Consider the following 90,859-nt stretch of genomic DNA (forward strand, 5'->3'; position numbering starts at 1 on the left):
GCCCCGTGAACGTCTCCACCCACACCCGCTCAGCGCGTAAGACCCCGGCCATACAGAAGAGATGCCCAGCTCAGAGCCTTGTGCAACACCCTTTAAGGGCTGTCCCGCAATCGGCCTTCGGCTTAGATCGACTGCAGGGCCGCGGGCTATCGGGCGCGCCTCCATCGCGAGGGCGGCAGTTCCAAGGAGCTCCGGCACTGTGTGGGCGACTGTGTATCCGACGGGGTCGAGGGCCTGCCTGTGCGGGGAGGCCGTAGCGATCTGGATTGGCTGATTCTTCGCCCGTCTTTGCTTGTGACGATCCCGGAATCGGTCCCATTTCACTCGGGCTGGCCGAGTTTCACGGTCGCGCAGTCGCGCAGTCGCGCTGATGTCGCTGAAACTCTCGCCCGGTCGCTGCGTCACAGTCGGCAGCCGCCGACGTAAGTACGCTCAGATCCCGGTGCTGCCAGGCTGTTCGGTGCCCCGCCGCGCTTCGGCGAGCAGAACGCCCAACCGGCGCAGGACGTCCACCTGGGCGTCGTTGTAGATGTCCTGGACGGCCTGGCCGACGGTCTTCTTCGCGAACTTCTCGCCGCGCGGGGCGTCGGCGGACAGGGTGCTCAGACCCGGGTGCTGCCGGTACAGCGAGTGCACGAAGGCGACCAGCCCTTCGGCGACGTCGGCGCGGGTCTGCTCGTCGGCGTCGGCGGGCAGCCGCTCGAACCTCTCACCGGCGGCATCCATTACGGGGTTCCTCATCAGGTCCGCATAGGCCGCCGTGCCCTTCGGGCCGAGCACCCTGCTCATCACGGTGACGAACGAGCGATCCGCGTCGGACATCGGGGTGTCGACCGCGGCCGCGGCGAACTCCGGAGGCAGGTCGGTCGGAACCGACTTCTTCAGGATGAACCCGAGTTCCATCCTGGCCCGCTGCAACCGTTCGATGGTGGCCGCCAGTTCGGCGTCGAGCGTGCGCAACGCCTCTTCCGGATGATCATCGGACTCACCCATCTCGGCGATCTGGGACAGGGGGAACCCCAGGTCGACAAGGCGCTTGATGCGCAGCAGCCGCACGAGGTGGGCCACGCCGTACTGCTTGTAGCCATTGGCCCGGCGTTCCGGCTCGTCGAGCAGACCGATCTCGTGGTAGTGCCGTACCGCCCGCAGGCTGGTGCCCGCGAGCTCGGCGATCTCACGCGTGCTCCATGCCATGGCTTCGCACTCCGTTCGGCTCCTCGCGCGTCAGCGCGCGGCCTCGACTCACTCCATTCGAAACCATGCCGTCGCGGCACGGTCAAGCGCCACCCCACCCCTCCGGAAGGGCTTGACTGTGCCGTGACGGCACGGTTTTTCGTGGTTCCCATCGCATCGACGGCACGGGTTCGCGAAGACCGAGGAGACGCCATGACCGAGCACCACCGCACCGACACGGCCGGGCACCACCCCGCCGACAGGACACCGGCCGAGCCTGCCGCGCAGAGTGCAGCGCATCAGAAGCTGCTCGACCAACTCGGCGGTACGAAGGGGATGGTGTACTCGGCGATCCCGATCGCGGCGTTCGTCGGGGCGAATGCCGCTCTCGGGCTGTCGCTCGCGATCGGCAGCGCACTCGCGGTGGCCCTGCTGATCACCGTGTGGCGGATGGCGCAGGGGGAGCCGTTCACCGCGGCGGCCGGCGGTGTCTTCGGAGTCGCGACCGCCGGCGGCGTCGCGGCGTGGACCGGCTCGGCGGGTGGCTTCTTCCTGATCGGCATCTGGGCGAGCTGCGCGGGCGCGGTGCTCCTGCTCGTCACGTTGCTGGCCCGCAGGCCGGTGACCGGCCTGCTGTGGAACGCGCTGCACGGCAACAGGCACGCGTGGCGGGGCGACCGCCCCAGCCTGCTGGCGCACGACGTTGCCACCGCCACCCTGACCGTCCTGTTCGCAGCACGGTTCGGCGTGCAGCAGTGGCTCTACGAAAGCGATGCCACGGGCTGGCTGGCTCTCGCCAAGGTCGGTATGGGCATGCCCCTGCTCGCACTGGCTCTGCTGGTCGTCTTCTGGGCGTTCCGCCGGACGACCAAGCGGCTCGTAGAGCCGGCGACCCAGTGAGCCGGCGAGTCGGTGGGCCGGGCGACGGCCCGGCATGACCGTGCCGCGACGGCACGGTGCCACCTCGCACCAGCAGAGCCCGCACCAGCAGAACCTCTCGTTCCCGCCGAACTCAAGGTCGGCCACACGTCGTTTCCGGAGGAGACCATGAAGAAGATTCCCGTGCCCGCCGCGGCCACTGCGGCAGTCGCCGCGCTGGCGTTGGCCGGTGGGTCCGTCGGCGCTGCCGGCGCGGCGCAGTCCGCTGCCCCCACGGTGGCCACCGCCGAGGACCCCGTGACACACAGGGACAACGACCGTGTCCCCAAGGGCGCGGCGTGGACACAGCACTACTTCCCGTCCTCGGACGGCTCCGGCACCGAGCTGCACGCCGACGTCCTGTTGCCGGAAGAGCTGCCCCAGGGCGAGAAAGTGCCGGTCATCCTCTCCGTCGGCGCCTACTTCGGGCACTCCGGAGAGCTCACGGACGAGAAGTGGAAGAAGACCGGCCCGTCCGCACGCTTCAAGGACCTCGCCGAGGGCGGCGACCTGTTCGAGCGGGGCTACGCCCTGGTGCAGGTGGACCTGCGCGGCTTCGGCGGGTCCAGCGGCTGCCTCGACTTCATGGGCAAGGGTGAACAGGCCGACGTCAAGGCGGCGATCGACTGGGCGGCGAAACAGCCGTGGTCCACCGGCAAGGTCGGCATGTACGGCAAGTCGTACGACGCGACGACCGCCCTGGTCGGCAACAACCTGGACCAGGACGCGCTCAAGGCCGTCGTCGCCCAGGAACCCGTCTGGGACATGTACCGCCTGACCCGCTCCAACAGGGTGCCGAAACTGGGCGGGGTCCTCGCCCCCAACACCTACAACCAGATAGCGCAGTTGCCGCCGCTGCCCGACGACCAGGAGCGCTACAAGAGGAACAACCAGTACGAGCTGAAGCACCCCGAGTGCACCGCGTACAACACGGACAACAACCTCAAGGCCGACTCCGAGGATCCGTACTGGCAACAGCGCGATCTGGCGAAGCAGGCCAAGGGCAGCGACACCCCGCTGTTCTTCACCCAGGGCTTCATCGAGTCGAACACCAAGCCAGAGGCGATGCAGGAGTACCTCGCGGGCCACCAGGGCACCGAGCGCGGTTGGCTCGGCCAGTGGGACCACGTACGAGGCAACGACCGCACCGAGGACGGGCGTCTGCAGATGGGGCGGGCGGGCTGGTTCAAGGAGGTGATGTCCTTCTACGACCAGCACCTCAAGGGGATCGCTCCCACGACCGACTACCCGGCCTTCGCCGTCCAGGACAGCACCGGAGCCTGGCGTTCCCAGGACACCTGGCCCGTCTCGGACCGGTCCGCCGACGTGGTGCTGCGCGACGGGTCCTACGTGGACCAGGGCGAGCCCGGCGACTCGGCGAGCTTCCTCACGTGGTCCGAACCGGTCGAGCGCGACATCCGCATCACCAGGACGCCCAGGATCGAGATGGACACCGAGGGCAGTGGCAACGTCATGGTCAAGCTGTACGACGTCGCACCGGACGGCTCCGCCGTCATGTTCGACGAGCAGGTGGCGATCGTGGATGCCTCCGGCCACGTGGCCATGGACCTCAAGTCGACCGACTGGCGTCTGAAGGCCGGCCACTCCCTGGCCGTCGAGATCGGCACCGTCCAGGACGGCGCGTGGATCGACACCCCGACCGGCGACCGCATCAAGGTGACGGACGCGCGCCTCGGCCTCTCCGTCGACGACCCCTCCGACGACCGGGCCACCGAAGGCAAGCGCTCGCCGTACCTCGACACCTACGTGAAGGCGTACACGAAAAAGAAGTTGGCGACGCAGCCCCCGTCGTTCACGGTCCCTTCGGCTCGTGACTGATACCCGGCCGGCTCGTGCCGAACTCGCCCCTTGATCTGCATGTGTGCATGCCAAGGGGCGATTCGCTGCAGTGGCGTGTTCCGGCCGGTGCAGAGCGCGGCGTCCGCTGCGGCCTGTAGGCGGTGGAGCCGCTCGGGCCCGCTGCCGACTCCGGCGTTGCTGACCAGTACGTCGAGTCGGCCGGATCGCGGGCGGCACCATGAACATCTGCGGCAAGCTCTCCGCCGTACCGCTGCTCGACCCGCCGAACGACGAGATCCTGGAGATCGGCACCCTGTACGGAATGCTCGGCGCGGCCCTGATCCGGATGATGGAGCGCGCGGGACGCGACCCGACCACCGGGCTGGCTGTCGACGGCAAGACAGCCCGCGGATCGCGCACCGACGGCCACGCCGTCCACCTGCTGGCCGCGGCCCTCCACGACAGCCAGACCGTCATCGCCCAGCGCGAGCACGCCCACCATATTGTGGCGGTCGGCGGCCACAATCTGCTGGTCGTCAAGGATAACCAGAAAAAGCTCTGCAAACAGATCAAACGCCTGCCCTGGAGCGAGATCCCGTTTGCGGGCCGCACCACCACAACCGGCCATGCACGGCGCGAGATCCGTCAGCTCAAGGAGCCTCACCCCCGAGCAAGCAGACCCCGCCCGCCTGGCCGAACTCGTCCAGGACCACTGGTCGGTGGAAGCCCTGCATCACGTGCGAGACGTCACCTACGGCGAAGACGCCTCCCGGATCCGCGCCGGTACCGCACTCCGCCTCATGGCCACCCTTCGCAACCTCGCCATCGGCCTGAAGCGTCAGGCAGGCCGGCACAACATCGCCGCCGGACCGATCACTACCGGTCACGCCCCGAGCACGCCATCACACTCCTCAAGACCACTTCCTGAGAACGCATCGGCCCTGGGTGGGGCGCATGGTGTCTCAGGCACCGGGGGTCCCCGGCGCGCCGTATCGGGCGAGCATGGTCAGCACCGCTTGGTCGACCGCGTTGGTAATGGACGAGTCGTCGGGCTCCCAGCGTGCGAGCAGCATCCGCGGCCAGAACACGAAGTTGGAGATCATTCCGAGGAACTGGGTCGCCGCCACCTCCGCATCGTCAAGCCGTGCCGCACCAGCGGCGTTTTCCGCTTCGAGGTAGCGACGGACCGATTCGAAGTAGGGCATCTTGCCGAGCTTGAACTGCGTCTCGCCGAGCTCGGGGAAGCGCGGTACCTCGGCGATGACGATGCGGAAGAGGGCGGCCATGCCGGGCTGGGTGAGAAGGTCCACGTATCGGCGTCCGATGGTCTCAAGCCCTGCGCGGAGGTTCCCTGGCTCGGGGAGGGGCGCCTCCTCGTCGTCGACCTTCCAGTATTCGGTGACGATCGCCTCGAACAGGGCCGCCTTGGTGGTGAACTGCTTGAACAGAGTCGCCCTCGACACTCCGGCCGCCTCGGCGATGCGGGCCAGCGAGGTGCCGTCGTAGCCGGAGTCGAGGAACAGCTTCGTCGCTGCCTCGATGATGGACGTCCGCTTCTGCGCTGCCACGCGCCGGTGGTATTCCGAAGGCTGTGCCGTCATGCCCTCCAGTATGCCTCTCGCCGCGAGGTGAGTCACTTGACTCACCTCTAGCCTTGCTCTTACCTTGAGAGAAGGTGAGTCACTCGACTCACCACAAATGTGAGCCCGGAAGGATGCATCATGGGACGCTTTGAGGGCCAGACCGTCATCGTCACGGGCGGCAGCGGGGGCATGGGTAGCAGTCATGTGCAGGGCTACCACGCCGAGGGGGCGAACGTCGTCATTGCCGGCCGCGACGCCGCCGGCCGCGATCTCGCTGCTCAGCTCGGTCATCGGGCTCTGTCCGTTCATCTGGACGTCGCCAGCGAGGACGACTGGGCGGCGGTGGTGCGAGAAGTCGAAGGCCACTTCGGGCCGATCAGCATCCTGGTGAACAACGCGGGAGTCCAGAACCCGGCGGCCCCTATCGAACACACCGAACTCCGCACCTGGGAGCACACCTTCAGCGTCAACGTCACCGGCCAGTTCCTCGGCATCAGGGCCGTGGCTCCGTCGATGCGCAGGGGCGGTGGCGGAACCATCGTCAACATCGCTTCGACCATGGCCCACGTCGGCACGGCCTTCTACGCCCCCTACACCGCCAGCAAGTGGGCCGTGCGAGGGCTGACCAAGACGGCCGCGCTGGAGCTGGGGCGGGACAACATCCGCGTCAACTCCATCCACCCCGGCGTCGTCTCCACCCCGCTGATCAACGAACCCGCCGTCGCAGGTCAGCCGGCCATCGCCGACTTCTACTCGCCCGACCCCTTCGCCATCCCCCGGCTCGCCGAACCCTCTGACATCACCCGCCTGTTGCTCTTCATCACCTCCCAGGACGCATCTTTCGCTACGGGCTCGGAATTCGTCCTGGACGGGGGCCTGCTGCTCGGCCCTGCACTGCAACCCGAAGCCGACATCGCAGCTTGAGCCGGCATTGCGGTACGGAGCGTGCAGTCGCGGGCGCCATCTTGTCTTGTTCAAGGCGAAGCGATCTTGCCCTGCGATGATGACGGGCTGTGGCAGTTGTGATCACGGCGTCCGAGCCGTCCTGGATAACTCCATTCACTGGGCTGAGCCCGCGCTGCTTCGGCAGGTCGGTGGCCGCGTTGCGACGGGAGGGCGCGGATGCGGTGCGGCGGGGCCGTCCGAGGAGTCTGCCGCTGGAAGACCGCGTGCTCCAGCCTCGTCGGCGGTTCCGCAAGGACACCGTGCTCATCGTGGACGGCACCCTGGTGCCCACTCGCGAACCATTCGATCGCCGAACAGTCCAAAAACTACCGCTACTCGACTGCCCATCAGGTCGTGATCGACGCCGTCACCCGCTTGGTCGTCGTGGTCGGCCGACCGCTGCCCGGCAATCGCCATGACTCCCGCGGCTGGGAGGAATCCGGCGCCAAGGCCGCCGTGGGCACACCACGACGATCGCCGATGGCGGCCACCAGGGCACCGGACTGGTGATACCGCACCGGCGAGCGGCCGGGCAAGCCGAACTTCCGGCCTGGAAAGAGGAACACAACCGGTCCCACAGGTTCGCGCCCGCATCGAGCACATCTTCGCCGGATAGGTGCACTCGACCGCCTCCGGCCGAAACCTGCCCGTCGCCGAGCCAGAGATCAATTGCGGGACAGCCTTTAGCGATTGCTTGCACACATGCTGAGTGCAGATGCTGGTCATTCGGCAAGGGAGAAATTTCACCCCCTCACAGAACGGAAATCCGGTGCGAGGCTGTGCGGTATTCCGTACCGCTCGCGGGTCATCGCACTCCGCTCTGAAAGAGAACCCCACCACATGCCGCCCCTGACCCGTGACCGGTCCAGCAAGCTTCCTTTTGTCGTCCTGGTGCTCGCCGCCGGGACTTTTCTGATGGGCACCACCGAATTCGTCATCGCGGGGCTGCTGCCCGAGATCGCGGACGATCTGGACGTCAGCGTCTCCCAGGCGGGCCTGCTGATCACGGCGTTCGCGGCGGGCATGATCGTCGGGGCACCGTTGATGGCGATCGCGACGCTGCGCCTGCCGCGGCGGTCCACCCTGATTCTCGCGCTCGTCGTCTTCGCCCTCGGCCATACGGTCGCCGCGCTCAGTTCGTCCTTCGCGGTCGTGCTCGCGGCCCGCGTGGTGACCGCGCTGGCCACAGGTGCCTTCTGGTGCATCGGGGCGGTGGTGGCGACGACCGCGGCGGGACCAGCGGCGACTTCACGGGCCCTGGGCATGCTGCTCGGCGGAATGACCTTGGCCAGTGTCGCCGGCGTACCGCTGGGCTCGTGGCTGGGCCAGGTGTCGGACTGGCGAGGGCCGTTCTGGGTGCTGGCCGCCCTGTCAGCCGGCGCGGCAGCGGTCATCGGCCGGTTCATCCCTGACGAGGAGCGGCGCGAAACGCGCTCTGTCCGGGCCGAGTTCACCGCGCTTCGCCAGGGCCGGGTCTGGCTGGTGTTGAGCGCCATCGTCCTGCTCCTGGGAGGTGTCCTGGCGACCTACACCTACATCTCGCCGCTGCTCACCGAGCGCGCCGGGATCCCCACGTGGGCGGTGCCCCTGGTCCTGACCGGCTACGGTCTGGGCGCCCTGCTGGGAACCACCGTCGGCGGGCGCATGGGGGACCATCGGCCACTCGCCACGCTCATCACGGCCGCTGCCGCGACCACGCTGGTCCTGCTCCTGCTGGTGTTTCTCTCCACCAGCCCGGTGGCGACCGTTGTGCTGGTCACGGTCATGGGGGTGACCGGTTTCGCCGCGACCCCTGTGCTCGGCGCGCTGGTCATGCGCTTCGCCGGTTCCGCGCCCACGCTGGCCTCCGCGCTGAGCAGTTCGGCGTCCAACGTGGGGATCGCCATCGGCTCGGCCGTGGCAGGCATCGCCCTCTCCTCATCACTGCAGCAGGCCGGGCCACCGCTGATCGGCACGGTGGCTGCCGCGCTAACCCTCGTACCGCTGACCGCGCTCGCACTGATGCGCGCGACCCGCACGACGGCCACGCCGCCGCCCCCGGCTGCCCCTCACCTGGTGGTCGAACCCGTGACGACCGCGACCACAGCCGAGGCCGAGCGCATCATCCATTCTCCGTTCAGCAGGTCTGAGTGAGTGGGGTGTACCCGAGCTTCACGGTCAACAGCTGGATGCCGAGCGGCAGTTGTCGCGGCTGGAGTGTCAGCGGCCAGTTGGATTGGTTCTGATCCACTTCGTATTGGGTGGTGACAGGGCGTCACAACTGGCTGGAAGGATGGCCATTCGTGTGACTGCAGCGTGTTCTCGACCGTCTCGACGGCGTTCTCCCATCTGTCCTGCGTGGTCATGGACGAGGTCAAGACGGACGGCGGCGGGATAGCCCTCACGGCGCGAACGGTGACGCGGGAGGCGGCTTGTCCCGACTGTGGCGCCGTGTCCGGTCGTGTCCATGGCGGTTACGGCGACGCCTTGCCGACCTCGCCGCGGCCGGGAAGCAGGTCGTGATCGATCTGCTGGTACGACGGTTCCTCTGCCCAGCACCGGAGTGCGGTCGCCGCACGTTTGTCGAGCAAGTGGACGGACTGACCGAGCGATTCGTGCGGCGCACACCGCTCCTGCGCCGCTCCCTGGAGAAGACCGCGCTGGCTCTCGCAGGCCGGGCGGGCGCCCGGCTGGCCGCGCGCCTGTCCATCCCGACGAGTGCGAACTCCCTGCTCAGACTCCTGCGCAGGCTTCCGGACAGGAGCGTGACGTTGCCCTCCACCCACTTCTCCAACGACCTGCTCGCCATGGTCCGAGGACCTGGCAGGCCGCCCACGGAGTACGACGGTCTGCCAGGTGCTGCCTGCCGAACTCGGCCGAAGCCGGCAGTGGTTGCGGTCAGATGCCGATGTCGGCCAGCCACTGGCCCGTGGTGCGCGGGGTGATGTCCAGCAGCTTCTGGGCGGAGTTCTCCGGTGCGATCGAGCGGTCTGCAAGCGTGCTCATGACCGCGTAGGCTCCGGCGACGTCGGCGGCGGGGCCCTCGCCGATCAGGGGTGCGACGGAGGTACGGAACTGCTCGGGGGTGATCTGCTCGAAGACCACGTTCTTGCCGAAGTGGGCGCCGAACGCCTCGGCCAGGTCCGGTCCGGTGACAGCCGGGTACTGGCCGACGGAGACCACGCCGGTGATGTCCGGGCGATCGAAGAGAGCGACGACGGCGTCGGCGATGTCCAGGTGCGACGCCCAGGAGGCGGGGAAGTCGGCGCGGATCGGGTAGGGCAGCACACCTCGCTCGCGGACCGCGTCGAGGACGTACGGCATGAGCAGGTTCTCCAGGTAGAACGTGGGCGTGATCACCGCGTGGGACACCCCGGTGTCCGCCAGGCCGCCGGCCAGTGCTGCGCCCGCGCCGCCGCTTTCGGGGTCGATCGGGGCACCGCTGGTGGAGAACACCACGCGGGCCGGACGAGCCGCGCGGACGGCGGCGAGGATGTTGTGTGCGTAGCTCTGGCGGTCCTCTTCGGAGACCACCGGCAGGTGGACGAACACCCCGTCGGCGCCGCGGTATGCCTCGGTCAGTTCCGCGGTGGAGCCGTAGCCGGCGGCTACGACGCGCTGTGCGCCGTCCACGACCGCGTCGGCGTTTCGGGTCAGAGCGGTCACGGACTTGCCCGCGGCGGTGAGAGCGGCGACGACGGGGGCACCCTGGGCGCCGGTGGCGCCATGAATCACGTAGGTCATGGCGCCATTAGTGCATGCGATGCACCAGTTACTTCAACTGCACTAATGGGGTACGGTCAAAAATGTGACCGATCCCTGTCTCCCCGAGTGCGGCGTCGCCCGCTTCCTCACGCTGCTCAACGGCCCGTGGGCCACCCTGATCGTGCGCGAACTGCTGCACGGCCCCCACCGCTTCACCGAGCTGCGCCAGGCCCTGCCCGGCATCAGCCCGCACACCTTGACCAGCCGGCTGCGCCAGTTCGATCGGCACGGCATCGTCACCCGCACTACCTACGCGGAGATCCCGCCGCGCGTCGAGTACGCGCTGACCCCTCTCGGCGAGGGGCTGCGCGACGTCCTGGAGGCCATGGGGACCTGGGCCATGGCGGTGCCGGACCCCGGGACTGCCGCAAACGCCTCGACTGGATGAGAGCGGTCAAGATCCCTCGGCGGTATGGGGGACAACCGGCTCTTCCCTCCCTGCCCCGCCCGGAGACCCCACCCAGGTACCCCACTTGTGCACCGGCCGCGGAGAACTCGACGGCCTCCCTCGCCAAAACCTCATGGAGGTGGGAAGCAGGGCTCGCATGTCGTGATCACACCAGCCACGGCCAAGATCGTCGCATGTGCGTGAGCGGCTCCACTGCCCGCTCCGAACGCGAGGTCACTTCCTGGACCGGGAGGCAGAACACCTTGGCTTCGCATGGTTCTTTCCCTGAAACGAGACCTGGCTGCCGCGCCGTGTAAGGCCCTGGTGACGAGGGTCAGCGCGGTCGGGCGCGGTAGAGGTCACGCAACATGGCGATCTCGGCCCCGTGGTGCAGCAATTCCTGGTTGACCCACCACACGATGTCGATGAACGGCTCCTCCGAGTCGCTGCCATGCGGGTAGGTGCAATACCCCACGGTGTCGAGCGCGGCGTCGTCGACACTCAGCAGCGCCTTCCGCCAGGCCCCGGCACCGGCGTCGAAGGCCGCGAGCGCCCCTGCGGCGTCCCCGCTGACGGGGTAGTCGTCCCGCGTCAGCGCGTGTCCGCCGACGGTGTGGTCGGCGCGTAGTGCCAGCATTTCGCTGAGGTGGCTCAGGCGCCACGCGATGGTGGTGAAGGGCGGCGGCCAGGGATGCGGGTAGGAGGCGGAGTCGCGCAGGCACCGGTTCCCAGAGGTATTCCTCGTCGGTCATCGGGCCAACCTCGGTATCCGCCCCATCGCCGCTGTCCATGACCGGCCCTGTCATGCGGTCGGCGAGGCGTTCGCGTGTGAAGTCGAACTGCTCCAACAGTGGAGATAGGCGGGACGGTGTCGTCATCAGACACTCCTGTATCGAACTGGTTTAAGGACGATCCGCCAGCCTGGCACAGCCAGCACTGCAGCCACATCCCTGTTTCTGAGGGCCCCTCACCCGAGCTGACCCGAGAGACCCACCTGCCGGACTGCGCGTCAGCGAACGACATGGCGGGGTCTCGCCCAGCAGTGCGGGACGGCACTTATTGCCACGTCAGGCAACGTTTGCCCTGTCCGCTACCGGCACCTCGGGGCAACACGACCCCGAGCTGTCGTTCCGTCGCGAGGGAGCGGCCAACGTGCCAGGACAAATCACGTCAAGCCGTAGCTCGCGTGGGCCGGTATCGCTGGGCTACCGCCCCCGACCGGAACTCATGGCGGTCCACGAGCTCGAGCTGGATGCGCTCGCGCAGACCGGCGAGCAATGTCGGCCCGTGTCCGGCAAGGACCGGCTGAACAAGGAACTCGTACTCGTCGATCAGTCCCAGATCTGCCAACGCCAGGGGGAGCGTCACGCCACCCACCCACAGGCCCTCGCCTGACTCCTGCTTGAGCCGCTGAACCGCTTGCCCCACGTCGCCTCGCACCAGGTCGGCATTCCAATCGACCCCGCTCAGCGTGCTCGACACGACGTACTTCTTCGCCCGGTCGATGGTCTCGGCGAACGGGATCTGCCACTCATCCATCCAGTCAGGCCACGTGCCCGTGGCCGGCTTCCGCCACGCCGACTCCATCATCTCGTAGGTGACCCGGCCGAATAGCAGGGCATCGGCTCGCTCCATCTCAGCGGTCCAATAGCGCATCGACTCCTCGTCCGGGGGGAGCCCTGCCTCGTGATGGCAGCAGCCGTCGAGCGTGACGTTGATCGAGTATCGAAGCGTTCTCATCTCGTTGCTCTCCCTTGATGCGCGCCCCGCGTTCACCGGACCGTACTCAGACCACTGCCGGCGCCATTTCTCATCGGCGCCCCGATCGCCCCTACTTTGACGCCGTCGCGATGCGAACGCTAACGGTGCCCATAACGCTCGACTTCGATGCGCGGTGTCGCGTCACCTACCGTCGGCTCAGGGGCAACGACGAACGTCGCAAACGTTGCCTGACGCGGCACCAGTCAGTTCGGTGGTTGATCCACTTGTACCATCCGTCGGCTTGCCGCGTTGCGGACGCGGCGGGTTCGTCCCTGTTCGGCGAGCAGGCTGACGGCGTCGGACGAGGTAATGATCTGCGCGGTCGCGGCTGTGCGTTGGAACCAGTCGGATGCGGTGATAAGCGCCTCGGCGGCCCATGGCTCGTCCAGGGCGATGGTCCTCAGCAGGGTCCACTCGCGCAGACGGCGGGCGAGGTAGTCCCGGTCCCCGATGACCGCGGCCATGATGTGAGCCCAGACGGTGAACTCGGCGTCGGTCAGCAGCTGGGCTGCCCGGCGGTCCAGGTGGTGAACCACCGCGCCTTGCGCCATCGCCTCATCCTGATCGCGCAGCACTGCGGCCACCAGTTCGGCCTCCTCCGCCTCCGAAACGGCATCGAGGGCCTGCAGGTAGTGCGCGTAACGCTGGTGTTCGGCGGGTTCACGGTCGTGCTGGGGGTCGGTCATGCGGCCCTTCCTTCGGGCCGTTCGACCAGCTGGCCGCGTTCGAAGCGTGCGCCGGCACGGACGAGGGCGACGACGTGGGGTGCGTTCACGGCTCGCCAGCGGGCCTGGGCGGACTCGATGAGCTTGAAGACCATGGTCAGGGCGGCGGCCGGCTCCCGGCACCCTTGGTGACCCTCGTTCGAAGTCGCACGGTGGCGAAGGTCGATTCGACAGGACTCGTCGTATGTAGGTGGATCCAATGCTCGGCCGGGTAGTCGAAGAACGCCAGCAACTCGTCCTCGCCGTCGGTGATCCGCCTGACGACCTTGGGGTACTTCGCGCCGTACTGCTTGGCGAAGGCGGCCACCGCCCGCGCCGCGTGCTCCTTGTCCTCGGCGTTGTAGATCTCCTGGATCGCGCCCTTGGCCGTCGGCTGCGCGGACTTCGGCACCGCGTCCAGACAGTTGGCGGTTTTGTGAACCCAACACCGCTGGTGGCGGGTCATGGGGAAGACCTCGCTCAAAGCGTTCCAGAAGCCGAGTGCACCGTCACCGACGGCCAGCACCGGGGCGCGCATGCCGCGGCGGGCGCAGTCGCGGAGCAGACCAGCTCACGCCTCTGACGACTCGCGGTAGCCGTCACTCATCGCGATCAGCTCCTCGGTGGACCAGAACGCCCAACACCGTTCGGGGGGTTCGGCTGAGCATGGGGCCTGTCAACAGGACTCACTCCCGCTCAGTTATTAGGAACGGTGTCTAACGAGCGGTGAGCATGTTGCCCATCGCGGCCACCACGCTCGGCTCGACCCGGTAGTACACCCACGTCCCGCGCCGCTCGGAGGTCAGGAGCCCGGCCTCCTTGAGCTTTTTCAGGTGGTGGGAGACGGTCGGCTGGGACACGCCGACGTCGGAGATGTCGCACACACACGCCTCGCCGCCCTCGTGTGAGGCGACCAGCGAGAACAGCCGCAGCCGCACCGGATCGCCGAGCGCCTTGAACATCCTCGCCGTCCGCTCGGCCTCTTCGGCGGTGAAGGGGCGCTCGGTCAGCGGCGGGCAGCACGGTGCCACGGCCTCTGGGGCCTCCGGCTCCAGCAACGGCAGCACCTTCGTGTTCGACATGCATCTATGTTGACACATGTCGAACTACGGTGGCGAGGGGCAGCGGAACGGGACCTCACGCCTTGGCCGGGTGCGAAGCCGCCAGGCCCGCCACTCGCGCGGCGTCCCGTCTGTCCGATGGGTTGCCGGCCAGATGGCCGACAGCTGACCCATGGGGTGTCCGGCGCGGGGCGAACTGTCAGATGGGGCCAGAGCCGCGCCTACCGAAGATCGGTGGCCGTTCGTGACACCCGCAGTTCCGTCAGATACCGCTTGGTGATCCGGCCTCCGTAGCGCCTGTCGATCAGCCCGGCGATGCCGTCCAGCAGTCCCTCCCTGGCGTCCGGCGGCAGGGCCCGGTGGCCGGAGTAGGTCCGCAGTACCTCCAGGTACTTTGCCGTGGTGTACGTCAGGTCCCACTCGTAACGTCGGAAGACGACGGGGCCGAATCGGCCGGTGCGTGCGACCTCGTCCGCGTGAGCCGAGGTGTCGACGTCCTGTGCTGCAGGCAGCCGCAGCCCTGGAGGGGTGGCCGGATCGAAACGCTCGTAGCAGTCCTGGACCTCGACGAAGAACTCCTCGCTGCCACCCGCCACATGCTGTGTGGCCACCACGGCGAGGGCGCCACCGGGCCGCAGCGCGTCGGCGGCCTTTGCCATCCGCACCCCCGGATCGATCCAGTGGAACGCCGTCGCCGAGACGACCGCGTCGAACGGCTCCTCCGGCAGTGGCCAGGTCTCGAAATCCGCGGTCACGATCTCCACCGTTTCGAACCCGGCCAGGTTGCGCCGGGCGACGGCGGCCATATCCGCGCCCGGCTCGACGGCGGTGATCCGGCAACCGAGCTTGGCGAGCGGCAAGGTCGCCTTGCCGGTGCCCGCTCCTACCTCCAGGACACGACAGCCGCGACCGGTGCCGGCCGCCTCGGTGAGGTCGTCGAACAACTCTGGTGGATACCCGGGCCTGGCCCGGTCGTACAGCTCCGCGTCCTCATCGAAGGTCCGGCTCAAGGGAACACGGCGCATTTCGTCAGGCATGTCGTCGCGCATGGCGGTAAACCTAGAGCAGGCTGAGTGCCCGCATCGCATCGCGCTCGATGCGCGAGAGCTCGTGGAGGATGGAGCCGGCCTGCACGAGGTGCTTCGCGTCGCCGGATTCGCCTGCTGTCGCGACGAGTGCGGCCACCTGTGTCCAGAGGGTGGCGGCCTCGGTATAGAGGGCGTGGCCGGTGCGCAGGTGGCTGCTGTCGATCAGTTGGGCGCACTCGGCGAGGAAGTCCCGGTAGAGATTGCGGAACAGGGCGCCGCCGGTGCCGGCCCTCTCCATGAGAACGGCGGTCCGAGGCAGGTCTTCGCGCGGATTGTCGCTGCGCTGCAGCCACTTCGGCAGTTGCTTGGCGGTCTTCTCGATGCCCCGGTGGCCCAGGTTCGCGATGGGCGGGTTCAGGAAGGCGTCGGCGCAGGTCTTGATCGCGGGGATGATCCGGTCCTGCGGTGGCGTCGGGCTGCTGGGCGCTGTGATGGTGAAGGAGCGGTGCTTGGCGGTCATCGGGCCGCGCTCGGACCTGGCTCTGGCCAGGCCGGCGCGGCTGGTGGAGACGGCTCCGCCCTGCGGGTCGGTGTCCACCAGGTAGGCGTCCTGTTCGTCGTAGCCGTACATGGCCACGATGTGCCCACCGAAGTGCACCTTGGTGGTGAAGTAGTCCAGGTGGTAGCTGTCGAGTTGCAGGCCGACCGGCCGGCCGGCGTCGATGGGTGCCGCCACGTTCTGCCATGCCTTGCGCGGGGAGGTGGTCTCCTCGATCAGCAGATCAAGCCCGAGGGTGACAGCCAGGTTCCTGGTGAGCTCGAACGGCTTGACCCGACCTCCCAGGAAGGGAAAGCCCATGGCTTTGCTGTCCCAGTAGATGAAGGCCAGCCCGGAGCCGAGACCGAACAGCATGGGCTCGGACAAGTCGAGCCCCTCATGCCGCAGCAGCACGCCCAGCGCCGTCGTCTCGCAGTGCTGCATGCCCCGGACGTCGATGTCTTTCACCATCGCCATGCCGCTCATTGTCCATCCTCACCGGACGACAACCTTGCGGATGGGCGTGCCAGACCACCACGTCAGCCGGGCCGGCTCGGCAAGCTTGGCGGTGATCTGCACCGCGGAGTTGCCCGCGCCCACGACCACGACCACGACGATCCGCGAGCCTTCGGCCGGGGCCCCAGTCCGGCGAACGGCTCGGGCGTGCCGTAGTCGGCGTCGGCGTCGTGCAGCACGGTGCCGGTGAAGGTCTCCGGTCCGGGTAGGGCCGGGCGATGCGCGCAGCCGAACGCGCCGGACGTCGCGACAACCGCGCGCGCCGCGAGTCGCCTGCGGCCCTCCAGGGGCAGTACGAACTCGTAGACGGCGGTGTGGACTTCGCGAACCCGGGCGCGTGTACGGCCAGAGTCCGGCCGCTTGGTCGGACCCCCTCCAGCGCTACCGGCCGAAGCCCCTGCCCGAGAAGGGCGTGCGCTGTGGCCAGCCCGGACTGGCCGCCCCTGATGACGGCCACCTGAGCATGCTCCACGATCTCCGCACCGATTCGATGAATGTCTATGTTGACGCTTATCGAATCAGGTGCCATGCTTGCCGTGCAAGAGATCGACGAATGTCGAAGCAAAGGGGAATCGAGTGAGCACGCCCACCACCGATCAGCTGCCCGTCGTGATCGTCGGAGCCGGACCGGTCGGCTTGGCCGCCGCCGCCCATCTCGTCGGGCGCGGTATCGAACCGCTGGTCCTGGAGGCCGGCCCGTCCGCAGGCACCGCTGTGCGTGACTGGTCGCACATGCGGCTGTTCTCTCCCTGGTCCGAGGTCGTCGACCCGGCCGCCGAGAAGCTGCTCGCCCCGACCGGCTGGGTCCGCCCCGACGGAGCGTCGTATCCCACCGGCGGCGACTGGGCCGAGTCGTACCTCCAGCCGCTCGCCGACGTCCTGGGCGACCGGGTCCGCTACGGCGTGCGCGTGACCGGAGTGGCACGGGCGGGCCGGGACCGTATCGTCGACTCCGGCCGCGAGGGGCAGCCCTTCACCGTGCACATTGAGCTGGCCGACGGCCGCGAGGAGCGCCTCGCCGCGCGTGCGGTCGTCGACGCCTCCGGGACCTGGGCCGTACCCGGCCCGATGGGTGCCGACGGCCTGCCCGCACTGGGGGAGAAGGCGGCCTCCGAGCGCGTCTCGTATCGCGTGCCGGACCTCAAGGACCCTGCCGTACGCGCCCGTTACGCGGGAAAGCGCACCGCGGTCGTAGGTTCCGGAGCGTCCGCCTTCACGGCCCTCGCCTCCCTGGCCGACCTGGCGAAGGAGGAAGACGGGACACACGCGGTGTGGATCCTGCGCCGGGGGATCACGGGGTCCACGTTCGGCGGCGGCGAGGCCGACCAGCTGCCCGCCCGTGGCGCACTCGGCCTGCGTGCCAAGACGGCTGTGGAGGCGGGCCACGCGAGCGCGGCCACCGGATTCCGTACGGAGGCGGTGGAGCGCGACGGCGACCGGCTGGTGCTCGTCGCGGAAGACGGCCGGCGCCTCGACCCGGTCGACGAGGTCATCGTCCTCACCGGCTTCCGCCCCGACCTCTCCTTCCTCTCCGAGGTCCGCCTCGGCCTCGACGAACGCCTCCAGGCACCGACCGCACTGGCCCCGCTCATCGACCCCAACGTCCACTCCTGCGGCACGGTCTACCCGCACGGCGTCAACGAGCTGTCCCACCCCGAGCAGGGCGTCTACCTGGTCGGCATGAAGTCCTACGGCCGTGCCCCCACGTTCCTCGCGATGACCGGCTACGAGCAGGTGCGTTCAGTCGCCGCGTCGATCGCCGGGGACCAGGAGGCGGCCGAGCGCGTCGAGTTGACCCTTCCCGAGACGGGAGTGTGCGGCGGCGCGGGCCTGTTCGACGACCCCGACGCCGCACAGACCGACGGCGGCGGTGGCTGCTGCGCGGCCCCGGCCACCCTGCAGATCGGCATCGGCGCACCGACCACATCCGGCGGCTGCTGACACCACTGCGGCCGACCTCGCCGCGACCGGAACCGGGGACCGGTCGCGGCCCCCGCACTGCTCTGCTCGCGCTATGCGTCACGCAGATCACCAGCTGGGGGATCCAACGCCGCCCTCGCCCGCCACCCACGCGTCACCACACGTACCGTCGTCCTGATCCCGATGGGCGGGACCAAGACCGCAGCGTTCGCCATGGTCTCCGGCCCTCTCCCCGCGCTGATGGGGATCGCAATCGTGGCGGGCATGGTGCGGGGCAACCTCACCCTGTTCCAGGCCACTGCCGTCACCGACCCCTGGGGCACCACCCACTTCGGGTGCCTGTCCGGGTTGCTCCGAGGCTATCCCGGCCTGTACACCGCGCCAGCAAGCGCCCAGCACCCCGGGCCAGCCGCCGACGCGATCTGGGTGTTGCCCTCCGCGTGGACGCCAGGCACGCCAACATCTCCTCAACTGCCCAGCATTTTCAGTGTCTGACGGTGCCAGACGATCGGATTGTGGTCGTCGTCGGTCATCATGGCGAGCACGCGCAGCACGATGATGTCGTGGTCGCCGGCCGGATAGTTGTGCTCGACCGTGCACTCGAGCCAGACGGGCGCGCCGTCCAGGAAGATCGCGCCGGACGTTGTTTCCGTTGTGCCGAGGCCGGCGAAGCGGCTCTCCTTGGTGCGGGAGGCGAGTTGGCGGGCCTTGTCGCTGTGTTCCTCGCCCAGGACGGAGATGCCGATGGTCTGTGCGCGGGACAGCACGGGCCAGGTCGTCGAGCTGTGCTGTGCGGCGAAGGAGACCATGGGCGGGTGATGGGAGATCCCGACGGCGAACGACGACACGATCATGACGGTCGGCTCGCCGTGGACGCGCGCCGCGAGGGCGGCGACTCCTGACGGGAACCCGGAGAACGCCCTCTTCATGTCGCCGGGGTCCGAGGTGAACCCTGTCATTGTCGTCATCGCGCGGTCCTCGCCTTCGCGGCGTCGAGCACGATCCGACTCCATCGCCCGGTCCAGCGGGGGAGTGAGTCATCGGTGGTGTAGGTGGAGTCGAGTTGGTACAGGGCCTGTGCGGGGCAGGTCGCTCCGAGTTCGACCAGTACTGGTTTGAGGGTGAGTTCGGGAGCGAGCGCGTGCGCGGGCCCCGCGCCGAGCATGAGGGGCAGCGCCACTTGGCCGGCGAGGCCGGTCGCGGTGGGGAACTGGTCCAGGAAGAGTTTGAGCAGGCCGGTGTAGGTGCCCTTGTAGGTGGGAGATGCCGCGATCACGAGGTCGGCGGACCGGACCTGCTCGACAGCCGCGGTGACGCCCGGGTCGCCCCAGGCGAGCAAGCCGGGCCCGAGCGCGGTGACTTCGATGACCTCGCAGTCCAATTCGAGGGCTGCGGCGAGGCGTTCGGCGGCGTCGCGGGTGCGTGAGCCGGGCTTGGGGTTTCCGACGACGGCGACAGCCTTCATCAGGCGACTCCTGTGGGTAGATGGGGTTCGACGGCCGACGCCGTGGGCGTGCCGGCCTCCCGCTGGTCATGGCGCAGGAGCGCGGAGGCGAGGAGGCAGAGCAGTCCTACGGCGGCGAGCGCGCCGAGGGTGGCGGCGTAGCCGAATCCGGCCAGGAGAACGGCACAGGCCGCGCTGCCCAGCACCGCGCCGAGTTGTTTCATGGCGTTGAAGGTTCCCGACGCCGCCCCGACCTCGTCCGGGGCGACTGAGGTCACTGCCGCGATCGACAGGGGTGACCAGACGAACGAGTTGGCCACTCCGTACACGGCGAAGGCAGCGGTCAGGGCGAGGATCGGTGCGTTGGCCGCGACGAGTACCGCCGATGCTCCGATGGACAGGACGAGCGCGGACGAGCCGATGACGGCGACCGCGCGCGAGCCGATCCCGTTGTTGAGCCGGGCCGACACCGGAGCGCCGAGCAGGCACAGCACTCCCATGGGTACGAGGGTTAGGGCCGCCGCGCCGGGGGTGAGCCCGCGCTCCTGCTGGAGGTAGAGCATCAGGGGGATCATGGCCGAGCCCGCGCAGAAGGCCGCGGCGGCGCCACCCCAGGCCGCGGTGACGAACCCGCGGCTGTGCAGCAACGCGATCGGCACGAGCGCGCGCTGCCCGTCGCGACGCTGCAGCCAGACGACGGCCGCGACGACCAGCGCGCCGCCGACAGCGAGCAGCCAGCGCGGTACGCCCCACGCGTCGGCGCTTGCGTCGTCCGTGCCCTGGATGCCGAGCGCGAGCGCGCCGACGCCGGTCGCGTTCGCGCAGATCGCCCACACCGGGATGGCCTCCTTCTGGCGGGGCAGGTCGGGTACGAACGCGGCCACCGCGGCCATCGCCGCGACGCCGATCGGGACGTTGACCCAGAACACCGCGGGCCAGCCGCCGACGGCGACCAGCAGCCCGCCGAGCAGCGGTCCGGCGGCCACCGCGGCTCCGCCGACCGCGCCCCAGGTGCCGAGCGCGACGGCGAGGCGAGGCGGCTGGAACAGCGCCTTGATGAGGGTGAGGCACTGCGGCGTCATCAGCGCGGCACCGATGCCCTGGGCGACCCGCCATCCGATGAGGGCCGTGATGGTGGGGGCCAGCGCGCACAGGAGTGATCCGAGCGTGAAGGCCGCGAGTCCGAGCAGGTGGATGCGGCGGTGGCCGTAGCGGTCGCCCAGCCGGCCCGCGATGATCAGGGGTACCGCGTAGGCGATGAGATAGCTGCTGTTGACCCAGATGGCGAGGGTCTCGGTGGTGTGGAGGCCGGTGATCAGTGCGGGCAGCGCGACCGAGGTGATCGTGCTGTCCAGCAGGAGCATGAAGAACCCCGCGCACAGGCTGCCGAGGGCCAGCCAGTGGCGGCGCTCGCTCGCTCCGGTCATCTCACACCGCCAGGTTCTCGCGCAGCGTGCCGCCGGGGTAGGCCGGCGCGAGCGCGCCGCGGCGGCGCAGTTCGGGCAGGAGCAGCTCGCTGATCCCGGTGAAGCCCGAGGGCATGGCCAGTGGGCTGGAGAACATGTAGCCGCCGCGTGATCCGGTCGCGGCGAAGTTCTCCTCCAGCGCGTCGGCGACGGTGGCGGGGTCGCCGACGATGCTGTGGTCGAGGCCCGTCGCGCGCTCGCGGCCGTGCGCGAAGAACTCGTCGCGGCTCATCGTGTGGTCCGCGCCGAACTCCACGATGAGCGAGCCGATGAGACCTGCCGGACTCGCGTTGGCCGCGACGATCGCGTCGCGCACCTCGGCCAGGCGGAAGGACCGCGGCAGTTTCGAGAGGTCGTAGCCGATGTTGTGCGACAGGTAGGTGGCGACGGCCTCCTCGTTCCAGAACTCGTGCACCGAGTCGCGCCGTGCCCGCGCCTCGGCCGTCGTACGGCCGACGATGACCTGCGTGGCCCAGAGGATGCCGACATGCGCCGGGTCCCGCCCTTCGGCGAGGAGTGCCTCGTCGAGCAGTTTGCGGTGACGCTGCTGGCCCCCGAGGCTGCCGCCGAAGCCGAAGACGAGATCGGCGAACCGGGCCGACGCGGCGATGCCCCGGGGCGAGTTGCCCGCCTGCACGATGAGCGGGTGATGCTGCGGACTGGGTACCGACGCCAGCGGGCCCTTGACGGTGAAGAAGCGCCCCTCGTGGTCGATCGGGTGCACTTTCGCGGGGTCGGCGAACCGGCCCGTGTCCCGGTCGCGCACGATGGCGTCGGGTGCCACCGAGTCCCACAGCGCCCGGCAGACCGCGATGAACTCCTCCATCCGCTCGTAGCGCAGGTCGTGGTCCATCAGCTCGCCGAAGCCGTAATTCGCCGCGTCCGCGCCGCGGGTCGAGGCGACCACGTTGAAGGCGATGCGCCCGCCGGTCACGTGGTCGAGAGAGTTCAGCAGCCGGGCGACGTAGAAGGGGTGCAGGAACGTCGAGGAGTACGTCAGACCGAAGCCGACCTTCTCGGTCACGGTGGACATCGCCGCGATGACCGGCGACATGTCGTGACGCGGCCACTGGATGCCCCACTCCACGGCCGGTTCGATGCTGCCCCGCCATGTGCTGGGGATGCCGCTGCCGTCGCCGAAGAACAGCAAGCCGACGCCGGCTCGCTCGGCGGTCCGCGCCAGTTCCATGTACATGCGTACGTCGGGGAAGTCCTGGCCGACCCAGGAGCCCTGGCGGGCCCACGCGCCCTCGGTGTGGGTGAAGGAGAGGTCGTAGCCGATGTGCATGCCCTTCACCGCGCGCTCCTCTTCCACAGCTCGACGACTTCGTCGGCATCGCTGAGCAGGGCCACGTTGAGTCCCAACTGATGGAGGGCCGCGGCGTTGACATTCAGGTCGTAGGCGGCGGTCGCGTCCCGGGGGACGACCACGGGCCAGTCGAGTTGCACGGCGTCCTGGGCGGTCGCGTCGACACAGCACTCGCTCGTCAGGCCCACGATCGTGAGCCAGTCGCAGCCCGCCGCGCGCAGCCGTGCGTCGAGATCGGTGCCGAGGAAGCCGCTGTATCCGCGCTTGACCACGCGTAGTTCGCCCTCGGCCGGCCGCATGCGGTACCACTCGGCCCCCGGCGTCCCGAGAACGCACGGCTCGGCCGGGCTCATGGGCGCATCGTAGTCACCTCCGCGCAGCCAGTTGCTCGACCGCCACGGCCGGGCGGGATCACTGCCCAACTCGACCCAGAGGACCGGCACTTGAGCCATACGTGCGGCGTCGACGAGGCCGCCGATACGGGTGATGGCCTGGTCGAGCGCCGTCAACTCGGCTTCCTTGAGGCCGTATTCCGTTAGGCGGTCGGGGTCGGCGAAGTCGCGTTGTACGTCGACGACGACGAGCGCGGGACTGCTGCCGGGGCGGGTGAGGTGGGCTAGTTGTCTGTCACGAAGGTCGGACATCAGGCCGCCACCTCGTCCCGGGCGCGCAGCGCCGGCAGGACGGTCTCGCCGAACAGCAGCATGTCCTCGTCGTACTCCGGGAAGATCAGCATGAGTCCGTCGAGGTCGGCCTCGCGCACGATGTACTCGATGTGCTCGGTGACCGTCCGCGCCGATCCCGCGACATACGGGGTCTGGAACGCGGCCTCGCCGTCCGCACCGTCGGCCCACGCCCGGGCCTGGTCCTCGGGGATGCCCCAGGTGTGGCGCATATGGGCGAGCGCCTCGCGGTCGAGGCCCGCGCCCCACTCCCTCACCTTCTTGGCGGCCAGTTCGTCGGTCTCGTCCTGGACGACGGTGAGCATCGAATACGTCTTGCAGACACGGCCGACCGCCTTCGCCCGGCCATGGACGTCCGCCGACAGCATCCGCATCTCGTCGAGGCTCTCGGCGGCGAGGAAGGCGCCGTCCGCGTACTTGGCCTGGAAGCGCCGGGCCTCCTCCGATCTGCCCGCGTTGATCAGGGTCGGGCGGACAGCAGGATGCGGGCGGGACTCGCAGTCGACGAGGTCGAAGTACGGCGTGCGCATGGTGACGGAGTCCTCGGTCCACAGCCGGGTGACCGCCTCCGTCCACAGTTCCGTCATCCGGTAGCGGTCCGCGTGGCTCAGCTCCGGGTCCCACTGCCCGAACTGCTCGAACTCGCCCGCGTAGGAGCCGTTGACGATGTTCATGCCGGCTCGGCCGCCGGAGATGTCCTGGAGCGTGGTGAACATCTTCGCGGCGATGGCCGGGTTGTGGACATTCGCGTGCAGGGTCGCCCAGATCTTGACCCGGCTGGTCGCCTCGGCGAGCGCCGCCATCATCGTCATCGACTCGAGCGAACGGCCCCAGTGGTCGGTGCTGCCGCCGAAGCCGCGCCACTTCGCCATCGACATGACGAAGTCGAGGCCGATGTTCTCCGCGTGCAGAGCGGCTCGCTTGTTCCACTCGTAACTCGCCTCGGTATGCGGGGCGGTCGTGGAGAGCATCCATCCGCCGTTCCCGATGGGGAGGAAGATTCCGTATTCCTTCGCGGGCATGTGCGTGCGCCTTTCCGTGAGATTCCTGCGGGCTACGGTGCTGGCCAGACGAGCTTGTCGGCGGTGTGGACGTTCTTGACGAAGGAGGTGTCGAACCACCCCTTGGCCTGGTCGGCGGTGACGCTGTCGGGCACGACCCGGAACTGGTGCAGCATGTCGACGAGCCCGGTAACGTTGTCGAGATCGATGCCGCCGAGCGGTTGCCCGGGTGTCGGATTGTCCTTGGCGACCTGCGTCTCGGTCTTCCAGATGGTCGCGTTCAGTTTTTTGTCGTACGTCGGTCCGGCCAGCTCGGCGGCGTATCCGACGCACTCGGTGATGTGCTGCTCGCCGGCCGAGCAGTAGTCGTAGGCATGCAGTGCGGCGCGCAGGATGTCCTCCACGGCGTGCGGGTGCGCCTTGGCGAAGGCGGGGTTCACGGCCATCGCGCCGAGCGAGCTCGGGACGTCGTAGTCGACGGGCTTCCACACGGTGACGTCGTCGCCGGCTGCCTTGAGCTGGTTGGGCTCGTTGGAGACGAACCCGGTGAGCGCTTCGAGGCCGCCCTGCTTGCGGGGCAGTACGGAGGGGTCGTAACCCTGCTTGACCAGCTTGAGCGAGTCCCACTCGACTCCGGCCTTGACCATCATCGCCCTGACGGTGGCGGGTACGTAGCCCTTGTGGCCGACGACCTTGCCGTCGAGCTGGGTCAGCTTGGTGATGTCCTTGTTGGTCATCAGGATCTCCACTCCGGCGTCCGAGTACGAGGAGACGCCCGTGATGTCGATGCCGTTGGCCCGGGCCTGGATGACGTCCTGCTCGGAGACCGGACTCACGGTCGCCTGGCCGCTGGCCAGCAGTTTGGTGTTCTGCGCCGTGTCGCCGGTGCCGGGCTTGAGGGTGACGTCGAGGCAGAGGTCCTTGAAGTAGCCGAGCTTGCTCGCGGCGATGTACTCCAGGATCGACACCGACGACTGGTACTGGTAGCCCGACAGGTAGGTGATCTTGCCGGTGGCCTTGTTCTCGGCGCAGCGGCCGGCGGAGATCGCGGAACCTTCCGAGCCCGCCGAGGCGCTGTCGGCGGAATCCGAACCGCAGCCCGTGACGCCGACCGTCAGGACGAGGGCGGCGAGGGCGGATGTGAAGAGACGTTGCTGCATGGGTGACTCCAAACTGGCGATGGCCGCCGGGGAACGGTGCGGAAGAGGGCGTGGGTCGCCGAGCGCCCGGCCATGGCGGCCTCGGGCGCGGTGAGGGGAAGCCGAGTCAGTTGTGCGCGCTGTCGTGCCAGTGGAGTACGCGGCGTTCGACCAGCGTCACGGCGAGGAGCAGCAGCACGCCCATGACCGCGAGGACGAGGATCGAGGCGTATACGACCGGCAGCTGGTTCATGGACGAGGCCACGCTGATCGCGGTGCCGAGGCCGCCGGTCGACCCCGACGCCGACATCTCGGCCACCACGGCGCCGACGATCGACAGCGGGAAGACGATGCGCAGCGCCGCGAACAGGAACGGCAGCGCGTTGGGGATGCGCACGTGCCACAGCAGCTCGATACGGCCGGCATCCATCGTCCGGTACACCTGCAGCACCTGCTGCGGCACGGACCGCAGGCCGGCCGCGGTGTTGATGAGGATCGGGAAGAAGCAGATCAGGCCGGCGATGAGGAGTTTGGGCAGCGGGCCGAAGCCGAAGGCCACGACCAGCGCCGGTGCGATCGCCACGAGCGGGGTGACGTTGAGGACGACGGCGATCGGCATGACGGCCCGGCGCACCAGGGGGAGTTCGCTGGTCAGCACCGCCAGGACGAACGCTCCGACGAACCCGATCGCGAGGCCGGCCGTCGCCTCACCCATGGTGATCAGGGCGTTGTCGACGTAGTAGCCGAACTGGGTGGCGAGTGAGCTGCCGATCTTCGGCAGCGGCGGCAGCAGGTACGGCAGCTCGTCGGCTCCCCACTGCCACAGCACGGCGAGGAACGCCAGCATCACGGTCAGGGGCAGCCACGCGGAGGGGCGGATCCATGCGATCCGGGACCTCGGGTGCTTGAGGCTGAAGCGCGACGGTTCGGTGGGCGTCTTCGTCTCGTTCGCGAGGGTGGTGCTGGTGCGTTCGTCGGTCACGGTCATCTCTCGCACCCCACTCACGCGGCCTCGCCGTGCCAGGCACGGCGCAGTCGGTCCCGGATCAGGTCCTCGTACTCGTGGAAGTGACGTTCCCCGAACAGGCGATCGCCGCGCGGCCGGGGCAGGTCGACGTCGATGGTCTCCACGATGCGGCCGGGGCGAGGTGCCATGACGACCACGGTGTCCGAGAGTCGTACGGCCTCGGAGACGGAGTGGGTGACGAACAGGACCGTCGTCTTCAACTCGTCCCACAGGTCGAGCAGTTGGTCCTGCAGGCTCTCGCGGGTGAATTCGTCGAGGGCCGAGAAGGGCTCGTCCATGACGAGCACGTCGGGCCGCAGGCCGAAGGCACGCACGATCGCGGCACGCTGCCGCATGCCGCCGGACAGCTGTGCCGGAAGCTTGTGCATGGCCTCGCCGAGACCCGCCTTGACGAGGAGGTCCCGCATGTCCGGGGCGGCTTGCCGCTCTTCGAAGTCGGCGATGCGCTCGCGGCGCCTGGCGGCACCCCTGTTGATCTTCTGTGGCAGCGTGACGTTCCGCAGCACGGACAGCCACAGCAGCAGCGCCGGGCTCTGCGGCACGAGGCCGATCATCTTGGCGGCGCACGCCTTCGCCGGGGGGACGCCGTGCACTTGGACCCCGCCGCGGTCGGGCTGTTCGAGGCCGGCCGCGAGGCGCAGCAGTGTCGACTTGCCGCAGCCGCTGGGTCCGATGAGGCTGACGAAGCGGCCGGGCGGCACCGTCAGAGAGACGTCGTCCAGGGCATTCGTCGCGGACGGCCCGAATCCGTAGACCCGGTGCACCGACCGTAGTTCAAGCGCTGGCGTACCAGTCACCTTCACGCTCCCATCCATGTAGCGAGCACGAAGGCCCGATCCTGGAAGTCGGAGAGCGTGCGTAGCGAGTGCGGGTGACTGCGACGCGGAAATCCGCTTAGGTGTCGTTGACCGTAGGAGCCTTGTGTTACGGCCCTGCGTCGCGGTTTGTTTCGCGCGCTTTACGTTCAGCGCTCGAGAGTGACGACCGTGCTGCCGTCGAAGACGTAGATCTCGATCCCGAGGTCCGCCGCCGCGCGTGCCACCCAGCCGCCGAGCGCCTGCACGATCAGCTCGGTGACCAGGAGTACGGCACGGTCGGCGGTCGGCACGGAGTCGCGCAGCCAGAGCAACTTGAACATGTCCGCCATGACCTTGTTGCGGTAGGCGGGCTTGTAAGCGCCCTGATTGCTGACGAGTTGGACGAGCACCCTGCCCTCGGCGTCGATCCCCTCGACCTCGACACGGCTGCCGTCGGGCAGCATGAGCGGCTTCGGACGCAGCCCGGTGCCGAGCCGGTCGCCCAGGGCGAGCAGCATCCGGCGTTCGATGGAGCCCTCGGCGAATCGGCTCCATTCGGTGGGGGCGTCAAGGACGGTCAGGTGGCGCATTCGCCGGAGTCTAGGAAGCGGCCGTTTCCTGCGTGTTTCGCGTGGGTTGGCGTGAGCTGGAGGCGTGTCGCCGGCAGGGGTTCATGGTGGGTGTAGCGGAAATCGATTGGCGGCGGAGGCCGACGGTCGGTCAGCCGGGCCAGGTGCCGGTCAGGCGCCGGGTGGCGGTGGCGCCGCCGCGGTCGACGACGGCTTTCACACCGGCGAAGATCGCTCGGGCGCCCATGGCCATGCCGACCGGCTTGTAAGCGACTTTCGACGCTTTCATCGGCGCCTCCGCGAGCGGCGGATGAGCAGTACCGCGATGAGCGCACCGGCCGCCGCGAGCAGCGGAGTGCGGTTGGCGCGGGCCACCCGCATGCCCTGGCCGGCCTTCTCACGTACCGGTTCCGGGGCTTTGTCCCGGGCCAGCTCCGCGACGTGCGCGGCCTTGTCGTGGACCTGCTCCGTGGCCGCGGCGGCCTTGGCGCGCACCGGTTCGGCGGTCCTGTCCTGCACCGCGTGGGCCGCGTGCGTGGCCTTGTCCTTCAGCTGGGTCCTGACCTGTGTGGTCTTCTCGGCGACCTGGTGCCTGACGGCCGCTGTCTTCTCCTGGGCGCGGGCCTTGACGTCGGTCTTCGCCGCGAGCGCCTCGACGGTCTCGCCGAGTTCCTCGCGGGTCGCCTCGACCTGCTCCCGCAGCTCCTCCGGGGAAGGTGCTGCCTTGTCGCCCTTGTTCGGCTTGTCGGGGGTCATCGGTGTGCCTTCTCCTTGATCTCGGCCATGTCGGCCTTGACGCTCTCCATGGTCTGCTCGGGCCTCGGCGGGGATGCCTTGCCGATCTGTCGCTTCCCGAGCGCCGCCATCAGCGCGGTGACGGCGGCCAGGACGCCGGTGACGATCAGAGCCGCCACCCACACATCCATGGCGAGCGACAGAGCGGCGATCACGGTGGCCACCAGTGCTTGCAGGGTCAGCACGCCCATCAGCCCGGCGCCGCCGAACAGGCCGCCGCCCCTGCCGAACCGCTTGCCCTTCTCGGTCATCTCCGCCTGCGCCAGGCGCATCTCGTCGCGGACCAGCTGCGACAACTGCCGCGAGGCACGCTGGACCAGGTCACTCACCGGTTCCTGCGCTCCGCTGCCCGGGCGGGGGGAACCATCTGCTGTCATGAGTGCTCACCTTCCTCGGGCCTGCCCGGATGACCGAGCGGCCGGCTCTGTTTCCACCGTCTGATCGGCTGTCCGGGTACCCGGGTCAGCGCGCATCACCTCCTGTCAGAGCAGCCGTCGCCACGGCAGATGGGGCGCGGCCGTACCAGGGCCGCCGCGGCCGGCCCGGTCACTCCTCCGGCGGCCACGTCGGAGGGATAGTGAGCACCGCTGTGCACCCGCTCGGCGGACACCACCACCGCCGACAGCCCACAGGCGGCACCGGCGGCCGGACAGACCGGCGCGACGGCGCCCGCGAAGGCGACGACCGCGGCGGTGTGCCCCGAGGGGAACGACGAGCTGTCCGGGCGCTCCCGGAGTTCCCCGGCGGGATCCATTCCCGGGGTGGGCGGCGCCGTCGGTACAACTTCTTGGCGACCGCGTTCGACAGCACCTCGGACATCGTCATGGCCGTCACACCCGCGCCCGCAGCGGCAGCCTCCCGCACCGCCGGCGCGAGCCGCCGTACCCAGGGTGGCCCCGACCCGATCGTCCGTCTGGCCAGCCGGCGGTCCCCATCGTGAAGATCCGCCATCGTCCCCATGACCAGCCGACTTCCCGTTCAGGGCCAGGTCACACCGGTGCCCACCACCTCAGGATCCAAGACGGCGGCGATCCTCCTCGTCCCACTTGCGGGTGTCGCGCGGCTGTACGTACGGCTCCTCCTCGGCCGGCTGGCCGCCCGCCACCGCGCGCTGGCGGGCCAGCTCCGCGTCGCATTCGAGGCCCAGCAGGATCGCCAGATTCGTGATCCACAGCCACACCAGGAAGATGATCACGCCCGCGAAGGTGCCGTAGGTCTTGTTGTACGAGGCGAAGTTCGCCACATACAACGCGAACCCGGCCGAGGCGATCATCCAGATCACCAGTGCCAGGAAACTGCCCGGGGTGATCCAGCGGAACCCGCGCACCCTCGCGTTCGGCGTCGCCCAGTACAGAATCGCGATCATGGTGGTGACCAGGACCGCCAGCACCGGCCACTTCGCGATCGACCACACCGTAAGCGCCGTGTCGCCGACACCCAGAGCGGAGCCGAGCTGCTCGGCCAGGCCACCGGTGAACACGACGATCACCGCGCTGACCACGGCCAGGACCATCAGGACAACCGTCACACCGACGCGGACGGGCAGTACCTTCCACACCGGCCGGCCCTCCGGGACGTCGTAGACCGCGTTGGCGGACCTGATGAACGCGGCGACATAGCCGGAGGCCGACCACACCGCGAGCAGCAGACCGACGATCGCCATGACCGAACCGATCCCGGCGTTGCCCTGCATCTGCTGCACCGCACTGCTCAGGACATCCCGCGCCGCGCCCGGGGCCAGGTTCTGGATGTTGTCCAGCACCTGCTGCGACGCCGACTGCCCAACGACCCCGAGCAGCGAGATCAACGCCAGCAGAGCCGGGAACAGCGCCAGGATCCCGTAGTAGGTCAGCGCCGCCGCCCGGTCGGCCAGCTCGTCCTTCTTGAACTCCTTCAAGGTGCCTTTCAGCACCGCCCCCCAGGAGCGCTTGGGCAGGTCCGTCGGCTTGTCCGGCGCCTGCCGCTCCACCTGCTCATCCGGCCCGGCCTCAGGTGCCCGCACGGTCTCGGCCTTCTGGCCGGCCGCGCTGTGCCTTCCATGCCGCTTCAACGTCCGTACCATTCCGAACGAGTATCCGGCCGACTGCCGCCCATACATGCACTCACGGTCCGAGGAAGTGCTTCTGCATCCTGGCGATCTCGAAACGGTCGATCAGCCCGGTGAGTGGTGCTCTCTTGCCGTCGACCGCCAGTCCGCGCAGCCGACCGCCGGCACCGGAACGCCGGTCGGCCGGCCAACGGCCCACCGCCCGGTCCAACGCGTCGCCGTCGACAAGATCGTGTTACGAGCCTTCAGTGCCTGTGATGCCGGGATGCCGGCCACGCTCCGATGACGTTGCCGTGCGTTGCAAACTCGGTCGACAGGTGGGGCCGCGAACCACTGTGATGGCTCCGACTGCCCGTCGCTCGGAGCGGGCCGGCCACAGGAGTTGCTCTTGGTGACCGTGAGAACTGCGGACGCCCGCCCGCAGATCGATGGTGCTCTGGTCAGGCGCCTGGTCGACACTCAGTTCCCGCAGTGGGCGGGGCTGCCCCTGAAGCTGCTCGACCCCGCCGGCTCTGACCATGTGATCTACCGGCTGGGTGAGGAGCTGTCCGTCCGGCTGCCCCGCCATGCCGGAGCCATCGGGCAGGCCAGGAAGGAATTCCAGTGGCTGCCCCGGCTCGCCCCGCACCTTCCCCTGGCCATCCCGGTACCGGCGGGGGTGGGCGAACCCGACTTCGGCTATCCGTGGCCGTGGGCGGTGTCACGCTGGCTGGACGGGGAGGTGGCGACCGTCGAGGCCCTGGCCGGTTCCTCCACGGCCGCCGTTGAACTGGCTCAGTTCTTGGCTGCCTTGCAGCAGTTCGCACCCGAGGACATCCCCGCCGAGAACACCCGGGAAGACCTCACCGGCCATCCGTTGTCCGACCGGGACCGTGCGACGCGGGTCGCCATCGCCGAGGTCGACGGCGTGTTCGACGCAACAGCGATGACCGAACTGTGGGACGCGGCGCTGGGTGCCCCCGGATGGGACCGCTCTCCGGTGTGGTTTCACGGCGACTTCCACACGGGCAACCTGCTGACCGTCGACGGCCGCCTCAGCGCCGTCATCGACTTCGGCGGGCTCGGCACCGGTGACCCGGCCTGTGACCTGATGATCGCTTTCACGCTGATGTCTGCCGATAGCCGCGCCGTCTTCCGCGACGCCCTCGATGTGGACGACGCCACCTGGATGCGGGGCCGCGGCTGGGCCCTGGCCACTGGCCTGAACGCCTACACCTCCTACGCCGCCGTCAACCCCCGGGTCGCCGTGCAGACCACCAGGCAGATCACCCAGGCCCTCATCGGCTGACAACGGCAACACAGTGAACGGAGCCGCCGGTGGGTGATCAGGCAGCAGGCGAGCTTGAGGAAGGCTTCGTGGATGTCGCTCGGGCTGCGGGCACGGAACCGCGCAGCACCAGCACGGCCAGGCGGAACGGCCCCAGGGCCCGGGAACCCTTCGGGGTGTCGTCCTGATCACCGGCGTGATGGCGGCGGGGAAGTCCACCGTGGCCGACCTCCTGGCCAGGCGGCTGCCCCGGGCCGCGCACGTGCGTGGTGACATCTTCCGGCGGATGATGGTCTCCGGCCGGGAGGAGCTGCTGCCCGAGGAGACCCTCGAGGCCAGGGCTCAGCTGGAACTGCGCTACCGGCTTTCGGCACTCGTGGCCGACGAGTGCGCGCGCCACGGATGGACCGCGATCGTCCAGGACGTCGTCCTTGGGGAAGACCTGAGCCAGTATGTCGCCCGGGTGCGCACACGCCCGTTGTCCGTCATCGTGCTGGCTCCCTCCGCCGCTGCCGTGCAAACCAGAGAGGCCAAGTGCCCGAAGACCGGATACGGCCTCTGGTCGGTTATGCGAAAGCCTCGTTCACCCACGTCGCGGCGTCTCATCCGTCGTCGGAGTGGAGAGTTCCGGCGAGGGGCTGGGAATCATAGCGAGGTGCCACATCCTGAGGTGCCATCGCTCGTGGTCGATGATCGCGGAAACGCCTTGATCTCCTTTGCGCCCGGGGCTGAAGGGGCGCCACCGCGTGACGCGCCGCTGCCTGCGGCGTTGGTCGCCGTCTGGCACGACGACAGCGTCCTCATGGTCTTCGACCGATGGCGCCAGGGCTGGGAACTACCCGGCGGGCGTGTGGAGGATGGTGAATCCCCACGCCAGGCGGCCGTACGCGAGTTGCTGGAGGAGAGCGGTCAGAAGCCCGATGGACCCTTGCGGTTCATCGGCTACGCGGGCTTCGAACTGGCTCCCGATCAGCGAGCCGAGTACGCAGCATTGTTCGCGGGCCGCACCACCATTGTCCGGGACTTCCAGGCCAACGAGGAGATCGCGGCCATCCGCTGGTGGAACCTTCGAGAAGCCCTCCCGGGACGTGTTCAGCCCCTGGACGCCTACCTCGCCCGTTTGACTCGCGAGTCGGACCCTGACCAGAGAAAACCTCACTGACCGTCCTGATCGAGTTCGTTCAACAGGCGCTTGGGCGCGGCCGCCCGCCACGCGGCTCGTACCAGTTCGTCCAGCTCGCCGAGGTCGATCCGGTTCAGGCGGAGCTGCACGACGTTGTAGCGGGAGTCGTGATCGGTGTAGAAGAAGGTCTCCGGCGCGGACGCGACGAGCTCGTCGCGTTCTTCCTTGCCGTCGACCTTCACTCCGGCACAGAGCTCGTCTTCGGTGATCCAGGCGAAGATCTTTCCGCTCACCCGGAACGTCGGCTGGTTCCAGGTGACGCGCTCCTCTGTAGCGGGCAGGGCGAGTGCGAGCGTCCGTACGTCCTCGGCTTCGGCCATGGAGGCACCTCGGTCCTTTGCGTGGGGGGAGTGGATTCTCGTGCCGATACTCAGAGTCTGGCCCACGCGTCGGCGAACTGCGCGGCGAGCTCGGCCCGGTGTGTCACCACACCGCACCGCGAAGCCACGTACTCCAGGGCCATGCTGTGCTGCCCCGCCGAGAAGTCGCCGAGTGCGTCGGCGACGAGAAAGGGCTGGATGTCCCGGCTGAACGCCTCGCATGCCGTCATCAGACAGCCGATGTGCGCGTAGACGCCGCAGATGATCAGCTGGTCCCGGCCCCGGCGGTCGAGGGCTTCGGCGAGTCCAGTCCCGTGGAACGCGCTGTAGCGGCGCTTCGTCAGGACCACATCGCCCGGCTCGGGGGCGAGTTCGTCGACGATCGCGGCGGCGGGGTCGGTGCCGATACCCGGCCCCCACATGTCCTGCAGCAGACCGCGCTCCTTCGGGCTCTGCCCGCCGGGCTGTGCCGAGTAGAGCACGGGGACACCGGACCGACGACAGTCCTCCCGCAGGGCCGCGATGTTCCTGATGAGTTCGGGCAGTGGAGGAGCGCCCGAGGTGAAGGCATCCAGGAAGTGGTTCTGCATGTCATGGATGAGCAGGGCGGCACGGCCGGGATCGGGCCGCCAGGACACCCGGTTGGTGGGCAGGCCGGAGGGGGTGGGCAGTGGATAGGAGGGGATGGACGGAAGCGCCACGGGTCTCTCCGTGCGTCGGGGGAGTGTGCCTCGGATTCGTAGGCCGGTAGTAAGGAGACGGATTCGTAGGCCGGTAGTAAGGATTCGAACGGCGGTACCTCAGGATTCGCTCACCGTCGGCCCGCCCTCGCGCAGTTGGGCGGCGAGGACACGGCGGATGTGCCGCTTGCCGACCTTGCCCACGGCGGTGTGCGGAAACTCGGTCACCACGCGTACGAGATCGGGGACTTTGTACGCGGCCACGCCCCGTTCCCCCAGGAAGGCGGCGAGTTGGCGGGTGGTGGGGGGTTCGCCGGAGGGGACGATCACGGCGCAGGAGCGCTCGCCGAGGAAGGCGTCGGGGATCGCGACGACCACGGCGTCCCGCACGCCTGGGTGCGCGATCAGGTGGTCCTCGACCTCCTCGGAGGCTATTTTCTCGCCGCCCCGGTTGATCTGGTCCTTCTCCCGGCCGACCACCACGAGATGGCCCTCCGCGGTTCTGCGCACGATGTCACCGGTGCGGTAGAAACCGTCCTCGGTGAAGGCGGACGCGTTGTGCCGTTCCGCGCGGTAGTAGCCGCGGATGGTGTACGGGCCGCGCGTGAGCAGGTGGCCCGCGGTGCCGGCCGGTACGTCCCGGTCCTCGTCGTCGACGATCCGGATCTCGTCGTCGGGCGAGATCGGCCGGCCCTGTGTGCTGAGGACCAGTTCCCTCGGGTCGTCGAGCCGGGTGTAGTTGACCAGCCCCTCGGCCATGCCGAAGACCTGCTGCAGCGTATGGCCGAACGCCTCGTCGACCTGGCGCGCGGCCTCCACACCCAGGGCGGCGCCGCCCACCTGGAGCGTGCGCAGACTCGACAGGTCGTGCCGGGTGCGGGCCGGGGCCTGTGCCCAGATCCTGGCCAGGGGCGGGACCACCGCGGTGATCGTGACGCCCTCGGCCTCGATCAGCGGAAGGGCGGCATCGGGGCTGGGGTCGGTGGACAGGACGATGCGCGAGCCCGCGTACAGCGCGCCGAGCACTCCCGGCGAGCTCAGCGGGAAGTTGTGCGAGACCGGAAGGACCGCCAGGTACACGCTGCTCGCGTCGAGTCCGCAGATCTCCGCGCTGGCCCGCACGCTGTACAGGTAGTCGTCGTGGGTGCGGGGGATGAGCTTCGGTAAACCGGTGCTGCCGCCGGACAGTTGGAGGAAGGCGATGTCGTGCGGCTCGGGACCGGCGGGGAGGCCCGTCGAGGGGCCGTGGCGCAGGGTGTCGAGGGCGTGGAAGGGCCCCGGCTCGCCGTCGATGAGCACATGGCGCAGGCTCGGCACCTCGTCGAGCAGCTCGGTGGCCAGGTCCCGGTGGTCGAAGCCGCCCTGCCGGTCCGGGCCGACATAGCCGCGCGCGTCCGTGGCGCGGCACAGATGGGTGATCTCGGCACGCCGGTGAGCGGGCAGCGCGAACACCGGGAGCGCGCCGAGACGGAAGAGCCCGAAGAGCGTCTCGAAGAATGCCGGGACATTGGGCAGATGCAGGACGACCCGGTCGCCGCGCCGCAGACCGAGCCGGTGGAGACCGGCGGCCACTCGGTCGGCCCGTGTGTCCAGTTCGGCGTAGGTGAGGGAGGTCGCGCCACCGGTCACCGCGACCCGGTCGCCGTACTGCATGGCCCGTTCGCGGAGCATCCGGCCGAAGGTCTCGCCGCGCCAGTGGCCTGCGTCCCGGTAACGGGCGGCGAAACTCTCGGGCCAGGTGGGGCAGTCGGCTCGCAGCCGGGCGAGTGTGGCCGCCTCGTCATCGGCCGGGCGCGGGGGATCGGTGGGTGGTACGAGGTCGGTGGGGTTTCCGGGCTCGGCGGGATGCATGGACGTGTCCACTCAGGTTTCCTCCTCTATCCCGAGAGCTGACAAGACCGTACGTAACTTGGCCGATGTCTCGGCCAGTTCGGCCCCGGGGTCGGAGCCGGGCACGATTCCGGCGCCGGCGAAGAGCCGTGCCGCGTCGCCCGCTATCTCGGCGCAGCGCAGTGCGACGGCCCACTCCCCGTCCCCGTTCGTGTCGCACCAGCCGACCGCGCCGCTGTAGAAGCCCCGGTCGAAGGGCTCCGTCTCGTCGATGACGGCCTGTGCGCGGGCCGTTGGCCAGCCGCATACGGCGGGCGTCGGATGGAGTGCGACGGCCAGTTCGAGCGCGCTGGTCCCGGAATCGCGGAGCTCACCGCTGATCCGTGTGCCGAGGTGCCACATGGAGGCGGTGCGCAAGAGGGAGGGCTGCCGTGGCACGGACAGCTTCCGGCAGTAGGGCTGCAGTACGTCCGTGATGGCCTCCACGACGATGGCGTGCTCGTGGGCGTCCTTCGTGGACCGCCGGAGCGCGTCGGCCCGTTCCCGGTCCTGTGCGGGGTCGGCGGAGCGCGCCGCCGACCCGGCGAGCGGGTGCGAGACGACGGCCTCGCCGTCTGTGGAGACCAGGAGTTCGGGACTGGCGCCCACCAGCATGCGCCGACCGTGCCCGTCGGCGCTGTCGCCGGGGAGACGTACGGCGAAGGTGCGCGCGTGCGGATCCCGGTGGGCCAGGCGGCGCAGCAGCCCCCCGATGTCGATCATGGTGGGCGCGGTCAGGTGGAGGGAGCGGGCCAGGACCACCTTGTCGAGTTGTCCCGGCGTGAGCTGATCCAGGACGCGGCGTACTTCCTGGGCGTAGACGGACGGTTCGGGCACGGACCGCCGCCGCCACGCGGTGGCGGGCGACGGCATCGGGGCTGTGGCCCGGACGTCGGTGGAGCGGGAGAAGCGGGCCGTGCGCGGCACGAACAGCTCGCTGGAGTGGTCCACGTGGAAGGGGAGTGCTCCCGCTATGACCGTGGGAGTTCCCGGAGTTGAGGCATCCGCGTCGTCGCGCCGGGCCGTCGCCAGTAGCTGCGCGGCGCGGCCCGGCAGGCCATGGAGCTCCGGCCCGACACGCACGGCTCGGTGGACACCGGTGGTGTGCAGTGTCCGCTGGGGGGTGCGGTGGACGAAGGAGGTCTGGGGGCCGAAGTCGGCGGGGTTCCACGCGCGTGCGTCGGACCGGACGGTGTCGCCGGTGGCCCGGCTGTCCTGAACTGGGGACACGATTCCTCCGATTCGGCCGGGCGGGCTGCGTGGCCCGGTCGCTGGGTGAGGCGGGTCAGCCGCGCAGGGTGGCTCCGCCGTCGACGTACAGGTCCTGCATGGTGATGTGGCGTGCCCGCGGTGAGACGAGGAAGCACACCGCGTCCGCGATGTCCTCGGGACTTGCCAGCCGGCCCAGTGGGATGCCGGGCCGGAACGCCGCCGGGTCGCCCGCGATGATCCGGGCCGCGCCGCTGTCGTCGCTCGCGTCGGGCCACAGGGAGCGCTGCATCGGGGTGTCGGTGGAGCCGGGACAGACGGTGTTGCAGCGGATGCCGTGCGCGGCCAGCTCCAGGCCCAGGCACTTGGTGAAGGTGACCGCCGCGGCCTTGGACGCGGCGTAGGCGGCCATGCCCGCGCGCGGAATCCCGGCGGCGTTCGAAGCGACCGTGACGATGGAACCCGCCTTGCGCGGGACCATCCGCCGGGCCGCGGCGCGGGAGGCGAGGAAGACGCCGGTGCCGTTGACGGCGATGGCCGTGTTCCAGTCCTGTTCCGTGCATGCCGTCACCTCGCCGGTCCGCAGTACTCCGGCGACGTTGACCAGGATGCCGAGCGGGCCGAGGGTGTGCTCGGCCAGCTCGACGGCCGTGTCCACGTCGGCGGCACGGGTGACATCGGCGGGGCACGCCAGGGCCGGCGCACCCGACTCGCACAGTTCCGCTGCGAGCTTCTCGACGGCGGTGCCGTTGCTGTCCACGAGCGCGACAGGGGATCCGGCGCCGGCCAGTGCGCGGGCCACCGCGGCACCGATGCTTCCTCCGGCTCCGGTCACGAGACTTACCGCATTGAGGGTCTGCTCTTGCATCTGCCGTGTCCCATCTGCTGAAGGCATGGGGAGCTTCTTCGCGGCACGTAGTTCGGCCAGGGAAGTCACACTTTGGCTGTGACGGCGATGCCCAGAACCGTAGCAAGGACGCGCCGGGAATTCCTAGGGATCTCACCGTCGAATCGAGGGAGGATGATATTCCGTTTAGTGGGGGTGATCGGCGGGCGGTGATGTGAGCGGCGTCTCCTTCGATTCGCCCTTGACAGACCTGGAGTGGCGCTTGTTCACTGTGCAAGGAAGGTCGTCGTTGAAGCCGCAGTGCACTGGCTGAGGGTGAGGAGAAATTTCATGTTCTACTTCTTCTTATTGCGTGAAAGCTGTTCGCACTGCACGTGTCACGGGGGCGCAGCGTGTTCAAAGAGCTATACGTATCTGCACAGTCGATAGCCGTACTTGATACGAAGACTTCCGCCGCAGCCGACGCTGCCGCGATTGACCCTGAAGAACATCAGCCGGACTGGCAGGACCCGGACCGAATACGTGAGGTCCGGCGTCAGTTGTCGGTGCTGCCTGAGCTGGTCGCTGAAGAAGAATGCCGGGCACTGACCCGGCAGTTGAGTCGTGTGGGGCGCCGCGAAGCGGTGCTTCTGCAGATGGGCGACTGCGCCGAGCGCTTCGCCGACGCCACCGCATCCGTCGTGGCCGACAAGGTGGCCCACCTCGAGCGCACCGCGGACACCATTCGCGCGCAGACGGGATGCGACGTCGTCCGCGTCGGCAGGATGGGCGGGCAGTACGCCAAGCCCAGGTCGAGACGGACCGAGATCCTCCCCGACGGCACCCTTGTGACCAGCTACTTCGGTGACGCCGTCAATGACCTCGACGATCCGGGGGCGCGTCGCCCCGACCCGCGGCGACTGCTGACCGCCTACCACTGTGCGGCCCTCACCCTAGCCTGGCTCCGTCGGTACCGCGCACAACGGCCGCCGGCCGACCATGTCTACGCCTCCCATGAAGCGCTCTTGCTCGACTACGAGTGGCCCCTGCTCGCGACCGGCGCACGCGGACGGTTCGCTTCGTCCGGTCATCTGCCGTGGATCGGTCACCGAACCAGATCGCTGAACGGCCGCCATGTCGAGCTGCTTGAATCTGTGACCAATTCGGTGGGTGTGAAGATCGGCCCCGGTATTACGCCGGAACAGGCATGCCGACTGAGCCGCAGACTCAACCCGGAGGCGTGTGACGGTAAGTTGCTGTTCATCACGCGTTTCGGCGCCGATCGCATCGATGATGAGCTGCCGCCGCTCGTTGACGAGGTCGCGCGGAAAGGACACCCGGTGATTTGGGTGTGCGATGCCATGCATGGAAACACCATGAACGCGGGCGAAAGAAAGACACGGACCGTGCGTGCGGTCAAGAATGAGATCCGTGCTTTCGTCCGCATCATGAAAGAGAACCGCCAATGGCCCGGCGGACTTCATCTGGAAACGACGCACGCCAATGTGACCGAATGCGTGGACGGCCGGCTTGACCATGGCAGGGCGCCGCATTTTCCCCGCTACCTCAGCGCATGTGATCCCAGATTGAATGGTGAACAGACGGCCGAGGTGGCCGATTACTTTTCAACCATTCTCTGAGTCGCAGACATCATCCACCCGAAAGCACATTCACCAGGGCGCTTGCGCCGCCGGATCCATACCATCCCGCGGTCACGCCGAGCCGCCCGCACCGGTGTCCGCGCCCGGCGCGCGGGACCACCGACGACCTGGTCACAGAGGTCCGCGGGGACGCGGCCAGCGCCCCTGTCCGACACGGGAGTTGCGGCAATGACGAACACCACCCGGCCCACGTCCACCACCCGTCCCCTCGATGCGGAAACCCCGGCACCGCCGGCACCGCCCGCGCTGACCCTGGCCGAACTGCGCGAGGACGTGGCGGAGTTGACCGGCCTTGCGGCAGAGGACGTCACCGACGACGAGGACCTGATCGGCCTCGGCCTCGACTCGATCCGCATCATGACACTGGTCAACCGCTGGCAGGAGCGCGGACTGCGGGTCACCTTCGCGGAACTCCTCGAACAGCCGACCGTGGCTCAGTGGTGGGCGCTGCTCGGCGCGCAGGAAGGCGCCGTACCCGTGGCGCCACCTCGCAGCGAACCGGTGGACGTCGAGGCGACCTTCCCCCTCACCCCGGTGCAGCACGCCTACTGGATCGGCCGCCGTGACGGCCAGCGGCTCGGAGGTGTGGGATGCCATTTCTACGCCGAGTACGACGGGACGGAGGTGGACCCGGACCGCCTGGAGCGTGCCGTCCGGGCCCTGGAGAGCCGCCACCCCATGCTCCGCAGCCGGTTTCTGGAGGACGGCACCCAGCAGGTGACCCGGCAGGGCGCCTGGCCCGGACTCACCGTGCACGACCTGAGGAAGGCGACAGACGACGAGATCACGGCTCAACTGGACAAGATCTGGGAGGAGTTGTCCCACCAGCGGCTCGACGTCGCCGCGGGCCGGGTGTTCGACATCCAGCTGACGCTGCTCCCCGAAGGCGCCACCCGGCTGCACGTCAGCGTCGACCTGCTCGTGGCCGACGTCCTCAGCATCCAGATCATCCTGGACGACCTGGCCCGCTGCTACGACGACCCGGAATCCGCCCCCGCCTCGCCGCCGGCCCACTTCGCGCAGTACCTGGCTGACCAGGAGCACCAGCGCGACCAAGCACGGAGCAAAGCCCGCGCGTACTGGCAGGACCGCATCGAGGACCTGCCCGCAGGCCCCCTTGTGCCGCTCGCCACCGCGCCCGAGGACGTCGGCCGGCCGCGGTTCACCCGCCTGGCCGCCCAGCTGGACGCGTCGGAGTGGACCGCACTGAAACAGCGGGCCAGGGAGCGTGGTCTCACCCCGGCGATGGTCCTCGCCACCGCGTTCAGCGAGGTCCTCGCGGCCTGGAGCGCCCAGCAGCGCTTCCTGCTCAACCTGCCGCTGTTCGACCGTCTGCCCGCGAGCGGTGACACCGGCACGGAGCGCATGGTGGCCGACTTCACCAACCTGATCCTGCTCACCGTGGACGCCTCCGACTCCCAGCCCTTCACGGACCGCGTCCGCAGGGTGCAGACCCAGCTGGCCGCCGACGTGGCCCACGCCGCCTACTCCGGCGTGGAGGTCCTGCGCGACCTCGGGCGCAGCAGGCCCGCCGAGCACATCACGGCCCCCGTGGTCTTCGCCAGCAACCTCGGCGGCGGCGACCTGGTGAGCGCGGAGTTCCGCAGGCGGTTCGGCGACACCGCCCGTGGCATCTCACAGACCCCGCAGGTCTGGCTCGACCACCAGCTCTCCGAGCAGGACGGCACCCTCCAATACAACTGGGACGCCGTGGAGGGGCTGTTCTGCGAGGGCGTCGTGGAGGCGATGTTCCTCGCCTACCAGAGGTTGCTGAAGGAACTGGTGGACTCGGACGCCGTGTGGAGCGAGCCGGTCGGGGATCTGCTGCCGACGGGGCAGCGGGCGGTGCGTGAGGCGGTGAACGCGACCAGCGGCGAGGTGAGCGGCCGCCTGCTGCATGAGGGCTTTACGGAGTGGGCGGAGCGTGAACCAGGGCGGACCGCGCTGGTGTGCGGGGACGGCCGCGAGGTGTCGTACGGAGAGTTGGCGCGATGGGCGTCGGGGGTCGCGGGGCTCCTGTCCGAGTCCGGGATCGCTCCCGGTGACGTGGTGGGCGTGACGGTTCCCAAGGGGCCCGGGCAGATCGCCGCCGTGCTGGGCGTGCTGTGGGCCGGGTGTGCGTATGTGCCGGTGGGCGTCGAGCAGCCCGCACAGCGCCGGGCCCAGATCCACCGCAAGGCCGGCGTCACCCATGTTCTGACCACCGACGCCCTGAGCGAGGAACTGGGCGCCACCACCGGCGCGACGGTCCACGCGGTCGACCGGCTGCCCGCCGACGTCCCGCACCCCGCCCCCGTACGGCTCGCGGACACCGAGACCGCGTATGTGATCTTCACGTCGGGGTCGACCGGCGAGCCGAAGGGGGTGGAGGTGTCGCACGGCGCGGCGGTGAACACCGTCGAGGACGTGTGCGAGCGGTTCGAGGTCGGGCCGCAGGACCGGGTGCTGGCGGTGTCGGCACTGGACTTCGACCTGTCGGTGTTCGACGTGTTCGGCCTGCTGGGCGTGGGCGGCGCCGTGGTGCTGGTCGAGGAGGGGGAGCGGCGGGACGCGGTCCGCTGGCTGGAGCTGGTGGACCGGTATCGGGTCACGGTGTGGAACACGGTTCCGGCGTTGCTGGACATGCTGGTGACGGTGGCCGAGGGCACCTCGGCTTCGCGTCGTGAGCGTGAGGCCGGCGGGCTCCGGCTGGTGCTGGTGTCGGGGGACTGGGTGGGCTTGGACCTGCCGGGGCGGGTGGCCTCGTGGTGGGGGCCGGAGTGTCGGTTCGTCGCCCTGGGCGGGGCGACCGAGGCGGCGGTGTGGTCGAACGCGTACGAGGTCGAGGTCGTCCGGGAGGGGTGGCGTTCGGTCCCGTACGGATTCCCATTGCGGAATCAGTGTTTCCGGGTGGTGGACGAGCGGGGCCGTGACTGTCCGGACTGGGTGGCGGGTGAGCTGTGGATCGGCGGGGCGGGGGTCGCCGAGGGGTATCGAGGCGATCCCGAGCTGTCCCGGGAGCGATTCGTGCAGTGGGAGGACCGTCGTTGGTATCGCACCGGAGATATGGGGCGATACTGGCCGGACGGGACGCTGGAGTTCCTGGGGCGGCAGGATTTCCAGGTGAAGGTGCGCGGACACCGGATCGAGCTGGGCGAGATCGAAGCCGCCCTCGAAGCACATCCGTTGATCGACCATGCCATCGCCACCACCAGCGGAGACAAGGGGAGCCGTCAACTCGTCGCCGCCGTAGTGCCGTCCCTGCCCTCGGCCCTGCGCGGACCCTCCCTGCCCGACTCCTCCGCGACGGACGAACTGGACGCCGCCGTACGCGCGGTCACCGCGTCCACCCTGAGCGAGCCCGCCCCCGGCCGATCCCACGCGACCGACGAACTGGAGGCCCAGCTCGTCGAGACCCTGCTCGTGAGCCGCGTCCTCGCCGAGGCCGACGTGGCCTCGGGCGCCCGCTCGCTCAGTGCCGTCGCCCGTCGTCTCGGCGTCTCCGAGACACAACGGCCCCTGCTGCGGCTGTGGTTGGAGTGGCTCACCGAACGCGACGTCCTCAGCGCCGACGGACACGAGTGGGTTGCGGGCCCCCGCATGGCGGACACCGGCGCCCCGGGCCGTCTGGAGCGGCTGTACGAAGAGTGCGCAGGCACCCCGATCGCGGCGCCGGCCGCCCATCTCACCCACCGCGCAAGCGAGTTGGTGAAGTTGCTGCGCGCCGAGCTGCCCGCCACCGCGCTCCTGGAAGAACCCGAGCTGCGACCGGACTTCCTTGCCCATAGCGACGTCGGCACTCCGCGGGAACTCGACGTGATCGCCCAGCACATCGCGGCGCTGGCCGCCAAGCTGGGCCGCCCCGTCTCCGTGGCCGAGCTGGACAGCCGCGGCGGCCACGCCGCCCACTGGCTCCTGAGCCGGCTCGGCCCCGAGCAGCTCCGCTACACGGCCCTCGACTCCTCCTCCGCCATGCTCCAGGAGACCGCCGAACGCTGCGCCGGCCTCCCTCACCTCTCCTCCTGCGAACGAGTGCCGGACCAGCTCGTACCCGAACACCTCGTCCAGCGCTTCGAGATCGTCCTGGCCGACAACGCCCTGCACCGCCACCACGACGTCACCACGGGAGCCCGCACCGCCGTGGCCCTGCTGCGGCCGGGCGGCCTCCTGCTCATCCGCGAACGCACCCGGCTCACCCCGCTCGCCCTGCTCACCGCCGCGCCCTTGGAACGCGGCTACGCGGACCTCGACGACGTCCGGCGCGCACGACGCAGCCCGCTGCTCGCCGAGAAGGAGTGGGGCGAACTGCTCACCGCCGCCGGGCTCACCGACGTCATGAGCGCCACCTTCGACACGAACGGCATGGTGCTGCGGGCCCGCTGCCTGCCGGGTCCCGCACTGCCCGACACCGCTGCTCTGCGCGCGTGGGCCGCCGACCGGCTGCCCTCCTACATGGTCCCCGATCAGCTCGCGGTGGTCCCCGCACTGCCGCTCAGCGCCAACGGCAAGGTCAACCGCCAAGCGGTCGGCGCCCTGATGGCCCGGTTCCAAGGTGGAACCGTCGCGCACACGCCGCCCCGAGGGCCGGTGGAGCAGCTCGTCGCCGAACTCTGGCAGGAGCTGTTGAACGTACCGCGCGTCAGCCGCGACGACGACTTCTTCGCCCTGGGCGGCGACAGCCTGCTCGCCACCCGCCTGGTCACACGACTGCGCGCGGCGGGTGCCGTCGACGCCGACCTGCAGCGCCTGTTCACGGCGCCCGTGCTCGCGGAGTTCGCCGACGGACTGCGCGTGGGCGACGGCGCCGCACCACCCGCACCTGAGCTGACGGCCGATCCCGAGCACCGCTACGACCCGTTCCCGGCGACCGACGTCCAACAGGCGTATCTGTTCGGCAGGCACCAGGACTTCACGCTCGGCGGCGTCGGAGCCCACTACTACGCCGAGTTCGAGCACATCGCCCTGGACCTGAACCGCTTCGAAGAGGCATGGAACCTCCTCATAGCCCGTCACGACATGCTGCGCACCGTATTCACCGCCGACGGCACACAGCGGGTGCTCGCCGAGGTCCCCCGCTTCACCGTGCCGCTGCGCACGGCGGACGAGGGCCAGGAGCAGACCCTCCTCGACGAGATGCGCGCGGCCATGTCGCACCAGGTGCTCGACCCGCTGCGCTGGCCGGTGTTCGACGTACGCGCGGTGCGCGCCGGAGCACGCACGCGGGTCGCGATCAGCCTCGACAACATCCTCCTCGACGGCCTCAGCATGATGACGCTCTTCGCCGAACTGGAACGGCTCTACGAGGATCCCGACGCCGCCCTCCCACCGGTCCGCATCCGATTCCGGGACTACGTCCTGAATGCCGGCCCCACCGACGAGGAACGCGCCGTCGCGCAGCGCTACTGGACCGAACGCCTCGCCGACCTGCCGCCCGGCCCGCAACTCCCGCTGGCCACCGACCCGCGGCTGATCGAACGGCCGCGCTTCACCCGGCAGTCGGCCCGCCTCGACGCCGACAGCTGGCAGACCGTCAAGGAGCGCGCGCGAGAACACGGCCTCACCCCCTCCACGGTGCTGCTCGCCTGCTACGGCGAGGTGCTGAGCGCCTGGAGCTCCAGCTCCGACCTCACCCTCAACCTCACCCAGTTCGACCGCAGGGAAGTGCACCCCGACATCAACAACATTCTGGGCGACTTCACTTCACTGCTGCTCGTGGCCTACCGCCCACGAGCCGGGGACACCTGGCTCGACACCGCCCGTCGACTGCAGGAGCAGGTCTGGCGCGACCTCGACCACCAGCAGGTCTCGGCGGTCTGGGTGATGCGCGAACTGGCCAAGGCCTCCGGCGGTGCCCAAGCGTCCATGCCCGTGGTGTTCACCAGCGCCCTGGGCGTCGGCGACGAACTGGCCGGCTTCGGCACCGAGCGCTTCGCCGACCGGGTCTGGGGCATCTCGCAGACCCCGCAGGTCTGGCTCGACCAGCAGGTCTACGAATCCCGCGGCGACCTCGTCATGGACTGGGACGCGGTGGAGGGGCTGTTCTGCGAGGGCGTGGTGGAGGCCATGTTCGCCGCGTACCAAGGTCTGTTGACCAGGCTGGCGGACTCCGGCGCGGCGTGGAGCGAGCCGGTGGAAGACGTGCTTCCCGAAGAACAGCGGGCGGTACGAGAGGCGGTGAACGCCACCGCCGGGCCGGTGAGCGGGCGGCTGCTGCACGAGGGGTTCGCACAGTGGGCGCGGCGGGACCCGGGACGTACGGCGCTGGTGTGCGGCGACGGCAGCGGAGTCTCGTACGGAGAACTGGCGCACTGGGCCTCGTCGGTGGCCGGGCTCCTGGCCGAGGCGGGCGCGCAGCCGGGCGACGCGGTGGGCGTGACCGCACCCAAAGGACCCGGTCAAATCGCCGCGGTTCTGGGGGTGTTGTGGGCCGGCTGCACCTATGTCCCCGTCGGCGTCGACCAGCCGGCGCGGCGCAGGGATCGTATCTACGCGAAGGCCGGCGTGCGCATGGTCCTCACCGAGGCGCCCTCGGTCGTGGCCCAACCCCCGTCCGGAGTACGGGTACTGAAGAATCCTGACGCCGGGGCGGGTGCCGGACCCGTCCCTGCCCCGACGGCCGAAGGCATCCGTCCCGACAGCCCCGCGTACGTGATCTTCACGTCCGGGTCGACGGGCGAGCCCAAGGGCGTGGAGGTGTCGCACACCGCTGCGGTCAACACGCTCGACGACATCGGTGAACGCTTCCGCGTCGGGCCGCAGGACCGGGTGCTGGCGGTGTCCGCGCTCGACTTCGATCTGTCGGTCTTCGACATCTTCGGGCTGCTGGGCGTCGGCGGAGCCCTGGTGCTGATCGAGGAGGAGGAGCGCCGCGACGCCGCGCGCTGGCTGGAACTGGTCGAACAGCACCGGGTGACGGTGTGGAACACGGTGCCGGCCCTGCTGGACATGCTGGTCACCGTGGCCGAGGGCCCGGCCGCGAGCGGGGCGGGCGGCGAGCTGCGGCTGGTGCTGGTGTCCGGGGACTGGGTGGGGCTGGACCTGCCGGAACGGGTGGCCCGCTGGTGCGGACCGGACTGCCGCTTCGTGGCACTGGGCGGCGCCACCGAGGCCGCCGTCTGGTCCAACGCCTGCGAAGTCGACACCGTCCCGCCGTCCTGGCACTCCATCCCGTACGGCTTCCCGCTGCGCAACCAGCGGTACCGCGTCGTCGACGAACGGGGCCGCGACTGCCCCACCTGGGTCCCCGGGGAACTCTGGATCGGCGGCACCGGCGTCGCCCTCGGCTATCGCGGCGACCCCGGACTGACCCAGGAACGTTTCGTCGACCACCACGGCGCCCGCTGGTACCGCACCGGCGACATCGGCCGCTACTGGCCCGACGGCACCCTCGAGTTCCTCGGCCGCATCGACTTCCAGGTCAAGGTCCGCGGGCACCGCATCGAGCTGGGCGAAGTCGAGGCCGCCCTCGAAGCACACCCGCTCGTCGACCATGCCATCGCCACCACCACCGGTGACCGTACGAAGCGCCGGCTCACCGCCTTCCTCGTCACCCGCGACCCCGCACTGGACACGGACGAGCTCACCGCGTTCCTCGGGGAGCGGCTCGCGCCCGGCGCCATCCCCAGCAGCGTGACCGTGCTCGACACCTTCCCCCTCACCGCCAACGGCAAGGTGGACCGCACGGCGCTCGCGGAGCTCGCCGCACAGGAACAGCACGGCATCGACGACAGTGAGCCACCGGTCGGACCCATCGAGACGGAGTTCGCCGCGATCTGGGCCGAACTGCTCGCCACGGAGCACATCGGCCGCCATCGGAACCTCTTCGAACTCGGCGCCGACAGCCTGCTGGCCACCCGGTTCGTGGAAATCGTGCGGGCCAGGCACGGCATCGGACTCTCCGTCGGCCAGGTCTTCGAGGGACCCACCGTCGCGGAGTTCGCCACCGCCTACACCGCACACGCCGATCACCTTGAGGACGAGCTGGCAGAGGACGGCACCATATGAGCGTCGACGAGCTGATCACCGAACTCGAACAGGCCGGCATCCGCCTGTGGGAGGAAGACGGCCGGCTGCGGTTCCGCGGCCCCAAGGGCGCGATGACCGACGAACGCAAAAAGGCCCTGCGCGCCGCCAAGGACGAGGTGCTCGCCGCCCTGCGCCAGGCCTCCGGAGCCGTGGTGGCCCAGGCCCAGCCGGAGCAGCGCCACGAGCCCTACCCCGTCACCGATGTGCAGGCCGCCTATCTCCTCGGCCGCACCGATACCTTCGAGTACGGCGGCGTCGCCTGCCACGGATACGTCGAGATCGCCTTCCCCGACCTCGACCCGGCCCGCATCCAAGCCGCCTGGAACACCCTGGTGCGGCGCCACGACGCGCTCCGCTCCGTCGTCCACCCCGACGGGTACCAGCACGTCCTGCGCGAGGTGCCCGAGTACCGCATCGCCGTGAGCGACATGCGCGGCGCCGACTCCGGTGAGGACCGGCAAGCCATCGAGGCGGCACGCGCCGACCTCGCCCACCAGGTGCGCGCCCCCGACGTCTGGCCCCTGTTCGATCTGCGCGTCACCCTCACCGACGACCGGGCGCTGCTGCACGTCTCCATCGACCTGCTCATCGCCGACTACGCCAGCATCCAGCTGCTCCTCGCCGAACTCGACCAGCTCTACGCCGACCCGGACCACCGGCTCCCCGACCTGGACATCACCTTCCGGGACTACGTCCTCGCCGAGCGCCGGCTACGGGACTCCGTCCGCTACCAGGCCGACCGCTCGTACTGGATGCGGCGACTGGACGAACTGCCGCCCGCACCCGAACTGCCCGTACGCGCCCCGGAGCCGAGCCGACGCACCGGCCGCCCGGCGCGGTTCCGGCGCTGGGAGACCACCCTCGACGCGGCACGCTGGACCCGGCTGAAGAGGTCCGCCACCGCGCACGGCGTCACCGCGTCCGGCGCCGTACTCGGCTGCTACGCCGAGGTCATCGGACGGTGGAGCCGCCGGCCCCGCTTCACCCTCGACCTCACCCTGCTCAACCGGCTGCCGCTGCACCCGCACACCGACCGCCTCGTCGGCGACTTCACCTCCGTGTCCCTGCTCGCCGTCGACCTGTCGCGGCACGACACCTTCGCGCAGCGTGCGCGCGCCATGGCCACCCAGCTGTACGCCGACATCGACCACCGGCTCTTCTCCGGAGTGGAGGTCCTCAGGGAGGTGGCCCGGCGGCGGGGCCGGGGCGCCGCACTCATGCCGATCGTCTTCACCAGCGCCGTCGGACTCACCGACCAGCGCGTCGACGAGGGCGACCTGACGGGCAAGGGCGACTTCGTCCACGGCATCAGCCAGACGCCCCAGGTGTGGATCGACTGCCAAGTCGTCGAAAAGCAGGGCGCGTTGAGCGTCAACTGGGACGTGCGTGAGGGTGTCCTGCCCGAGCAGGTGGTGGAGGACATGTTCGCCGCCTTCGCCGCACTCCTCGGCCGGCTCGCCGACGACCCCGGCATGTGGGACGAGGCCGCCCCCGTCGCCCTGCCGCGGGCCCAGAGCGAACGGCGCCGCCGTGTCAACGACACCGCGGGCCCGCTGCCCGACCAACTCCTGCACCATGATGTCGTCGCCCAGGCCCGGCGCACTCCGGACCGCACCGCGGTGCGCTGCGGCACCGCCGCACTCACCTACCGCCAGCTCCTGGACCGGGCGCAGGCCGTCCGCGCGGATCTGGCCGCCGCCGGATGCGGCCGCGGTGACGTGGTCGCCGTACACATGGACAAGGGCCCGGAGCAGGTGGTCGCCGTCCTCGGCATCCTCCTGTGCGGTGCCGCCTACCTGCCCGTCGACACCAATCAACCGCCCGCGCGGCGCACTGCCATGCTCACGGACGCCGGAGTCCGGCTGGTGCTCACCCAGCCCTGGAACGCCGATGTGCGATGTCCCGACGGCAGGACGCTCGTCGTCGGCGGCAAGAACACGGTGACCGCCTCGACCCAGGAGCAGCCGGAGCCGGGAACACATCCCGACGACCTCGCGTACGTGATCTACACCTCGGGTTCCAGCGGGCGGCCCAAGGGCGTGATGATCAGTCACCGCGGTGCTCTGAACACCGTCGCCGACATCAACCGCCGCTTCAAGATCGGCCCGGACGACCGGGTCCTGGCCCTGGCGCATCTCGGCTTCGACCTGTCCGTGTACGACCTGTTCGGCCCGCTCTCGGTCGGCGGCTGCCTGGTGATACCCGACGCGGAGCGCCGCGCCGATCCCTCGCACTGGGCCCAGCTCGTGGCCGACCACGAGGTCACCGTCTGGAACTCGGTACCGGCCCAGATACAGATGCTCCACCACTACCTGGAGTCGGAACCCGCGCTCCAACTGCCCTCCCTGCGCCTCGCGCTGCTGTCCGGCGACTGGATACCGGTGCGCCTGCCCGACCAGATACGGACCCGGATTCCCGAGCTGGAACTGATCAGCCTGGGCGGCGCCACCGAAGCGTCGATCTGGTCGATCTTCCACCCCATCGGCGCCGTCCCCCCGGAAGCGCGCAGCATCCGCTACGGCAAGCCCCTGACCAACCAGACCTTCCACGTGCTCGACCACCGCCTCGACGACTGCCCCGACTGGACGGCCGGGGAGCTGTACATCGGCGGCACGGGCGTGGCCCTCGGCTACCTCGGCGACACCGAACTCACCGCCCACCGCTTCCTCACCCACCCCCGCACCGGACAGCGCCTGTACCGCACCGGTGACCTGGGCCGGTATCTCCCGGACGGCGACATCGAGTTCCTGGGCCGTGACGACCAGCAGGTCAAGATCCGCGGCCACCGCATCGAACTGGGCGAGGTCGAGGCCGCTCTGCAGGACCACCCCTCGGTGGCGGCCGCGGCCACCGTCGTACGCGAAGGCGATTCAGGCCGCCGCGAGCTCGTCGGCTTCGTCGCACCGGCTCTCGCGGACACCGCCACCAAGGCCGAACGCGCCGCGGTCGACAAGGCCGTTGCGGCGGCCGCGCGCCGCGCCGCCACCGCCGTCGGCGAAGGAGCGGACCGGGACCAAGTACGGCGATTCAGCGCGGCGTTGGACCGAGTCGCCCTGCTGACCATGGCCGACGCACTGCACGGCGCCGGCCTGTTCGCGACAGCGGACGAGACCCACGCGCTCACCGACGTGTACGAGGCGCTGCGTGCCACCCCCGACCACTACCGCCTGGTCCGCCGCTGGCTGCGTGCCCTGGAGGAGAACGACCTGGTGCGACGGAACACCGCCACGGGCCGCTACCACGGACTGACACCCACGGGCCGCTCCGCCGTCGCCACCACCTGGCAGAAAGCCGAACGACTGCAGCACGAGGTCGGATTCGGTGCGGAACTCGTCCGGTATCTGAGGATCAGCTCCGAGCACCTGCCCGCGCTCCTCGCCGGTGAGGCGGACCCCCTGCATCTGCTGTTCCCCGAGGGCGAGAGCGCCACCGCCGAGGCCGCGTACCGGGACAACCTCATCGCGCGCTACCTCAACGCGGCCACCACCGCCGCCCTGGTGGAGCTGGCCGGGGGTGAGCATGTCGCGTCGCGGCGGGATCCGCTGCGGATTCTGGAGATCGGAGCGGGCGTCGGCGGGACCAGCACGGAGGTGATACCGGCCCTGGACGGCCTCGGGGTGGAGTACGTGTTCTCCGACATCTCCCCCTTCTTCCTCGGCGGGGCGAGGGAGCGGTTCGCCGCCCACCCATGGGTGAGCTACCGCGGCTACGACCTGAACAAGGAGCCCCGGGCGCAGGGCGTACCCGCCAACTCCTTCGACGTCGTCCTGGCCGCGAACGTCCTGCACTACGCCCACGACATCGAGACCGGGCTGGCCCGGGTCCGCGAACTCCTGTGCCCCGGCGGCCTGTTGGTGTTCATCGACGCGACCCGCGAGAACTATCCGCTGATGACGTCGGTCGAGTTCCTGGAGGGCGGTGAGGGCTTCGACGACGTCCGGCACGCGCAGGAGAACATGTTCCTCACCGAGGAGCAGTGGCTCGGACTCCTCGACGGCATCGGTGCGCAGACCGTCGCGCTTCTGCCGGAGGCGGGCGAGGCCCTGGACTGCCTGGGCCAGGCCGTTTTCGTGGCCCGGGTCAAGACCGACCGGGCCGAGGTGCCGCGGCGCGGCCTCGACGCCCACCTGGCGCAGCGGCTGCCGGAGTACATGATCCCGTCCGCCGTGCACGTCGTCGACGAGATACCGCTCAGCGGCAACGGCAAGGTCGACCGGAAGGCCCTGCTCGCCCTCCTCCCCGACGAGGCCGACCGGACGCCCGAGGACAGCGGCGAGGAACCCCGTACCGACCTCGAGCGCAGGCTCGCCGCCCTGTGGGCGCAGGTGCTCGGCCGCCCGAGCGTCGGCCGGGACCAGAACTTCTTCGAACTGGGCGGAGACTCCCTGCTCGCCGCCCGCCTCGTCGGCCGGATGCGCGAGGAACTGCCCGAAGCGGGCGGCATGTTCTTCGACAGCCTGGTACGCGAGCTCTACCCGGCCCCGACCGTGGCCGGCGTCGCCGCCCACCTGTCGGCCCGCGCGGGCACGGACGAGAGCACGGCCGACGCCGGGCATCCTGACGGGCTCGTCGAGCTGGTGTCTTTGGACGGCACCGGCAGCGCGGGCCTCGCACAGCAGCGGCTGACGATCCTCGTACACGACGAAGACGGCTCGCTGGAGCGGTACGGCGTCCTGCCCGCCGCGCTCTCGGCACAGGATCAGGATCAGCAGGCACCCGGCTCCCTCCTCGGACTGCGGATCGCGGACCCGGACGCCTGCCTGCGCCGCGACCCCGGGGATCTCGTGGCGGGACTCGCCGCCGACGGACTGCGTCTGATCACCGGCACGGGAGCCACCCGCTTCCGCATCGTCGGCAGCGGCGCGGCCTGCCGGGTGGCCACCGAGCTGGCCCACCAACTCACCGAGAACCAGGCCGAGGTCGACCTGCTCGCCCTCCTGGTCGACCGGCGGCCCGCGCAGGGGACGGCGAGGACCGCGCTCGCCGAGCACACCGCCGCCGCGGCCACCGCCCACGAACCGGCCCTGTACGCGGCCGACATCACGCTGCTCACCTCGGCGCGGGACACCGGTGACACTGAACGGCAGTGGCAGGACGTCTGCCTGGGGGACGTGCGCGTGGTACGGGCCGACGGACCGGACGACGAGGAGCGGGTCCTGGTGTCGCTGCTCACCGGGACGGCACGATGACGGCGCGCATCGCCCTGCTGGGTGCCTCCGGAGCCGTGGGCCGGGCCACCCTGGACGAGCTCGGCGGCCACCACGCATCCCCGAAGCGGCCCCAACAGGCCTCTGAACGCTACGAGTTCCGGCTGGGCGGCCGTGACCCCGAGTCCCTGAAGACCGCGCTCGGACCTCGCCTTCCCCCAGGCGCGGAGATCCGGCGGGTGGACCTGCGGGACTCCGACGCACTCGCCCGGTTCTGTGCCGGCAGCGCCGTAGTGGTCAACTGCGCGGGACCGGCGCACCTCGTCGGGGACCGCGTGGCGCGGGCCGCCCTCGCCGCCGGAGCGCACTACGTGGACCCCGGCGGCGAGTCACTGCACCGGGAACTCACCGCGGCCGACCCCGGGCCGATGCTCTCGCAAGACCGCACCGCGCTCGTGTCCGCCGGTATGACCCCCGGCCTGTCCGCCCTCCTGCCCCGCATGCTCGCCGACGGGTTCGACCGGGTGACCCGGCTGTGCGTCCACGCCGGAGGGCTCGACCGCTTCACGCCCGCCGCGGCCGGGGACTACGTCGCCAGCCTCTCCAACGGGTACGGCAGATCACTCGCCGCGTGGCGGCACGGCAGGGTCCGTTCCGGCGTCCTGCCCAGGCGGGAGCGCCAGCACCTGCCGTACTTCACCGGCCCGGTGACCGCGCACCCGTATCTGAGCGCCGAGATGGAACGGCTCGCGAAGCGTCTCGGGCTCATCGACCTCGACTGGTACAACGTGTTCGCCGGAGACCAGGTCCTCGCGGCCCTCGGCCGGGCCGGCCGGCACCCCGGGGACGCGGCCGGCGCCGTCACCGAGCTGATCGCCGCAGCCGACCGTGACCTGCTCGTCCACCACCCCTACCAGCTCTTCGTGGTGCGACTCGACGGCACGGCGGGAGGCCGCCCGGCCGGCCGGACGCTGGTCCTGCGTGCCGCCGACAGCTACCGGCTCACCGGCTGTGTCACGGCCCTGGCCACGGTGGCCGTACTCGACCGCGGCGTCCCCGCCGGAGTCCATTTCGCCGGGGAGGTGCTCGACACCCGGCGGGCCGAACAGTGGCTGCGGGGCAGCGACGCCGTGTCTCACCTCCATGTCGCGGACACCCCAGGCCAGTCGGCGGACGCGGTGGCGGAGGCCGCGGAGGAAGAAGGCGCCCTGTGACGGCCGACGACCGCACCAGGACGATGCGGGTGGTGGTGTGCGGCACGAACTTCGGCCGGATCTACCTCAGCGCCCTGGCCCGGACCACCCGGCCCTTCCAGCTCGCCGGAATTCTGGCCCGGGGCAGCGAACGCTCCAAGGCCTGCGCCGAGCGTTACGGAGTGCCCCTGTACACCTCCGTCGACCGGCTGCCCGAGGACATCGACGCGGCCTGCGTCGTGGTCAACTCCGGCATCAACGGAGGCGCGGGCGGTCGGCTCGCCGTCGAGCTGATGGACCGGGGCCTCCACGTGCTGCAGGAACACCCCGTCCACGAAGCCGAATTGGCCGACTGTCTGCGTGCCGCACGCCGCGCAGGCGTCGTGTACCGGCTGAACACGCTCTATCCGCACGTGGCCCCGGTCCGCCGGTTCCTGGCCGCCGGACGCGCCCTGCTCGCCGAACAGCGGCCCCTGTTCGTGGACGCCACCTACGCGGTCCAGGTCGCCTACCCGCTCTTCGACATCCTGGAGAGACTGCTGGGCGGCGTACGCCCCTGGCAGTTCGACCAGCCGGTCGCCACCGGCGGCCCGTTCGATCCCGCCGTGAAAGCCCCGCCCTTCCGCAGCCTGGACGGGGTACTCGCGGGCGTCCCGCTGAGCCTGCGTGTCCAGCACCAGATGGACCCGGTCGAGCCGGACAACCACATCCATCTGCTGCACCGGATCTCGCTCGGCACGGAGGGCGGCGTCCTCACCCTGGCGCACACCCACGGGCCGGTGCTGTTCAGCCCTCGACTGCACCGCCCGCCGTCCGCCGCCGACGTGCCCGACCTGGCCGAGGCCGCCGGCAGCGCCCTGGACCTGCCCAGCGCCACCGTCCTCGGACCGGCCACCGCACCCACTCACCGGCAGGTGCTCGCCCGGCTCTGGCCCGACGCCGTCGAGCGGGCCCTCGTCGAACTGCGCACGGCCGTCCTCGCGGGCACCGACCCGCTGCGGGACGGACGGCGCCACCTCGCCGCCGGACGGGTGTGGGCCAAGGCCAACGCCCTGCTCGGCGCCCCCGACCTGATGAGCCATCGGCCGCCGGTTCCCGTGGACCCCACGCTGCTCACGGCCGCCGTGGCCGCCCTGGACGACGAAAGGTGATCACCGTGCGCGCGCACGTCCCGAAGTCCGAGTGGTTCCGATGTTTCCGGCCCCGGGAATGGGCCGGGACCACCCTGCTGTGCTTTCCGCACGCCGGAGGCACCGCCGCGGCCTACCGGGACTGGGCGGCCGAACTACCGCAGCGCTACGAGCTGTTCGCCGTCCAGTACCCCGGCCGTGCCGACCGCCTCAAGGCGCCCCTCATCGACGCGATGGACCCACTCGCCGACGCGATCGCCGCCGAGGTGCCGCTCCTGCCGCGACGCCCGACCATCCTGTTCGGGCACAGCATGGGCGCCTCCGTCGCCTACGAAGTGGCCAGACGCCTGGAGGCGGGTGGCCGCGACGTCCGGCACCTGTACGTGTCCGGACGCCCGGCGCCGACCGCGCAACGGCCCGGAACGGTCCATCTGCGCGGCGACGAAGGCCTGTTGGCCGATGTCGTACGCCTCGGCGGCACCAGCGCCGACCTGCTCGCCAACGCCGAACTCCAGCGCCTCGTCCTGCCCGCGCTGCGGGCCGACTACCGGCTGATCGAAACCTATCTGCCCACCCCCGCCGGGCTGTTGACCTGCCCGGTCACCGCTGTCATCGGCGACGAGGACACGGAGGTCCGCGAAGACGAGGCGGCCGCGTGGGCCGAGGTCACCAGTGGCCCGTTCCGGCTGCGCACGCTGCCCGGCGACCACTTCTACCTCGTACCCCAGCGAACGCGACTGCTGGAGGAGCTGGCCGGCCCCCGGCCCGCCTCGACGGCGGCTCCCGCAACGCAGTGGCCGTCCACCCCATGACCGACGAAGGAAGAAGGAGCCCGATGAACAGCACATCAGGTTCGGCGTTCCGGCCCGCGACAGCCGAGACCCTCGCGCACCTCACCCGGCACAACCGGGACGAGCGGTGCACCTTCCTGATAGCCAGCAACTACATCAACGCACCGGCCGCCCAGGTCGGCTACCTGCTCAGCGAGCTGGCGGGCCGGGGGAGCGGTCGGACCGACACGCACGTCTCCTATCTCGTCAACTCCGGCCTGGAGGCGCTGTCCGGCGCCATCAAGCTGGCCCGGCACACCGCCGTCCGCGCGGGCAAGGACACCGGGGGCTGGGTGCTGCTGCTCGACGAGAAGGGCCGTTACCGCGACTTCATGGACCCGGTGGGGCGCGGCGCCGAGGAGGCGCTCATCCCGCACGTGGTCTGCGTGGACTCGGCCGCGCGGGCGCTGCGGGAGTTCGTGGGCCGCACCTGGGCCGCGGTGATCGTCGTACGCGAGGAGCACACGGACCTGCGCCACCGGGACATCAGGGACCTGGTGGCGACCTGCCGGCGTGGCGGCGGGCTCACCGTCCTGTGCTGCACCGAGCTCGACGCGGACCGCCCCGACCTGTTCGACAACCCGGTCGAAGCGGACGTCCTGGTCCTCGGCGAGAACCTGACGGACCGACAGGCTCCGTTCGGTGCCTTCACCCTGACGAGCTCGGCCCACCAGGTGTGGCGCAACGACGTCGACTGCTTCGCCCAGACCTCCACCTTCGGCGGGAACACACTGTGCGCCTCGCTCGTCCGCGAGACGCTGCGGCGCCACGGCCATGTGGACGAGCGCCAGGCTGCGGTCCTGCGGGCCATCGAGTCCGACCGGAGCGAGACGGTCCGCTACTGGGGGCTGCACATCAACCCGAACATGGCCAAGCTGGCCACGACGTTCGGGCTCGACGTCGACATCCGGCGGGCCGCGGGCGGCCGGTTCACCACCGCCGAGGGCTGGGACGTCATCGACTGCGGGGGAGGCGTCGGCAGCAATCTGCGCGGACACAATCCGCCCGACCTGGTCCCCGACGTGTTCGAGCAGCACGATCCCGGCCACGACTACTTCGCCGACCTGGAACGCAAGCTCATCGACCTGACCGGACTCAGCCACGCCTTTCCCGCGGTGAGCGGTGCCACCGCCAACGACACGGCGGTCACGCTCGCCCTGCTGGCCAACCCGGACCGGCGCAAGGTAGTCACCTTCCGGGGCAACTACGGCGGCAAGACGCTGTTCTCACTCAACCTCAGCAAGCACGGCCCGCAGCAGACCGAGTCCGACCCGGACGCCTTCCGCCCCTACTACCGTGACCTGGTCTACCTCGACCCGTTCGCCGACGACGCCCCGCAACGGCTCTCCGCACTGCTGCGCTCCGGCGAGGTGGCCCTGGTCTGGTTCGAACTGATCCAGGGCGCGATGTGCGGCCGGCTCCCGGACGCGGTCCTGGACGTCATCAGCGGACTGCGTGAGGAGTACGGCTTTCTCGTCGGCGTCGACGAGGTACTCAGCGGCGGCTGGCGCAGCGGCGAGCACTACCTGGCCCACCAGGGAATCGTCGATCACGCCGACATCGTCACGCTGGGGAAGACCACCAGCGACATGACCCTGCCGTCCGGCATCGCGATGGTCTCCGCCGACGTGTACGCGCGCGCCGCCGAGCGCGCTCCGGACCATGTCGCCCGCCTTGCCGCGCACTTCCGCAACGGCCTCGCGGCCCACATCTCGCTGCACGCCATCGAGACCGCGGACGACAAGGACGAGCGGGCCCGGCAGCGCGCCGCCTACGCCGAGCTGGTCGCGGGGCTCAACACCGCCTTCCGTACGTCCAAGGTGTTCGGCGACGTCGCCGGATCCGGCGCCCATCTGCGGCTGACGATGAACCAGCGGTACTTCCCCTTCCACCACCGCTCGAAGATCGGCAACCTGCTGGAGATGACGCTGTCCGACCTGATCTACCGCCGGTGCCGGGTCTTCCTGCCGGCCCTGCGGATCATGCACCGCGTCACCGCGGACCCCGCGGAACTGGCCGAACTGGGCAGCCGTCTCGCCGCGGGCACCCGGGGCATCACCCCCGCGATGGTGTACCGCTACGCGTTCGGCCGGGCCTTCGCTCCCGCACTGCCGCGGGTGGGAGCCCTGCTCAGGGGAAGCGCGGCGACACCGCGCCTGTGACGGGGCGAGATCCGGCTCCGGCGGCCCGCGCGCCTTTGGCCAGCCGCCACCCCCGCGCCCTGCTGCGCTCCCGCCAGAACGCCGCGTACCGGCCGTCCAGGGCCAGCAGCTCCTCGTGCGAGCCGAGTTCCGTGATCCGGCCCTCGTCGAGTACGGCGATCTGGTCGGCGGCCACCACCGTGCGCAGGTTGTGCGCGACGACCAGCAGCGTGCGGTTCTCGCACAGGGCCGCCAAACCCTGTTGTACGGCTGCCTCGTTGACCGGGTCGAGCGATGACGTGGCCTCATCGAGGAGGACCACCGGCGCGTCCTTGAGAATCGCCCTGGCGATCGAGATGCGCTGGCGCTCGCCGCCGGACAGCTGCGCCCCGCCCTCGCCCACCTGGGTCCGCCAGCCCTGCGGCAGCCGGTCGACGATCTCGTCCACACGGGCGAGCCGTGCGGCGTCGCGCACTTCTTCGTCGGTGGCGTCCTGCCGCCCCAGGCGGATGTTGTCCTCGATGGACCCCTCGAAGAGATAGACGTCCTGGAACACCAGGGAGACACCGGCGGCCAACTCGCCGGAGGGGATGTCCCGCACATCCACGCCGCCGATGCGCACGGAGCCGGAGTCGACGTCGAAGAAGCGCGGGATGAGCCGGGTGATCGTGGTCTTGCCCGAGCCCGACGGGCCCACGAGCGCCGTCATCTTCCCGGCGGGCAGCCGCAGCGAGAGGTCACGAAGGACCGGGCTGCCCGGGCGGTAGCCGAAGGTCACCCGGTCCAGCTCGATCTCCGACCCCGTGGGCCGCGCCGGGCGTTCGGGCTCGGGCAGCGTGGGCTCGGCGAGCACCTCGTTGATCCTGATCAGCGCGTTGCGCGCCACCCGCAGCGCGCTCCCGAGGTCGGCCGCCTTCACCATGGGCTCGACGAACCGGGCCGAGAGCACGAGCAGCGCGAGCAGTTCGGGTACGGCGAGGGAACCGCCGAGCGTGAGATACGTGCCGAGGAGCAGGATCGCCGTGAACGACGCCTGCACGGCGCCGGCGAGCCCCACCACTCCCGGCAGCCCGACGCGGATGAGCTGCCGTCCGCTGTTGCGCTGCGCCACCAGCGCCTCGTCCAGGAGCCGGTGGCCGTCGGACGTCCGGCCGAAGGCCCGCAGGACGGGCTGGTTCTGCGCGAACTCCACCACCCTGCCGCCGGCTTCGGTCAGCACGTCGTCGGCGGCGTGGTCGCTGCGCTGCACCCGCCGCCCGCTCCACCGGTAGACCAGGGCGAGCAGGGGCGCGCTGGCCAGGGCCGCGGTGGCCAGGCGCCAGTCGAAGAAGAACATGAGCAGTACCACGGTGGCCGGGGTGACGAACGCGCCCACGACCTCACGCAGCAAGTGGGCCGGAACGCCCATCACATCGACCACGCTCTGTCCCGTGAGACGGCTCAGCCGGCCGATCCGGTCACCGGTGAACCAGCCGAGCGGCAGCTGCGCCACGTGGTCGCCGAGCCTGCGGTGGAGAATCCGGGACACCGCGGCTCCCGCGCGGTATCCGGAGATCTGGCTGAGATAGCACGCCGCCGCGTACGAGGCCCAGACCGTGGCGAGGGCGGCGAGCCAGGGCCACGCCGCCGAGGTGTCGTGGTCGAGCAGCGCGCGCAGTACCGGCACCAGCAGGGCGAAGGCGACGCCCTGCAGCAAGGCGGAGGCCACGATCCCGGCCAGCGTCGTCCGCAGGGGGCCGGTGTGCTCCCGCCCGAGGGCCGTGAACAGATCGCGGATCATCATGCGAGCCTTTCGTGCGGTCGGCCGGTCGGAGCCAGCTCCTCGGACGCGCTTTGATGCGCCCGCCACATCTCGGCGTACCGGCCGCCGGCCGCGAGCAGCTCCTCGTGGCGGCCCTGTTCTGTGATCCGTCCGCCGTCGAGCAGCACGATCAGGTCGGCCTCCACCACGGTGGCGAGGCGATGGGCGATGACCAACAGCGTCCGGTCGCGGGCCAGTTCGCTCAGCGCCAGCTGGATGGCCGCCTCCGACTCGGGGTCGGCGTACGCCGTCGCCTCGTCGAGGACGAGTACGCCGGAGTCGACCAGGAGCGCCCGCGCGATCGACACCCGCTGCAGCTCCCCGCCGGAGAGCATGGCGTCGTCACCGATCACGGAGTCGTATCCGCGGGGCAGTTGGAGGATCCGCTCGTGGATCTGTGCGGCCCGCGCGGCGGCGACGACCCGTTCGTCGTCGGCGTCCGGCACCCCCAGGCGGATGTTGTCGCGCACGGACGTACGCAGCATGCGTACGTCCTGGAAGACGAAGCCGACCTTGCCGTAGAGCTCCGAGGAGGCCAGCTGTCGTACGTCGGCCCCGCCGACGCTGACCCGGCCGCCGGTCACGTCGAAGAACCGCGGCAGCAGCTTCGCCAGGGTGCTCTTGCCCGAGCCCGAGGGGCCCACCAGCGCGGTGACGGTGCCGGGCTCGAGAGCCAGATCCACGTCGTGCAGGACGTCGTCGCCCTCGCGGTAGGCGAAACGCACCTGGTGGAAGGCGGCCAGGTCGCCGTCCGCGGTGGCGGGCTCGGACGGGGGCGGCAGCTCCGGCGTGTTCAGGAGCTCGCGTACACGTCCCGCCGCCACCGTCGCCAACTGCAGGTCGTTGCCGCTGAATTCGAGTGCCTGCAGGGGAGCGGTGAGCCCGAGGCCGAGCAGCGCGAACGGCAACAGGTCCACCGGCGTGAGCAGACCCCGGTCGATGAGGAGGGCGCCACCGCTCAGGACGACCAGCAGGACGGTCACCGGCGAGAGAACGACCTGGGTGACCGCGCTCAGCCGCATCAGGCCGCCCATCCAGCCGAGGAAGAACCGTGCGAAGTCCTCGGTCGCGGTGATGAACCGCCGGTGTGCCCGGCCGGACTGGCCGAACGTCTTGACCACCGAGATGCCCTGGACGAACTCCACGACGCTGCTGTTGATGCGTCGCATCGCGTCGTCGTACGAGGCCATCTTGCCCGCGTATCCCGACATCGTCCTGGCGTACAGGGCCATGCCGACGACCAGCGGGGCCATCGTCACCAGCGCCATCCGCCAGTCCACCCAGAACAGATAGGCCAGCGACGCGAGCGGCACCACCAGGGCGGACGTGAGGTCGAGCAGGGAGTGGGCGACCAGATGGTGCATGGCGCTCACATCGTCCTGGAGGGACTTCTTCACGGAGCCGGAGTTGGTGCCGTCGTACCAGCCGAGCGGTACGCGGCCGAGCCGGTCCGCGAGCCTGCGGCGCAGGTCGAGTTGGAGGTCGTTGTCCGCGTAGTGGCTGATGCCGCCCGCGGCGGTGAGGAAGAGCAGCCGAAGAAGCAGTGCCGAGGCGCCGGCCAGGGCCACCGCCCATGCCCTGCCCTCGTTCACTCCACCCGGTTCGAGGAGCACTCTGCCCAGCTCGGCGACCGCGACGAAGGGCACCACGGAGGCCAGTGCCGACAGCGCCTGAAGCACCACAGCGACGGTGAGCCGGCCTCGTACCGGAGACAGCAATTCCGCCAGGGCGCCGCCGTTCGGCGCCGTCGGATCCCGGTCGCCCGAGCCGCCCTGAGGATTCACGTCGTCGCTGGTCGGACCATGTTCGGCGGTGCTTCCGAGTGACACCGGTGCGCTCCTCTTGTACTGTGTACAAAAACAGGCGAGCGCCTCGACTAAACCATCCTCGGTGAGGGGACGCAAGCTGTTCCCTGCTCCTTTGGAGGCGGACGCATGGCAGGCAGAACGGGTGCGAGGCGCCCAAGAACCACGGGCACTCGACCGGCCATGACCCCCGAGCGGGTGATCGAGGCGGCGATGCGCCTCACCGCCCAACAGGGCCTGTACCGCTGGGGGATTCGACAGCTGGCCGCCGAGCTCGATGTCTGGCCGACGGTCATCTACCACCACGTGGGCGACCGGGACACGGTCATGGACGCCGTCGTCGACCGGGTGGTCAGCCAGATGCCCTGTCCCTCCGTGGACGTGCCCTGGCGCGACTGGTTCGGTGAACTCCTGCGCGGCGGTCGTCGAACCCTGCAGGGCTACCCGGGTGTCGCCCGTCGGCTCACGCTGCAGGGGCCTACGGTGCCCTCGGCCCTCGCCATCATCGACAACGGCGTGCAGGTGCTGCAGAAGGCCGGGTTCGGCGCCCAGGCGGCGCCCATGTACAGCATGTTGCTCAACGGCGCGTTCTTGCTGGTCGCCCTCGACGACGACCACGACGAGGCACCGGAGACCCACCAGCGGGCCGCGGAGGTGCTGGGCGCCTTCAGCGACGACCACGACAGACCGGGGCTCGCCGCGATGGGCAGCTATGTGAACGCCTCGAAGGTCAGCGCGGAGGCCGTGCACGGCTTCAACAACGACTTCTACGACTACGTCATCGACTGCCTGCTCGACGCGGCCGAGGCGCGGCTCGCCCTGATCAGCGGGAAGGGCCGCTCCGCCGACTCCTCGGCGACGGGGTTCAACGAGAAAGGATGAGAAGGATGACCGCTCAAAGCGGTGGCGACGCCGTCCGCGTCTCCGTCACGGTGCCGGTGCCCCCTTCGGAGGCTTTCGCCCGGTTCACCGACGGCTTCGCCGACTGGTGGCCGGAGAAACAGGGTTTCACCGGAGCTCCGCTGTCCTCGGTCGGATTCGAAGGCCGCGAAGGCGCGCTGTGGACGGAGCACACCAGCGACGGCGACTCGATGAAATGGGGTCGTGTCCTCGCATGGCAGCCGCCCGAACGCATCGTGCTGTCCTGGGAGTTGACTCCCGAATGGGCGACCACCGAGAACGTCGAGGAAGCCAGCCGGATCGAGGTGCGGTTCGCCGCGGCGGACGAGTACTCCACACAAGTGACCCTCACACACAGCGAGTTCCAGCGGCACGGCGACGGCGGCGGGTCGATGCGTGAGGCGATGGCATCGGAGTCCGAAGGCTGGCCCTATCTGCTGAACGGCTACCGACGGGCGCTCGAAACCGGCTGAGACCGCCGTGCCGCGCCGACTCGATGCCGACTCGACGCCGACTTCGATCCACTGAGAAAAGCCGAGGGGGAGCCACCGCAATGACCGATCTGCTGTCGATCGCAGGCAAGAGCGCGTTGATCACAGGCGGGAGCCGGGGCGTCGGCCTCATGATCGCCCGTGGGTTCGTGGAGGCGGGAGTCACCGTCTACATAGCGGCGCGCGACGCGCAGGCCTGCGAGCGGACCGCCAAGGAACTGTCCGGGCACGGCGTGTGCCACGCACTGCCCGCCGACCTCTCCCGGGACGCCGAGTGCCGCCGCCTCGCCGCCGAACTCACCGCCGTACAGCCGGAACTGGACATCCTCGTCAACAACGCCGGTGCCACCTACGGCGGATCCCTCGACGACTTCGACGACGCCGCATGGGACCAGGTCCTCGACCTCAATGTGAAGGGCGTCTTCCATCTGACCCGGCACCTGCGCAGAGCCCTGGAAGCGGCGGGCACGGAGGAGGACCCCGCCCGAGTCATCAACATCGGCTCCATCGACGGGCTGCACGTACCGCCGATGGAGACCTACTCGTACGCGGCGAGCAAGGCGGCGATGCACCACATGACGCGCCATCTCGCCAAGCGGCTCGGGCCGAGGATCACCGTGAACGCCCTCGCGCTCGGCGCCTTCGAGTCGGACATGATGGCGAACTCCCTCGGCACGGAGATGACCGCGCACGCCCCGTTGCGCAGGCTGGGTCGCCCCGACGACATCGTGGGCGTCACGACCTTCCTCGCCTCGCGCGGCGCCGCCTATCTCACCGGCGTCGTGCTGCCGGTCGACGGCGGCCTGACCACGACCGGATGAGCAGGAGCTTGTGAGGCCATGCAGGGAAGCACGCAAGGCGGCACGCACGAACCGCAGGATGTGATCGCGCCGGAGTCGGCACTGGTGACGGAGGCCTCTCGCCATCGCTGGCGGACTCTCGCGGCCCTGTCGTTCGTGCAGTTCATGATCGCGATCGATCTCACCATCGTGAACGTCGCGCTCCCTACGATCCGCAGGGAACTCGGCTTCACTCCCGACGGCCTGACCTGGGTGGTGAACGCCTACATGCTGGCCGCCGGCGGGCTGATGCTCCTCGGCGGCCGGCTCGGCGACCTTCTGGGACGCCGCCGTATGTTCATGATCGGAACGGCTGTGTTCGGTGTCGCGTCGCTGACCGCGGGCCTGGCGGTCTCGCCCGGGATGCTCATCGCCTCCCGGTTCGCCCAGGGCATGGGGGAGGCCCTCGCCGTCCCGGCCGGACTCGCGATCGTCGCGCTGATCTTCCCCGACGAGAAGGAACGGGCCCAGGCACTGGGGATCTGGGGAGCCCTGTCAGGCCTGGGAGCAGTGGTCGGCGTGGTCCTCTCCGGGGTCCTGACCGGTCTGGTCGACTGGCGCTGGGTCTTCTTCATCAACCTTCCTCTCGCCGCGGTGCCGCTCCTCGTGATCCGTCGCCTGGTGCCCGAGAACAGGGCCCCGGGCCGCCGACGCATCGACTGGACGGGCGCCGGTCTGCTCACCGTCGGCCTCATCGCGCTGGTGAACGGACTGCTCTCCTCCGGCTCGGGCGTACCGCTGTGGCAGTCCGCCGGTTCGATCGCCGTGGGGGTCACACTCCTGGTGGTGTTCGTCGTGTCCCAGGCCAGAAGCACCCAGCCACTCGCCCCCCTCGGCTTCTTCGCCGAACGCATCCGAGCCCTGGGCAACGGCCTGACGATCCTGCTGATCGGTGTCTCCGAGGCGGTCTTCTTCCTGGTGGTCCTCTACAACCAGGACGTCCTGGACTTCTCCCCGTTGGAGAGCGGACTTGCCTGGCTCCCCTTCTGTCTGGCCTTCCTGCCCGGCGTCCTCGTGGCCGGTCAGCTCCTGCCCAGGGTGGGCATGCGGACCCTGCTCGTGGTCAGCATGCTCGTGATGGCCTGCGGCGTGCTGATGTTCAGCATGGTCGAGGAGGACTCCTCGTACGGCACGCACATCATGCCCGCCATGATCGTCACCGGCCTCGGCTTCGCCGCCTCCCTGCCGGCCGTGCAGAACGCGGCCCTGCACGGCATCTCGGACGATGACGCGGGCCTCGGCTCGGGAGTGACCACCACGGTCCAGCAGGTGGGCGGCGCGCTCGGCCTCGCCACGTTCGCGGCGATCGCGCTCGGCAGCACGCAGGGCTCCCACACCGTGGAATCGGCCGGCGGCCTCGCCGTCGACGGCGTACGCCTCGCCTTCCGCGTGGCCGCCGTGACCTTGGTGGCGGGCGCGGCCCTGAACTTCTGGCTCATGCCCGGACGCCGTCGGGAGGAGTGATGGCGGGGCGCGCGTAGCAGGTGGGTGGCGCGCTCTCGACGGGATACGGGCGGGCAGCTGATAGCAACCAATGGTTGCGCATCCTGAAGGGGAGGTCTACAGTGATGTGCAACCAAAGGTTGCGAAAAAGTGGGAGCGTGCCATGGAGTACGGCAGCATCGAGCGGGAGATCCACATCGAAGCCACGCCCGAAGTGGTCTACGAGGTCATCAGCAAGCCCGAACATCTGCGGGAGTGGTGGCCGGACGAGGCAGAGCTGGAGCCGGTGCCCGGCGCCACCGGGGTCATCTCGTTCGGCGACAGGTCCACACCGGAGGCGAAGGTCGTACCGATCACCGTGGTGGAGGCCGACCCGCCCCGGCGGTTCTCCTTCCGGTGGGTGTACGACGAGAGTGAGGCCACGGCGCCGGACGACTCGCTCCTGGTGACCTTCGAGCTGGTCCCGTCGGGCGCGGGGACACTGCTGCGCTTCACCGAGGAGGGGTTCCGGGAGAAGGGCTGGGAGGCGGCCGTGCTCGAGGAGCAGTACCGCGAACACGTCACCGGCTGGGACCACTTCCTGCCCCGCCTCGTCTCGTACGTCGACCGGCTGGTGTCGACGCCATGAGTGTCACCATCGACGACGAGCTCTGGTCGGCGGTGGGGGACCCGACCCGGCGGCGGATGCTCGACCTGCTGTTGACCGACGGCGGCGGGACGGCGACCACGCTGAGCGAGCAACTCCCGGTCACGCGGCAGGCGGTCGCCAAACACCTCGGCGTACTCGACCGGGTCGGGCTGGTGCACGTCACGCCGTCCGGACGCGAGCGCGTCTACCAGGTCGACGAGGCCCAACTCGCCCGCGCCGTAGCGCAGTTGTCGTCGGTCGGGGCCGCCTGGGATGCCCGGCTGCAACGCATCAAGAGGATCGCCGAAGCAATCCAGCGCGGCCAGAAGGACTGACCCGCACGAACGAGCGCGCCGCCTCATCCGAGGTGGCGGTGATGAACCGCGCCCGTATGCGGGCGCCCACCCGAAGAACGAGGTATCGAGATGGTGGACATCCTGCACAGGATCGGCGTCGAGTCGTCTCCCGACGACGTCTACGCGGCCCTGACCACGGTCGACGGTCTGGCGGGCTGGTGGACGGAGGACACGGACGGCGACACCGACGTCGGGGGAGTGATCCGGTTCCGCTTCGAGCCCGGCGGGTTCGACATGAAGGTGCTGGAGGCCCGACCCGCCGAGCGCGTGCTCTGGGAGGTCGTCGACGGTCCCGAGGAGTGGATCGGCACGCACATCCGCTTCGAACTCAAGCAGGAGGACGGCTTCACGATCGTGCTGTTCCGGCACGAAGGCTGGAAGGAGCCGGTGGAGTTCATGCACCACTGCAGCACCAAGTGGGCGACCTTCCTGATGAGCCTCAAGAGGCTGGTCGAAACCGGCAAGGGCGAGCCCGCACCGCACGACGTGAAGATCAGCAACTGGCACTAGACCTTGCCCGTCACGTCCTGACACCAACTGCCGCGTCCTTGCCGCCGGGCGTGTTGTACGCCGATCGAAGGCCCGCACGCCCGTCATCCGCGTGTCCTCGGCAGGGGTGGCCTAGGGGAGTGGCATGGTCCTTGACGCTCTCTGCCGCGAGGGCCTGAGGTCGCCACACTCAGGCCCTCGCGGCAGGGGCCCGCGTGACGCCGGCAGGGGAGGGAGTCCGGCTATTGGTGGAGAGGTGGCGCGGCTACCGAGGGTGCACGGCGTACGTCAGGTGCGTCACCCGCGACGACGGCTCCGAACGGACCGGCTCCAGCGCGATCCTGGACGCGTCCACGCCGTCGAACAGGCGGGTGCCGGCGCCGAAAAGCACCGGTGACAGCGTGATCGAGAACTCGTCGACCAGGCCGGCGTTCAGATGCTCCAGGATCGTCGCGCCGCCGCCCGCGATGCGGACGTCGCGGTCGCCGGCGGCCTCACGGGCCTGGTCGAGGGCGTGCTCGATGCCGTCGTTGACGAAGTGGAACGTGGTGCCGCCGGGCCGCTCCCACGGGTCACGCTTGGTGTGCGTCACGACGAAGACCGGGGTGTGGAACGGTGCCTCCTCCGGCCACGACTGCTCGCCGAGGTCGAACATGCGCTTGCCCATGACGCTCGCGCCGGTGCGCTCGAACGTCTCCCGCGCGATGTCGTTGTCGCGACCCTCCTCGCCGCCCTCGCCCAGGTTCAGGTTCTCCCGGAAGAATCGCAGCGGGAACGCCCACTGCTGCAGCTCCATCCACTGCGCCATCCAGCGCTGAACATCCGGGTCGTCGTGCTTGTCGGGCGCGAAAAGGACGTCGTCATCGGGCACGGACTCGGGCGCGATGAAGCCGTCCAGCGACATCGACACGCTGAAGAACACCTTCCCGGCCATCAGCCCTCCGCCCCCTTCCGGACGATCTCGGTGACGTAGGCCGCCAGGCTGCTCAGGGTCTGCTGACCGCCCTCGATCGCGTGGTACTTCTCGACCGCCTCGTCGCGCAGCTCCTTGGTGGGGAACACCGTGCGCATCACGAGCCGGGTCGCCGCGCCGTCCGGCGCCAAGGTCAGGACCGACTGGAAGGCGTTCGGGTCGTCGCGGGACTCACCGTGCAGCAGCACGATCCGCTCCGGCGGGGCGATCCGCAGCCAGCGGATCCACTCGGCGTAGTCGGTCCCGTCCGGCCCGTGCAGCACGAAGTCCCACTCCCCGCCCTCGCGGAACTCGAAGGACCGCGTGGTGGTGGTGAACCCGTCCGGACCCCACCACCGCGACAGGTGCCGGACCTCGGTGAACGCCTCGAACACCAGCTCCCGCGGGGCGTCGATGACCCGGGAGATCACGATCTCCCGGTCGGCCGTCGCCGGCTCCGCCCGTTCTTGCCTTGCCCCTGCCATGGGTCAGTCCTCCTGCCGTGTCTGCTTGAGGTCCTGCACGTAGGTGTCCAGCCGGTCGAAACTCTCGTTCCAGAACCGCTCGAATCCGCCGACCCACTCGTGGACCGGCCGCAGCCCGCGGGCATCCAGGCCGTAGAGGCGCTGCTTGCCCGCCCCGCGGACCCGCACCAGCCCCACCTCCCGGAGCACTCGCAGGTGCTTGGACGCCCCCGGCTGGCTCATCCCCAACTCCTCGGCCAGGTCGCTGACCGGCCGCTCACCCGCCCGCAGCAGCGCCAGGATGTCCCGGCGCTGCGGCTCGGCGATCGCGTTGAACGCGTCCGACGTCGTCGCTGCTCGTGCCATGACAGCGATCATATTCCCATATGGGTATACGTCAAGCGGGGTACAACGGCCCTGTCGCATGCACCATCAGGCGACGAGCGGCTCGCTGTTCCTCCACCGGACGTCGGCGAGGCGAGGGGTCGGCCGCCTGAGCAGTGCGAAGCCGACGTGCATCGGCGATGTGCTCGCGGTCGGGCCTTGCGGTCGGTCGTACTGATGAGGCCGTTCCGCGGACCGCTGCGCCCGCCGCCGGAGGATCCGCCGGACACGCCTAGGCCGTGTTTTAGGTAGCGGGTGAGTCTTGGGCGGCGAGTTCTTCGGCCAGTTCCATACAGCGCAGGCGGGCTGGGGAGAAGTCGTAGGGCATCTTGCCGGTGGCTTCGAACACGCTCATGGAGTCAGCCTCCCGCCTGTCAGAGCTGAGGTCGGCCTCGTCCTCGCCCTCGCCGTCATCGGCGGGGGCAGGGTGCAAAGTGTCCCAGGCGTCGAAGAGGTCATCGTCGTCCTTACCCAGGCCGGACTCCTCGATGGCGGCCTGCAGGGCGCTTTCGAAGGTGTGCCGCTCGGCGGCCACTTGAGCCACGCGTGGATCATCGACGGCGACACTGTCATCGAGTGCCTCCTCGGCTTCATCGATGCGGTCGGAATCCTCCCGCAGAGTGGGATGCGTGGCCAGGACGACGAAGCGGGTGGCCTGGACGGCCGCGCCGAGTGGGCCGAAGATCCGCTCAGTGACCAGCAGACTGTCCAGGTCCGCCTGACGCAGGGAGCCCTCGGGCAGGCTCTTGAGGCGTTCGGTGACGACGCCGGAGAGCAGGCCCATCCGGCTGCCTTCGGTGCGCATCCGCTGCACGGCGGTCCGCTGCCGCCGCAATTCCGTCTCCTGCTCGGCGAGGGTTTCCTCCAACCGCTCCAGGATGCCCGCGATACCGTCTCCGCTGTCCGCACCGGCGGAAGCCGTGCTGGTGGTAAAGGCGTCACGGATGTCGTCCAGGGCGATCCCGGCATCGGCCATCTTGCGAATCCACAGCAGGCGGATCATGTCCTCGTACCCGTAGCGGCGGCGGTCATCGCCGCCCCGCTCAGGCTCGGGGAGCAGCCCGATCTCGTGGTAATGGCGAATCGCCCGCGGCGTGCTGCCGGCGAAGGCCGCCGCGTCACCGATCTTGACCTGGCGGGGTGGCATGAAAGACGAATGCATGAGCAGGGACCTTTCCTCAAGGCATCGGGACGTAAGTCCACCGGACCACATGCCGCTACGGAAGGTGCAACCCCATACACACCGTCCCGCGCCAATGCCAGGAAATGCGCCCTTCCTCCGTCACGACCTGAACCGTCGCCTCGAACCGAACCGCAGGTTGGTCAGACCGGGTCGCCACGGCCCGGTGCTGCTGGAGACGGCTGATCCCGCATTCGACCGCGTGCCGGGCCTTGTAGGTAGTCCTCGCGGTCGAAGACGGGCGGACGGCCACCGCCACATCCGCGACGCCTGCGGTTGCGGACCTGATCGACTTGATCATCAGCATGCGGGGCGTGCACAGGAAGCCGAACGTAAAGCACGGCCTAGCGGTGTGTGAGGCCGTCGATGATCAGGGTGAGGGTGAAGTCGAAGCGGTCGTGGCTTTCGCCGGCGGTGAGTTCGGCGGCGTGGCGGGTGGTGTGGGGGAAGGTCTCGGCGGGCAGGGCGGTGAGCCGGCGCAGTAGTTCGTTCCGGTCGTGGACCCAGATGGTGTCGTCGTGTGCTGCTCGCTGCCGGGCGATGGATGCTTCGAGGCAGTGGGCCGCCACGTACAGCAGGAGGGTGTCGGTGGCCCAGGCGGCGGCCTGTGGGGGAACGCCGCCGGCGAGCAGGATCGCCAGCATTCCTTCGCTGACGCGCAGGGTGTCGAGGCTGGTGGGGGCCATGGCGAGCGCGGCGCGGGAGATGCCGGGGTAGGCCAGGTACTGGTCGCGCAGCTGGGCGCACACGCCGCGGATCTGCTCCCGCCAGGCCGCGGGGTCGGGCTCGGGCAGGGCGAGTTGGGCGCACAGCCGGCCGATGAGCAGTTCGTCGAGGTCGGCCTTGTTGACCACGTGGGCGTAGAGCGAGGCGGGACCGGTGTCGAGGGCGCCGGCCAGTCGGCGCATGGTCAGGGCCTCGTAGCCCTCGGTGGCGATGACGTCCAGGGCGGTGTCGATGACCTGTTCCACGGTGATCGGGGCCTTGCGCCGCCGCGGCCTGGGACCGGCTTCGGCCTCGGGGGTGGGCGGCTGGTGGCGTGCCGCGCGTCGCTCTCTGGGGTTCACCAGGCCACTATAACTTGACACGAACGCTGTTCGTTTATAGAACACTGTTCGTGACAGTGGATATGGATCAGGACGTGGACGTGACCGTGGTCGGAGCCGGTCCGGTGGGCCTCGTACTCGCCGCGGAACTGGCGCTCGCCGGGGCAACGGTGCAGATACTCGAGCGGCGGGCCGAACCGGACGAGGCCATGAAGGCGCAGTCGATCAACCTGCCGACGGCCGAAGCCCTCGACCGCCGCGGCCTGCTGCCGGCCGCCGAGGCGGTGCAGCGCGAACTACTCGAACGCGTGGGCTCGTTCGCCCGCACAGCCGGCGACCCACCACCCGGTGGCGGCGGGCGCGCGCCCGAGGCACGGTTCACCGGGCACTTCGCGGGGATGGTCCTCGACGCCGACCTCGTGGACTGGTCAGATCCCGACCTTGCCGCGCACGCCGTGGCCGAGGGAGCGAGGATGGTGCCGCAGCGCGAGCTGGAGGCGTTGCTCGCCGGGCACGTCGCGCGACTCGGCGTACCAGTTCGTCGCGGGGTGGAGGTCGCCGCGCTGGACGACACCGGCGACGGCGTGCTCGTCGGCACGAGTGCCGGCACGGTCCGCACCGGGTGGCTGGTCGGGTGCGACGGCGGGCACAGCACCGTGCGCCGCCTCGCGGGCATCGGCTTTTCCGGCACCGACCCCGAACTCACCGGGTACCAGGCGGTCGTTGACATCGCCGACCCTTCGATGCTCGGACACGGCTGGACCTGGACGCCCAAGGGGGCCTACCGCTACGGGCCCCAGCCCGGCCGGGTGGCCACCGTCGAGTTCGACGGCGCTCCCCAAACTCGGCTGCGCTCGCGCGAGACCCCCATGGCGCCAGTCACGCTTGAGGAGGTGCAGGGCAGCCTGCGCCGGGTCTCGGGCACCGACGTCACGCTGACCGCACTGCGCGCCACCCCGACCCGCTGGACCGACAACGCCCGCCAGGCCGACACCTACCGGTCGGGACGGGTGCTGCTGGCCGGCGACGCCGCACACGTGCACCCGCCGTTCGGCGGTCAGGGGCTCAACCTCGGGGTCGGCGACGCGATGAACCTCGGCTGGAAACTCGGTGCTGTGACCGCCGGTTGGGCACCCGAAGAACTCCTCGACACCTACGACGCCGAGCGCCGTCCTCTTGGCGCCTGGGTGCTGGACTGGACGCGGGCCCAGACCGGGGTGATGCGCCCGGACGCCATGTCGGCCGCGCTGCGCCAGGTCCTCGCCGATCTGCTGAGCACCCGGGCGGGAACGACGTACGCGGTCAAAAAGATTTCCGGCGTCACGCAACGCATCGACCTGCCCGGCGACCACCCGCTCATCGGCCGTTTCGCCCCCGACCTGTGGCTGAGCGACGGCTCCCGCCTGGCCGACCACAGCCACGGCGGCGGCATCGTGCTCCTCGACCGCACCACGGACGGCACGTTCGCCCGCCTCGCCGCGGCCTGGGCCGGGCGCGTGAGCTGCGTGACCGACGACGACCATGCAACTCCGACCGCGGTACTCGTACGCCCCGACGGGGTCGTCGCCTGGGCCTCCGACACCACCGGCATCGCCGCCGCCACCGGTCTCGAAACCGCCCTGCACCGATGGGCCGGCGCGCCGTCGGCCTAGCCACGACGGTCTTCGACGGTCGATGTGATCACCGGGGCCTGCGAACCGAGCTGACTCTGCTTGGCCGGCATGTGGAGCGTCATTGGTGCGGTGAGGTGAGGATGCCGCGCGAGAGAGCGACGGTGACGGCTGCGGTGCGGTCGTTGACGCCCAGCTTGACGAACGTTCGCATCATGTGCGTCTTCACTGTCGCCTCGCCGATGTACAGCTGCCGACCGATGTCGCTGTTGGACAGACCTTGCGCGACGAGGCCGAGTACCTGAACCTCGCGGGGGCAACTGCTCATCGCGTCGGTCAGAGTACCGATCGGGGTGTCCTTGAACAGGTAACCGGTGGCTCCGGCCTCGATCGCCGGCAAGATGGGCGTCACCTTCGTAGGTCGTCAGCACGAGCACGCGAATGCCGGGGTGCTCCTGGCGGATGCGCGCCGTCGCGGTGGCGCCATCGGTGCCCGGCATCCGATCGGCAGGCCCATCGGCTGGCCAAGAGCCATCAGAGGCGGCTCTATTGCCGCCTCGTCGAGTCGGTGGAAGGGATGAGCGGCATATCGGCCACCCACAGCGGGTACTAGGGGTGGTCCTGCCGAGCATGCGCCACCGGAGGCCGCCCATGTCATGACCAAGGGGGCGATCGACGTCATAGGCGCACCCCGGCCTGGGAGTTGGACGGTCGGGGCATCACCGCGAACACGGTCCTGCCCGGCATCACCGACACCGTCGCCTTCCTCGCCTCGGATGACGCGCGCGGGATCACTGGCTAGCCGTGGACGCCACCGGTGGCCTGTACCCGCGACCGCACGTGGAACAGCCACCAAGGTGACGAGGAGAGCCTGGCGGCGAACGGTCACGTGCTCGGGCCGCTGTCGTGCTGCCGCGCCACGGTCGAACGGCTCTCCACGAGGCGCAGCGGTCAAGGGGGCCCGTCGTCAACATCAGCTCGGTCGCGGCCCGCACGGGCCGGGATCTACGGCGCGGTCGCCTACGCGACGAGCCAGGGCGCCGTAGTGAGTCTCACCCGGGACCTGGCCAACGAGGTGGCACTGGAGGGCATCCGCGTCAACGCGATGGCACCTGGCCTCGTCGACACCGACATGGCCCCGCCCGACCTGGCTGAACTCGCCTGAACGGGAGTCCCGGTGGGCCGCCCGGTCCAGCCTCGGGAGGTGGCTGAGGCGGTCGGCTGGCTGATGTCACCGGCGGTCTCGTACGTCACATGCGCAGAATGGATGATTCACCGGCTATTGCCGAATCGAAAGCGACTGCCATGAACCGCCTTCCTGCAGACCCGACAGTGCTCCACCCGTTTCCCGACCTGCCGCGCGTAGTCCTGCTGAAGCCGCTGGTGGCCTCGCCGCTGATCGAGGTCGGGGAGTACTCCTACTACGACGACCCGGAGGATCCGACGGCGTTCGAGACCCACAATGTGCTCTACCACTACGGGCCGGAGAAACTGGTCATCGGGAAGTTCTGCGCGCTGGGCACCGGGGTGCGGTTCATCATGAACGGCGCCAACCACCGCATGGACGGCCCCTCCACCTTCCCCATCATGGGCGGCTCCTGGGCCGAGCACTTCGACCTGCTCTCCGGCCTGCCAGGCAAGGGCGACACCGTCGTCGGCAACGACGTCTGGTTCGGCTACAACACCATGGTCATGCCCGGAGTTCGCATCGGGCATGGCGCGATCATCGCCTCGGGCGCCGTGGTCGTGGACGACGTCCCCGACTACGGCATCGTCGGCGGCAACCCGGCCAAACTCATCCGCACCCGCTACACCGACGACGAGATCGCCCGCCTGCTTGCCCTCGCCTGGTGGGACTGGCCCGCAGAGCATCTCACCGAAAACATCCGGACCATCATGTCCGGGACCATCAACGACCTCGAAGGGATCGCACCACTGGCCTGAGCCGGCCTCCACGCACTACACGTCACACCGGGGTCGTGCTGCGGGGTGGGCGGCCCGATCCGGAAGCCGAGACGCCGTGCGCCTGGTGCCGGAGGCCACCCGCTTGGACGGCGGGACGTGGGGAACTCGCCCCTCCCGATCGGCCGGACGTGGCCGTGCGGATCCTGGCCGAGGGCGGCACCGCACACCGCACGCAGGCCGAGGCGATCCGCATGCGTGTTCCGCGACACCAGTGCCGCGGAACTGAACACGTGACCTGCCCGCTCCGCGCAAGCCCTGAGTGACTGTCACCCGGCAAGAACCGGAAAGAAAGTCATGAATCGCGACACCTTCATAGGGCAGGTACGGGCGCGCCCCGGGCTGGGCAGCCGGGGCGCCGCTGAGGCCGCCACCCGAGCCCCTGGAAACCCTCGCCGAGCACATCCCCGCCGCGATGGCGAACAAACTGGTGGCCCAGCTGCCCGCGAGGTTGGTGAACATCTGCGCCGTGTCGCCACCGCCAGTGTCGTGGAAGCTGTTGGCGAAGCCACCGAGGGCGGCGTACTGGACAGGGTCCGTCAGGCACTGGACGACGAACTCGCCCAGCTGCTCTCCGCCGGAAGCACCGGCGGCGTCACCTGACGCCGCCGCATGCGAGACCTCGCGCAGGCGCCGGGAGCCGGTTCGATGGGACGAGTGCGAGGAAGCACCGACGTGCGGTCACCGTGAGGCACATGGCAGGTGCGAGTCCGGGTACTCGGGCCGCCGTACCACGTTCGGGGACAGTGCGATGTCTCTGGGCACGTTCGATGCATCCGAGGACCAACCGTGACCGATTACTCTCCCAATGGTGCCGCGTCCGCCGCTCAGCTGGCCCTGCGTGCGGTTGTCGAAGGCGACGCCGGCGACATGGAACTCGACACCCTCGCCGGCAGCGAAGTGCTGGTTCCCACAGGCGCCGCCACCGGGACGCAGCCTCCCGGGACGGTGAGTCTGCCCGTCTACGAGCAGCAGGACGGCACCGAACTCGTGCCGGTGTTCACCTCGCAGAACCGCATGCGGGAGGCGTTCCCGCAGATCACCGACCACCGGATGATCCTGCTCGGCACGCTCGCCCACGGCTGGCCGTCAGACGAACTGGCGCTCGTCATCGACGCGGGCACGCCGGAGGAGCTGGCCCTGACGGCTCAGGGAGTCAGGGAGCTGCTGGACCGCCGCTTGGACTGAGGTTCGACATGTGCTGGTCATACGGCGGAGGTCTCCTCCCGCAGGGGCCGGCCCAGCTGGTCGCCGATGAGCAGGTCCACCTGCCGGGCGCGCTCCACAGAGGCCTGCGAGACCTGGACCAGCAGGCTCTCGAGCGGCTGGACACGGACCGGCCCGTGATCGTCCACTGCGCCGACGAGCTGTGCGACATGACCGCGTGGGCCGCCGTCCGGCTCGAACAGCTCGGCTTCCGGCAGGTGTACGACTACGTTCCCGGCAAGGCTGACTGGCTCGCGGCGGGCCTGCCGCGCGAGGGACAGGAGGCGGCCACCCCGCTGGCCGGGGACGTGGCGGACGCGAACGTGCCCACCTGAACGGGACCGGGCGCCAGGTATGTGTGGTGGCCGACGCGGGACAGGTGGTTGTCGGTCTCCTCCATCACCGGGTCGCGGCCGCCCGCGCAGAGGGAACCGTCGAGGACGCCATGCGGCCGGGACCGGCCACCGTGCGGGCCGACGAGCCGCTCGTCCCACTGCTGGAACGCATGACGCGGGCCGGCACGGACGCCGTCCTGGTCACCGACCCGGAGGGGCGCCTGCTCGGCCTCCTGGAACGCGAAGACCTCCAGCGGGCCGTGGTCAGGGCCTCTGCCGGGACCGACATCGCATCTGACCAGCGGAGAGGATGGAGTGCCATGTCCCACGGAACGAACCCCGCACGAGCGCATCTGGAGGCACCGTGACCCGCACCGATCGTGACTGCCTGGTCGTCGGCGTCGACGACACGTCGTACTCCTGGCTCGCGGCGGACTGGGCCGCATTGGAGGCGGAGCGGCGCGGCTGTGGGTTGAAGATCGTCCATGCCGTGGGCCGGGGTGTGGACTCCGCGTACGGCGAAGCTTTGGAGCTGGGTCTGACGGAGCGGGCCATGGAGGCGGCCGTTGGCGTGCTCGACGACGCCCGGGCGCGGCTCGCGGTCGGTCATCCCGGCGTGCCGGTCGAGACCGAGCCCGCGCGGGACGATCCGGCCAAGGCGCTGATGAGCGCGGCAGGGGACGCCGATCTGATCGTGGTGGGCACTCGTGGGCGCGGTGGTTTCGCCGAGTTGCTGCTGGGTTCGGTGAGCCGGAGGGTGGCCGCGCATGCCGACCGGCCGGTCGTGGTGGTGCGAGGGGACATGGCGAAAGCCGTCGGCAACGGCATCGTCGTGGGCGTACGCAACGAGCGGGACGAGGAAGCCGTACGGTTCGCGCTCGCCGAGGCGGAGCTGCACCGGGCCGATGAGCGGCTGGTGCACTCCTGGACGCCCCTCGCCCACACCGGCCTTGTGGCAACGCAGGTCAGTCACGTTGAGGAGGAGCGGAACGCCCACGCTCAGCTGCTGAACCACGCCGCGCGTCCCGTCGCCGAACACCCGACGGTTCACGTGGACACGGAGCTGACCGTGGACTCGGCCGCCGCGGCTCTGGTGAAGGCGTCGGAGGGGGCCGGCCTGGTGGTGCTTCCGCGCCACCCGGTCGAGGGCAGGTTCGGGCTGCTGCTGGGCACGGTGGTGCACGCCGTGCTGCATCACGCGCACTGTCCTGTCGCCGTCGTCCCCGTGGGCTGAGAGCTCCGCCGGCACTGCCGTGACAGGTTGTTCTTCATCCGCGGCCCGTCGTGGCTGGTCGCGCCCGCGCGGCGGAGCCGCAAGTCGATACAGCCTCGCGCCCTTTCAGGGTGCTGCAGAACCGCAGTGGACTTCATCCGACCTGCCCTGTGCTGCAGACCTCCCCGACGGTGGTGGTGTCGGGATCGAGGTGCTCGGCGAGCGCCCGGACCACCACATCGCAATCGGTCACGAGCCCGCGGACCTGGTCGCCCTCCGCGACGACGACATCACCGATGTCCTACTCACGCATGAGTAGGGCCACCCGCCCGGTCACCGTCACCGGGTCATGACCTGGTACCGCCACCGCCGGCTGCCCGACGACGTGCCCACGACGCTGGAAGAGGTCCGTGAGGACACCCGCCGCGTCCTGGGCACCGACTTCGGTATGCATGACGCGCGCTGGCTGTCCCGGTTCCACAACGACGAGCGCCAGGTCCCTCATTACCGGCAGGGCCGGGTCCTGCTGGCGGGCGACGCGGCCCACACCCACTCGCCCGCCGGTGGGCAGGGCATGAACGTCGGACTGCAGGACGCCTTCAACCTCGGCTGGAAACTGGCCGCCACCGTGCGTGGCCGCGCGGACGATGCGCTGCTGGACAGCTATGAGGCCGAACGCCATCCGGTCGGTCGGCGCGTGGTGCACCTGACCGGGGTGCTCACCCGGATCGTCCTCCTGCGCACCGCGCCCCTGCGCGCGCTGCTCGGCGCCACCGTGATGCGCGTCGGACCCGTCGCCGACACCGTGGCGGGGGCGCTGTCGGGGATCGCGATCCGCTACCCGGCCGGGCCCGGCGCGCACCCGTCGGCCGGGGCACGGGCACCCGACCTGCCGCTGTCCGGCGACACCATGCCCGGCCGGCTCTACGAGGCACTGCGCACCGGAAGGTTCGTCCTGCTGGCCACCGAGCCCCTGGAGGCGTACGCACGAGAGGAGGAGGCATACGACGCGGACGTGCACCGGGTGGCCGAGGAACGCGCGGCTGCCGTACCGCCGTTGGTTCTCGTACGACCGGACGGCTATATCGCCTGGGCCACCGAGCAGCCCGATCCCACCCGCCGTGGTCACGAACTGGTCGCCGCACTGGAGCACTGGTGCGGGCGCCGAGCCCGGCATGCTGCCACTTCCGCCTCGTGAGAGGAACCCGGGCCGGTGTGGGGTGCGGCCTCGCGGGTACCGCGCACAGGATGCGGAACGCGCGGGCCTGCGCGTTCAACCGATCAATGTCGGGGAGGCGACGATGACTCTGACGCTCGGCAGGGGGCCGTTCGGGCCCGGCGGCGGCGAGTTCAGCTCCGGCCCGCCGCCCGAGAACTGGTGGTACGTGGAGGACTGGCCCCGGCGCATGCGGGCGGTGCTGGCCGGCCGGACGGTGCTCGACAGCCGACGCGGGAAGGTGCTCTACCGCCGCGGTGAACCGCCGCGGCACTGGTTCCCGCTGGCCGACGTGCATACAGACCTGCTCGTCCCGGCGGACGACGGCCGCACCGGCGAGGGGCCGGACCGCTGGAGCGTCGTCGTGGGCGACCACACGGCGCCGGAAGCGGTCACCGGGCCGCCCGGCAAGCAATCGGACGCGCCGGCGCTCCAGGACCACGTGACGATCGACTTCGCCGCGATGGACCGCTGGTTCGAGGAGGACGAGCCGCTCTACGCCGGTCCGCGCGACCCCTATCACCGGGTGGACGTCCGCGCGGCCTCACATCATGTCCTGGTGCGCCACAAGGACATCCCGCTGGCCGAGACCCGACGCCCGAAGTTGCTGTTCGAGACCGGGCTGCCGGTGCGGTACTACCTGCCGTTCGCCGACGTGGACCTCGGGCTGCTGGAGCGGAGCGGGACCGTCAGCGAGTGCCCCTACAAGGGCGACGGGCAGCACTGGCACCTGGTGGCCGGCGGCGGCCGGATTCCCGACGCCGCCTGGAGCCTGCCGCACCCGTTGCCGGAGGCCCTCCCCGCCGCGGAGCACATCTGCTTCTACGGCGAGAAGGTCCATGTCGAGGTCGACGGCGAGCGCATCCGCTGACCGGCCGGCCAGGCCCGCCGGGGCGCTCGCGCTGTCCGCGGCGCCGGTCCGTGTCGACCTGCCCGGCGCGGACCGCCGTAAGAGATGGCTTCAGGCGAGGCTGCGCCACATGGTGTTTGCGCGCTTCCCGGTCAGGCCACTCGTGCTGTTCGACCTGCTCGTAGTCCCCAGTCCCGTTCGGGGAGGCGCACAGCGATGGCGCGCATACTCGTCAAGGGTGATGACCTGGTCGTACGGCTGTCCTGGTGGGAGAAGGCGGCCGTGCACCACCGTGATGTGCGCGTGCCGTTGGCGGCGGTGCGCCGGGTGACCCTCGAAGGGGACTGGTGGCGGGCCCTGCGCGGCCTCCCCGAGCGTGGTGTCTGTGTTCCCGGCGCCGTGTGCCTCGGCAGGCGCGGTCATCAGGGCGGGAAGGACTTCGTCGCGGTACGGCCGGGCAGGCCCGTGGTGTGCGTCGAACTGGGGCCGTCCGCCCCCTTCCGGCTTCTCGCCGTCGCCGCGCGTGGGGAGGAGGAGGCCAGGGCGACGGTGGGGAAGCTGGACCGGAGTGCACCGAGCATCGACACATCCACGCCCTGGCGGCAGCCGCTGCCCGTGCCCGAGGAATCGGACGGAAGCTCTGCCGGGACGCCCGTCCTGGAGCAGGGGGACCGGTGAACGACAGCGGTTCGGTCGGGCGGCGACGGCATCGTGATACGTGGAGGCGAACGCATGCGCTGCCGGAACCGTGGACGGCTCAACGCCACTCGCCCTTTGTCAGCGGTTCCGTGGGGTGCTTCTCGCGCGGCACGTGCAGGCGGCGGAAGATCTCCGCCGACTCGACGTCCTCGGCCTCCGCGTCGAGCCGGACGTCCAGCTCCTCCTCGACGTCGTGGGCGGCGCCGATCAGCACGAACTCGATGCCCTCCTGGTCGAGCAGGTCCGGATCGGCGCCGGTGAACCGCCGTCCCTCGAAGCGCTCCTGCTGCCGTTTCGGTAGATCGGCCCGCTGCCGCGGGTGCAGACCGGCTCCGGCCGGTGCACCGGCCTCAGGATTCTTGACGGCGATGATGTAGCTCGCCTCGGGCTCGATGGTCAGTTCCTCCTGGACGTCGCCGGGCTGTTCGGGCAGTTCGAGCTCATAGGTGAGATGCGTGTGGTCCCCGTGCCGGACGAGCGCGTAGCGGCCTTCGCCCGCCGGCCGAGCCTCGGGCTGCGTCCGCTCGCCGCGCGTCTGCGTGTCGTACGTTCGCCCCTCCAGGTCCGCTACGAGGGTTTCCGGCCGGCCGGTCACCTCGTCGACGAAACCCCAGAACCGCTCGTGCTCCTCGGGCCGCGGCAGGTGCTTACGGCCGAGGACGAGACGGCGACTGCGCCTGCCGCGGGAAGGCTGGAGGATCACGAACAGACGCTGGATCTCTTCGATGCCGTGAACCCGCTCCTGCTCCACTCGGGGCCGGTACGTGAAGTAGATGTCGCCGCGCTCGATGACATTGCCCGCCATGATGGCTCGCCGCCCTTCGTACGCCGGTGGCCGGCGAGTACCCGTTCTCATGAGGCCGGCGCAGGATCGAAGGGCAGGGAGTACGTACGGCCTTCCACACCCCATTCCCCGCCGGGCGGCTTCGCTCCGGCATCGATCGCGCGCAGGCTGGGGCGGCCGATATGGGCGTAGACCAGGCGCCGCACTCCATGCCGCACGGCCTGCTCACCTATGGAGCGGACGCACGCGTGGCCACCCACTCCGCCCCGGAATCGTATGGGCCGCTCCCAGGCGGCCGCCTCGGCGAACATCAGGTCCGCCCCGCCGGCCCAGGCCGGAAACTCCCAGAACTCCGGTGCCCAGACAGCCACCGTGTCGCCGACCTCGATGCGGTATCCGTACGCAGGGTGCGAGGTGTGGACCACCGGACGGCAGCGCACCAGAGCCTCGCCGATCCGCAGATCGCCGGCGAGCATGACGGCCCCGCGCGAGTCCGCCGTTCGCCGCAGTACCGACCGCAGCTCGGACTGCTCGTCGGTGACCAGCCACGCGTCCAGCCGCCCGGATGGCGGCTCGGCACCGGGCCCGCCGTCGAAGGCCACCCGGTGCCCGGCGCACCGCAGCAGTAGGCCCGCCGGGGCGAACCGGGGTGAGTTCATCGCCCCCACACCGAGGAGCGTCAGCCGCAGCCAGTGCCTCATCGGACCTCCCGAGCTCCTTGCCCAGGTCCGGCCGGGGAAGGCGCCTTGCCCTCGTCGACCTCGCGGCGGTGTTCCCGTGCCCTGTCGCGGGTACCCGTCCGCTCCGCCCGCTGCCCACGCTCGAAGAGGCTGCCGGGCGAGCCGGCGGTTCGCCCGCGCGGGGCCAAGGACGAAGGGTGGAAGACGTGACGCGTTCGCACGGCACACTGGCGCACCGGCTCATCGCCGACCATCTCGTCGAGGGTCGGATGGCACCCGGCCAGGAGATAGGGCTGCGAATCGACCAGACGCTCACCCAGGACGCGACCGGCACGCTGGTGATGCAGGAGCTGGAGGCACTCGGTCTGGACCGGATCCGTACCGAGGTCAGCGTCCAGTACGTCGACCACAACCTGCTCCAGGCGGACGAGCGCAACGCCGAGGACCATGCCTTCCTGCGCTCTGCCTGCCGCCGTTTCGGGATCTGGTACTCCAAGCCCGGCAACGGCGTCTCCCACCCCACCCACATGCAGCGCTTCGGCGCTCCCGGCAAGACGCTGGCCGGGGCCGACTCGCACACCTGCGCCGCAGGGTCGCTCGGCATGCTCGCGCTCGGCACCGGTGGCCTGGAGGTCGCGCTGGCCATGGCAGGGCGGCCGCTGCACGTGACCATGCCGGAGATCTGGGGGATCCGCCTGACCGGCCGGCTGCCCGAGTGGGTGAGCGCCAAGGACGTGGTCCTTGAGCTGCTGCGGCGCCACGGTGTGAAAGGGGCGGTCAACCGGATCCTGGAGTACCACGGCCCGGGTCTGGAGCATCTGACCGCCATGGACCGGCACGTCATCGCCAACATGGGCGCCGAGTTGGGGGCGACGGCCACCGTGTTCCCCGCCGACGCAGCGGTGCGCGACTTCCTGCGCGCCGAGGACCGCGAGGGCGACTTCCGCGAGCTGGCCGCCGAGCCGGACGCCGTCTACGACCTGACCGACGAGATCGACCTCGCCTCCCTCGAACCGCTCATCGCCCGCCCCACCTCGCCCGGCAACGTCGTACCGGTGCGCGAGGTGGCGGGCGAGCCCGTCGGGCAGGCCGTCATCGGCTCCTCCGCCAACCCCGGGCTGCGGGACTTCGCCGTGGCCGCCGCGATCGTCGCAGGCCGTCAGACCGACCCGGCCGTCAGCTTCGACGTCAATCCGACCTCCCGCGAGATCCTCGCCGACCTCACCAGGATGGGCGCCACCTTCGACCTGATCGCCGCCGGGGCCCGCATCCACCAGGCCGGATGCCTCGGCTGCATCGGCATGGGCCAAGCCCCCGCCGTCGGCCGCAACAGCCTGCGCACCTTCCCGCGCAACTTCCCCGGCCGCTCCGGCACCGATCAGGACGCGGTCTGGCTGTGCTCCCCGGAGACAGCCGCCGTCTCCGCCCTCACCGGCGAGATCACCGACCCCCGCGACTGGGCCGCCAAGGAGAATGTGCCCTGCCCGCGGCCGCGCCTGCCCGAGCACGCATCCGTCAACCGCGCCATGCTGGAGCCCCCGCTGCCGCCCGAGCAAGCCGCCCGTATCACGCTGGAACGCGGCCCCAACATCTCAGGCCTCCCCGACTTCGACCCGCTGCCCGACGCTCTGGACGGCCCGGTCCTGCTCAAGTGCGGGGACAACGTCTCCACCGACGAGATCTCACCGGCAGGGGCAAAGGCACTGCCGTACCGCTCCAACATCCCCAAGCTCGCCGAGTTCACCTTCACCCGGATCGACCCGGCATACCCCCGGCGCGCCGCCGATCTGGCCACCGAGGGCAGGCCCGGCCGTCACTTCGTCGTCGGCGGGGAGAACTACGGCCAGGGCTCCTCTCGCGAGCACGCCGCCATCACCCCACGCCACCTGGGGCTGCGTGTCGTCGTCGCCAAGTCCTACGCCCGCATCCACTGGCAGAACCTGACCAACTTCGGCGTCCTGCCGCTGGAGTTCGACGACCCCGGCGACTACGACCGCATCGACGCCGGCGACCGGCTACGACTGAAGAGCCTCCACACCGCGCTCGCACCCGGAGCAGACCGCCACCTGCGGCTGCACAACACCACCAAGGACGAGACCTACCCGGTCCACCACCACCTCTCCGACGGCCGCCGCCGCACCGTACTCGCCGGAGGCACCATCGCTGCCCTCGCCCGCCACTGATCCGGCTCCTGTCGCGGCCCGGCCGCCGATGTCACCGAAAACAGCCGACGTCGAGCACTTCCACCACGGCGTCTTGGACCGCGCACACAAGCCAGCACCCCTCACCGAAGGCCGCGGCCAGCTCCAGGACCTGTGCCTCCTCGTCCTCGGCGACAGCGATGACGAGCGCGATGATCTCCTAGTGCATGCCGACCGGCAAGCTCCGCGCCCGGCTGGCCTCCATGGCCGACGCCAGAGGTATCGCGATCATCGCCGTGGACCCGTCCTACACCAGCATGTGGGCGCCCAGCACTGGCAAAAGCCGATGACCGGCCCCACCCGTAAGACCACCCGGCATGATGCGGCCGGCATCGCGATCGGACGACGCGCCCAGGGACACTCGATCCGGCGACGGACGACACCGCCCCGTGGACACCAGAGCGATGTGCACGGGCATCGGATCATCCAGGCCGACCGGTGTGTCCCCGGGCGTGAGGGACCCCGCCCCCGCATCCCCGGACCACGGACACGATCCGTGCCGCCGGACGCGGCGAGTACGCGGGCAACCAGGACATCCAAAACCGTTCGGGATGCCCGCAGTGACCAGGAATGGGTCCAAGACTCACTTCTGCTCACTGATCAGGAACGGTTTGGCTGTGTCACGCAGGCAGTGGGGCGTTGCGGAGCTTGGCCGCTGAGCGGACGAGTGATGCGACCGCCTGGGAGCGGCTGCTCGGTGGCCAGGCGATCACCGTGGTGACGTCCGGCGCGTCGATGACGGGCACGGCGACGTGTTCGGGCCACTGCCATGCACGGCTCGAGGCAGGGATGACGAGCAGCGTCTTGCCGAGGGCCACGAGTTGAGCGAGCTTCGACTGGGTGCGGACCTCCGGTCCGGGCCCGTCCGGGTAGGACCCGTCGAGCCTGGGCCATCGGGCGATCGGCAGGTCCGGCACGTCGCGGACGTCCGCGAGCGTGAGCTGATCGCGTGACGCGAGCGGATGCCCCGCGGGAAGGATCGCGACCTGGCCTTCGACGCAGAGGTCTTCGGTGTCGAACCCGGCGAGGTCGTCGTACGGGTGATGCATGAGTGCCACGTCGGCTTGCCCGTCGCGCAGCAGCCGTGCCTGCTCGCCGACCTCGCACAGGAGGACTTCGACCGGTGCCGCACCGGGTTCGCTCGCATGCGTGTCGAGGAGTCGTCGCAGCAGTTCGTGGGACGCCCCGGCCTTCGTCGCGAGCACCAGCTGCCGCTTCGGATCCGCTGCGCGCCGCGTCCGACGCGCAGCGGCCGTGACCGCGTCGAGGACCTCTCTGGCCTCGCGGAGCAGCACCCTGCCGGCATCCGTGAGCGCCACGCCGCGACGGTCCCGGTCAAGGAGCTGGACGCCGAGCCGCCGCTCCAGCTGGCGGATTGCGCGCGAGAGCGGCGGTTGTGCGATGCCGAGCCGACCGGCGGCGCGTCCGAAGTGCAATTCCTCGGCGACAGCTACGAAGTACCGGAGCTCGCGGGTTTCGAGATCGTCCACGCGAGCAGCCTATCGACTGATACCTGGTGAGTATCACAGCTGACTGATCCGGTATTGGACGACGAGTGCGGGGCTCGCCGAGCATGGATCGAGTGAACGCCACGAAGACCGCGCTGGTTACCGGCGCGAACAAGGGAATCGGTTTCGCCATCTCACAGGGCCTCGGGACGCTCGGCTTCAGGGTCGCGGTGGGTGCTCGCGACGATGCCAGGCGCAAGGAGGCCGTCGAGCGCCTGCGTGCCGAAGGCGTCGACGCGTTCGGGGTCGCCCTCGACGTCACCTCCGACGACAGCGTCGCCGCGGCGGCGGCAGCGATCGAGCAGTCGGCAGGGCGGCTCGACGTGCTCGTCAACAACGCCGGCATTGCTGGCCGAACCGACGGTGGCGCGCAGGATCCGACGACGCTCGATCTCGACGTCGTCCGCACCGTCCTCGACACCAACGTGTTCGGGGTGGTTCGGGTGACGAACGCGATGCTCCCGCTGCTCCGCCGCGCGCACTCGCCGCGCATCGTCAACATGTCGAGCAACATGGGCTCGCTGACGCTGCAGACCGGCCCGATCATGGCCGCGTACGCACCGTCGAAGTCGATGCTCAACAGCGTCACGGCACAGTACGCCCGCCAACTCTCCGACACGAACGTCATCGTGAACGCCTGCTGCCCCGGCTACGTCGCGACCGACTTCACCGGCTTCAACGCCCCGCGCACACCCGAGCAAGGCGCCGCGATCGCCATCCGGCTCGCCACCTTGCCGGACGACGGACCGCGCGGAGGCTTCTTCGACGATGAGGGCGTCGTCCCCTGGTGAGCCAGGATGCCGGTTCGGCGGGACTTCGTGCCCTTCTTGCGCCGGGCGGGTCGCGTGAATGCCGGGCCTCACCGGCCAAAAGGTGCGCTCGATGTCGAAGCGTCGGAGGAACGACTGCCGACAGCGGTCGACATCTGCGGAGGTGGTTGCCGCATCGGCGTCGGTCCCTGACCACCACAGCCAGACCGGTTGGTTCACCCCGCCCGCCGGGTCAGCCGGGGCGTGCAGCCGTGGCACTTCACTTCGGCGCGCTCGCTGTGGCAGCGGGTCTCCGCGACTCGTGCTCGATCTCACCTACAACGACGCACAGCTTGCGGCCCTCTCTGCACGCCGCCGAGGATCCGCGGCACTGACCTGCGCCTGACCACAGCCACATAGCCCCTGGCGCCGCCGCCCGTGAACACTCGCCCGGGCGGCGGCGCACCTGCGTACATCGGGCGACCGCCTCGAACTGGCCCGCACCCACGCCGACTTCGCCGCCGCTCCCGGTCTTCCCGCTGCCTCCGTAACGACCGCGACCTTCCACCAACGCGCCCGCCACGATCACCAAGGTCCCGAGCTGGTGAATCAGCCGAGACCGCCGTATCAACTCCCGGCATCGGGTTTTTGGGCCAGGAAGCTGGCGACCGTCCTCTTCGCACCGCCGCCCGGTGCCTGTACGAGCCGCGCGGTGACGACGAGCCCGGCCTGCTCGAGCAGTTCGGCAAGCTGGTCCGCGGGCTGCAGATACGACGTGAACGACACCGGATGACCGCCGTATGCCGTATCCGGCCGCAGCCGCTCACCGTCTCCCACGTATCCGGCCATGAACAGCCGGCCCCCGGGTGCGAGGGTGCGGTGGAACTCGGCGAACACGGTCGGCAGCAGTTCCGGTGGCGTGTGATGGGTGGAGTAGTAGGCGAGGATCCCCTCAAGCCCACCGTCCTCGAGCTCGAGCGCGGTCATCGACCCCACCAGAAAACGGAGCTCCGGATAGGCCTCACGGGCCACTTCGACCATCCTCGGCGACACATCGACACCGAACGCAGGCACGCCCAGCCCGGCCAGATACGCCGTCACCTTCCCGGGCCCGCACCCCAGATCCGCGACCGGTCCCCGCCCGCCGCCGCCCTGCATCAACTCGGCGAAGGCTCCCAGCATCGCCCGAGACAACGGATCCAACTCACGCGGGTCCGGGACGCGTTCGGTGTAGGCGGCGGCGACGGTGTCGTACGACTCCCGGACAGCAGTGAGGTAGGACGGCTCAGTCATGAAGCGAATCTAGGGGACAGCACTGACACCGGCCCGCCGCGGCGTTGGTCGCGAGCTCCGGTGATCACTGGGCCGTGTGCCGCGCAGCCGCTTGAACGCCACACTCAGCGCGAAGGCGTTGGCGTAGCCCACCTTCCCCGTCATTGAGCCACTCAGGGAGGGCAGGGACGAGTACGTCTCCGACGGCGTGCAGCGTGCCCTTGGTCGCCCGCCGCGGACCTTCGCAGAATTTGCCAAGTTCACTGCTGCCGAAGGCGGTTGGCTAGCCTGACCGTCTCACCGAGACGGGCGTGAGCGGGCAGAATCCGCAGTGCCCGAGGCTGTCGCTTCCCTGTGCGCCTGCGGCTGTCGCCGCCGGAGCGTCTCGCGTGCTGAAGGCTTATCCAGCGGCCTTGACCGGGAGTGCAGGCACGACTGCGACGAACTCCCGGAACAGACGGCCCCCGAGTCCCTGCTTCCCTAACCTCTGCTGGTACGCACGAGATCAGGGAGCGCTCGAAGACTGCGGCGCGGCTAAGGAACGCCACGGTGGTGGCGGCCTTCTCATCGGGAAGGGCTCGGTGTGGGCCAAGCGGGAGAATCCGTCGACGGCAGAGTGCAGGTAGACGTACCGCCCTTGGCGCCACCGGTCTTCGCGCGCTGCGCGGCCCTGGCCTGCTCGGAGCCGCGTCCGTGGCCCGCCACCCGCCGCCGTCGGGGATCCGTCCGACCTTCTTGACGTCCAGGTGGACCATGTGGCCCGGGTAGCGGGCCACGATCCGTTTCGACGGGCGCCTGTTGGCCGAGCCGTCGGGTCGAGGAACCGGCGGTGGTTGATGCCCAGGCGCGCCAGCCACCGGCCTACGGTTGCGCTCGCTGATCTGTACTCCCTGGCCTGCGGGTTCGAGGGTGGTCCGGCGGGCGGACCACTTGTTGTCCCGCCGCGACCGCTCGATCCGTTCGACGACATCGGGTGGGGTCTGGGTCGGTGAGGATCGCGGGACGCTTGGGCGGTCCTGCAGCCCGACTTCGCCGTGCGTGTCGTACCGGTTCTTCCACTTGGACAGGCAGGCGCGGGAGACACCGGCCTCGGCGGCTCGTGCGCGATCGGACGGGTGCGGCAGCGCTCCACGAGCCTTCGGCGTCCCTCGATGTTCAAGGGGCGTTCGCATGTGTCACCGGACCACCTCGGTGCTCCGGTCGGCCGTGATGGCGGTGAGGAGGGGGAACGCGATGAGCAGCGCGACCGCGACGAGGAGTCCGCTTGCCCAGAGCGGCCCGAGGTCCCCGGCTTCGGTGCTGAGGGTGGCCGCAGCGATGACGGGGCCGACGGCGGCGCCCACGTTGAGCGCCGCGGTCGCATACGAGCCGGCCATGGTGGGGGCTCCCGCGGCCTCGTAGAGGACCCGCGTAATCAGCGTGCTGCCCAGCGCGAATGACAGTGCGCCCTGCACGAACACGAGGGTGAACAGGGCGACCGGCTCGTTGGCCAGCATCGCCAGGGCCGGCCAGCCGATGAGCAGCAGCGGGCCGCCGACTGCGATGACTGGACCGGGACGCCGGTCGGACAGTTGGCCGGCGACGGTGACGCCCAGGAAGGATCCGGCGCCGAAGAGCACCAGTGCGACAGAGATCCACAACTCGTCCAGCCCGGCGCTGTCGGTCACCACGGGGGCGAGGAAGGTGAGGCTTCCGAAGGTTGCCGAGTTCACCAGCGCGCCGAGCAGCATCACCAGAATCAACCGCGGCCGTGTGAGCTGGGCGAGCTCCGCTCGCAACGCTGGCCTGCCAGTCGACTCATCCTCATCACGTCCTGCTGGGATGCCCTTCAAGATGCCGAGAGCTGCAGGCAGGCAGAGAGCGGCGACAGCCCAGAATGTGGCCCGCCAGCCGAGCAACGTGCCGAGCACCGAGCCGCCAGGGACACCGGCGATCGTGGCCACCGTCGTGCCTGACAGCAGCACGGCCAGCGCACGTCCCTTCTTGTCGGGTGAGACCAGCGTGGCGGCAGCCGTCAGAGCGACGGCAAGGAACCCTGCGTTGGCAAGCGCGGCGACGACCCGGGTGGCGAACAGGACCGGGAAGCTGGTGGTGATGGCGCCCACGGCATGAGCTGCCGCGAAAGTGAGGATGAAACCGAGAAGGCTGGAGCGCCTGGGCCAGTTGCGGGCAAGCGCGGCCACAAGGGGGGCACCGACGATCATGCCGACCGCGAAGGCCGAGGTGAGCGTTCCGGCTGTCCCGACTGTGACATCGAGGTCTGAGGCGATGTCCGGCAAGAGGCCGGCGAGCATGAATTCCGAGGTGCCCATGGCGAAAACCGCCATGGCAAGCAGGTACAGCGGGAGAGGCATCGAGTGGCTCCGAGGTGAGGAGAAGCACGAGAAGGTCATCTCGTCACCGCGGCCAGCCCCAAGGGCTCACTCGCCCGGCCGCAGAATGCGGCGCGACGACAGGGCTACGAGCTCAGTGGTTCAGGGGGCTGACGGCGTGACCGAAAGCCCCCACCTTGTCTGACTCAGGACTCGACATGGCCCGCACGGTACCCGACCGATGCCCGTCGAAGCATCTTGGTTTCACTGACATCGGCCTGTGTCACCAACGTCATGTCCCGCGACAACTAGCGCGTTGTCGTAGGCATCCCCCTAGTGCTGACGAGCTCGTGCATGGTTGGCGGTGAGACGTCGAGGACTGCGGTGGGGCTCGGAGTTCACGTCTGCCGTGCCGATTTCAGGTCCGTGACCTGTTGGTGGGACAGCAGGCCGGCGATGGCTTGGACGGTGTCGCTCATGTGCTCGCGGCGGCCGAGGTGGCGTGCGAGTACCCGCCAGTTGTTGAGGTGTGCGATGCCGTGCTCGACCCGGATACGGCGTGAGGAGTGCGCTTTGCGCTGGCGCTCGTGCATCTCCTCGTACCAGTCCGGGGCGTTCTTCTTGAACTTGCGGTGCGGTGGTTCACGACGCGTCCGCCGGTCTGTGCGCGCAGCCCCTGGTAGCCGGCATCGGCGAGGACCTCGACCGCGGGCCCATCGGCCAGGAGCTTGACCAGCCCCAACTGGCGGGCGTGTGTGATGTCCGCGCAGCTTCCGGGCTTGGTCGGGCTGCAGAACAAGCCCGGCCGTCCTCGTCCGTGACCGCCCATGCATTTGACGGCGTTCTGCTTGTTCTTGCCGGAGATGAACTTGTCCCGGTCCTTGCGTCCTTGGGCCGGCCGCCGGACTCGGATCTCGGTGCCGTCGATGGTGCCTGTCTTCCCGGTTGCACCGAGATGGTCGACGACCTCGGCCAGGCTTCGCAGCCGCACGTCGGGGCTGATGGGTGCACCCCCGCTCGGCGAGCAGGGGTCGCACCTCGCCGACAGCCCGGTGATGGTCGAGCGGTCCACCCCGAACCAGCAGGCCAGCACGTCGTGGGTGGCCACGTGACGGAGATGGACCGGGGTGGCCAGTAGCCGGTCGACGAACACCAGTTGGTGCTTCGCCCAGCACCTACGGCCCGCTTCCGTTGCCGGGATACGAGCCTGGCCTAGTGGCGCTCGTGCCACAACGGGCCGATCTCGGCGACGAGTTCAGCGATCACGTCGGCCGTCCCGGCCCGTAACCCGCCGGTTGCTCATGATCACTGCACGAGTCGCGTTCCTCACCACATGACCATGATCAACGATCAAGAGACCGACGTCTCCCCGCCAGCCATGCACGAGCTCGTTAGCCTCGATCTTGCGTGACGGTCCGCCGACGGAGTCGGTGGGCCGTTTTGCATTCCCTGCGGGTTGATGGGCAGGCCGAGGGCCCGGCTTTCGTGTCGGGTGGGCGCCGGGTTCCACTGCTCCGGGCTGGTGATGCTGCTCGTTGGGACGGGGAATCTACTGGTCAGCCGGGGTTCGGCTGTCGGGCGAGCCGTTCGAGGGCGGCGGTGATGTGGCTGGTCCAGGGCCAGTGCCGGGCCAGACGGAGGATCCGTCGGCGGCCGGTAGTGACGAGT

General features: G+C 69.9%; 78 protein-coding genes and 8 pseudogenes. 39 read left to right on the plus strand and 47 right to left on the minus strand.

The genetic code is table 11. The features are described 5' to 3' along the window. Positions 1-432: 432 nt before the first annotated feature. Positions 433-1,194 carry a MerR family transcriptional regulator gene (locus AB0I98_RS32100; RefSeq protein WP_362948102.1) on the minus strand — a complete coding sequence of 254 codons (762 nt, stop codon included), beginning with the start codon at positions 1,192-1,194 and terminating at the stop codon, positions 433-435. 192 nt (positions 1,195-1,386) lie between these two features. Between AB0I98_RS32100 and AB0I98_RS32105 the strand changes: the two genes are divergently transcribed. The 3 genes and pseudogenes from AB0I98_RS32105 to AB0I98_RS32115 all read left to right on the plus strand — a co-directional run. Then, positions 1,387-2,073 (plus strand): DUF3159 domain-containing protein, encoded by a 687-nt coding sequence (locus tag AB0I98_RS32105; protein WP_362948104.1) that lies wholly within the window; start codon positions 1,387-1,389, stop codon positions 2,071-2,073. A gap of 147 nt (positions 2,074-2,220) precedes the next feature. Next, positions 2,221-3,930: a CocE/NonD family hydrolase gene (locus AB0I98_RS32110; protein ID WP_362948106.1), complete on the plus strand. Its 1,710-nt coding sequence runs from the start codon at positions 2,221-2,223 to the stop codon at positions 3,928-3,930. Positions 3,931-4,105: 175 nt separating this feature from the next. Next, positions 4,106-4,258, plus strand: a pseudogene (locus tag AB0I98_RS32115) (class I SAM-dependent methyltransferase); the annotation flags it as partial. A 595-nt stretch (positions 4,259-4,853) separates the two neighbouring features. Here the strand turns inward: AB0I98_RS32115 and AB0I98_RS32120 are convergent. Continuing rightward, positions 4,854-5,492: a TetR/AcrR family transcriptional regulator gene (locus tag AB0I98_RS32120; RefSeq protein WP_362948108.1), complete on the minus strand. Its 639-nt coding sequence runs from the start codon at positions 5,490-5,492 to the stop codon at positions 4,854-4,856. Between the two features lie 120 nt (positions 5,493-5,612). Between AB0I98_RS32120 and AB0I98_RS32125 the strand changes: the two genes are divergently transcribed. From AB0I98_RS32125 to AB0I98_RS32135, 3 genes and pseudogenes are all read left to right on the plus strand, one after another. Further along, entirely contained in the window at positions 5,613-6,398 is a 786-nt protein-coding gene (locus tag AB0I98_RS32125; protein WP_362948110.1) for an SDR family oxidoreductase, read from the plus strand. 89 nt (positions 6,399-6,487) lie between these two features. Continuing rightward, positions 6,488-7,029: pseudogene (locus tag AB0I98_RS32130) on the plus strand (transposase); the annotation flags it as partial. 230 nt (positions 7,030-7,259) lie between these two features. Continuing rightward, positions 7,260-8,552, plus strand: a complete 1,293-nt coding sequence (locus tag AB0I98_RS32135; protein WP_362948112.1) for an MFS transporter — start codon at positions 7,260-7,262, stop codon at positions 8,550-8,552. Between the two features lie 744 nt (positions 8,553-9,296). Here AB0I98_RS32135 and AB0I98_RS32140 read toward each other — a convergent pair. Next, positions 9,297-10,142, minus strand: a complete 846-nt coding sequence (locus tag AB0I98_RS32140; RefSeq protein ID WP_362948114.1) for an NmrA family NAD(P)-binding protein — start codon at positions 10,140-10,142, stop codon at positions 9,297-9,299. 64 nt (positions 10,143-10,206) lie between these two features. On the opposite strand from AB0I98_RS32140, the gene AB0I98_RS32145 reads away from it, so the two are divergent. Next, entirely contained in the window at positions 10,207-10,551 is a 345-nt protein-coding gene (locus tag AB0I98_RS32145) for a helix-turn-helix domain-containing protein (protein ID WP_362948116.1), read from the plus strand. A gap of 334 nt (positions 10,552-10,885) precedes the next feature. Here AB0I98_RS32145 and AB0I98_RS32150 read toward each other — a convergent pair. From AB0I98_RS32150 to AB0I98_RS32180, 7 genes and pseudogenes are all read right to left on the minus strand, one after another. After that, positions 10,886-11,429 (minus strand): annotated as a pseudogene (locus AB0I98_RS32150) (DinB family protein). Between the two features lie 292 nt (positions 11,430-11,721). Further along, on the minus strand, positions 11,722-12,291 hold the full coding sequence (locus AB0I98_RS32155; RefSeq protein ID WP_362948117.1) for a dihydrofolate reductase family protein: 570 nt from the start codon (positions 12,289-12,291) through the stop codon (positions 11,722-11,724). Between the two features lie 224 nt (positions 12,292-12,515). Beyond that, entirely contained in the window at positions 12,516-12,998 is a 483-nt protein-coding gene (locus tag AB0I98_RS32160; protein ID WP_362948119.1) for a hypothetical protein, read from the minus strand. Next, positions 12,995-13,638: pseudogene (locus AB0I98_RS32165) on the minus strand (IS256 family transposase); the annotation flags it as partial. The pseudogene AB0I98_RS32165 and the gene AB0I98_RS32160, both read right to left, overlap by 4 nt. Before the next feature lie 94 nt (positions 13,639-13,732). Beyond that, entirely contained in the window at positions 13,733-14,098 is a 366-nt protein-coding gene (locus AB0I98_RS32170) for a metalloregulator ArsR/SmtB family transcription factor (protein ID WP_362948120.1), read from the minus strand. A gap of 200 nt (positions 14,099-14,298) precedes the next feature. Then, the gene (locus AB0I98_RS32175) at positions 14,299-15,126 is read right to left on the minus strand and encodes a class I SAM-dependent methyltransferase (RefSeq protein ID WP_362948121.1); all 828 of its coding nucleotides are present in this window, start codon (positions 15,124-15,126) and stop codon (positions 14,299-14,301) included. Positions 15,127-15,136: 10 nt separating this feature from the next. Beyond that, on the minus strand, positions 15,137-16,120 hold the full coding sequence (locus tag AB0I98_RS32180) for a BtrH N-terminal domain-containing protein (RefSeq protein WP_362948123.1): 984 nt from the start codon (positions 16,118-16,120) through the stop codon (positions 15,137-15,139). A 615-nt stretch (positions 16,121-16,735) separates the two neighbouring features. Here AB0I98_RS32180 and AB0I98_RS32185 point away from each other — a divergent pair. Further along, complete coding sequence (locus tag AB0I98_RS32185; RefSeq protein WP_362948124.1) at positions 16,736-18,100, plus strand: NAD(P)-binding domain-containing protein; 1,365 nt, start codon at positions 16,736-16,738, stop codon at positions 18,098-18,100. A 162-nt stretch (positions 18,101-18,262) separates the two neighbouring features. Continuing rightward, the gene (locus AB0I98_RS32190; protein WP_362948126.1) at positions 18,263-18,574 is read left to right on the plus strand and encodes a hypothetical protein; all 312 of its coding nucleotides are present in this window, start codon (positions 18,263-18,265) and stop codon (positions 18,572-18,574) included. On the opposite strand, the gene AB0I98_RS32195 is transcribed toward AB0I98_RS32190, so the two are convergent. The 16 genes from AB0I98_RS32195 to AB0I98_RS32270 form a co-directional block, all read right to left on the minus strand. Next, positions 18,547-19,047, minus strand: a complete 501-nt coding sequence (locus AB0I98_RS32195) for a flavin reductase family protein (protein WP_362948128.1) — start codon at positions 19,045-19,047, stop codon at positions 18,547-18,549. The two genes, AB0I98_RS32190 and AB0I98_RS32195, sit on opposite strands and share 28 nt — an antisense overlap. Beyond that, entirely contained in the window at positions 19,044-19,544 is a 501-nt protein-coding gene (locus AB0I98_RS32200) for an NAD(P)H-dependent oxidoreductase (protein WP_362948129.1), read from the minus strand. The genes AB0I98_RS32195 and AB0I98_RS32200 overlap by 4 nt, the downstream gene beginning before the upstream one ends. Next, on the minus strand, positions 19,544-20,950 hold the full coding sequence (locus AB0I98_RS32205) for an MFS transporter (RefSeq protein WP_362948131.1): 1,407 nt from the start codon (positions 20,948-20,950) through the stop codon (positions 19,544-19,546). The genes AB0I98_RS32200 and AB0I98_RS32205 overlap by 1 nt, the downstream gene beginning before the upstream one ends. A gap of 1 nt (position 20,951) precedes the next feature. Further along, the gene (locus tag AB0I98_RS32210) at positions 20,952-22,277 is read right to left on the minus strand and encodes an NtaA/DmoA family FMN-dependent monooxygenase (protein WP_362948222.1); all 1,326 of its coding nucleotides are present in this window, start codon (positions 22,275-22,277) and stop codon (positions 20,952-20,954) included. Between the two features lie 5 nt (positions 22,278-22,282). Then, positions 22,283-22,942 carry an isochorismatase family cysteine hydrolase gene (locus AB0I98_RS32215; protein ID WP_362948132.1) on the minus strand — a complete coding sequence of 220 codons (660 nt, stop codon included), beginning with the start codon at positions 22,940-22,942 and terminating at the stop codon, positions 22,283-22,285. After that, positions 22,942-24,003 (minus strand): LLM class flavin-dependent oxidoreductase, encoded by a 1,062-nt coding sequence (locus AB0I98_RS32220; protein ID WP_362948134.1) that lies wholly within the window; start codon positions 24,001-24,003, stop codon positions 22,942-22,944. Before AB0I98_RS32220 ends, AB0I98_RS32215 begins: the two co-directional genes overlap by 1 nt. A gap of 32 nt (positions 24,004-24,035) precedes the next feature. Next, on the minus strand, positions 24,036-25,142 hold the full coding sequence (locus tag AB0I98_RS32225) for an ABC transporter substrate-binding protein (protein ID WP_362948135.1): 1,107 nt from the start codon (positions 25,140-25,142) through the stop codon (positions 24,036-24,038). A 106-nt stretch (positions 25,143-25,248) separates the two neighbouring features. Then, positions 25,249-26,109, minus strand: a complete 861-nt coding sequence (locus tag AB0I98_RS32230; protein WP_362948137.1) for an ABC transporter permease — start codon at positions 26,107-26,109, stop codon at positions 25,249-25,251. A 14-nt stretch (positions 26,110-26,123) separates the two neighbouring features. Then, positions 26,124-26,945 carry an ABC transporter ATP-binding protein gene (locus AB0I98_RS32235; protein WP_362948138.1) on the minus strand — a complete coding sequence of 274 codons (822 nt, stop codon included), beginning with the start codon at positions 26,943-26,945 and terminating at the stop codon, positions 26,124-26,126. Between the two features lie 167 nt (positions 26,946-27,112). Next, the gene (locus AB0I98_RS32240; RefSeq protein WP_362948139.1) at positions 27,113-27,535 is read right to left on the minus strand and encodes a hypothetical protein; all 423 of its coding nucleotides are present in this window, start codon (positions 27,533-27,535) and stop codon (positions 27,113-27,115) included. A gap of 130 nt (positions 27,536-27,665) precedes the next feature. Continuing rightward, positions 27,666-27,803: a hypothetical protein gene (locus AB0I98_RS32245; RefSeq protein ID WP_362948141.1), complete on the minus strand. Its 138-nt coding sequence runs from the start codon at positions 27,801-27,803 to the stop codon at positions 27,666-27,668. Continuing rightward, positions 27,800-28,270, minus strand: coding sequence for a DUF3618 domain-containing protein (locus AB0I98_RS32250; RefSeq protein WP_362948143.1), 471 nt, complete (start codon positions 28,268-28,270; stop codon positions 27,800-27,802). The genes AB0I98_RS32245 and AB0I98_RS32250 overlap by 4 nt, the downstream gene beginning before the upstream one ends. After that, entirely contained in the window at positions 28,267-28,686 is a 420-nt protein-coding gene (locus tag AB0I98_RS32255; RefSeq protein WP_362948144.1) for a phage holin family protein, read from the minus strand. The genes AB0I98_RS32250 and AB0I98_RS32255 overlap by 4 nt, the downstream gene beginning before the upstream one ends. A 95-nt stretch (positions 28,687-28,781) precedes the next feature. Further along, entirely contained in the window at positions 28,782-29,063 is a 282-nt protein-coding gene (locus AB0I98_RS32260; RefSeq protein ID WP_362948146.1) for a phosphatase PAP2 family protein, read from the minus strand. Between the two features lie 255 nt (positions 29,064-29,318). Next, positions 29,319-30,371, minus strand: coding sequence for a YihY/virulence factor BrkB family protein (locus AB0I98_RS32265; RefSeq protein WP_362948147.1), 1,053 nt, complete (start codon positions 30,369-30,371; stop codon positions 29,319-29,321). 40 nt (positions 30,372-30,411) lie between these two features. Continuing rightward, positions 30,412-30,555, minus strand: a complete 144-nt coding sequence (locus AB0I98_RS32270; protein ID WP_362948148.1) for a hypothetical protein — start codon at positions 30,553-30,555, stop codon at positions 30,412-30,414. Between the two features lie 189 nt (positions 30,556-30,744). Between AB0I98_RS32270 and AB0I98_RS32275 the strand changes: the two genes are divergently transcribed. From AB0I98_RS32275 to AB0I98_RS32285, 3 genes and pseudogenes are all read left to right on the plus strand, one after another. Next, positions 30,745-31,644, plus strand: coding sequence for an aminoglycoside phosphotransferase family protein (locus AB0I98_RS32275; protein WP_362948149.1), 900 nt, complete (start codon positions 30,745-30,747; stop codon positions 31,642-31,644). 163 nt (positions 31,645-31,807) lie between these two features. Then, positions 31,808-32,191, plus strand: a pseudogene (locus AB0I98_RS32280) (AAA family ATPase); the annotation flags it as partial. Next, a complete protein-coding gene (locus AB0I98_RS32285; protein WP_362948224.1) occupies positions 32,192-32,785 on the plus strand; it encodes an NUDIX hydrolase in 594 nt (197 codons plus the stop codon). Here AB0I98_RS32285 and AB0I98_RS32290 read toward each other — a convergent pair. The 5 genes from AB0I98_RS32290 to AB0I98_RS32310 form a co-directional block, all read right to left on the minus strand. After that, entirely contained in the window at positions 32,779-33,126 is a 348-nt protein-coding gene (locus tag AB0I98_RS32290; RefSeq protein ID WP_362948151.1) for an MmcQ/YjbR family DNA-binding protein, read from the minus strand. The genes AB0I98_RS32285 and AB0I98_RS32290 overlap by 7 nt on opposite strands. Positions 33,127-33,176: 50 nt before the next feature. Then, positions 33,177-33,827 (minus strand): isochorismatase family protein, encoded by a 651-nt coding sequence (locus AB0I98_RS32295; RefSeq protein ID WP_362948153.1) that lies wholly within the window; start codon positions 33,825-33,827, stop codon positions 33,177-33,179. Positions 33,828-33,926: 99 nt separating this feature from the next. Further along, positions 33,927-35,657 (minus strand): (2,3-dihydroxybenzoyl)adenylate synthase, encoded by a 1,731-nt coding sequence (locus tag AB0I98_RS32300; RefSeq protein WP_362948226.1) that lies wholly within the window; start codon positions 35,655-35,657, stop codon positions 33,927-33,929. A 12-nt stretch (positions 35,658-35,669) separates the two neighbouring features. Continuing rightward, complete coding sequence (locus AB0I98_RS32305) at positions 35,670-36,905, minus strand: isochorismate synthase (RefSeq protein ID WP_362948154.1); 1,236 nt, start codon at positions 36,903-36,905, stop codon at positions 35,670-35,672. A 55-nt stretch (positions 36,906-36,960) separates the two neighbouring features. Continuing rightward, positions 36,961-37,752, minus strand: a complete 792-nt coding sequence (locus AB0I98_RS32310) for a 2,3-dihydro-2,3-dihydroxybenzoate dehydrogenase (RefSeq protein ID WP_362948228.1) — start codon at positions 37,750-37,752, stop codon at positions 36,961-36,963. A gap of 371 nt (positions 37,753-38,123) precedes the next feature. Here AB0I98_RS32310 and AB0I98_RS32315 point away from each other — a divergent pair, with 371 nt between their 5' ends. From AB0I98_RS32315 to AB0I98_RS32345, 7 genes are all read left to right on the plus strand, one after another. Continuing rightward, positions 38,124-39,350, plus strand: coding sequence for a 3-deoxy-7-phosphoheptulonate synthase (locus AB0I98_RS32315; protein WP_362948156.1), 1,227 nt, complete (start codon positions 38,124-38,126; stop codon positions 39,348-39,350). 189 nt (positions 39,351-39,539) lie between these two features. Next, entirely contained in the window at positions 39,540-47,354 is a 7,815-nt protein-coding gene (locus tag AB0I98_RS32320; RefSeq protein ID WP_362948157.1) for an amino acid adenylation domain-containing protein, read from the plus strand. Next, positions 47,351-52,564: an amino acid adenylation domain-containing protein gene (locus AB0I98_RS32325; RefSeq protein ID WP_362948159.1), complete on the plus strand. Its 5,214-nt coding sequence runs from the start codon at positions 47,351-47,353 to the stop codon at positions 52,562-52,564. The genes AB0I98_RS32320 and AB0I98_RS32325 overlap by 4 nt, the downstream gene beginning before the upstream one ends. Further along, on the plus strand, positions 52,561-53,736 hold the full coding sequence (locus AB0I98_RS32330) for a saccharopine dehydrogenase NADP-binding domain-containing protein (protein ID WP_362948161.1): 1,176 nt from the start codon (positions 52,561-52,563) through the stop codon (positions 53,734-53,736). Before AB0I98_RS32325 ends, AB0I98_RS32330 begins: the two co-directional genes overlap by 4 nt. Then, the gene (locus tag AB0I98_RS32335; RefSeq protein WP_362948162.1) at positions 53,733-54,866 is read left to right on the plus strand and encodes a Gfo/Idh/MocA family oxidoreductase; all 1,134 of its coding nucleotides are present in this window, start codon (positions 53,733-53,735) and stop codon (positions 54,864-54,866) included. The genes AB0I98_RS32330 and AB0I98_RS32335 overlap by 4 nt, the downstream gene beginning before the upstream one ends. Before the next feature lie 5 nt (positions 54,867-54,871). Further along, on the plus strand, positions 54,872-55,657 hold the full coding sequence (locus tag AB0I98_RS32340) for an alpha/beta fold hydrolase (protein WP_362948163.1): 786 nt from the start codon (positions 54,872-54,874) through the stop codon (positions 55,655-55,657). Between the two features lie 23 nt (positions 55,658-55,680). Continuing rightward, a complete protein-coding gene (locus AB0I98_RS32345; protein WP_362948165.1) occupies positions 55,681-57,837 on the plus strand; it encodes an aminotransferase class III-fold pyridoxal phosphate-dependent enzyme in 2,157 nt (718 codons plus the stop codon). Here the strand turns inward: AB0I98_RS32345 and AB0I98_RS32350 are convergent. Both AB0I98_RS32350 and AB0I98_RS32355 read right to left on the minus strand, forming a co-directional pair. After that, a complete protein-coding gene (locus tag AB0I98_RS32350) occupies positions 57,806-59,599 on the minus strand; it encodes an ABC transporter ATP-binding protein (protein ID WP_362948167.1) in 1,794 nt (597 codons plus the stop codon). The two genes, AB0I98_RS32345 and AB0I98_RS32350, sit on opposite strands and share 32 nt — an antisense overlap. Next, positions 59,596-61,446 carry an ABC transporter ATP-binding protein gene (locus tag AB0I98_RS32355; RefSeq protein ID WP_362948169.1) on the minus strand — a complete coding sequence of 617 codons (1,851 nt, stop codon included), beginning with the start codon at positions 61,444-61,446 and terminating at the stop codon, positions 59,596-59,598. The genes AB0I98_RS32350 and AB0I98_RS32355 overlap by 4 nt, the downstream gene beginning before the upstream one ends. Positions 61,447-61,605: 159 nt before the next feature. Between AB0I98_RS32355 and AB0I98_RS32360 the strand changes: the two genes are divergently transcribed. From AB0I98_RS32360 to AB0I98_RS32390, 7 genes are all read left to right on the plus strand, one after another. Beyond that, the gene (locus AB0I98_RS32360) at positions 61,606-62,304 is read left to right on the plus strand and encodes a TetR family transcriptional regulator (protein WP_362948171.1); all 699 of its coding nucleotides are present in this window, start codon (positions 61,606-61,608) and stop codon (positions 62,302-62,304) included. A 5-nt stretch (positions 62,305-62,309) separates the two neighbouring features. Beyond that, positions 62,310-62,795 (plus strand): SRPBCC family protein, encoded by a 486-nt coding sequence (locus AB0I98_RS32365; RefSeq protein WP_362948173.1) that lies wholly within the window; start codon positions 62,310-62,312, stop codon positions 62,793-62,795. An 80-nt stretch (positions 62,796-62,875) separates the two neighbouring features. Further along, positions 62,876-63,634 (plus strand): SDR family oxidoreductase, encoded by a 759-nt coding sequence (locus AB0I98_RS32370; RefSeq protein ID WP_362948175.1) that lies wholly within the window; start codon positions 62,876-62,878, stop codon positions 63,632-63,634. An 18-nt stretch (positions 63,635-63,652) separates the two neighbouring features. Continuing rightward, the gene (locus tag AB0I98_RS32375) at positions 63,653-65,116 is read left to right on the plus strand and encodes an MFS transporter (protein ID WP_362948177.1); all 1,464 of its coding nucleotides are present in this window, start codon (positions 63,653-63,655) and stop codon (positions 65,114-65,116) included. Between the two features lie 142 nt (positions 65,117-65,258). Beyond that, positions 65,259-65,723: an SRPBCC family protein gene (locus tag AB0I98_RS32380; RefSeq protein WP_362948179.1), complete on the plus strand. Its 465-nt coding sequence runs from the start codon at positions 65,259-65,261 to the stop codon at positions 65,721-65,723. Beyond that, positions 65,720-66,058 (plus strand): metalloregulator ArsR/SmtB family transcription factor, encoded by a 339-nt coding sequence (locus tag AB0I98_RS32385; protein WP_362948180.1) that lies wholly within the window; start codon positions 65,720-65,722, stop codon positions 66,056-66,058. The genes AB0I98_RS32380 and AB0I98_RS32385 overlap by 4 nt, the downstream gene beginning before the upstream one ends. Positions 66,059-66,148: 90 nt before the next feature. Then, entirely contained in the window at positions 66,149-66,589 is a 441-nt protein-coding gene (locus tag AB0I98_RS32390) for an SRPBCC domain-containing protein (protein ID WP_362948182.1), read from the plus strand. Positions 66,590-66,833: 244 nt separating this feature from the next. Here the strand turns inward: AB0I98_RS32390 and AB0I98_RS32395 are convergent, their stop codons facing one another. The 5 genes from AB0I98_RS32395 to AB0I98_RS32415 form a co-directional block, all read right to left on the minus strand. After that, a complete protein-coding gene (locus AB0I98_RS32395; RefSeq protein ID WP_362948183.1) occupies positions 66,834-67,502 on the minus strand; it encodes a dihydrofolate reductase family protein in 669 nt (222 codons plus the stop codon). Further along, positions 67,502-68,005 carry an SRPBCC family protein gene (locus AB0I98_RS32400; RefSeq protein WP_362948185.1) on the minus strand — a complete coding sequence of 168 codons (504 nt, stop codon included), beginning with the start codon at positions 68,003-68,005 and terminating at the stop codon, positions 67,502-67,504. The genes AB0I98_RS32395 and AB0I98_RS32400 overlap by 1 nt, the downstream gene beginning before the upstream one ends. A 3-nt stretch (positions 68,006-68,008) precedes the next feature. Further along, entirely contained in the window at positions 68,009-68,350 is a 342-nt protein-coding gene (locus AB0I98_RS32405) for a metalloregulator ArsR/SmtB family transcription factor (protein WP_362948187.1), read from the minus strand. Between the two features lie 262 nt (positions 68,351-68,612). Continuing rightward, positions 68,613-69,530, minus strand: a complete 918-nt coding sequence (locus tag AB0I98_RS32410; RefSeq protein WP_362948189.1) for a MerR family transcriptional regulator — start codon at positions 69,528-69,530, stop codon at positions 68,613-68,615. A gap of 362 nt (positions 69,531-69,892) precedes the next feature. Further along, entirely contained in the window at positions 69,893-70,615 is a 723-nt protein-coding gene (locus AB0I98_RS32415) for a TetR/AcrR family transcriptional regulator (protein ID WP_362948190.1), read from the minus strand. 62 nt (positions 70,616-70,677) lie between these two features. On the opposite strand from AB0I98_RS32415, the gene AB0I98_RS32420 reads away from it, so the two are divergent. Next, positions 70,678-72,246: an FAD-dependent monooxygenase gene (locus tag AB0I98_RS32420; RefSeq protein WP_362948229.1), complete on the plus strand. Its 1,569-nt coding sequence runs from the start codon at positions 70,678-70,680 to the stop codon at positions 72,244-72,246. 79 nt (positions 72,247-72,325) lie between these two features. Here AB0I98_RS32420 and AB0I98_RS32425 read toward each other — a convergent pair whose 3' ends face one another. Continuing rightward, the gene (locus AB0I98_RS32425; RefSeq protein WP_362948192.1) at positions 72,326-72,604 is read right to left on the minus strand and encodes a response regulator transcription factor; all 279 of its coding nucleotides are present in this window, start codon (positions 72,602-72,604) and stop codon (positions 72,326-72,328) included. A gap of 417 nt (positions 72,605-73,021) precedes the next feature. On the opposite strand from AB0I98_RS32425, the gene AB0I98_RS32430 reads away from it, so the two are divergent. The 9 genes from AB0I98_RS32430 (at position 73,022) to AB0I98_RS32470 (ending at position 79,664) form a co-directional block, all read left to right on the plus strand. Continuing rightward, positions 73,022-73,369 carry an SDR family NAD(P)-dependent oxidoreductase gene (locus AB0I98_RS32430; RefSeq protein ID WP_362948194.1) on the plus strand — a complete coding sequence of 116 codons (348 nt, stop codon included), beginning with the start codon at positions 73,022-73,024 and terminating at the stop codon, positions 73,367-73,369. Between the two features lie 140 nt (positions 73,370-73,509). Further along, on the plus strand, positions 73,510-74,148 hold the full coding sequence (locus AB0I98_RS32435) for a CatB-related O-acetyltransferase (protein ID WP_362948196.1): 639 nt from the start codon (positions 73,510-73,512) through the stop codon (positions 74,146-74,148). An 807-nt stretch (positions 74,149-74,955) separates the two neighbouring features. Then, a complete protein-coding gene (locus tag AB0I98_RS32440; protein ID WP_362948198.1) occupies positions 74,956-75,354 on the plus strand; it encodes an SseB family protein in 399 nt (132 codons plus the stop codon). An 8-nt stretch (positions 75,355-75,362) separates the two neighbouring features. Beyond that, the gene (locus AB0I98_RS32445; protein WP_362948200.1) at positions 75,363-75,707 is read left to right on the plus strand and encodes a rhodanese-like domain-containing protein; all 345 of its coding nucleotides are present in this window, start codon (positions 75,363-75,365) and stop codon (positions 75,705-75,707) included. Positions 75,708-75,733: 26 nt separating this feature from the next. Continuing rightward, the gene (locus AB0I98_RS32450; RefSeq protein ID WP_362948202.1) at positions 75,734-76,075 is read left to right on the plus strand and encodes a CBS domain-containing protein; all 342 of its coding nucleotides are present in this window, start codon (positions 75,734-75,736) and stop codon (positions 76,073-76,075) included. Then, on the plus strand, positions 76,072-76,941 hold the full coding sequence (locus AB0I98_RS32455; protein ID WP_362948204.1) for a universal stress protein: 870 nt from the start codon (positions 76,072-76,074) through the stop codon (positions 76,939-76,941). The genes AB0I98_RS32450 and AB0I98_RS32455 overlap by 4 nt, the downstream gene beginning before the upstream one ends. A 328-nt stretch (positions 76,942-77,269) precedes the next feature. After that, complete coding sequence (locus AB0I98_RS32460; protein ID WP_362948206.1) at positions 77,270-78,118, plus strand: FAD-dependent monooxygenase; 849 nt, start codon at positions 77,270-77,272, stop codon at positions 78,116-78,118. Between the two features lie 103 nt (positions 78,119-78,221). Then, positions 78,222-79,007, plus strand: a complete 786-nt coding sequence (locus tag AB0I98_RS32465; protein WP_362948207.1) for a DUF427 domain-containing protein — start codon at positions 78,222-78,224, stop codon at positions 79,005-79,007. 195 nt (positions 79,008-79,202) lie between these two features. Next, complete coding sequence (locus AB0I98_RS32470; protein ID WP_362948209.1) at positions 79,203-79,664, plus strand: hypothetical protein; 462 nt, start codon at positions 79,203-79,205, stop codon at positions 79,662-79,664. A 79-nt stretch (positions 79,665-79,743) separates the two neighbouring features. Here AB0I98_RS32470 and AB0I98_RS32475 read toward each other — a convergent pair whose 3' ends face one another. Both AB0I98_RS32475 and AB0I98_RS32480 read right to left on the minus strand, forming a co-directional pair. After that, the gene (locus tag AB0I98_RS32475) at positions 79,744-80,490 is read right to left on the minus strand and encodes a hypothetical protein (RefSeq protein ID WP_362948210.1); all 747 of its coding nucleotides are present in this window, start codon (positions 80,488-80,490) and stop codon (positions 79,744-79,746) included. Between the two features lie 47 nt (positions 80,491-80,537). Continuing rightward, a complete protein-coding gene (locus AB0I98_RS32480) occupies positions 80,538-81,170 on the minus strand; it encodes a hypothetical protein (RefSeq protein ID WP_362948212.1) in 633 nt (210 codons plus the stop codon). Positions 81,171-81,355: 185 nt separating this feature from the next. On the opposite strand from AB0I98_RS32480, the gene AB0I98_RS32485 reads away from it, so the two are divergent. Both AB0I98_RS32485 and AB0I98_RS32490 read left to right on the plus strand, forming a co-directional pair. Then, positions 81,356-83,332 carry an aconitate hydratase gene (locus AB0I98_RS32485; protein WP_362948213.1) on the plus strand — a complete coding sequence of 659 codons (1,977 nt, stop codon included), beginning with the start codon at positions 81,356-81,358 and terminating at the stop codon, positions 83,330-83,332. A gap of 185 nt (positions 83,333-83,517) precedes the next feature. Continuing rightward, a pseudogene (locus AB0I98_RS32490) lies at positions 83,518-83,951 on the plus strand (IS200/IS605 family accessory protein TnpB-related protein); the annotation flags it as partial. 19 nt (positions 83,952-83,970) lie between these two features. On the opposite strand, the gene AB0I98_RS32495 reads toward AB0I98_RS32490, so the two are convergent. Next, positions 83,971-84,840 carry a LysR family transcriptional regulator gene (locus AB0I98_RS32495; protein WP_362948215.1) on the minus strand — a complete coding sequence of 290 codons (870 nt, stop codon included), beginning with the start codon at positions 84,838-84,840 and terminating at the stop codon, positions 83,971-83,973. Between the two features lie 83 nt (positions 84,841-84,923). Between AB0I98_RS32495 and AB0I98_RS32500 the strand changes: the two genes are divergently transcribed. Further along, entirely contained in the window at positions 84,924-85,649 is a 726-nt protein-coding gene (locus AB0I98_RS32500) for an SDR family oxidoreductase (RefSeq protein WP_362948217.1), read from the plus strand. Between the two features lie 585 nt (positions 85,650-86,234). On the opposite strand, the gene AB0I98_RS32505 is transcribed toward AB0I98_RS32500, so the two are convergent. The 5 genes and pseudogenes from AB0I98_RS32505 to AB0I98_RS32525 form a co-directional block, all read right to left on the minus strand. Next, a complete protein-coding gene (locus tag AB0I98_RS32505) occupies positions 86,235-86,900 on the minus strand; it encodes a methyltransferase domain-containing protein (protein WP_362948219.1) in 666 nt (221 codons plus the stop codon). A gap of 497 nt (positions 86,901-87,397) precedes the next feature. Then, positions 87,398-88,038 (minus strand): annotated as a pseudogene (locus AB0I98_RS32510) (leucine zipper domain-containing protein); the annotation flags it as partial. 16 nt (positions 88,039-88,054) lie between these two features. Then, on the minus strand, positions 88,055-89,233 hold the full coding sequence (locus AB0I98_RS32515; RefSeq protein ID WP_362948221.1) for a Cmx/CmrA family chloramphenicol efflux MFS transporter: 1,179 nt from the start codon (positions 89,231-89,233) through the stop codon (positions 88,055-88,057). Positions 89,234-89,589: 356 nt separating this feature from the next. Continuing rightward, a complete protein-coding gene (locus tag AB0I98_RS32520; protein ID WP_362948231.1) occupies positions 89,590-89,784 on the minus strand; it encodes a hypothetical protein in 195 nt (64 codons plus the stop codon). Between the two features lie 134 nt (positions 89,785-89,918). Beyond that, a pseudogene (locus tag AB0I98_RS32525) lies at positions 89,919-90,422 on the minus strand (transposase family protein); the annotation flags it as partial. Between the last annotated feature and the right edge of the window lie 437 nt (positions 90,423-90,859).

The sequence above is a fragment of the Streptomyces sp. NPDC050211 genome (assembly GCF_040656035.1).
Classification (GTDB): Bacteria; Actinomycetota; Actinomycetes; order Streptomycetales; family Streptomycetaceae; genus Streptomyces.

Bases quoted from the DNA above. Each gene is read 5' to 3' on its own strand.
- AB0I98_RS32255 (WP_362948144.1), bottom strand. From the start codon at position 28,686: ATGACAGCAGATGGTTCCCCCCGCCCGGGCAGCGGAGCGCAGGAACCG.
- AB0I98_RS32135 (WP_362948112.1), top strand. From the start codon at position 7,260: ATGCCGCCCCTGACCCGTGACCGGTCCAGCAAGCTTCCTTTTGTCGTC.
- AB0I98_RS32420 (WP_362948229.1), top strand. From the start codon at position 70,678: ATGGATCAGGACGTGGACGTGACCGTGGTCGGAGCCGGTCCGGTGGGC.
- AB0I98_RS32260 (WP_362948146.1), bottom strand. From the start codon at position 29,063: ATGGATCCCGCCGGGGAACTCCGGGAGCGCCCGGACAGCTCGTCGTTC.
- AB0I98_RS32470 (WP_362948209.1), top strand. From the start codon at position 79,203: ATGGCGCGCATACTCGTCAAGGGTGATGACCTGGTCGTACGGCTGTCC.
- AB0I98_RS32385 (WP_362948180.1), top strand. From the start codon at position 65,720: ATGAGTGTCACCATCGACGACGAGCTCTGGTCGGCGGTGGGGGACCCG.
- AB0I98_RS32365 (WP_362948173.1), top strand. From the start codon at position 62,310: ATGACCGCTCAAAGCGGTGGCGACGCCGTCCGCGTCTCCGTCACGGTG.
- AB0I98_RS32215 (WP_362948132.1), bottom strand. From the start codon at position 22,942: ATGTCCGACCTTCGTGACAGACAACTAGCCCACCTCACCCGCCCCGGC.
- AB0I98_RS32175 (WP_362948121.1), bottom strand. From the start codon at position 15,126: ATGCGCGACGACATGCCTGACGAAATGCGCCGTGTTCCCTTGAGCCGG.
- AB0I98_RS32110 (WP_362948106.1), top strand. From the start codon at position 2,221: ATGAAGAAGATTCCCGTGCCCGCCGCGGCCACTGCGGCAGTCGCCGCG.
- AB0I98_RS32520 (WP_362948231.1), bottom strand. From the start codon at position 89,784: ATGCACGAGCGCCAGCGCAAAGCGCACTCCTCACGCCGTATCCGGGTC.
- AB0I98_RS32330 (WP_362948161.1), top strand. From the start codon at position 52,561: ATGACGGCGCGCATCGCCCTGCTGGGTGCCTCCGGAGCCGTGGGCCGG.
- AB0I98_RS32370 (WP_362948175.1), top strand. From the start codon at position 62,876: ATGACCGATCTGCTGTCGATCGCAGGCAAGAGCGCGTTGATCACAGGC.
- AB0I98_RS32445 (WP_362948200.1), top strand. From the start codon at position 75,363: ATGTGCTGGTCATACGGCGGAGGTCTCCTCCCGCAGGGGCCGGCCCAG.
- AB0I98_RS32170 (WP_362948120.1), bottom strand. From the start codon at position 14,098: ATGTCGAACACGAAGGTGCTGCCGTTGCTGGAGCCGGAGGCCCCAGAG.
- AB0I98_RS32100 (WP_362948102.1), bottom strand. From the start codon at position 1,194: ATGGCATGGAGCACGCGTGAGATCGCCGAGCTCGCGGGCACCAGCCTG.
- AB0I98_RS32290 (WP_362948151.1), bottom strand. From the start codon at position 33,126: ATGGCCGAAGCCGAGGACGTACGGACGCTCGCACTCGCCCTGCCCGCT.
- AB0I98_RS32375 (WP_362948177.1), top strand. From the start codon at position 63,653: ATGCAGGGAAGCACGCAAGGCGGCACGCACGAACCGCAGGATGTGATC.
- AB0I98_RS32210 (WP_362948222.1), bottom strand. From the start codon at position 22,277: ATGCACATCGGCTACGACCTCTCCTTCACCCACACCGAGGGCGCGTGG.
- AB0I98_RS32160 (WP_362948119.1), bottom strand. From the start codon at position 12,998: ATGACCGACCCCCAGCACGACCGTGAACCCGCCGAACACCAGCGTTAC.
- AB0I98_RS32140 (WP_362948114.1), bottom strand. From the start codon at position 10,142: ATGACCTACGTGATTCATGGCGCCACCGGCGCCCAGGGTGCCCCCGTC.
- AB0I98_RS32435 (WP_362948196.1), top strand. From the start codon at position 73,510: ATGAACCGCCTTCCTGCAGACCCGACAGTGCTCCACCCGTTTCCCGAC.
- AB0I98_RS32230 (WP_362948137.1), bottom strand. From the start codon at position 26,109: ATGACCGTGACCGACGAACGCACCAGCACCACCCTCGCGAACGAGACG.
- AB0I98_RS32310 (WP_362948228.1), bottom strand. From the start codon at position 37,752: ATGCAAGAGCAGACCCTCAATGCGGTAAGTCTCGTGACCGGAGCCGGA.
- AB0I98_RS32250 (WP_362948143.1), bottom strand. From the start codon at position 28,270: ATGACCCCCGACAAGCCGAACAAGGGCGACAAGGCAGCACCTTCCCCG.
- AB0I98_RS32120 (WP_362948108.1), bottom strand. From the start codon at position 5,492: ATGACGGCACAGCCTTCGGAATACCACCGGCGCGTGGCAGCGCAGAAG.
- AB0I98_RS32225 (WP_362948135.1), bottom strand. From the start codon at position 25,142: ATGCAGCAACGTCTCTTCACATCCGCCCTCGCCGCCCTCGTCCTGACG.
- AB0I98_RS32300 (WP_362948226.1), bottom strand. From the start codon at position 35,657: ATGCATCCCGCCGAGCCCGGAAACCCCACCGACCTCGTACCACCCACC.
- AB0I98_RS32395 (WP_362948183.1), bottom strand. From the start codon at position 67,502: ATGGCCGGGAAGGTGTTCTTCAGCGTGTCGATGTCGCTGGACGGCTTC.
- AB0I98_RS32155 (WP_362948117.1), bottom strand. From the start codon at position 12,291: ATGAGAACGCTTCGATACTCGATCAACGTCACGCTCGACGGCTGCTGC.
- AB0I98_RS32350 (WP_362948167.1), bottom strand. From the start codon at position 59,599: ATGATGATCCGCGATCTGTTCACGGCCCTCGGGCGGGAGCACACCGGC.
- AB0I98_RS32125 (WP_362948110.1), top strand. From the start codon at position 5,613: ATGGGACGCTTTGAGGGCCAGACCGTCATCGTCACGGGCGGCAGCGGG.
- AB0I98_RS32320 (WP_362948157.1), top strand. From the start codon at position 39,540: ATGACGAACACCACCCGGCCCACGTCCACCACCCGTCCCCTCGATGCG.
- AB0I98_RS32105 (WP_362948104.1), top strand. From the start codon at position 1,387: ATGACCGAGCACCACCGCACCGACACGGCCGGGCACCACCCCGCCGAC.
- AB0I98_RS32180 (WP_362948123.1), bottom strand. From the start codon at position 16,120: ATGGCGATGGTGAAAGACATCGACGTCCGGGGCATGCAGCACTGCGAG.
- AB0I98_RS32400 (WP_362948185.1), bottom strand. From the start codon at position 68,005: ATGGCAGGGGCAAGGCAAGAACGGGCGGAGCCGGCGACGGCCGACCGG.
- AB0I98_RS32480 (WP_362948212.1), bottom strand. From the start codon at position 81,170: ATGAGGCACTGGCTGCGGCTGACGCTCCTCGGTGTGGGGGCGATGAAC.
- AB0I98_RS32460 (WP_362948206.1), top strand. From the start codon at position 77,270: ATGACCTGGTACCGCCACCGCCGGCTGCCCGACGACGTGCCCACGACG.
- AB0I98_RS32245 (WP_362948141.1), bottom strand. From the start codon at position 27,803: ATGAAAGCGTCGAAAGTCGCTTACAAGCCGGTCGGCATGGCCATGGGC.
- AB0I98_RS32205 (WP_362948131.1), bottom strand. From the start codon at position 20,950: ATGACCGGAGCGAGCGAGCGCCGCCACTGGCTGGCCCTCGGCAGCCTG.
- AB0I98_RS32475 (WP_362948210.1), bottom strand. From the start codon at position 80,490: ATGGCGGGCAATGTCATCGAGCGCGGCGACATCTACTTCACGTACCGG.
- AB0I98_RS32515 (WP_362948221.1), bottom strand. From the start codon at position 89,233: ATGCCTCTCCCGCTGTACCTGCTTGCCATGGCGGTTTTCGCCATGGGC.
- AB0I98_RS32220 (WP_362948134.1), bottom strand. From the start codon at position 24,003: ATGCCCGCGAAGGAATACGGAATCTTCCTCCCCATCGGGAACGGCGGA.
- AB0I98_RS32265 (WP_362948147.1), bottom strand. From the start codon at position 30,371: ATGGTACGGACGTTGAAGCGGCATGGAAGGCACAGCGCGGCCGGCCAG.
- AB0I98_RS32390 (WP_362948182.1), top strand. From the start codon at position 66,149: ATGGTGGACATCCTGCACAGGATCGGCGTCGAGTCGTCTCCCGACGAC.
- AB0I98_RS32500 (WP_362948217.1), top strand. From the start codon at position 84,924: ATGGATCGAGTGAACGCCACGAAGACCGCGCTGGTTACCGGCGCGAAC.
- AB0I98_RS32190 (WP_362948126.1), top strand. From the start codon at position 18,263: ATGGGCGGGACCAAGACCGCAGCGTTCGCCATGGTCTCCGGCCCTCTC.
- AB0I98_RS32465 (WP_362948207.1), top strand. From the start codon at position 78,222: ATGACTCTGACGCTCGGCAGGGGGCCGTTCGGGCCCGGCGGCGGCGAG.
- AB0I98_RS32200 (WP_362948129.1), bottom strand. From the start codon at position 19,544: ATGAAGGCTGTCGCCGTCGTCGGAAACCCCAAGCCCGGCTCACGCACC.
- AB0I98_RS32405 (WP_362948187.1), bottom strand. From the start codon at position 68,350: ATGGCACGAGCAGCGACGACGTCGGACGCGTTCAACGCGATCGCCGAG.
- AB0I98_RS32360 (WP_362948171.1), top strand. From the start codon at position 61,606: ATGACCCCCGAGCGGGTGATCGAGGCGGCGATGCGCCTCACCGCCCAA.
- AB0I98_RS32380 (WP_362948179.1), top strand. From the start codon at position 65,259: ATGGAGTACGGCAGCATCGAGCGGGAGATCCACATCGAAGCCACGCCC.
- AB0I98_RS32240 (WP_362948139.1), bottom strand. From the start codon at position 27,535: ATGCGCCACCTGACCGTCCTTGACGCCCCCACCGAATGGAGCCGATTC.
- AB0I98_RS32505 (WP_362948219.1), bottom strand. From the start codon at position 86,900: ATGACTGAGCCGTCCTACCTCACTGCTGTCCGGGAGTCGTACGACACC.
- AB0I98_RS32285 (WP_362948224.1), top strand. From the start codon at position 32,192: ATGCGAAAGCCTCGTTCACCCACGTCGCGGCGTCTCATCCGTCGTCGG.
- AB0I98_RS32195 (WP_362948128.1), bottom strand. From the start codon at position 19,047: ATGACGACAATGACAGGGTTCACCTCGGACCCCGGCGACATGAAGAGG.
- AB0I98_RS32345 (WP_362948165.1), top strand. From the start codon at position 55,681: ATGAACAGCACATCAGGTTCGGCGTTCCGGCCCGCGACAGCCGAGACC.
- AB0I98_RS32410 (WP_362948189.1), bottom strand. From the start codon at position 69,530: ATGCATTCGTCTTTCATGCCACCCCGCCAGGTCAAGATCGGTGACGCG.
- AB0I98_RS32325 (WP_362948159.1), top strand. From the start codon at position 47,351: ATGAGCGTCGACGAGCTGATCACCGAACTCGAACAGGCCGGCATCCGC.